Annotated in this window: 76 protein-coding genes, 12 tRNA genes and 1 rRNA gene (1 of these 89 running past the window's edge); 32 read left to right on the top strand and 57 right to left on the bottom strand. The window is 41.7% G+C overall.

What is annotated here, in order from left to right; all coding sequences use genetic code 11:
- From G6R09_RS16680 to cysG, 7 genes are all read right to left on the bottom strand, one after another.
- Window positions 1-359 (bottom strand): 16S ribosomal RNA (locus G6R09_RS16680); the annotation flags it as partial.
- A 743-nt stretch (window positions 360-1,102) separates the two neighbouring features.
- Window positions 1,103-1,840, bottom strand: a complete 738-nt coding sequence (gene cysQ, locus G6R09_RS16675) for a 3'(2'),5'-bisphosphate nucleotidase CysQ (protein WP_065167944.1) — start codon at window positions 1,838-1,840, stop codon at window positions 1,103-1,105.
- Between the two features lie 24 nt (window positions 1,841-1,864).
- The gene (gene cysC / locus G6R09_RS16670) at window positions 1,865-2,488 is read right to left on the bottom strand and encodes an adenylyl-sulfate kinase (RefSeq protein WP_065167945.1); all 624 of its coding nucleotides are present in this window, start codon (window positions 2,486-2,488) and stop codon (window positions 1,865-1,867) included.
- 19 nt (window positions 2,489-2,507) lie between these two features.
- On the bottom strand, window positions 2,508-4,238 hold the full coding sequence (locus G6R09_RS16665) for an SLC13 family permease (protein ID WP_065167946.1): 1,731 nt from the start codon (window positions 4,236-4,238) through the stop codon (window positions 2,508-2,510).
- Window positions 4,239-4,243: 5 nt separating this feature from the next.
- A complete protein-coding gene (cysN, locus tag G6R09_RS16660) occupies window positions 4,244-5,665 on the bottom strand; it encodes a sulfate adenylyltransferase subunit CysN (protein ID WP_163923606.1) in 1,422 nt (473 codons plus the stop codon).
- A 10-nt stretch (window positions 5,666-5,675) separates the two neighbouring features.
- Window positions 5,676-6,584, bottom strand: a complete 909-nt coding sequence (gene cysD / locus G6R09_RS16655) for a sulfate adenylyltransferase subunit CysD (RefSeq protein WP_065167948.1) — start codon at window positions 6,582-6,584, stop codon at window positions 5,676-5,678.
- A 13-nt stretch (window positions 6,585-6,597) separates the two neighbouring features.
- Window positions 6,598-8,013 carry a siroheme synthase CysG gene (gene cysG / locus G6R09_RS16650; protein ID WP_065167949.1) on the bottom strand — a complete coding sequence of 472 codons (1,416 nt, stop codon included), beginning with the start codon at window positions 8,011-8,013 and terminating at the stop codon, window positions 6,598-6,600.
- Window positions 8,014-8,429: 416 nt separating this feature from the next.
- Here cysG and G6R09_RS16645 point away from each other — a divergent pair, with 416 nt between their 5' ends.
- From G6R09_RS16645 to G6R09_RS16630, 4 genes are all read left to right on the top strand, one after another.
- On the top strand, window positions 8,430-10,397 hold the full coding sequence (locus G6R09_RS16645) for a bifunctional 2',3'-cyclic-nucleotide 2'-phosphodiesterase/3'-nucleotidase (protein WP_163923603.1): 1,968 nt from the start codon (window positions 8,430-8,432) through the stop codon (window positions 10,395-10,397).
- A gap of 95 nt (window positions 10,398-10,492) precedes the next feature.
- Entirely contained in the window at window positions 10,493-11,089 is a 597-nt protein-coding gene (locus G6R09_RS16640; RefSeq protein ID WP_163923601.1) for a Crp/Fnr family transcriptional regulator, read from the top strand.
- 66 nt (window positions 11,090-11,155) lie between these two features.
- Window positions 11,156-11,617 carry a GNAT family N-acetyltransferase gene (locus G6R09_RS16635; RefSeq protein ID WP_065167951.1) on the top strand — a complete coding sequence of 154 codons (462 nt, stop codon included), beginning with the start codon at window positions 11,156-11,158 and terminating at the stop codon, window positions 11,615-11,617.
- Window positions 11,617-12,489, top strand: a complete 873-nt coding sequence (locus tag G6R09_RS16630) for a DMT family transporter (protein WP_065167952.1) — start codon at window positions 11,617-11,619, stop codon at window positions 12,487-12,489. Before G6R09_RS16635 ends, G6R09_RS16630 begins: the two co-directional genes overlap by 1 nt.
- Window positions 12,490-12,572: 83 nt before the next feature.
- Here G6R09_RS16630 and G6R09_RS16625 read toward each other — a convergent pair whose 3' ends face one another.
- Window positions 12,573-13,433, bottom strand: a complete 861-nt coding sequence (locus G6R09_RS16625) for a LysM-like peptidoglycan-binding domain-containing protein (protein ID WP_082955723.1) — start codon at window positions 13,431-13,433, stop codon at window positions 12,573-12,575.
- 124 nt (window positions 13,434-13,557) lie between these two features.
- On the opposite strand from G6R09_RS16625, the gene G6R09_RS16620 reads away from it, so the two are divergent.
- Both G6R09_RS16620 and G6R09_RS16615 read left to right on the top strand, forming a co-directional pair.
- Window positions 13,558-14,178, top strand: coding sequence for an FKBP-type peptidyl-prolyl cis-trans isomerase (locus tag G6R09_RS16620; protein ID WP_060998717.1), 621 nt, complete (start codon window positions 13,558-13,560; stop codon window positions 14,176-14,178).
- Window positions 14,179-14,356: 178 nt separating this feature from the next.
- On the top strand, window positions 14,357-14,860 hold the full coding sequence (locus G6R09_RS16615) for a DUF2780 domain-containing protein (protein WP_163923598.1): 504 nt from the start codon (window positions 14,357-14,359) through the stop codon (window positions 14,858-14,860).
- An 82-nt stretch (window positions 14,861-14,942) separates the two neighbouring features.
- Here the strand turns inward: G6R09_RS16615 and G6R09_RS16610 are convergent, their stop codons facing one another.
- The 9 genes from G6R09_RS16610 to G6R09_RS16570 all read right to left on the bottom strand — a co-directional run bounded on the left by G6R09_RS16610 (window position 14,943) and on the right by G6R09_RS16570 (window position 25,274).
- The gene (locus tag G6R09_RS16610) at window positions 14,943-15,707 is read right to left on the bottom strand and encodes a phosphoadenylyl-sulfate reductase (RefSeq protein ID WP_065167954.1); all 765 of its coding nucleotides are present in this window, start codon (window positions 15,705-15,707) and stop codon (window positions 14,943-14,945) included.
- A complete protein-coding gene (cysI, locus tag G6R09_RS16605; RefSeq protein ID WP_065167955.1) occupies window positions 15,700-17,391 on the bottom strand; it encodes an assimilatory sulfite reductase (NADPH) hemoprotein subunit in 1,692 nt (563 codons plus the stop codon). Before cysI ends, G6R09_RS16610 begins: the two co-directional genes overlap by 8 nt.
- Entirely contained in the window at window positions 17,391-19,205 is a 1,815-nt protein-coding gene (locus G6R09_RS16600; protein WP_163923595.1) for an assimilatory sulfite reductase (NADPH) flavoprotein subunit, read from the bottom strand. The genes cysI and G6R09_RS16600 overlap by 1 nt, the downstream gene beginning before the upstream one ends.
- Before the next feature lie 166 nt (window positions 19,206-19,371).
- Window positions 19,372-19,602: a thymidylate kinase gene (locus G6R09_RS16595; RefSeq protein WP_065167957.1), complete on the bottom strand. Its 231-nt coding sequence runs from the start codon at window positions 19,600-19,602 to the stop codon at window positions 19,372-19,374.
- A gap of 142 nt (window positions 19,603-19,744) precedes the next feature.
- Window positions 19,745-20,371, bottom strand: a complete 627-nt coding sequence (locus G6R09_RS16590; RefSeq protein WP_065167958.1) for a TIGR04219 family outer membrane beta-barrel protein — start codon at window positions 20,369-20,371, stop codon at window positions 19,745-19,747.
- Window positions 20,372-20,458: 87 nt separating this feature from the next.
- A complete protein-coding gene (gene pspG / locus G6R09_RS16585; RefSeq protein WP_065167959.1) occupies window positions 20,459-20,692 on the bottom strand; it encodes an envelope stress response protein PspG in 234 nt (77 codons plus the stop codon).
- Between the two features lie 228 nt (window positions 20,693-20,920).
- Window positions 20,921-21,901 (bottom strand): tRNA dihydrouridine(20/20a) synthase DusA, encoded by a 981-nt coding sequence (gene dusA / locus G6R09_RS16580; RefSeq protein WP_065167960.1) that lies wholly within the window; start codon window positions 21,899-21,901, stop codon window positions 20,921-20,923.
- A 261-nt stretch (window positions 21,902-22,162) separates the two neighbouring features.
- On the bottom strand, window positions 22,163-22,717 hold the full coding sequence (locus tag G6R09_RS16575) for an outer membrane beta-barrel protein (protein ID WP_065167961.1): 555 nt from the start codon (window positions 22,715-22,717) through the stop codon (window positions 22,163-22,165).
- Window positions 22,718-23,393: 676 nt separating this feature from the next.
- Window positions 23,394-25,274, bottom strand: a complete 1,881-nt coding sequence (locus G6R09_RS16570; RefSeq protein ID WP_163923592.1) for an ATP phosphoribosyltransferase regulatory subunit — start codon at window positions 25,272-25,274, stop codon at window positions 23,394-23,396.
- 209 nt (window positions 25,275-25,483) lie between these two features.
- On the opposite strand from G6R09_RS16570, the gene hdcC reads away from it, so the two are divergent.
- The 3 genes from hdcC (at window position 25,484) to hisS (ending at window position 29,507) form a co-directional block, all read left to right on the top strand.
- Window positions 25,484-26,851: a histidine-histamine antiporter gene (gene hdcC / locus G6R09_RS16565; RefSeq protein WP_107204606.1), complete on the top strand. Its 1,368-nt coding sequence runs from the start codon at window positions 25,484-25,486 to the stop codon at window positions 26,849-26,851.
- A gap of 58 nt (window positions 26,852-26,909) precedes the next feature.
- The gene (locus G6R09_RS16560) at window positions 26,910-28,052 is read left to right on the top strand and encodes a histidine decarboxylase (protein WP_065167963.1); all 1,143 of its coding nucleotides are present in this window, start codon (window positions 26,910-26,912) and stop codon (window positions 28,050-28,052) included.
- A 183-nt stretch (window positions 28,053-28,235) separates the two neighbouring features.
- Complete coding sequence (gene hisS, locus G6R09_RS16555; protein WP_065167964.1) at window positions 28,236-29,507, top strand: histidine--tRNA ligase; 1,272 nt, start codon at window positions 28,236-28,238, stop codon at window positions 29,505-29,507.
- On the opposite strand, the gene G6R09_RS16550 is transcribed toward hisS, so the two are convergent.
- The gene (locus G6R09_RS16550; RefSeq protein WP_156673540.1) at window positions 29,479-29,640 is read right to left on the bottom strand and encodes a hypothetical protein; all 162 of its coding nucleotides are present in this window, start codon (window positions 29,638-29,640) and stop codon (window positions 29,479-29,481) included. The two genes, hisS and G6R09_RS16550, sit on opposite strands and share 29 nt — an antisense overlap.
- Window positions 29,641-29,743: 103 nt before the next feature.
- Between G6R09_RS16550 and zur the strand changes: the two genes are divergently transcribed.
- Together zur and G6R09_RS16540 are read left to right on the top strand one after the other, a co-directional pair.
- Window positions 29,744-30,196 carry a zinc uptake transcriptional repressor Zur gene (gene zur / locus G6R09_RS16545; RefSeq protein WP_163923590.1) on the top strand — a complete coding sequence of 151 codons (453 nt, stop codon included), beginning with the start codon at window positions 29,744-29,746 and terminating at the stop codon, window positions 30,194-30,196.
- A gap of 220 nt (window positions 30,197-30,416) precedes the next feature.
- Window positions 30,417-30,623, top strand: a complete 207-nt coding sequence (locus G6R09_RS16540) for a cold-shock protein (RefSeq protein WP_060998703.1) — start codon at window positions 30,417-30,419, stop codon at window positions 30,621-30,623.
- 88 nt (window positions 30,624-30,711) lie between these two features.
- Here the strand turns inward: G6R09_RS16540 and pgi are convergent, their stop codons facing one another.
- Window positions 30,712-32,364 (bottom strand): glucose-6-phosphate isomerase, encoded by a 1,653-nt coding sequence (gene pgi / locus G6R09_RS16535; protein WP_087846073.1) that lies wholly within the window; start codon window positions 32,362-32,364, stop codon window positions 30,712-30,714.
- A gap of 257 nt (window positions 32,365-32,621) precedes the next feature.
- Here pgi and G6R09_RS16530 point away from each other — a divergent pair, with 257 nt between their 5' ends.
- Window positions 32,622-33,041 carry a secondary thiamine-phosphate synthase enzyme YjbQ gene (locus G6R09_RS16530; protein ID WP_163923587.1) on the top strand — a complete coding sequence of 140 codons (420 nt, stop codon included), beginning with the start codon at window positions 32,622-32,624 and terminating at the stop codon, window positions 33,039-33,041.
- A 46-nt stretch (window positions 33,042-33,087) separates the two neighbouring features.
- Here the strand turns inward: G6R09_RS16530 and alr are convergent, their stop codons facing one another.
- Both alr and G6R09_RS16520 read right to left on the bottom strand, forming a co-directional pair.
- On the bottom strand, window positions 33,088-34,167 hold the full coding sequence (gene alr / locus G6R09_RS16525; protein WP_065167968.1) for an alanine racemase: 1,080 nt from the start codon (window positions 34,165-34,167) through the stop codon (window positions 33,088-33,090).
- 26 nt (window positions 34,168-34,193) lie between these two features.
- On the bottom strand, window positions 34,194-35,591 hold the full coding sequence (locus tag G6R09_RS16520) for a replicative DNA helicase (protein WP_036788807.1): 1,398 nt from the start codon (window positions 35,589-35,591) through the stop codon (window positions 34,194-34,196).
- A gap of 230 nt (window positions 35,592-35,821) precedes the next feature.
- Between G6R09_RS16520 and G6R09_RS16515 the strand changes: the two genes are divergently transcribed.
- Window positions 35,822-36,580: a YdiY family protein gene (locus tag G6R09_RS16515; protein WP_065167969.1), complete on the top strand. Its 759-nt coding sequence runs from the start codon at window positions 35,822-35,824 to the stop codon at window positions 36,578-36,580.
- 75 nt (window positions 36,581-36,655) lie between these two features.
- Here the strand turns inward: G6R09_RS16515 and rplI are convergent, their stop codons facing one another.
- From rplI to nsrR, 7 genes are all read right to left on the bottom strand, one after another.
- Entirely contained in the window at window positions 36,656-37,108 is a 453-nt protein-coding gene (gene rplI, locus G6R09_RS16510; RefSeq protein ID WP_065167970.1) for a 50S ribosomal protein L9, read from the bottom strand.
- 38 nt (window positions 37,109-37,146) lie between these two features.
- Window positions 37,147-37,374, bottom strand: coding sequence for a 30S ribosomal protein S18 (rpsR, locus tag G6R09_RS16505; protein WP_005421136.1), 228 nt, complete (start codon window positions 37,372-37,374; stop codon window positions 37,147-37,149).
- Window positions 37,375-37,389: 15 nt separating this feature from the next.
- Window positions 37,390-37,692: a primosomal replication protein N gene (priB, locus tag G6R09_RS16500; RefSeq protein ID WP_060998697.1), complete on the bottom strand. Its 303-nt coding sequence runs from the start codon at window positions 37,690-37,692 to the stop codon at window positions 37,390-37,392.
- A 9-nt stretch (window positions 37,693-37,701) separates the two neighbouring features.
- Window positions 37,702-38,088, bottom strand: coding sequence for a 30S ribosomal protein S6 (rpsF, locus tag G6R09_RS16495; RefSeq protein ID WP_036788814.1), 387 nt, complete (start codon window positions 38,086-38,088; stop codon window positions 37,702-37,704).
- A 309-nt stretch (window positions 38,089-38,397) separates the two neighbouring features.
- Window positions 38,398-39,132, bottom strand: coding sequence for a 23S rRNA (guanosine(2251)-2'-O)-methyltransferase RlmB (gene rlmB / locus G6R09_RS16490; RefSeq protein WP_060998696.1), 735 nt, complete (start codon window positions 39,130-39,132; stop codon window positions 38,398-38,400).
- A gap of 3 nt (window positions 39,133-39,135) precedes the next feature.
- Window positions 39,136-41,712, bottom strand: a complete 2,577-nt coding sequence (gene rnr / locus G6R09_RS16485; protein ID WP_065167971.1) for a ribonuclease R — start codon at window positions 41,710-41,712, stop codon at window positions 39,136-39,138.
- Between the two features lie 134 nt (window positions 41,713-41,846).
- Window positions 41,847-42,281: a nitric oxide-sensing transcriptional repressor NsrR gene (gene nsrR, locus G6R09_RS16480; RefSeq protein WP_163923584.1), complete on the bottom strand. Its 435-nt coding sequence runs from the start codon at window positions 42,279-42,281 to the stop codon at window positions 41,847-41,849.
- A 104-nt stretch (window positions 42,282-42,385) separates the two neighbouring features.
- On the opposite strand from nsrR, the gene hmpA reads away from it, so the two are divergent.
- Complete coding sequence (gene hmpA / locus G6R09_RS16475; RefSeq protein WP_163923581.1) at window positions 42,386-43,588, top strand: NO-inducible flavohemoprotein; 1,203 nt, start codon at window positions 42,386-42,388, stop codon at window positions 43,586-43,588.
- Between the two features lie 92 nt (window positions 43,589-43,680).
- Here the strand turns inward: hmpA and G6R09_RS16470 are convergent, their stop codons facing one another.
- The 11 genes from G6R09_RS16470 to tsaE all read right to left on the bottom strand — a co-directional run bounded on the left by G6R09_RS16470 (window position 43,681) and on the right by tsaE (window position 55,339).
- Window positions 43,681-44,304: a tetratricopeptide repeat protein gene (locus tag G6R09_RS16470; RefSeq protein ID WP_065167973.1), complete on the bottom strand. Its 624-nt coding sequence runs from the start codon at window positions 44,302-44,304 to the stop codon at window positions 43,681-43,683.
- A 139-nt stretch (window positions 44,305-44,443) separates the two neighbouring features.
- Window positions 44,444-45,760 (bottom strand): adenylosuccinate synthase, encoded by a 1,317-nt coding sequence (locus tag G6R09_RS16465; protein ID WP_163923579.1) that lies wholly within the window; start codon window positions 45,758-45,760, stop codon window positions 44,444-44,446.
- A 121-nt stretch (window positions 45,761-45,881) separates the two neighbouring features.
- Window positions 45,882-46,076, bottom strand: coding sequence for a DUF2065 domain-containing protein (locus G6R09_RS16460; RefSeq protein WP_060998691.1), 195 nt, complete (start codon window positions 46,074-46,076; stop codon window positions 45,882-45,884).
- A 74-nt stretch (window positions 46,077-46,150) separates the two neighbouring features.
- Window positions 46,151-47,152, bottom strand: coding sequence for a protease modulator HflC (gene hflC, locus G6R09_RS16455; protein WP_163923576.1), 1,002 nt, complete (start codon window positions 47,150-47,152; stop codon window positions 46,151-46,153).
- 2 nt (window positions 47,153-47,154) lie between these two features.
- Complete coding sequence (gene hflK, locus G6R09_RS16450) at window positions 47,155-48,318, bottom strand: FtsH protease activity modulator HflK (RefSeq protein ID WP_060998689.1); 1,164 nt, start codon at window positions 48,316-48,318, stop codon at window positions 47,155-47,157.
- 53 nt (window positions 48,319-48,371) lie between these two features.
- Window positions 48,372-49,661 carry a ribosome rescue GTPase HflX gene (gene hflX, locus G6R09_RS16445; RefSeq protein WP_065167977.1) on the bottom strand — a complete coding sequence of 430 codons (1,290 nt, stop codon included), beginning with the start codon at window positions 49,659-49,661 and terminating at the stop codon, window positions 48,372-48,374.
- Window positions 49,662-49,689: 28 nt separating this feature from the next.
- Entirely contained in the window at window positions 49,690-49,956 is a 267-nt protein-coding gene (gene hfq / locus G6R09_RS16440; protein WP_060998687.1) for an RNA chaperone Hfq, read from the bottom strand.
- Between the two features lie 87 nt (window positions 49,957-50,043).
- On the bottom strand, window positions 50,044-50,979 hold the full coding sequence (gene miaA / locus G6R09_RS16435; protein WP_163923612.1) for a tRNA (adenosine(37)-N6)-dimethylallyltransferase MiaA: 936 nt from the start codon (window positions 50,977-50,979) through the stop codon (window positions 50,044-50,046).
- A gap of 21 nt (window positions 50,980-51,000) precedes the next feature.
- Window positions 51,001-53,136, bottom strand: coding sequence for a DNA mismatch repair endonuclease MutL (mutL, locus tag G6R09_RS16430; RefSeq protein WP_163923573.1), 2,136 nt, complete (start codon window positions 53,134-53,136; stop codon window positions 51,001-51,003).
- Between the two features lie 2 nt (window positions 53,137-53,138).
- On the bottom strand, window positions 53,139-54,869 hold the full coding sequence (locus tag G6R09_RS16425) for an N-acetylmuramoyl-L-alanine amidase (RefSeq protein WP_163923570.1): 1,731 nt from the start codon (window positions 54,867-54,869) through the stop codon (window positions 53,139-53,141).
- 5 nt (window positions 54,870-54,874) lie between these two features.
- Window positions 54,875-55,339 carry a tRNA (adenosine(37)-N6)-threonylcarbamoyltransferase complex ATPase subunit type 1 TsaE gene (gene tsaE / locus G6R09_RS16420; protein WP_060998684.1) on the bottom strand — a complete coding sequence of 155 codons (465 nt, stop codon included), beginning with the start codon at window positions 55,337-55,339 and terminating at the stop codon, window positions 54,875-54,877.
- 366 nt (window positions 55,340-55,705) lie between these two features.
- Here tsaE and queG point away from each other — a divergent pair, with 366 nt between their 5' ends.
- On the top strand, window positions 55,706-56,839 hold the full coding sequence (queG, locus tag G6R09_RS16415) for a tRNA epoxyqueuosine(34) reductase QueG (protein WP_065167980.1): 1,134 nt from the start codon (window positions 55,706-55,708) through the stop codon (window positions 56,837-56,839).
- Window positions 56,840-57,664: 825 nt separating this feature from the next.
- On the opposite strand, the gene G6R09_RS16410 is transcribed toward queG, so the two are convergent.
- From G6R09_RS16410 to orn, 13 genes are all read right to left on the bottom strand, one after another.
- Window positions 57,665-57,740 (bottom strand) — tRNA-Gly (locus G6R09_RS16410).
- A 23-nt stretch (window positions 57,741-57,763) separates the two neighbouring features.
- A tRNA-Met gene (locus G6R09_RS16405) sits at window positions 57,764-57,840 on the bottom strand.
- Window positions 57,841-58,019: 179 nt separating this feature from the next.
- A tRNA-Gly gene (locus tag G6R09_RS16400) sits at window positions 58,020-58,095 on the bottom strand.
- Window positions 58,096-58,118: 23 nt separating this feature from the next.
- Window positions 58,119-58,195 (bottom strand) — tRNA-Met (locus tag G6R09_RS16395).
- 71 nt (window positions 58,196-58,266) lie between these two features.
- Window positions 58,267-58,342 (bottom strand) — tRNA-Gly (locus G6R09_RS16390).
- A 23-nt stretch (window positions 58,343-58,365) separates the two neighbouring features.
- Window positions 58,366-58,442 (bottom strand) — tRNA-Met (locus G6R09_RS16385).
- A gap of 178 nt (window positions 58,443-58,620) precedes the next feature.
- A tRNA-Gly gene (locus tag G6R09_RS16380) sits at window positions 58,621-58,696 on the bottom strand.
- Between the two features lie 23 nt (window positions 58,697-58,719).
- Window positions 58,720-58,796, bottom strand: a tRNA-Met gene (locus G6R09_RS16375).
- 71 nt (window positions 58,797-58,867) lie between these two features.
- A tRNA-Gly gene (locus G6R09_RS16370) sits at window positions 58,868-58,943 on the bottom strand.
- A 51-nt stretch (window positions 58,944-58,994) separates the two neighbouring features.
- Window positions 58,995-59,070, bottom strand: a tRNA-Gly gene (locus tag G6R09_RS16365).
- Between the two features lie 51 nt (window positions 59,071-59,121).
- A tRNA-Gly gene (locus G6R09_RS16360) sits at window positions 59,122-59,197 on the bottom strand.
- 22 nt (window positions 59,198-59,219) lie between these two features.
- Window positions 59,220-59,296: transfer RNA gene (locus G6R09_RS16355), tRNA-Met, on the bottom strand.
- 131 nt (window positions 59,297-59,427) lie between these two features.
- On the bottom strand, window positions 59,428-59,973 hold the full coding sequence (gene orn / locus G6R09_RS16350; RefSeq protein ID WP_163923567.1) for an oligoribonuclease: 546 nt from the start codon (window positions 59,971-59,973) through the stop codon (window positions 59,428-59,430).
- Between the two features lie 72 nt (window positions 59,974-60,045).
- Between orn and rsgA the strand changes: the two genes are divergently transcribed.
- The 3 genes from rsgA (at window position 60,046) to G6R09_RS16335 (ending at window position 63,181) form a co-directional block, all read left to right on the top strand.
- A complete protein-coding gene (rsgA, locus tag G6R09_RS16345) occupies window positions 60,046-61,098 on the top strand; it encodes a small ribosomal subunit biogenesis GTPase RsgA (RefSeq protein ID WP_065167904.1) in 1,053 nt (350 codons plus the stop codon).
- 226 nt (window positions 61,099-61,324) lie between these two features.
- Window positions 61,325-62,191, top strand: coding sequence for an archaetidylserine decarboxylase (gene asd, locus G6R09_RS16340; protein WP_065167905.1), 867 nt, complete (start codon window positions 61,325-61,327; stop codon window positions 62,189-62,191).
- A 264-nt stretch (window positions 62,192-62,455) separates the two neighbouring features.
- Window positions 62,456-63,181, top strand: coding sequence for a carbonic anhydrase (locus tag G6R09_RS16335; RefSeq protein WP_107204618.1), 726 nt, complete (start codon window positions 62,456-62,458; stop codon window positions 63,179-63,181).
- Between the two features lie 265 nt (window positions 63,182-63,446).
- Here G6R09_RS16335 and epmA read toward each other — a convergent pair whose 3' ends face one another.
- Window positions 63,447-64,418 (bottom strand): elongation factor P--(R)-beta-lysine ligase, encoded by a 972-nt coding sequence (epmA, locus tag G6R09_RS16330; protein ID WP_163923565.1) that lies wholly within the window; start codon window positions 64,416-64,418, stop codon window positions 63,447-63,449.
- Between the two features lie 555 nt (window positions 64,419-64,973).
- Between epmA and frdA the strand changes: the two genes are divergently transcribed.
- Genes frdA through frdD form a run of 4 tightly spaced genes read left to right on the top strand, consistent with a single transcriptional unit; the run spans window position 64,974 to window position 68,281 of the window.
- The gene (frdA, locus tag G6R09_RS16325; RefSeq protein ID WP_060998678.1) at window positions 64,974-66,782 is read left to right on the top strand and encodes a fumarate reductase (quinol) flavoprotein subunit; all 1,809 of its coding nucleotides are present in this window, start codon (window positions 64,974-64,976) and stop codon (window positions 66,780-66,782) included.
- A complete protein-coding gene (locus tag G6R09_RS16320; RefSeq protein WP_065167908.1) occupies window positions 66,782-67,522 on the top strand; it encodes a succinate dehydrogenase/fumarate reductase iron-sulfur subunit in 741 nt (246 codons plus the stop codon). Before frdA ends, G6R09_RS16320 begins: the two co-directional genes overlap by 1 nt.
- A 2-nt stretch (window positions 67,523-67,524) precedes the next feature.
- A complete protein-coding gene (frdC, locus tag G6R09_RS16315) occupies window positions 67,525-67,908 on the top strand; it encodes a fumarate reductase subunit FrdC (protein WP_163923562.1) in 384 nt (127 codons plus the stop codon).
- A 10-nt stretch (window positions 67,909-67,918) separates the two neighbouring features.
- Window positions 67,919-68,281: a fumarate reductase subunit FrdD gene (gene frdD, locus G6R09_RS16310; protein ID WP_060998675.1), complete on the top strand. Its 363-nt coding sequence runs from the start codon at window positions 67,919-67,921 to the stop codon at window positions 68,279-68,281.
- A gap of 143 nt (window positions 68,282-68,424) precedes the next feature.
- On the opposite strand, the gene efp is transcribed toward frdD, so the two are convergent.
- Window positions 68,425-68,991: an elongation factor P gene (gene efp / locus G6R09_RS16305; RefSeq protein ID WP_065167909.1), complete on the bottom strand. Its 567-nt coding sequence runs from the start codon at window positions 68,989-68,991 to the stop codon at window positions 68,425-68,427.
- Between the two features lie 33 nt (window positions 68,992-69,024).
- On the opposite strand from efp, the gene epmB reads away from it, so the two are divergent.
- The 3 genes from epmB to G6R09_RS16290 all read left to right on the top strand — a co-directional run bounded on the left by epmB (window position 69,025) and on the right by G6R09_RS16290 (window position 72,272).
- Window positions 69,025-70,047 carry an EF-P beta-lysylation protein EpmB gene (gene epmB / locus G6R09_RS16300; RefSeq protein ID WP_163923559.1) on the top strand — a complete coding sequence of 341 codons (1,023 nt, stop codon included), beginning with the start codon at window positions 69,025-69,027 and terminating at the stop codon, window positions 70,045-70,047.
- Window positions 70,048-70,495: 448 nt separating this feature from the next.
- The gene (gene rimK / locus G6R09_RS16295) at window positions 70,496-71,398 is read left to right on the top strand and encodes a 30S ribosomal protein S6--L-glutamate ligase (RefSeq protein WP_065167942.1); all 903 of its coding nucleotides are present in this window, start codon (window positions 70,496-70,498) and stop codon (window positions 71,396-71,398) included.
- Window positions 71,399-71,813: 415 nt separating this feature from the next.
- Window positions 71,814-72,272, top strand: coding sequence for a molecular chaperone GroEL (locus G6R09_RS16290; RefSeq protein WP_087846048.1), 459 nt, complete (start codon window positions 71,814-71,816; stop codon window positions 72,270-72,272).
- Window positions 72,273-73,174: 902 nt separating this feature from the next.
- Here the strand turns inward: G6R09_RS16290 and groL are convergent.
- Entirely contained in the window at window positions 73,175-74,818 is a 1,644-nt protein-coding gene (gene groL / locus G6R09_RS16285; protein ID WP_065167913.1) for a chaperonin GroEL, read from the bottom strand.
- A gap of 42 nt (window positions 74,819-74,860) precedes the next feature.
- Entirely contained in the window at window positions 74,861-75,151 is a 291-nt protein-coding gene (locus G6R09_RS16280; RefSeq protein WP_036788874.1) for a co-chaperone GroES, read from the bottom strand.
- Window positions 75,152-75,358: 207 nt separating this feature from the next.
- Between G6R09_RS16280 and G6R09_RS16275 the strand changes: the two genes are divergently transcribed.
- On the top strand, window positions 75,359-76,714 hold the full coding sequence (locus G6R09_RS16275; protein ID WP_065167914.1) for an MATE family efflux transporter: 1,356 nt from the start codon (window positions 75,359-75,361) through the stop codon (window positions 76,712-76,714).
- Window positions 76,715-76,796: 82 nt separating this feature from the next.
- Here G6R09_RS16275 and G6R09_RS16270 read toward each other — a convergent pair whose 3' ends face one another.
- Entirely contained in the window at window positions 76,797-77,291 is a 495-nt protein-coding gene (locus G6R09_RS16270; protein WP_163923556.1) for an FxsA family protein, read from the bottom strand.
- A 448-nt stretch (window positions 77,292-77,739) separates the two neighbouring features.
- On the opposite strand from G6R09_RS16270, the gene aspA reads away from it, so the two are divergent.
- The 6 genes from aspA to G6R09_RS16240 form a co-directional block, all read left to right on the top strand.
- On the top strand, window positions 77,740-79,200 hold the full coding sequence (gene aspA, locus G6R09_RS16265; RefSeq protein WP_082955721.1) for an aspartate ammonia-lyase: 1,461 nt from the start codon (window positions 77,740-77,742) through the stop codon (window positions 79,198-79,200).
- A 113-nt stretch (window positions 79,201-79,313) separates the two neighbouring features.
- Window positions 79,314-80,621 carry an anaerobic C4-dicarboxylate transporter gene (locus G6R09_RS16260; protein WP_065167916.1) on the top strand — a complete coding sequence of 436 codons (1,308 nt, stop codon included), beginning with the start codon at window positions 79,314-79,316 and terminating at the stop codon, window positions 80,619-80,621.
- A gap of 220 nt (window positions 80,622-80,841) precedes the next feature.
- Window positions 80,842-81,264, top strand: a complete 423-nt coding sequence (locus tag G6R09_RS16255) for a thioredoxin family protein (RefSeq protein WP_163923553.1) — start codon at window positions 80,842-80,844, stop codon at window positions 81,262-81,264.
- 123 nt (window positions 81,265-81,387) lie between these two features.
- The gene (locus tag G6R09_RS16250; RefSeq protein WP_065167918.1) at window positions 81,388-82,017 is read left to right on the top strand and encodes a response regulator transcription factor; all 630 of its coding nucleotides are present in this window, start codon (window positions 81,388-81,390) and stop codon (window positions 82,015-82,017) included.
- 213 nt (window positions 82,018-82,230) lie between these two features.
- Window positions 82,231-82,497 (top strand): DUF4212 domain-containing protein, encoded by a 267-nt coding sequence (locus tag G6R09_RS16245; RefSeq protein WP_065167919.1) that lies wholly within the window; start codon window positions 82,231-82,233, stop codon window positions 82,495-82,497.
- 10 nt (window positions 82,498-82,507) lie between these two features.
- Window positions 82,508-82,879: the 5' portion of a sodium:solute symporter family protein gene (locus G6R09_RS16240; RefSeq protein WP_065167920.1), read on the top strand. It continues 1,332 nt past the right edge of the window; the window shows 372 of its 1,704 coding nt (coding positions 1-372); the start codon lies at window positions 82,508-82,510; its stop codon lies off the right edge, out of view.

Here is an 82,879-nt window from a genome sequence, read left to right as displayed (position 1 = left end):
CTGCTGCCTCCCGTAGGAGTCTGGACCGTGTCTCAGTTCCAGTGTGGCTGATCATCCTCTCAGACCAGCTAGGGATCGTCGCCTTGGTGAGCCATTACCCCACCAACTAGCTAATCCCACCTGGGCTAATCCTGACGCGAGAGGCCCGAAGGTCCCCCTCTTTGCTCCGAAGAGATTATGCGGTATTAGCTATCGTTTCCAATAGTTATCCCCCACATCAGGGTATATTCCCAGGCATTACTCACCCGTCCGCCGCTCGTCAGCATTGATAGCAAGCTATCAATCTGTTACCGCTCGACTTGCATGTGTTAGGCCTGCCGCCAGCGTTCAATCTGAGCCATGATCAAACTCTTCAATTAAAGTTTTGTTGTTTCTTTCGAAACGGCTCAATGAATACTGACTTCAAAACTACCTTAGTAATTTTAAAGCTATTATCGTTCCAACAGAACGATAATGAATTGACTGTGCCGCTTTCTTATTCTTACTTTTTATAAAAAAGTAAAACAAAAAAGCAATCGAACTATTTCTAGCTCTAGGTCACTCAGTTCATTGATAAATCTTTCGACTTAACTATTCAACGAGTGCCCACACAGATTGCATGGTCAAATTATTAAAGAACATTAGCGCAATACGTCGTATTGGCTGAGGCTGCGTATATTACTCCGCGCCAATTTAAAGTCAACAAGTTTTTTTTAAAATTTACTTTTCAAAACCCTTTAATGACCTGCCTTGCGTAAGATATATTTAATATTCCTTACTATTTGAATAAAATTCAAATCAAGACTGCGATTTTCACATCTAATACTAAAGGTAAACCCTTAATTAAAGCTTGTGATTTTTTATAAACCGCTTACCGACAAGTTATACACAGGTTGTAATCAAGTTACTAACCACAGGTATTCCGTGTCGTTGGGGTGCATTATAGATAGAACGAGAATGATGACAATTGTTTATTTGGTTTTTTGGTGCGAATGCTAGTAATACCAACCAAAAGCCACAAAAGAGTCAATTTTCATACAGAAAGAATCTTTGTTGATAGTCGTTATTTAAAAATAGTGCTAACTATTTAACCACCCCATGACTTTTGGTTCATTTATGATGTTTATGAAACAACAAAAGCAGGATTCAATAACGTTTCACGATCATAACGAAGTGGAAAACCATCGAGATCGTTCACTGTCGCACCGGCACTTTCAGCAATACATTGACCAGCCGCAGTATCCCACATCATTGTTGGTCCTAAACGCGGATAATATTGAGCTCGTCCTTCAGCGACTAAACAAAACTTTAATGATGAGCCTACCGCCACTAATTTATGCTCTCCGAGTTGTTGAAGATAAGCCTCTAACTCAACCGATGGATGTGAACGACTACCAACAACTGTCGGTATAGTAGAAGGTAAAAGACGAATAACCTCTTTGCCTGCTTTCGTGACAACCCAAGCTGTTTTTCCATTACCCAACCAGGCTTTATTTAATGCCGGAGCATAAACAACGGCTAAAATAGGTTTTCCATTCTCAATCAGCGCAATGTTAACAGTGAACTCACCATTCTTATTGATAAACTCTTTGGTACCATCAAGTGGGTCCACCAGCCAAAAAGATGACCAATGTTGGCGCTGGTGCCAATCAGTCTGTGGTGATTCTTCTGATATGATAGGAATGTCGGGAGTCAATTGCTGTAATTGACTAATAATAATTTCATTTGCAGCAAGATCAGCAATGGTGACAGGGCTATTATCGTGTTTATTTTCAATGGCTATATTACTGTGATAATGCGTCATTATCGATTTACCTGCATCCAATGCAATGGCATATATAGCATCAAGTAATGTGGTCACTTACGGTACTCCTATTACCGATGGTCAAGCAATGATACTTCGACGACGTAAAGCATTAATACATTGCTCAACCAATTCATTAATATTATGACTATCAGCAGCTAAGTGAATTTCAGGCTGTAAAGGCGATTGGTACTCTGCATCAATCCCTGTAAATTGCTTTATTTCACCTGCTCGTGCTTTTTTATACAGTCCTTTAGGATCGCGTTTTTCACATTCAGCTAAAGGCGTATCCACAAACACTTCGATAAACTCCCCCTGTGGCAGTAAATCTCGTACTATTTGTCTTTCTTCACGATGAGGAGATATAAACGCACTCAGTACGATCAATCCTGAATCTGCCATTAATGTGGCAACCTCACCGATACGGCGAATATTTTCACGTCGATCTTGAGCTGAAAAACCAAGATCTTTACACAATCCGTGCCGAACATTATCACCATCTAATAAATAAGTATGGTAACCCAACGCCAGTAATCTATGCTCTAGCGCGCCAGCAATTGTCGATTTTCCGGCACCGCTCAATCCTGTAAACCATAATACACAAGGCTGCTGCTGCTTTTGCTGCCCTCGTTGTTGTTTGGTCACACTATAACTATGCCAAACAATATTATTGTTATCATCATGAGACTTCGGTGTTGTATTCATAACATATTCCATTGTTAATTTAGTTAAAAGGAAAGACTAATGGGATCAAGATCAACACAACAGTGGAATACACAATCGAGAGCGGTAATCCCAGTTTTAGATAATCTCTAATTTGATAATTACCAACGCTATACACCAACAAATTAGTTTGATAACCATAAGGAGATATAAAACTCGCACTCGCGCCAAAAAGTACTGCCATAATAAACGGCATTGGATCGACGCCATACCCAAGCGCTAAGCTATAACTAATAGGAAAAGCTAAGGCAGCCGCTGCATTATTGGTGATCAATTCTGTCAGAACTAATGTTAGTAAATAAACCGCAATTAACCCGCCGTAAACACCCCAGCCATTAAATGCGGCGATCAAAGCTTGCCCCATATGGTGTGATAAGCCACTGGTGATCATTAATTGCGCCAGTGTTAATGCAGATCCAACAATCACCACAATATCAATCGGAAATCGGCGTCGAAGTTCTGTAAAAGAAATCAGCCCCAATCCAACGAGTAACACCAAATAAATAGCCAATCCTTTTATTAAGGGTAACCAATCAATTAATGCCAATACGATAACACTTAAAAATCCAACTAATACGGTAGCGCTACGACGTTTATCTAAACGTGTACTTGAATCAAGACCATTAACCAATACAAATTCACGTTCAAGCATAGCCCGCTTTTGATTAAACATTTTTCCCGGCACAATAACTAACGTATCACCTGCGCGTAACTCAATATTTCCCAAGCCCCCTGCTAATCGTTCATGACCACGACGAATTGCAACCACAACGGCATCAAAGTTTTCTCGAAATTGGGCATTTTTTAAAGTACGACCACAAATAGCAGCAGAATGGCTAACCACGACCTCCATCATCGATTGGCCATTCAAGTGATGTTGTCCAAAGAGATGCAAACCGTCGATTTCTTGTAAGGTGGTAACACTTTCAATATCACCACAAAACAATAACCGATCACCTGCTTGTAAGTGTGTGTTAGGACAAACTGGTGCAATGGTTTTACCATCACGAATCAATTCTGCTAAAAATAACCGTCGTAATGCTCTCAATCCATTTTCTGCGACCGTTTTTCCAATCAATGGAGAATCACTTTTAACGCGCGCTTCTAAAAAATAAGGTAATTGCTCTTCGCTATGATCGTCGTTATCAGGTAATAAATAACTCAAGGGTATTAAAATCATTAAACCGATCACTAATACTGCTAAGCCAATCATGGACGGTGCAAAAAATCCCAGACTAGGTAAACCAACATCTTCAACAAAACTATTAATAATAAGGTTGGTTGATGTTCCAATGAGGGTCAGTGTTCCCCCTAAAATAGCAGCATAAGATAAAGGCAGTAATAATTTAGAAGGTGCATGACGCTGATTACGTTTTATCGCGCCGATTAACGACACCACCACCGCAGTGTTATTAGTAAATGAAGATAATAACGCGGTTGATATTCCAAGCTTTGCGACAACTGAACTATGTCCACCTTGTGAAATTTGCCGCCCTACCCAACTTATCAAGCGCGTTTTTTCAAGTGCTATCGATACTAAAATCAATAACACTAAAGTTAATAACGACGGATTGGTAAAATTTGCGGCAATGGCTGGTAATTCAATTAAATTTGATTGAAAACCAATAAACGCACTGCCAGCAAATAAATACGCGGGTTTAATCTTCGTGGTGAGCAAGCAGAGAATAATCACTACTAGCATTGCCAGCACAGTAGCTTGTTCCCAGCTCATTCACGTTACTCCAGTAATTGACCAATATCTTTGGCATCCCAATGTGGGAAATGCTTACGAACGAGCGCGTTAAATTCAACTTCAAACGCTGAATAACGACTGCTTTGCTGATCAGCGAGTGCTTCACGAACTAAACCGGCGCCAACAGTGACATTGGTTAAACGATCGATAATGATAAATCCGCCCGTGTCTTTGCAGGTCTGATAGCTATCGACAGCTATCGCATCATGAAGATTCACTTCACACAAACCAATACCGTTAAGCGGTAGCGTCTCGGTCGCAAAAGTATCAAGACTATTAATATCAACTTGATGACGTATTGCACTTACGCTACCTAAGGTTTTTTTACCTGCGACTTTAATATCATACTGACGCCCAGTCGCGAGTGCGCTCTCCCCCATCCACACGATATCAGCCAGTACATTATTACTTAATGGCACTTCGTCTTCGGCTGCAATCAAAGTATCACCACGGCTGATATCAATTTCATCCGCTAAGGTAACGGTAATTGCTTGCCCTTGAGCTGCGGTCTCCAAATCACCATCAAAAGTAACAATGCGCTCAACTGTGGATGTTTTTCCTGAAGGTAATGCAGTTACACGCTGTCCTACATGAATTTCACCGGCAGCTAATGTGCCAGCAAACCCTCGAAAATCAAGATTAGGACGATTTACATATTGAATAGGAAAACGTAATGCTGACGAGTCATCACCAGATAATAAATCTACCTGTTCTAATAGGGTCAATAACGGCTTATCTTGATACCACGCCATCTTGGCACTTTGACTAACAACGTTATCGCCTTCTAATGCCGATAGTGGCAACACTTGAATATTGATCTTAGGATTAAGCTTTTTTGAGAATTGAAGGTATTGCTGCTGAATTTCTTCAAAACGCGCTTGGTCGAAATCAACTAAATCCATTTTATTTACCGCCACAATAAACTGGCGAATACCTAATAGACTGGCAATGTAAGAATGACGACGCGTTTGATCTAACACGCCTTTACGTGCATCAATCAAAATAACCGCAACATCACACGTCGATGCGCCTGTTGCCATATTGCGGGTGTATTGCTCATGCCCTGGAGTATCGGCAATAATGAACTTACGTGCTTTGGTTGAGAAATAACGGTAAGCAACATCAATGGTGATCCCTTGCTCACGCTCTGCTTGTAAGCCATCGACTAATAAGGCTAAGTCCGGTTTATCGCCTGTAGTACCGACTTTTTGACTGTCAGTATGAATAGCCGCAAGTTGATCTTCATAAATCTGATGCGAGTCATGTAATAAGCGACCAATGAGGGTACTTTTGCCGTCATCAACGGAGCCACAGGTTAAAAACCGTAGCAGCGATTTATTATGGTGTTGATCAAGGTAAGCTTCGATACCCAGCTCTGCCACCTGTTGTTCTATGACACTGTTCATTATTCTCTCCTTAGAAATAACCCTGGCGCTTTTTCAATTCCATTGAGCCCGATTGATCATGATCGATGGCACGTCCTTGACGCTCACTTGAAGTGGCCACCAGCATTTCTTCGATGATCCCCGGTAAAGTATCAGCAGTTGATTCCACCGCTCCTGTTAATGGGTAACATCCTAAGGTTCTAAACCGGACACTTTTTTGCTCAATGGTTTCGCCTGGTTGTAGCTCTAAACGTTCATCATCTACCATAATTAGCATGCCATCACGCTCTACAACTGGCCGTACTTGGGATAGGTACAGTGGCACAATTTCAATTTGCTCAAGGAAGATATATTGCCAAATATCGAGCTCAGTCCAATTGGATAACGGGAACACGCGAATACTCTCGCCTTTATTAATCTGACCGTTATAGGTTTTCCATAATTCAGGGCGTTGATTTTTAGGATCCCAACTGTGGTTTTTATCACGGAAAGAATACACACGCTCTTTAGCTCGCGACTTTTCTTCATCACGGCGAGCACCACCAAATGCGGCATCAAAACCATATTTATCGAGTGCTTGTTTTAGGCCTTGAGTTTTCATGATATCGGTATGCTTTGACGAACCATGGGTAAATGGTCCCACTCCCATCGCGATCCCCTCTGGATTTTGATGGACTAATAAATCAAAACCGTATTTCTTGGCAGCACGATCACGAAACTCAATCATTTCACGAAACTTCCAAGTGGTATCAACATGCAATAGCGGAAATGGAATTTTTCCGGGATAAAAAGCCTTACGGGCTAAATGCAACATCACTGATGAATCTTTACCAATCGAATACATCATTACAGGGTTATCAAACTCAGCGGCGACTTCACGCAAAATATGAATACTTTCTGCTTCGAGTTGCTTGAGGTGGGTTAAACGTTTCGGGTCCATCTCTCTCTCCATGCTATGCCAGCTTCACTACCGCTTCAGGTTGCGGTGATAACTGTTCCTTTGTTGTGAACCAAGCTAATTTATGTGACAACTTGACGACTTCACCGACCACAATTAACGATGGCGAAGCAGCATGCTGTGCTAAATCGGCAAGTTGATCTAATTGTCCGGTTAATACTTTTTGGGTGGTTTGTGTACCGCGCTCAATAATGGCGATGGGCGTTTCAGGAGCACGGCCATGTTGTAATAACTGCTGCTGAATATGACTTGATTTCATTAACCCCATGTAAATCACCAAAGTTTGATTACCACGCGCTAAAGTTGACCAATCGAGCTGCTTACCATCGGGCTTTAAATGACCGGTTATAAACATCGCTGTTTGCGCGTAATCGCGGTGGGTTAATGGAATGCCAGCATAAGCGGTTGCGCCAGCAGCTGCGGTAATACCCGGTACGACTTGAAAATCAATACCAGCTTCTGCTAGCACTTCTAATTCTTCAGCGCCACGTCCAAACACAAATGGGTCACCACCTTTCAGCCTTACTACTCGCTTACCTTGTTGTGCATATTCAACAATTAATCGGTTAGTTTGCTGTTGCGGCACACTGTGAAAACCAGCTTTTTTTCCGACACAGACGAGCTCTGCATCACGGCGTACTAATGCCATCACTTCATCAGAGACAAGGTAGTCATACAGCACCACATCTGCTTGCTGCATTAATTGCAACCCACGTAAGGTTAATAATCCTGCATCACCAGGCCCGGCACCAATTAAAGCAACTTGACCGACAGGCGACGTATGCTGATGTAATTGTTGTTGTAATGCTTGCTGCGCTTCGGTATCGCGACCGACGGCAACCAAATCAGCAAAGCGACCATTAAATGCTTGCTCCCAGAAGGCGCGACGACTCGAAAATGAAGGAAGCTTGGCTGCAAGGTAGCCTCGAAAACCACCAGCCAGCGTTGCCATCTTGCCTAAATGCTGAGGTAGTATTGCTTCTAATTTTTGACGTAATAACCGTGCTAAAACTGGGGCTTTACCTGATGATGAAATGGCAACAATGATAGGTGAACGATCGACAATAGAGGGCACAATAAAACTACAACGCTGCGTATCATCCACTACATTGACTAACACTTGACGTTGATTAGCTGATTGATACACCAACGCATTAAGTTCTTTATGTGGCGTTGCTGCAATAGCCAAAAAAACACCATCGAGATCGCTCGGTGAAAATGCTTCGCTAATATAACGTACTTGACCTGCAGCAATAGCCGCTTCAAAGTCAGCATTAAGCTTTGACGCTATCACACCGACATCAGCTCCCGCTTTTAACAACATCCTTGTCTTGCGCCATGCGCTATTGCCACCACCGACAACCACACATGGTCGACGTTTTAAGTCTGCAAATATTGGCAAATAATCCATTGTTCACTCTCCATTGTTGCTCTGTTACCACTATAGAGAGGCTGCGATATTACTTGAAATTCTAAAGTTTCATTTTTTATACCCAAAAGTTTGGTTGGAACATCGGTCCTTAATTTTTGAGCACCGAATAGAATGATCAACCATGAATAAATACAAACTAAATATAAATAGCTAATAGCAAGCCTAATGAAGCATATTCAAATATCACTTCGAACCTAAGTTATGCTTTTTCTTTCTTAATTTAATTAACCCGTTGTGCTTTTAAGTGTGTAATTGCTATTTGTTGGCGGCTTAATAATAGCTATGCATATAAAAAATGAGAGTTAAAGCACAATTACGTGATTGATGGCGATAGTATTCGCATAAGATTTGCTATTTTAGGCGCGCTTTTCTTGCCTACCCTTTTGGAGATTCACATGACACTAGCTGTTAAACCTTTATCTATCGCGGTATTGGGCGGACTACTGTTGCTTGCAGGTCCTGCAAATGCAGAAACGATTAAATTACGTATTCTTGAAACAACAGATATTCATACTAATGTGATGGATTATGATTACTACAAGGATAAGCCAACCGATAAGACGGGGTTAGTACGTACTGCGACTTTGGTTGAGAAAGCACGCGCAGAAGTAACAAACAGTGTGTTAGTGGATAACGGTGATTTGTTGCAAGGTAGCCCTATGGGTGATTACATGGCAGCAAAAGGTATTAAAAAAGGCGAAGTCCATCCTGTTTATAAAGTCATGAACCAGCTTGGCTATGCTGTTGGTAATATTGGTAATCACGAATTTAACTATGGTTTAGATTTCCTTGATACCAGCATTGAAGGCGCTAACTTCCCTTACATCAATGCCAATGTGTATGATCTAAAAACAGGTAAAAACTTATTCACACCTTACCTTATTAAGGATTACACCTTTAAAGATAACGATGGCAACAACCAAAAACTAAAAATTGGTTATATCGGTTTTGTACCACCGCAAATTATGGTGTGGGATAAAAACAATCTTGAAGGCAAAGTAGAAGCCAAAGATATTAAACAAACCGCTGAAAAGTTTATTCCACAAATGAAAGCGGAAGGTGCCGATATTATTATCGCCATTCCACATTCAGGCGTATCAGCTGATCCATATAAAGTGGGTGCAGAAAACTCAGTCTACTTCCTGACTCAGGTTGAAGGAATTGATGCGATCGCTTTTGGTCACTCACATGCAGTATTCCCTAGTAAAGACTTTGCCAGCCTACCTGGTGCTGATATTGAAAAAGGCACTATCAATGGTATTCCAGCAGTAATGCCGGGCCGCTGGGGCGATCACGTCGGTATTATGGATTTAGTATTAGACAAAGACGGTAATAGTTGGAAAGTAACCTCAGTTCAAACTGAAGCGCGTCCGATCTTTGATAAAGCTAACCAACAACCATTAGTAACAGCCGATCCTAAATTAGTTGCAGCGGTAAAAATCGACCATAACGCTACTCGTGATTTTGTGAATCAGCCAATTGGTAAAGCTAGCGATGTAATGTACAGCTATTTAGCATTGGTTCAAGATGATCCAACAGTACAAATCGTCAACCTTGCGCAGAAAGACTATGTTGAACGCTTTATTCAAGGCGACCCCGATCTTGATGGTCTACCTGTATTATCAGCAGCGGCACCATTTAAAGCCGGTGGTCGTGGTAATGATGCTGGTAACTACACTGAAGTAGAAGCAGGACAACTGACATTCCGTAATGCCGCTGACTTATACTTATACCCAAATACACTGGTTGCAATGAAAGTGACGGGTAAAGAAGTTAAAGAGTGGCTTGAATGTTCAGCAGCACAATTTAACCAAATTGATGTTAATAGTGATAAACCACAAGGTTTAATTAACTGGGATGGTTTCCGTACTTACAATTTTGATGTCATTGATGGCGTCAAATACAACATTGATATTTCACAACCAGCTAAATACGATGGCGAATGTAAGCTAATTAATCCAACCGCGAACCGAATTAAAGATTTAAGCTTTAATGGTAAGCCGATTGATCTAAAGCAAACGTTCTTAATTGCAACCAACAACTACCGCGCTTACAGCGGCAAGTTTGCTGGCACAGGCGAAGCATTTATTGCCTTTGCGTCACCGGATGAGAACCGCACTGTATTGTCAGATTACATCAGTCGCGTTAGCAAACAAAAAGGTCAAGTGGTACCAAGTGCTGATAACAACTGGCACTTCACGCCGCTAACAAGTGATAAGCAGTTAAACATTCAATTTGAAACAGCAAACAGCGATAAAGCGGCAACGTTTATTAAAGATAAAGGCCAATATCCAATGCAACAAGTAAGCACCACTCCGGGTGGGTTTGCGATTTACCAATTGGATCTTCAGTCTAAAAAATAATCTGTGCCTTAAGTAACATCGATATACCGCAACCTTGGTTGCGGTATTTTTTTTGATACACTACTGCTACTGCCTCTTTAAACGTTAGATAACCTATGCCATCTAAAAACCACGTTGAATTAACCACTTTTTTAACCCAACTTGGCGCTGATGCAGCAACCATTAACGATGTGGTTGCCGTTGCAGAACAACTAGAACTACCCACTCGACATATTCTATTACACCAAGGACAAACGCCAACCCATTGCTACTTTCTGTTAAATGGTCTTTGTCATGCGTGCTACCTTACGGATCAAGGAAAACAATTCAGTAAAGAGTTCTACTGGGATCAAGATGTAATTATTGGCTTTGAAAGTTTAATCACTAACGCACCTTCGGCATTTTTATTAGAAACATTATCTGCCAGTCAATTAATCATGTTGCCAATCAGCTTATTTCAACAATGGCGTCAGCAACAACATCCACTTTATCAAGCATTATTAGAACGCCAATTACTGCATAAAGAACACAAAGAACGCTTTATGTTAATGCACACGCCAGAACAGCGATTACAATTATTTTGCGACCATTTTCCAGCGTTAGTCGGCCGTATTACCGATTACCAATTAGCGTCTTACTTAGGGATTACTTCTATTAGCCTCAGTCGTATTAAAAAACGGATTGCAAGTGACGATATTATTGAGAAAAGTTAACCATTGTTAATTTCATGACGAATAAATATCGATACACTCAAAGCATACTTAACAAGGACTTCAATCATGACAACTTGGCAATGTTTACCCTTTGAACAGCTGACCACCCACCAGCTTTATGACCTTTTAAAACTGCGCTCCGACATATTTTGTGTTGAACAAAACTGTGTGTACCCCGATCTTGATGATCATGATCGTGCCGACAATGTTTATCACTTACTCGGTTATGCCAATAATGAGTTAGTCGCGTACTTACGTCTCTTAGCACCAGGGGTAACCTATGACAATGTCAGCATTGGTCGAGTGGTAGTGACACCAAACCAACGTAAATCAGGGTTAGGTCATCAATTACTGCGTCAAGGGTTAGCACATGCAGAAGCAATTTGGCCGCAGCAATTAATTGAAATTGGCGCTCAACAATACTTAGTTGATTTCTATCAATCACACGGCTTTACTCAGACCTCTGAGATGTACCTTGAAGACGGTATCCCTCACGTTGATATGCAATTATTGCAAGAGCTGGTGTAATGCGGTGGTCTGCCGTTTCAATAGGCATTGCGATTTTAATTTGCGGCAATTTATCGTCATCATTATCTGATGTGGCAGTAAAACTATTAAATGGCAGCGTATCAGCATTTCAATATATGTTTATTCGCCAATTATTAAGTGTGATGCTGATTGCGCCGTTATGGTTACGATTACCCTCTGCCCAACGTGATATTGGCCATTGGAAAATTAATGCTATTCGTGCGCATCTGGTATTAGCGGGTAGCGGCATGTTACTGATTGCCATAACCTATTTACCATTAGCAACCGCCAATGCCCTGTTTTATGCAGCGCCGTTATTAATGCTGCCACTCTCAATGATCATTTTAGGTGAACGCCCAAATAAACAAAAAGTACTGGCAACTGCAATCGGCTTTATAGGCATAGTGATCGTGTTACGGCCAGAGCAATTTCATTGGGCGGCATTTGCTGCTTTAGGTACGGCGTCTACCTTAGCGCTGTATAATGTTTTAGTGCGAAAACTGCCACCACAGCAGCCGATTATCAGTACTCTGTTTTGGACAGGTATTTTATCATTACCAGTATCGAGTCTATTAGCGTATCAATATTGGCAACCGTTACAGACCGAGCAATGGCTATTAATTACGGCAAGCGCGATATTCACATTAGGCTATCAAGGAAGTTGTGTTGCGGCATACCGTCAAAGTGAAACCTATAAAATTGGCCTTGCTGAATATTCAGGGCTGATATTCGTGACAGTTTTTGGTTATTTATGGTTTAACGAAACACCTGATTGGCTCACTGGATTAGGTATTTTACTGATTATAGTGCCAATGGCGCCATGGCCAAAACGTCGTTATCGTAACAATACCTTTATCCATGATAGCGATTAAAAACAAATCAGCCGCCAAGCTGACTTAATAAGTAAGACAGATTCATTGGCGGCTGGTTGGTTTAGATCCAATTACAATCGAATTTATTGACGATAGAAACGTCCACTCGCATTTCTTGCATATGACGCAGAAATACCATTGCCTTGAATTTGTAAGCCGTCAATTTTACCTTGGCTATTTTGACGGTAACGTAATGTTTGTCCGGCTTGAATACGGCTAATTGGCTTACCCGCACCTTCAATATTCGCTATTGCATAAAGATCACCTAACGGTAAATTCTTATCACGGAAAATATTCGCTAGTGTTTCTCCAGCCGGCACTTTTAAACTGTACCACTTACCAGCAATACCCGCAGGTTGACTCGCTGCCACTGATGTCGGCTGGGCTTTAGGTGGAGCCGCTTTTGATACTACGACAGGTTTATGGGTTGTAGGATCAATGGTATAGACTTTACCGCCATTAATTGGGTAAATTTTTGATGCCATAGGTTTACGCTCAGGTGCCGGGCCGCGATCTTCCATTCCCCCCGTAGCTTTCATTCCTGCATCTTCTTTAATGTCAGCGCTATCTAATACTACATCGGTACGTTTAACCACTCTTTGCTTACCACTGCCATCAGGATTATTTTCTGCCTGAATATTTGGACCGGAGCTAACTTGGCTTGCAACATCACTATTGCCTAGGTTTAGTGAGATATCACGTCGCATCGGTACATTACCCGCCCCTCCTTCTAATTCCTGTTCTGACGGTAACATTAACACGCCAATAAATATCGGAATTAAAATGATCAACGCCCAGCGATGAAAACGTGGAAAACGCTGCCATACCTGACCAATGCCAGCTATACGCTCACCACACTTTGCCTTCATCACGCCAATATTAAATGTTACTGGCGGTTGACGGCGGCCGTTTTTTTTATTTGAACGGCGATTTACCTTTCCCATATACAGCACTCCGAAGCTTCATATGTCACGCAATTAGCGAATATTAGTTACAAACATTTACCCGATGGGGGCGAAACTGTTATCCTGCTTACTTTAATTCATTCTACATTAAGAGATGACAATAATGTCTGACGTTAAACTAGATACAGTTGAGACTAAAGCAAGCTACGGTATTGGTCTACAAATGGGCCAACAACTAGCACAAAGTGGTCTTGAAGGCCTAAACGTAGCAGCAATTGCTAAAGGTATTGCAGCTTCTCTTGCTGGCGAGATGCCAGAAATCGAAGTTGACGAAATCAACAATGCACTACGTGAACTTCACACAGCAGCAGACGCTGCACGTCAAGAGCAAGCTAAACTAGCTGCTGCTGACGGTGAAGCATTCTTAGCTGAAAATGCACAGCGTCCAGAAGTTACAGTTACTGATTCAGGTCTTCAATACGAAGTTCTAGTTGAAGGTAACGGTGAAATTCCAACTTCTGACAAGCAAGTTCGTGTGCATTACCACGGTATGCTAACAGATGGCACTGTTTTTGACAGCTCTGTATCTCGTGGCCAACCTGCAGAATTCCCTGTAACTGGCGTGATCGCTGGTTGGGTTGAAGCTCTTCAAATGATGCCTGTAGGTTCTAAGTGGAAACTATCTATTCCACAAAACCTTGCTTACGGTGAGCGCGGCGCAGGTGCTGCAATCCCTCCGTATGCGGCACTAGTATTTGAAGTTGAGCTACTAGATATTCTTTAATATCGTAAGCTGAACATATAACTAAACGGCGCTTAAAGCGCCGTTTTTTATAATTGCAATAAACTGTTAACCAATAAAAAAGCATTACAATTTGATAAATCTTCACTAGGATTGACATACCCAAGTCAATTTCTAATTTTAAAGACTTCGGTATTTATCTTTACTAAGGAGTCTCTCAATGAAAAAACGTCGTATCGTAACGACTCTCACTGCAATTGCATTATTATCATCAAGTGCAATGAGCCATGCATTCAGCCTATCTGATGTCACGAGTGCTTTAGGGGGAGAAAACAGTGATCAAATTACCCAACAGATCGCAGATAACCCACTGACAAAAAATCTTATTTCTGAGCTTGGTGTCAAACCTGAACAAGCTGCAGGTGGCGCAGGTGCTTTATTAGGCTTAGCAGCAAGCCAACTTTCAGGCCCACAAGGCAATGAACTTTCAAAATTAATCCCTGGTGCTGAAAAGCTAACAGACTCACTACCAATGGGATTAGGTCAATTGCTAAGTAACCAAGCTAATATTGATAAAGTATTCTCATTGCTCGGAATGGATCCAAGCATGATCAATAAATTCATTCCCGTTATCACTCAATTCTTAGGCCAACAAGGTGCAAGTAATGCCCTTTTAGGTGCATTAGATAAAGTTTGGGCACCAGCAGCACCTGCTGCAAAATAAGCAGACTCAACAGCAATAACCGACAAGGCAGCGTCTAAACGCTGCCTTGTTTTTTTATTAAACGTCGATATTTATCGGAGTATCAAATGCCAGAACCATGCGATTCGGTATCATTATCTTCATGTAATCCACATTCACGCTTAAGACCAAAAAAGCGCGTTTCTTGCTCGGTCATACCCGGTTGCCATTTAACGGTGGTATGGGTATCCCCGACCGATAAATAGTCTTGCTGTTTTAATGGATGATAAGGTAATCCGTGTTGTTGCAAGTAAGCATCAATATCTTCATTACTCCAATCTATCACTGGCAAAAATTTAAACCGCCCATTTTGAATCGCTAACACTGGCAATGTCGCTCGAGAATCGGCTTGCTCACGGCGCAAACCAGAAAACCAGGTGCTCACATTGAGTTCATTTAATGCTCGTCGCATCGGCTCGACTTTATTAAGCTGGTTATATTGTTTGATCCCATCTACACCTTGTAGCCACAATTGACCATAACGTGCTTCTTGCCATGCGGCACTTTGTTTAGCACTATAGACATGAAGATTGAGGTTTAACTGCTTGGTTAAACTATCAATAAACTGATAGGTTTCAGGAAATAAATACCCAGTATCGGTTAGCACCACTGCAATATTCGCTTTCGCTTGCGTGACCAGATGTAGCATCACTGCCGATTGGATTCCAAAACTAGAAGCTAACGCAAACTCACCCTCAAGGTTCTCTAATGCCCATTGCACTCGTTGTTGCGCTGTCAGTGTCTCCAGCATGGCATTAATCTCAGCCAACTGAATAATTTGACTCACTTTTGGCAGTTCAAGCAACTCAGCCAGTTGACATTTAGGCATAGAAATCCCTCATCGATATTTTAACTTCATCAATAATACCAGCACGAATGGTGAAATCACCAAAGCCTTCATTCTGTTGACGCTCCGTTGCCCAGCGCCCAACTAAACTGTCCATTTCATCCATAATTTGAGCTACGGTAATATTCTCGCGATACATTTTTGGTACACGAGTACCGTTACGGTTACCGCCTAAATGAAGGTTATAGCGTCCTGGGGCTTTACCTACGAGGCCGATTTCAGCCAACATCGCGCGGCCACAACCATTTGGACACCCTGTGACACGCAGAATAATATTTTCATCTTCATTCAAGCCGTGTTTTGCTAAAATTCCTTCAACGTCAGTCACGAATTCAGGCAGAAAACGTTCAGCTTCCGCCATCGCCAGTGGACAAGTTGGCAACGAAACACAAGCCATTGAGTTTTTACGTTGTTCACTGACACTGTCATCCATCAAACCATGATCTCGGGCTATCTGCTCGATCTTGGCTTTATCTTTTGCTAATACACCCGCAACAATTAAGTTTTGGTTAGCCGTCATGCGAAAATCACCGTGATGAATCTTAGCAATTTCAGCCACACCTGTTTTTAGTGGCTTATTTGGATAATCCAATAAACGTCCATTTTCAATAAACAGCGCTAGGTGATGCTTACCGTCGATACCTTCAACCCAACCAATACGATCACCACGTTCGGTAAACTCATAAGGTCGACTATCCTCAAACTTAATCCCAGCACGCTTTTCAACTTCGGCTTTAAATACATCACTACCGACGCGATCTAAGGTGTATTTAGTCTTGGCATTTTTACGGTTGGAACGATTTCCCCAATCACGTTGAGTGGTGACTACCGCTGCTGCAATATCTAATGTTTTCTCTAATGGAATAAAACCAAAATCATCAGCACGACGAGGATAGGTCGAGTGATCACCGTGAGTCATTGCCAACCCACCACCAACTAAAACATTAAAACCAACTAACTGGCCATTGTCTGCAATCGCAATAAAGTTAAGATCATTCGCATGAACATCAACATCATTTTGCGGCGGAATAACCACAGTGGTTTTAAACTTACGCGGCAAATAATTACTGCCTAAAATTGGTTCTTCATCAGTTGTTTCTCGTTTTTCTCCATCTAACCAAATTTCCGCATAAGCACGGGTTTTAGGTAATAGGTGCTCACTGATTTTTTTCGCCCACTCATACGCTTGTTGATGAAGTTCAGATTCTACGGGATTGGTGGTACACAGCACGTTACGGTTAACATCTCCTGCTGTTGCAATCGAATCAATACCAATTTTATTTAGCGTTTGGTGCATCAGCTTAATATTAGGTTTTAGTACCCCATGAAACTGAAACGTTTGACGAGTTGTTAAACGGATACTGCCATAAGAAGTGTGCTCATCGGCAAATTTATCAATCGCAAGCCATTGCTTAGGTGTGATCACTCCTCCCGGCATACGCGCACGCAACATTACATTTTGGAGTGGCTCTAATTTTTGCTTGGCACGCTCAGCACGAATATCACGATCATCTTGCTGATACATGCCATGAAAGCGAATTAACTGAAAGTTATCAGCGGTAAAGCCACCGGTGATGCGATCCCCAAGATCTTGTTCAATGGTGCCACGAAGAAAATTACTCTCGCGCTTTAGACGTTCGTTATCTGATAATTTTTGCTCTGTCATTAGTACACATCCCTTTGATAGCGCTTATCCTTACGCAGCTCGTTAAGATACTGCTCAGCCTGCTCGCGCGTTTTATTCCCTTGCTGCTCAATCACAGTTAACAAGGCTTGATGAACATCTTTTGCCATATGAGTTGCATCACCACAGACATAAACATGTGCGCCTTGTTGTAACCACTGCCATACCTGTGCTGATTGCTCTAAAATGCGTTGCTGAACATACACCTTCTCGGCTTGATCGCGACTAAAAGCGACATCCATCTGAGTCACAACTCCAGATTTTAAATATTTTTGCCACTCAACTTGATAGAGAAAATCTTCAGTAAAGGTTCTATCTCCAAAAAATAACCAATTCTTACCACTTGCTTCACGGTTTTCACGCTCTTGAACAAAGGCACGGAACGGTGCAATACCGGTTCCCGGACCAATCATGATCACTGGCGTATTATCATCGACAGGCAATTTAAAGTTATTGTTGGCTTCAACAAACACTTTCACTGCATCACCTTGCTCTAAGCGCTGGGCTAAAAAGCTTGATGCACCACCTTGGCGTTGCTCATTCGCTTGTTCAAATTCAACCACACCAACGGTTAAGTGCACTTCTTCACCTACTTCTTGTTGGCTTGAGGCAATAGAATATAAACGTGGCGTTAAGCGACGTAATAAACCGAGTAATTGCGCTGCGGTTAAGGATGTCTTCTTCTCAGCGAGTACATCAATAATTTGATTTTTGGCAGCATACTCGCGCAACTTTTCACGATCATCTACCAGCTTTTGTAACTTTTTACTACCTGAAAGTTCTGCATATTTAGTTACAAATTGTGGATTTGATGCGGTAATTTCATATTGAGTAATGAGTGCATCACGCAGGCTTAAAGTGCTGCCATCAACATTGACTAAAGTATCTGCTTCTAAGCCAAGTTTAGCTAAAATGGTATCTGCCAATTGGGGGTCATTTTCAAACCACACCCCGAGTGCATCACCGGGTTGGTAAGTTAATCCTGACTCTTCTAAATCAATTTCAATATGACGCACATCTTTATCTGAGCCACGGCCGGTGATTTTCTGGCTAACCGATAAACTGGCACTAAATGGGTGGTGTTTATTATAAATCGTAGTCGCAGCTTGATGCTGGCCTACAGGTAGTTGCACCACTTCGGCTGCACCGGTTGATAACGTTTGTTGGGTTTTTTCCAATACCTGCAACTGCCATTTAGCCGCTGCTGCATCATAATCAACATCACAATCTAATCGCTCTAGCATTGGCTGAGCACCTAATTTTGCTAAGTATTGATCAAAATCTTTTGCCGTTTGACAGAAAAACTCATAACTCGAATCCCCTAAACCAATAACGGCATAATGTAAGTCTGGTAGCTTAGGGGCTTTCTTTGATTGTAAAAACTCATGTAACTCAATTGCATCATCAGGGGCCTCACCTTCTCCATGTGTTGAGGCAACAATGATGACATGGGTTTCTTTAGCCAGATTTTTACCTTTAAAATCACCAGCAGAAACCAGCTTAGCTGCAATATCTTGTGCCTGAGCTTGTTGTTGTAACGCTTCAGCAACCCCTTTGGCATTGCCTGTTTGTGATGCATAAATAATGGTTAATTGGCCTGCAGGCTTGGCTGCGGCAAGTACATTTGACGAAGGGGCAGCAGTTGCTGCTGGCGATTGAGATTGACTCAAGCCCCAAAAATAACCACTGATCCAAGCCAGCTGTTGGGGTGATGATTCTGCAGCCGCTAACTTGAGTTGATCTATTTGTTGATCATTGAGTGGGCTAGCTAAAGCTGATAGTTGATTGATTGACATAGCACGACGATCCCTATTCATTGCGTTATGTTAGAGTAGCTATTTAAGCTAATAACAAGAAAGAATAGATAAGAATGTTTTATAACCATTTGTAAGGTTAATCGCACAAAAAAACCAAACAGTGATATCACTATTTGGTTTTTAAATCAGGGCAAGTAAGTAATATTTAATATTCGTCAGCTATTCTAACCTGCTGAAAACCAACATCAAAAGCCTGCTGTGTCGCACTATCAATATCACCATAGCATTGCTCACTACCCGTGATATCCGTTAACGGTACCAAACCACCACGACGGTGACGAAATTCAACAATATAACCGCTATTAATCGATGGTTCGACCAATGCCTCAACAAGATCTTGGCGAGCATATAGGTGTTTCAATTCAGTTAATGTCATCACTTACTCCCCCTAAAACCGATATTACTAATCAGTTTACTTACCTTTAAAAGTGGTACATAAACCCAATTAGCGCCAATAAAAAAACCACGAAATAATCGTGGTTTTATAACTGGATCACAGAATATTGGTTAACAGTTAATTAAAAATCAACTTCTACACCAGCAAACCATCCGTTTAGCTCGACATCACTTGAATCAGATTTCTTAAAGTCATAATCCATCATACGGTAACCCGCACGCAAATTAAGATCAGCTGCAATCAAACCTAAGCTGTATTTCACGCCCGCTTGACCATCAAACAAACGCGTGCCGTCATACTTACCAGCATTCGCTTGGGCAAAGACTGCAAGTGGTGTTGCTGGAATACCTAACTCGGCAGCAGCGTAAACTGTTGGCTGCCAATCACTAAAACTGTTCTGATGCTGAATTTTAACACCAGCAAACTTAGTCATTGTTACACCTAAATCAAGCGCGACTAAATCGTTATCAAGAATTTCATAGTAAGCGGTGAAATCACTTTGCTCAAAATTCACATTACCAGTATCAATATCGTTATAACGTACCATCACGTTAGGCACTAAAGGGATAAAGTGCTCTAAAGATGCGTAATAAGATGTTGAGGTATCATCACTTTTATGACCATTTACTTTTGCATTTGTAAACCATGCATCCGCACCCACTTTAACACCTAATAAGGTATCAGCTTGGGCTGGAAGGGCTGCCGCTAGCGTCATTGCAGCTGCAATTGAAAGCACCACTTTTTTCATGCCGAGTCTCCGCTCTTTAACATTTTATGTAATTAATCGCACAAAATTATATCAGAAGCCGTATAAAAACTCTGCAATCAATCGCAGTTAATAGCGACGATGACGTGACACTTGCTGTTTATCAGTATTACGCTCACGAAAAAACCAAATCCCCAACGCAATAACAATGATCCATGGTAGCAGTTTAAATACTAAGCCTAACATTCCAACAACCGCCATCACGGCAAATCCCGCAGCGACAGCAATCAATAATCCAATCAAACTGACACCGGTAAACACCAATACCAAGGTAAAAGCGACTAAAAACAGAAACTCAAACATAGATTATCCTTTTGTTTTACTGCGTCATTCACATAAAGCCACAGTGCTGAATTGATTATTACCTACAATACTGCACAATTCACGCCAACTCTAAATTAATTATTTTATTTATTTTTCATAGACATAAAAAAACGCCAATATATCAAATATTGGCGTTTACTATTTATTGGTCAATTTCACCTTACACTCGTAAAATTCACCACATTAATCTATACCGTTAAAATAGCGCTACACATCTAATTCAGCAGGAATTTTTGCTAGTGCTTGTTGCACCACTTCAATACCAGCTCCTGGCTTATGGGCATTTTCACTGATATAACGACGCCATTGACGAGCACCAGGCATACTTTGGAATAAACCTAACATATGACGAGTAATATGACCTAAGTATGAGCCATTCGCGAGTTGGCGCTCGATATAAGGGTACATCGCCTCAACCACTTCGCGACGTTTCATTACAGGACGGTCGCTACCAAATAAGCGCTGATCAACCTCAGCCATTAAGTATGGGCTTTGGTATGCTTCACGACCAACCATCACACCATCAAGATGCTGGAGATGCTGCTCCATTTCTTCAAAGGTTTTAATGCCACCATTGATTGCCATCGTCAGCTGTGGAAAATCTTGCTTTAATTGATAAACACGTGGGTAATCCAGTTCTGGAATTTCACGATTTTCTTTTGGACTTAAGCCTTTTAGCCAAGCTTTACGGGCATGAATAGTAAAGTTATCACAACCGCCTTTCTCTGATACCGTTTGAATGAAGTGGGTTAAAAACTCATAAGAATCTTGATCATCAATACCAATACGAGTTTTTACAGTAACAGGAATATCAACCACTTCACGCATCGCTGCTACACATTGTGCCACAAGATCCGCTTCACCCATCAAGCAAGCGCCAAACATACCATTTTGAACACGATCAGAGGGGCAACCAACGTTTAAGTTAATCTCATCATAACCACGCTCAGCTGCTAACTTTGCACACTGCGCAAGATCGACTGGGTTTGAGCCACCGAGTTGTAACGCTAATGGATGCTCTTCTTCGTTATACGCTAAGAAATCACCTTTACCATGGATGATCGCGCCTGTTGTTACCATTTCAGTGTACAACAATGCTTCTTTACTCATTAAACGATGAAAGTAACGGCAATGACGGTCAGTCCAATCAAGCATTGGCGCGACGGAAAAGCGAGCGGTAGGATACATACTACAATATTCCTTAAATATTAAGTGGTTATGGCAAATACCACTTACGGGTATTGCAATATACTTCATCCTACTTAGGCTTTTTTAGCAATAAAGAAGCGGATGAGGGACAATTTAGGAGGCACGGACTGTCCTAAAATATCGTTTGAGGCGCGGATTCTACCTTAAAATAGCCACTGTCACCATTGTTACCCTAAACCAAAAAAACGCTCGAAACCCACGGATAGAATTTCGAACGCAAAAAATTATTTTACTTTAGAGCTAAAATTTATAATCGACAGACCATACAACTTGTTCAGTTGCTTTTAGACGTGTATTGGCTTGGTTATAATTTTGATCTAAATAACGGTAAGTTAAATCGCTGGAAATGGTATTCGTCAATTGGATATTTGCACCTACTTGACCACCCCAAACAAAATCAGTCGCACTTTGTGCACCAGCGTTAGAGTATGAGATACGATCATGTGAAATTCCCATTGACGGGCCTGCAAAAAAGTTAATTGTAGAAGTGACAGGCATTAAATAGTCATAAGAGGCTAAGAATAGGTTTTGAGTATGTTTTGCTTTAGCGTCCTCTATCGAGTAACGATCTTTTTTATAGCCATATGTCGCACTCAAACGATGGTGGTCATTAACAATCACACCGGCACGTAATTGATAACTGGCATCCTCACTGTGTTGTTTTGCGTCGCCTTTAAAGGTATCTGTTTGGTAACCTATACCGCCGCCAATAAAGCTATCTATATTACTTTGTGCCATTACATTTGATGATAATGCACTCGAAAATAATACCACTGCTAATAAACTTTTTTTCATTAGTTAATCCCTTTTGTTTACGGTAATACCGCTTATAAATAAATATCTTACAACGTGTTTTGAGCGTTGAATTTATTTGTTACCCATAAACTAAAACAGGTTAACTGTACCGCAACTTAATGAATTATAAGGCTATTAGTTATCTTGCTAGAGCCTGAATGGCAGCCGCTAAATAACATTAATACCTTCAATAAAATGTAACCATCTGTGTAGCAACTCGATAATGACGAGTGGATTTTCAAACAGTTTCAGAGCAGCGCTTAATAGAATAATGTGAGGATTGTGGCGGATTCTTAATAACGAAAAAGGCCTTGAACAATAGTTTGTTCAAGGCCTTTTCAATATTCTTGTTAACGTCAGAGCAATGCTGTGGCTGACAACAAAAAGTTACTTAGTCATGTTACCGCTTTTGTACATTGAAGAGAATACAGGCGTGTAAAGAGCAACGATTTTATTAATGATACCAGACATTTTTCTACCTTAAAGATTAAGCTGTTAATGTATAACCATCGCCTAATTTCTAAATATTTAAGGCATCGGTCACGTTTCGATGGGCGTCATTATAGGTATTTTGCATTGGTTGAGAAATGAAAAAAAACACCACCTAGGCATTAGTTTTTCTAATCACACATTGAGGACTATTTGTATGATGATCATAAGCCACACCAAATACACATTAGCACTGAATTAGATGCGATATACGGCCTCGAATAGTATCAAGCGATAACCCCGTTTCATGCTGTTGCTTACAAATTAATTCGAGATTAATAAGTTCATCATCATGAATAATAACAATAATATTGTTACTTTTTTTATTTGCATTAGTTTGACGCTTGATGGCTAGCTGATCAGCACAATCCAAAACGACCGCGATACCTGAAAAGGAATGCCTTAGTTGTCGACACACCTCAAACCCTAATGCGCTATCTATATCAGCGTCAGCAATAACAATAATTTTATAATCATTGTATTCACCTGGGCGATATCCTTCAGCCACCAATAGCTTGATCAGATTATCAAGCATAAAAGCAAAGCCACAGGCATTACTCGATAGCTGCATCGTTTGACTCATAAATTCATCATAACGACCACCACGGCACAATAAACTATGGGGTGCAATACGCTCGCCATGCCACTCAAACAACAGGTCAGAATAATGTGAAGCGGGGTAGAGATTTGGTGTAACAATATAAGGTAACCCCATATCATTTAGCAGTTGTTGCAGCTGTTGAAATCGTTCGACAGCTGTCTCTGCCAAAAACTGATTCAACTTAGGTGCTTGGGTAATAACTGGCTTAAGCTCTATTGGATAATCAACTAACAGTTTTTCAGGAGTCGTGGATAACCATGCTTGGCGTTGACTGTCTAATAAAATACTAAAGGGTTGAAAGTAAGCGGTTAGCGCATTTCGAAAACAGGAAAACTCACTCAGACTGCCAATGTAGTTGATTCGCAGTTCAACTTCTTTCTCAAGCCCGAGTAGTTTAAAGAGTTCGTATTGTAACTGTAATTGCTCCGCCACAATGGCATCATTACTCCACCCAAACGCCTCAATACCGACTTGGTAATGTTGTTCAAGCCGATCCTCTTGATCTACTGCGTGGCGAAAAATAGGCCCTTGATACCAGATACGGCTACCTTGTAACAGTGTTGGGTGCTGATTAACAAACTGTAAGCAACTCAATGAACCATCACTGCTTAAAATGGTTTGATCATTAGAGGACGTTAAGCGCTGAGGGCTCATTGAAAAACTTAAAAACTCGGGTGTATGGGCAACATCTTGAATGATAGGAAGTTTAATTTCAGTATAACTATATTGTTGGCACAGTAATCGTATTTTGGTTTCAATAAAATTCAACTGCTGCTCTGATATATTATAGTTCTTGCGTGGACGACCGCGTTTTCTTGGGCGAACATTTCCTTGAAGTTGGCTTTCAAGTTGTTGACAAAACTTAGCCATACCTAAAATCGTGTTTTGGTGAATACACTCAGTGATTCGCTGTAAAATATAACGGCCAATGGGTTTATGACTAAAACGCCGATAGGCCTCACCGCACTGTAAGCTGGTTTTACCTAATAAGCTATATTCAGCATGAGGGGTTATACGAGGCAGTGACACAAACCCTGCATTATGACCATAACTACTCCAACGATAGTTTGCTGCTGCAACATCAAGCAACGTTCCACCTGACTCAATATAATGCATACTTGGCAATAGATAATTTTCAGGCTCAACTAGACAGCTTTTATAACGTCCTTCCCACAGACTGCCACTACGTTGATATTTCTTATTAAAATAAGGCACATAACGTCTACCTACGTGCTGAATAATAGCGCCAATATTTTCTTTTTCATTGGGCGTTATAAGTAACAACGCTTTATCAGCCAATAAACAATAACTATGTAAATCACCACCATAGCGCGAAATTGCCTTGTCTATACATTGTAGAAAGTAGTCATAATCCTCATCATCGATAAAAAGATCACACTTATTATGCCCCTGTAATTGAATGATTTGAGGCAACCCTAAAATAAATAACCGTTCTTTTCTTGGCATGGTTCGCCCTCCAAATCTATAACATTTATTAATGAATAAACATGATACCCACAATAAAAGGGGACAGAGTCAAATTAATTGATTATGAGCAAAAATCAATCAAAACTGGCTGCAATTAAAACTTTTGCAAGAAAAAAATTGATATAAGTCACATTTTTGGTGAAGTAAAACTTTACTATTGCCTCATCAAATCAAATGAGGAAATAGAGATGGCTGCCGGAAACTCCGATTCAAGCACCATGAGTGCTAGCTCCGCCAAAAAAATGGGCGTAGTCGCATTAACCTTAGTTACCGCATCAAATATGATGGGTTCTGGGGTATTTATGCTACCGACCAACCTTGCTGGGGTTGGTTATATTTCATTATGGGGCTGGCTTATCACCATTGTAGGTGTTATCGCACTTGCACTTGTGTTTGCCAAAACCAGTCTTTTAACACCAAGAAACGGCGGCATCGTTGCTTATGCTGCTGATGCTTTTGGTCCTTTTGTTGGCTTTCAAAGTACCATTTGTTACTGGATCAGTGCCTGGATAGGTAACGTTGCCCTACTTGTCGCTGGTATTGGCTACCTAAGTTACTTTTTCCCACAACTTACAGATCCAAGTATAGGCTCTGTGGTTGCCATTGTTATTTTATGGGGCTTTATTGCGCTGGCAAGTCTTGGTGCTCAAGCAGCAGGTCGCGCACAATCCTTTACAGCCGTTTGTATGCTAGTCGTGGTACTGGGCGTTGGTATTGTGGGCTGGTTCTGGTTTGACCCGCATATGTTTACTCAGGTTTATAACGGCACAGGTGAAAGTAATACTCATGCCATTTTATCTGCGGCATCAATCGCATTATGGGGCTTCCTAGGAGTTGAATCTGCGGTAGTTTCTAGTGGTCAAGTTGAAAATCCTGAAAAAACCGTTCCCAAAGCAACTGTTTATGGTTTGCTAATTGCTTCTGTATGTTACGTCGGTAGCTGTAGTGTCATTATGGGTCTTGTACCACACGAAGAGCTTGTTAAATCAGCGGCACCATTTGCTGATGCAGCGCGTTACATGTTTGGTGACACTGCCGGTACCATCGCATCAATCCTAAGTATCATCGCTTGTTTCGGTTCAATCTCAGGCTGGTTGATTCTGCAATCAGAAGCACCACGTGCAGGTGCAGAACAAGGTTTATTCCCTAAATTCTTTGCTGCTGTAAACCGTAATGATGTTCCGATGAAAAGCTTGATTTTCACTGGTGTATTAATGAGTGGTGTGTTGTTAATGACCGCATCGCCTGATCTTGCCGATCAATTCCAAGTCGTCATTCTAATGTCAGTATTTGCTTCACTACTGCCTTATATCTACGCCGTTATTGCGTTGCCAATCATTATGATTGCTAAGAAACAAAACAAAGGCGGTAACTTCGTGATTTACAGCATTCTGGTTGTTATTGGTATGGCTTATAGCTTATTCGCGATGCTTGGCTCAGGTGCAGACTCTATGTACTGGGGTGTAGTCATGGTGATGCTCACTATTCCGCTATATAGCTTTATTGCCGCAAAACGCCATAAAAACGGCGAGAAAGTTCTTTATTTAAAAGATTAATGAGTTAACTGACAATTATTTGAAAGTAGCAATTAAAAAATTTATTAGGATATATATCATGACATTATCAATTGAAAATCAAAATAAACTTGACGAATTTTGGGCTTACTGTGTAAAAAACCAATACTTTAATATTGGCTATCCTGAGTCAGCAGATTTTGATTACACTATTCTAGAACGCTTTATGCGTTTCTCAATCAACAACTGTGGTGACTGGGCAGAATACTGTAACTACCTGCTTAACTCGTTTGATTTTGAAAAAGAAGTGATGGAATACTTTGCCGATCTTTTCAAAATTCCATTTGAGGATAGCTGGGGTTACGTTACTAATGGCGGCACTGAAAGTAATATGTTTGGCTGTTACCTTGGTCGTGAGCTTTTCCCTGATGGTACTTTGTATTACTCAAAAGATACTCACTACTCTGTAGCTAAAATCGTTAAACTATTACGTATTAAGTCACAGCTGGTTGAGTCATTACCAAATGGCGAAATTGATTACGATGATCTGATCGCGAAGATCAAACAAGATGACGAAAAGCACCCAATTATTTTTGCTAATATTGGTACAACTGTACGTGGTGCGATTGATGATATTAGTAAGATCCAAGCGATGATTGGTGAGCTAGGTATTAAACGTGAAGATTACTATATTCACGCTGATGCGGCATTAAGCGGCATGATCCTACCATTTGTCGATGAACCACAAGGGTTTAACTTTGCTGATGGTATTGACTCTATTGGTGTCTCTGGCCACAAGATGATCGGTTCACCGATTCCATGTGGTATCGTGGTTGCTAAAAAGCGCAATGTTGATGCGATTTCAGTTGAAATTGATTATATCTCTGCTCACGATAAAACCATCACCGGTTCTCGTAATGGCCATACGCCATTGATGATGTGGTGTGCTGTTAAGTCTCACACACATGAAGATTTTAAGCGTCGTATTAATCGTAGTTTAGATCTGGCACAACATGCTGTACAGCGCCTACAAAGCGCAGGCATCAATGCATGGTGTAACAAAAACTCAATTACAGTGGTATTCCCTTGCCCATCAGAAGCAGTATGGAAAAAACACTGCCTTGCAACTTCTGGCGGCCAAGCGCACTTAATCACCACAGCGCACCATCTTGATGCATCAAAAGTCGATGCGCTCATTGATGATGTGATTAAAGATGCCAATGGCGAAACGATTGCAGCATAAAAAAAGCGGTAGTTCACTACCGCCTTTATGAGTCGATATTGCTGGTGCCTATTCCACTATTTACCAGCAATATCACACCTAACGGCTATTATCTAATACCATTATATGTCGCATTTATTATAACTGTATTTCTTATGATAGAGGAAACAAATAGCCGACAATGCTAAATAAATAGGTTTTCCTATGAAAAAAAACATTCAATCAATCCGTGGTGTTTCTGATATTTTACCAGAACAAACTCCGATTTGGTTATGGCTTGAATCAATAATCAAACAAGTGACTCATAGCTATGGTTATCAACAAATTCGGCTGCCAATTATTGAGCCTCTGGCTTTGTTTGAGCGCGCGGTCGGTGAATCAACCGACATTGTATCGAAAGAAATGTATAATTTTGTTGATAAAAGTGGCGAACATATTACTCTGCGCCCAGAGGGTACTAGCAGCTGTGCTCGCGCCGTCATTGAGCATAATATGTGTTATAACAACACTCAGCGGTTATGGTATCAGGGTCCAATGTTCCGCTATGAAAGACCGCAAAAAGGACGCCTACGCCAATTTACTCAATTTGGTGTCGAAACCTTTGGCATGGCAGGGGCCGATATTGATGCTGAATTAATTTGCATGTCCTACGATATTTTCAAAGCACTGGGCGTTGAGCAACACATTGCCCTTGAAATTAATTCACTGGGAACCACCGCAGAACGTCATATTCACCGCCAACATCTGATCACTTATTTTGAGCAGCATCTAGCCTTGTTAGATCAAGATAGTCTTAATCGTCTCACCACTAATCCATTACGCATTTTAGACAGTAAAAACCCCGACATGCAGGACATGATCAATGCAGCACCGCAGCTGATTGATTTTATTGGTGAAGATTCTCTGACTCATTTTAATAAACTGCAATACTTACTTGATCAAGCGGATATCAAATACACCATCAATCCACGTTTAGTCCGTGGCCTCGATTACTATTCAAAAACAGTATTTGAATGGATAACTGATAAGCTTGGCTCACAAGCTACCGTTTGTGGTGGCGGTCGTTATGATGGCTTAATTGAATTGTTCAGTAAAAATGCCTTACCTGGCTCAGGGTTTGCTATCGGAATTGAACGACTATTGTTATTAGTCGAAACGCTAGGACTTGATAAAGGGATAAATAATGATCCTGATATCACCATTACCACCGAGTCTGACCACCAAAATGCCAATGCATTGCTGGTTGCGTATAATATTCGTCATCAATTGCCTAAACTACAAGTGCTAACAGATCTCAGTCATAGCAAAATCAAGCGTCAACACAGTCGAGCATTAAAGGCTGGTTCCAAGCTGATCATCACTCTCAATGACAACGATGAGGTTGGATTGTGGTATCCAAAAACTAATCAATCTCTGACGGTTAACATTAGCAATGTCATGGTTGCGATTAGTGAGCACCTTCAGCAACTAAAATAATTCCCTTAATCTGTGTGCGGTTACCTTGTGGTGACTGTACACTTTCACTACAGCCATCAAGCGCCGCGACACAGCCATTGTAAGTATCTTTATAAGTCACTATGACAATTCTCATTGATGATAAGGTGATCATTAACACGTAATCCCTTTCATCATCGCTATTGCATGCTAAGTGTGAGTATGTTTTCAAATAGCTGTGATAAAATAATAACATAATGACGTTTTTTTGAGGCTCTATGACGGTTCAAACTCAACTGCTAGCCAAAGCACAACTGCTCTGTGATCAACGCGGGGTAAGAATGACACCCCAGCGATTAAAAGTACTGGCACTGATCATTAATCATCATAGTTCTATTAGCGCTTATGAGTTACTTGATTTACTTAAAGCATCAGAACCCCAAGCTAAACCACCTACGGTTTATCGCGCCTTAGATTTTCTATTAGCACAAGGGTTTGTGCATAAAGTCGAGTCAACCAACAGCTATATTGCTTGTTGTGTATTAGGCCATGCAGAGCATTGCTCACAATTATTAATTTGTGATAAATGTGGATTTGTTGAAGAAACCCACGATGATGAACTAGCAAAGCTGTTACGTATAAAATCAGATCAATATGGTTTTACAAGCAAGCATCACGTAATTGAAAGCCATGGTGTTTGTCATAAATGCCAGCAAGCTAACCATGACTAATCCAACGTTAGTGCTATCACAAATAGTGATAGCACTCGTTCGCTACTGATAAACTATCGTGATGATATTAAACACAGTATTAATTAACGTTAGCTCAAACATAAAAGCATAATAAAAAACTACTCATTGTCATAAATTCGATCTAGACTGAGCCAGTCATAAGCATCTAGTTACCTATTAGCTGTGACTACTACTATTAGTCTATAAGGGAAAGACGTACATGAGTAAACTGACTGGAACCGTAAAATGGTTCAACGACGATAAAGGCTTTGGTTTTATTTCTGCTGCCGATGGTAAAGATGTGTTTGTTCACTTCAGTGCTATTCAGGCACAAGGACGTAAAACATTACGTGAAGGCCAAAGTGTTGAGTTTATCGTAACCGATGGTCAGAAAGGCCCCCAAGCTAGCGATGTTGTTACGCTATAACTGACAAACAGCTAAAATAAAAAACGCCGCGATCATTACGATTGCGGCGTTTTATTTTATCGGCTAACTCTTTAACCAATAATCGGCATTATGCACGCCATTGTTTAAATGCATTGATCAAGCCATTGGTTGAGCTATCGTGGCTCACCACACTTTCGTTGCTATTTAGCTCAGGTAAAATTTGGTTAGCCAGCTGCTTACCTAATTCCACACCCCACTGATCAAAACTAAAGATGTTCCAAATAACACCTTGAGTAAAGATTTTGTGCTCATATAACGCAATCAACGCGCCTAATGTATATGGTGTGATTTCTTTAAGCAGAATAGAGTTCGTTGGACGGTTACCTTCAAACACTTTAAATTCAGCTAACTCATCAATTTCTTGTTGTGATTTACCAGCGGCAACAAATTCAGCTTCAACCGTCTCGCGGCTCTTACCAAATGCCAATGCTTCAGTTTGAGCAAAGAAGTTAGCCATTAGCTTAGGGTGATGATCACCTAATGGATTGTGGCTAATTGCTGGTGCAATAAAGTCACATGGAATTAACTTCGTGCCTTGGTGAATCAGCTGATAGAAGGCGTGTTGACCATTGGTACCTGGCTCACCCCAAATAATAGGACCTGTTTGGTAATCTACTGGCTTACCGCCGCGATCAACATACTTACCATTAGATTCCATGTTACCTTGTTGGAAATAAGCAGGGAAACGGTGCATATATTGATCATAAGGAAGGATAGCTTCTGTTTCAGCGCCATGGAAATTATTGTACCAAATGCCAATTAACGCCAAGATCACTGGTAACTTTTGCTCTAATGGTGCTTGAACAAAATGGTTATCCATTGCGTGGCCACCTTCAAGCAATTTAACGAAGTTATCAAAACCCACCGCTAAGCTAATTGAAAGACCAATCGCAGACCATAGTGAGTAACGACCACCGACCCAATCCCAGAACTCAAACATATTATCGGTATCGATACCAAACTCAGCCACTGATTCAGCATTGGTAGAAAGCGCTGCAAAGTGCTTAGCCACATGGGCTTTATCTTCAGCCATTGCTAAGAACCAATCACGTGCAGATAGTGCATTGGTCATGGTTTCTTGAGTGGTAAATGTTTTTGATGCAATTAGGAATAATGTTGTTTCTGGATTTAAGTCTTTTAGCGTCTCAACAATATGGGTTGCATCAACGTTAGAAACAAAGTGCATGTTTAGACGGGTTTTGTACGCTGATAGCGCTTCAGAAACCATGTAAGGACCAAGATCTGAACCACCAATACCGATGTTAACGACATCAGTAATTTCTTTGCCAGTATAACCTTTCCACTCACCGCTAACGATGCGATTTGTGAAGCTTTCCATTTTCGCTAATACGGCATTAACCGCCGGCATAACATCTTCACCATCAACAATGATTGGCGTGTTACTGCGATTACGTAGCGCAACATGAAGCACAGCACGATCTTCAGTTCGGTTAATTTTCACGCCGTTGAACATATCGGCAATAGCGGCCTCTAACTCGGTCTCTTTCGCTAGTGCAAACAACTTAGTCAAAGTTTCTTCCGTGATCAGGTTCTTTGAGTAATCCAATAAAATATCAGAACCAAACTGAGCAGAAAACTTGGCAAAACGCTCGCTATCATTAGCAAATAAATCACTTAATTCAAAATCTTGAGCTTGTTCAAAATGAGCGGTCAGGGCTTGCCATGCATTGGTTTGCGTTGGATTAATGTTCTTTAACATAATAATGTTCCCGATGTTGTTATGTTCATCCCTCGAATCATATCACCTTCGAAAGATCCTTGATCTATGCCTGTTACCTAGCATGCTAGGTATCTAATAATAATGCTATCTGTTACAACTAATTATGACTTTAAAATAACATTATCGTCATTGCGTCAAATCACGAAAATATGACAGCATCATACCTGTATTTAGCAATAAGATGATAATGGTAATCACTAATTAAACTAAAAGGTTTCACCGATAGGTAAATAGCTATGTGGTATCAAAAGACGATTCATCTTACTCCGAGAGCGCGGGGGTTTCATCTAATAACCGCCGAGATAGAGCAAAATTTAACAATAATTCAATCATTAAAGGTTGGAATGGTACATTGCTTTATTCAGCATACATCTGCCAGCTTAACCATTAATGAAAATGCAGACCCAACGGTTCGTGATGATATGGAGGCACATTTTAATCACAGTGTTCCTGAGCGTGCGGCTTTTTATCAACATACCTATGAAGGTGATGATGACATGCCAGCCCATATTAAGACGTCATTACTTGGTAATAGTATTAGTATTCCCATCACGGATGGTCAACTTGCGTTAGGTATGTGGCAAGGAATTTACTTAGGTGAACACCGCGATCACGGTGGTTCACGACGCATTGTTATTACCGTTCAAGGCCAATAACAACTAAAAGCCGCGGACAATGCCGCGGCTGTTATTATAGCGTTTATTATGAATAGGTCATCGCAACTCGAGGGGTTAACTTGGTCATGAGTTCATAAGCAATCACACCTGTATATTGAGCCACCACTTCAGCGGGTAAACCTTTACCCCATAATGTGGCTTCATCTCCGACTTTATCTGTCGCATCAGGCCCCAGATCAACGGTTAGCATATCCATCGAAACTCGGCCTGCGGTTGGTACAATACGGCCATTAACCATCACTGGTGTACCATTCGGTGCACAACGTGGATAGCCATCACCATAGCCAATTGCAATAACACCGACTTTGGTATCCCGCTCACTGGTCCATATACCACCGTAGCCAACCTGCTCACCTTTTTTGACTTCACGCACCGCAATTAAACTTGAGGTTAACGTCATCACAGGTTGTAAGTTGTAGCTCGATGCCATGCGGTCTAATTGATCAAATGGCGATACGCCATACATAATAATACCAGGTCGAATCCACTCAAAATGACTATCAGGCCATGCTAAAATACCAGCAGATGCTGCTAGTGAGCGCTCGCCTTCATAAGGCTTAGTTAACGTTGAGAAACACTCAATTTGCTTAACAGTGATATCGCTACCTAGGTCATCAGCGTTACCAAAATGGCTAATAAAGCGTAATGGCTTAGCAACATTGTTGCAGTCATTTAAACGTTGCATAAATTGAGGAACTTGCTCTGGACGTAACCCTAAGCGATGCATACCAGTATCAATTTTCACCCATACTCGTACTGGAGCGTCTAAGTCAGCTTGCTCAAGTGCTTCAAGTTGTTCAATCGAATGCACCACGGTATGGATATTATTAGTGACTAATACAGGTAAATCAGTTGGCGCGTAAAAACCTTCTAATAATAAAATCGGTTTTACTACTCCGCCCGCACGCAGTGTTAATGCTTCTTCTATTCGTGCAACACCATAGGCATCAACATCGGTAAGGCTTTTCGCCACATCTAACAACCCATGCCCATATGCATTGGCTTTAACTACCGCCAGAATTTTACTGTTTGGTGCCTGCAGGCGGATTTGACTCAGGTTATGTGCCAAAGCTTGGGTATCAATATGTGCAGTTGCAGCTTTCATCCAATATCCTAAATAATTTTTAAGGCTTACTCTTCATCAAAGGCTGGGCCAGCATAGTTATCAAAGCGTGAGAACTGGCCTTGGAATGTTAAACGTACAGTACCAATCGGACCATTACGTTGCTTACCTAAGATAATTTCAGCGATCCCCTTAAGGGCACTATCTTCGTGATAAACCTCATCACGGTATATAAACATGATTAAGTCAGCATCCTGCTCGATGGCGCCAGATTCACGCAAATCAGAGTTAACAGGACGTTTATCTGCACGTTGCTCCAATGAACGGTTAAGCTGAGACAGAGCAACAACGGGCACATTTAATTCTTTTGCTAATGCTTTTAGCGAGCGTGATATTTCAGCAATCTCAAGCGTACGGTTTTCTTGTAAGCCAGGGACACGCATCAACTGAAGGTAGTCAATCATGATCATGCTCAGACCGCCATTATCACGTGCAATACGGCGTGCACGTGAACGTACTTCGGTCGGTGTTAAACCTGAACTATCATCAATGAACATATTCTTTTTTTGCATCAGAATACCCATTGTTGATGATATTCGAGCCCAATCTTCATCGTCTAATTGCCCAGTACGGATCTTGGTTTGATCAACACGTGATAATGATGCCAACATACGCATCATGATTTGTTCTGCGGGCATTTCTAACGAGAAAATTAATACCGGTTTTTCTTGATCCATGGCAGCATTTTCACACAGGTTCATCGCAAAGGTGGTTTTACCCATCGATGGACGTGCCGCAACAATAATTAAATCAGAGCCCTGTAAGCCCGCGGTTTTTTTATTGAGATCAGTAAAGCCTGTTGATACCCCGGTTACACCATCTTGCGGTGATTGATACAACAACTCAATCCGCTCAAGTGTCCGCTCTAAAATAGTATCAACGTTTTGCGGGCCTTCTTTATCATTAGTGCGTTGCTCGGCGATGGCAAAAACTTTACTTTCAGCCATATCCAGTAAGTCTTCACTGGTGCGCCCTTGCGGATCATAACCGGCATCAGCAATTTCATTGGCAACGCCAATCATGTCACGGATCAGCGCCCGTTCTCTTACAATATCAGCATACGCTAAAATATTGGCTGCCGATGGCGTATTTTTAGCTAACTCGGCAAGGTAAGCAAACCCACCGACATCATCTAGCTTATCAGAGCGCTCAAGATGTTCAGACAGCGTGATCAAATCAAGTGGCTGTCCACCTTCCAATAAGGCTGCGGTTGCCTCAAAAATAATCCGATGAGGACGGCTGTAAAAGTCTTTTGCAACCACTTTCTCAGCAACAGTATCCCAACGCTCATTATCCAACATTAAGCCGCCAAGTACTGATTGCTCAGCCTCAAGCGAATGCGGAGGCATCTTAATGGCGTCCATTTGATTATCTTTTAATTGTTTCGATTTACGATTATCTGTCATAGCAATTGTGCATTTACCAAAACCAAGAACGGAGCTCGATAGTATAACCTATCCCCTGCTCCAGCGTAGCTATAAACCATGACGATTGCGCACTTGCAGCACTAACAATTATCCTCCTTTTTAATTTAACCAAAAGTATGACCCGCATTCCTAACCAAAAGCTGACAAATTTACGGTAGAATGCTGCGCTTAATGTTTTTATTGTTACACCAGCTGCCAGCGGAGGTCTTTTGGCAAGATATATACTCACATTGCTATTGCTTGCCACTACCGCAGCCAATGCTAGTGAAGCACCAACAACTGAAGCGTCAAATGAACCCTCACCACTGACCAGTAGTATCGGTTTAGGTTATCAATCGCTATCGGGTAATTCTAACTCTCAGACCATGAATGGTAATATTGCGCTCACCTATACCAAAGGTCGTTATCAAACCACTGCCGATGCCAAATATATTATGGCAAAAAAAAATGGCGAGGAAGATAAGCGCAAATTATCAGCCAGCTTAAAAGCAAAACGTATGATACGCGATGGGTATTACTGGTATGGCAATGGTAGTTATATTGATGACCGCTATGGGCCCTATTATGCAGATTCACTGGTTTCAACGGGTATCGGTTACCGTCTTTTTAGTTATGAGACGTTTCAAACCTTAGTCGATATAGGTCCCGGCTTTCGCCATCAAGACCCTAATCTTGATGAGATCAAGAGTGACAGTATTGTAAAACAAGAAGTGGTCAATGAGGCAGTACTGCAAAGTACGGTTGATATACAATGGAAACCACTTAAAACACTTACATTAAGTGCTAAGTTAAATTTGGTATCAGGTAAAAGTAACACCACCATTGAAAGCTCATTAAATGCGACCAATGCTATTACCGATAATATCGCTTTAAATATCGGTTATACCCAGACCTCTTATTCTTGGGTGCCAGAAACCATGAAAAACTCTGACTCAACCACCACGATCTCGATCATTTATACGCTTTAATTACCAATATCCCAAACCACAGATATAAAAAAACCAGCCCGAAGGCTGGTTTTTTACTATTAAAGCTAAAAGCGATTACTGAGCAGCAACAACGTTTAGTTTAACAGTTGCGAATACGTCTGAGCTTAGCTGAACGCTAACTTCAAATTCGCCAGTCGTACGTAGTGCACCTTCAGGTAGACGTACTTCACTCTTAACAAGTGCAACGCCTGCAGCAGCAACTGCTTCAGCGATGTCACGAGTACCGATTGAGCCGAATAGTTTACCTTCGTCACCAGCTTTAGATGCAATAACAACACCTTCAAGCGTGTTTAGTGCTTCAGCACGTGCTACAGCAGCAGCATGTTGCTCAGCAACTTTAGCTTCTAGCTCTGCACGACGTGCGTCGAACATTTCAACGTTCGCTTTAGTCGCCATAACTGCCTTAGCTTGTGGGATAAGGAAGTTACGAGCGTAGCCCGCTTTAACGTTAACCTGGTCGCCAAGGCCACCTAGGTTAGCGATTTTATCAAGTAGAATAACTTGCATTATCTTGTCCTCTATTAAGTTCTAAAAACGACTGCCGCTTACAGATGCTTATCTGTGTACGGTAGAAGTGCTAGGTAACGAGAACGCTTGATAGCGCGAGCTAGCTGACGCTGGTATTTAGCGCGAGTACCAGTGATACGGCTAGGTACAATCTTACCAGCTTCAGTGATGTAGTTTTTTAGAGTTGCTACGTCTTTGTAGTCAATCTCTTGTACGCCTTCTGCTGTAAAACGGCAGAATTTACGACGACGGAAGAAACGAGCCATGGGCTATCTCCTGATCTAAATTAAGTCAATATGATCGGCATGCAAAACTAATTTCCCGATACCATTACGGCCGGTTTGGTAAGAGATAAATCCCTCCACCTTAATATTGCTTCCGACAACTAAATCTTGAGTGAGTATTTGTTGACCTTTACCACTGATTACCACGTTAATATAACAATATATTTGGCGTGGTAAGTCAGCTTCCCGCTGCACAGAACGATGCTCAAGCACAAAGTGACAATGAGGAATGCCTGCCGGAGATTGGCTTCGCTTGGGATGCTTGGCAATAGTACCAGTCAACACCAGACGATTAGTCATTTAAACAAATTACTCAGCAGCTGCTTCGCCTTCAGATTGTGCTTCAGCACGATCTTCACGCTTAGTGAAACGCTCTTCTTTAGCCTTCATCATTGGAGATGGCTCAGTAACAGCGTTTTTAGTACGCATGATCATGTTACGGATCACTGCGTCGTTGAAGCGGAAGTTTGACTCAAGCTCGTCAACAACAGCCTGCTCAGCTTCTACGTTCATAAGAACGTAATGTGCTTTGTGCAGTTTGTTAATTGGGTAAGCCATTTGACGGCGGCCCCAATCTTCTAGACGGTGAATTTGACCACCAGAATCTTTGATAGCAGCAGTGTAACGCTCGATCATGCCAGCAACTTGCTCGCTTTGATCAGGGTGCACCATGAATACGATTTCGTAATGACGCATAGGTTGCTCCTTACGGATTATTCAGCTTCCCTTGTCGGCTCGGTTATCCTGGGGAAGCAAGGAACTAAAAAAAAGAACCGAGAATTTGGATGACGGATAGTACAGAGAATGATCAATCTAGGCAAGCTTATTTTATCATCACTGGCCTCATTTCAATCAAATGCACCCTTGTCTCAGTCAATCTTGCCTTTAGAGTAATAACCGTTTTTCTCAATGGTGGTTTTTTATACGGCTTAATAATAAAAAACCCGTTCAGTATTAACTAAACAGGTTTAAATAATTATGCAGTTATTTGCGCTTAATCACGCATTATCCGCGTTGACGTACTGCTTCAAACAAACAAATGCCAGTCGCAACAGATACGTTCAAACTTGATACTGAGCCCGCCATTGGGATCTTAATCAAATCATCACACGTTTCACGGGTTAAACGACGCATACCTTCACCTTCAGCACCCATCACAATCGCCAATGGCCCTGTTAGTTTGCTGTGGTAAATATCATGGGTTGCTTCGCCTGCAGTACCCACAATCCAGACACCTTTGTCTTGTAGCGCACGCATAGTACGAGCAAGGTTAGTGACACGCACCAACGGCATAATTTCAGCCGCGCCACAGGCGACTTTACTTGCGGTCGCATTAAGTTGTGCCGAACGATCTTTCGGTACAATCACGGCCACAGCACCAGCAGCATCTGCGTTACGTAGACATGCACCTAGATTATGAGGATCTGTCACACCATCTAAAATCAGTAGTAACGGATTTTCTTTGGTTGCTAATAGGTCATCAAGATTGTTTTCGTTATATTGCTTACCTGGACGTACACGCGCAATAATACCTTGATGAGAAGCGCCATCAACTTTGTCATCTAATGCCTTACGGCCCGCTTCCTGAATCGTGATACCTAAGTCTTGCAACTCAGTAATTAGCGGCAGTAAACGCTCATCTTCACGTCCTTTGAGTACGAATACTTCAATAAATCGCACAGGATCAGATGCAAGCACGGCTTTAACGGCATGGATGCCAAAAATCATATCATTACTCATCAATTAACTCTTCTTTGCTGCACGTTCAGATTTACCCGCACGTTGCTTTTTCTTCTTGCGAACTTTGGGTTTCTTTTTAGGATCAGTCAGCGGCTTTTCATCCGATAACTTGCGTGGTTTTTTATTTCTTGGCTTTTTCTTTTTAGCATCTTTTTTAGCATCAGCAGCTGGAATCGCGCCTTCTTTTAATTTTTTACGTACCGAAGAACGCTCACGTTTATTTTTAGAACGTGATTCATCAGCTACCGCTTCGCCATTTTCAACTTTAAACGCAGCCATTCCCTGACGTTTAAGGCCTTCAGCTTTGCGCATGCGTTGCTTTTTCTCACGCCCTTTGGCAGTTTTACCCGCACCGCGCTGCTTACGCTCGGCGCCAACAATATCAAAATCTAATTGACGATCATTAAGGTTAATCGCCGCCACTTTGACATGCACGGTATCGCCTAAACGATAAATCACACCTGAACTCTCACCCACCAAGCGTTGACCCACAGGATCAAATTGGTAGTAATCGTTAGCAAGGTTTGAAATATGCACTAAACCATCAATGTTTAATTCATTAAGGCGAACAAAGAAACCAAAACCGGTAACATTAGCAATCACACCTTCAAACTCATCGCCAAGGTGATCCTGCATGTACTCACACTTAAGCCAATCAGACACATCACGAGTAGCATCATCGGCGCGACGTTCAGTGGTTGAACATTGCTCGCCAATAGCATCAATTTCATCAAATGAATAATGATGACCACCAGTAGGCGTATCGTTCTTAGTATTGCCTGCTTGCTTAGCAATTAAGAATTTAATCGCACGGTGCAAGGTTAAGTCTGGGTAACGACGAATTGGCGACGTAAAGTGCGCATATTGGCTAAGGGCTAAGCCAAAGTGGCCAATATTATCTGCTTGATAGATCGCTTGTTTCATCGAGCGCAGCAGCATGGTTTGAATTAACTCACGATCATTACGATCTTGAATTAAATTCGCTAATGCAGCGTAATCTTTCGGACTTGGCTCTAAACCACCACCAAGTTCTAAACTTAGCTCGCCTAAGAAATCACGGAAACCTTGGAGACGCTCTTCACCCGGCGTGTCGTGAACACGGTATAATGCTGGCTCTTTGGCACTTTCAACAAATTGTGCTGAAGCGATATTGGCTAAAATCATACATTCTTCGATGATTTTATGGGCTTCATTACGCACTAGCGGTACGATGTTCTCGATCTTACGATCAGCATTGAAGACAAACTTAGTTTCAACAGTTTCAAACTCAATCGCACCACGTGCTTCACGTGCGACTTTTAGTGCTTTAAACATGCTGTAAAGCTCTTCAAGATGCGGTACTAAAGGTGCATAACGTTGACGCAACTCTTCATCACCTTCAAGCATGTCACTTACTTTAGTGTAAGTTAAACGCGCATGTGAATTCATCACCGCTTCGTAATGCTTGTAGCCTGTCAGCTTACCGCCTTCAGAGACTGTCATCTCACACACCATACACAAGCGATCGACCTGTGGGTTAAGTGAACAGAGACCATTTGACAGCACTTCTGGCAACATAGGGATCACTTGCGCTGGGAAGTAAACTGAGTTACCTCGCTTTAGCGCTTCATTATCTAATGCTGATTTTGGACGTACATAGTAACTAACATCAGCAATCGCGACCCATAAACGCCAGCCACCATCAGGATTACGCTGACAGTGCACCGCATCATCAAAGTCACGTGCATCTTCACCATCAATGGTTACTAACGGCAATTGACGTAAATCGACTCGGCCAAGCTTAGCTTCTTCTGGCACTTCTTCGGTCAGATGCTTAACTTGGCTATCAACTTCAGATGGCCACACATGAGGAATATCATGGGTGCGTAATGCGATTTCAATTTCCATACCCGGTGCCATATTCTCACCCAGTACTTCAACAATACGACCAACGGCATTATGTTGGCGAGTAGCACGTTGATTGATCTCAACCACCACCACATTACCCATACGGGCACCTTGACGCACGTCTTGTGGAATAATGATATCTTGCGCAATGCGAGAATCATCCGGTACCACATAGCCCATGCCATCTTCAAGGAAGAAGCGGCCGACAATTTGGTTTGGCGATTCGGTTAATACGCGCACAACGCGGCCTTCACGGCGGCCACGTTTATCTTCGCCATCTGCTTGAGCTAAAATGTAATCACCATGGATCACACTGCGCATTTGATGGGCAGGTAACAATAAATCAGTGTCTTTACTGAATGTACCTTCAGGACGTAAAAAGCCAAAACCATCACGGTGGCCAATAACGTAACCTTTAATAAGATCTAATCGCTCAGGCAATGCATAGCACTGACGGCGAGTGAAAATTAATTGACCATCACGTTCCATCGCACGTAAGCGACGACGTAGGCCTTCATACTGATCATCACCTTCAAGCTTTAACGCAGTAAATAACTGGTCGCGGCTAACGGGTGCACTAAAACCACGGATCACTTCTAACAGTAACTCACGGCTTGGAATAGGGTTTTCGTAATTAGATGCTTCGCGTTCGCGAAAAGGATCAACCGGTAAATCGGTAGTACCTTTAGACATAAACAGTTCCTGTTGGCCAGCCATACCTTTAGTATACCCAGCTCTTAGGTGAACAGATGGGAACTGGCAATAAAAACCAATTCCACTAAATAATAGGGAGTAGTGTGATGCTAGACTATTATCATCAAATAGTCTTAGTGTTCTGCAGGCAATCCCAATAAGACACGTAACGGTGGATTATTATCTACCAAAGTCAGTAATGTGTACTTATCTAGCTCATTTAAAAAAGCATTACGCGCATCAGCAAGGATCCCCTTTAGCTGACAAACAGGAGTAATATTACAAAAATCAGGCGCACAATTGACGATTTGTAACGGTTCAATCGCCCTTACCACATGCCCCAATACAATATTACCCGCAGGCATTCCTAAGCGAATACCACCATTTTTCCCTCGTACGGTTTCTACATAACCTAATTGGCCTAATTTATTAATAATTTTGACCATATGGTTGCGCGACACAGCATAGGTATCGGTTACTTTTGTGATACTTGTTAACTCCCCCTCAGGCAAGCTTGCAAGATATATCAAGGCACGTAGGCCATAATCGGTAAAACTGGTTAACTGCACATTCACTCCTCCTGTTGCTATTTTAATCTTGTTCTTGACTAAAAGATACAGATCAGATACAACTTATAACATATATTATAAATACAACTTATAAAGAGAAAGTAATGCTCACTCAAAAAACCATTGATATCGTAAAATCGACCGCCCCCGCCATTGCCGCTGCAGGTCCTGCAGTAACCCAGCACTTTTATCAGCGTATGTTTCGCCACAACCCTGAGTTAAAAGATATTTTTAACATGAGCAACCAACAAAATAGAGACAATGACGCCCCTTCTAGTCAACAACAAGCGTTGTTTAATGCTGTTTGTGCTTATGCTAATAATATTGATAATTTAGCGGTATTATTGCCTGCCGTTGAAAAAATAGCCCAAAAACATACCAGCTTTTTAATTTCGGCAGATCAATATCAGATCGTGGGTAGCCATCTATTAGCCACTATTGATGAATTATTAGCGCCAGGGCAAGCAGTATTAGATGCTTGGGCCGAAGCTTACGGCGTGCTAGCAACTATTTTTATTAACCGTGAACAAGAAATCTACCAAGAAAACGATAATAAACTCGGTGGCTGGCGTGGAATGCGAGAGTTTGTAGTAACAGAGAAACAACAAAATAGTGATGCTATCACTAGCTTTACGTTTACCCCCGCAGATGGAGGCCAAGTTGCTGACTATAAACCCGGCCAATATTTAGGTATTTATATTACTGCCGATGAATTAGAGCACCAAGAGATCCGCCAATATAGCTTATCTGCAGCCCCTAATAATGCCAATTACCGTATCTCCGTTAAGCGTGAGTCTCAAGGTCTGGTCTCAAACTATTTGCACGATAAAATCAATATTGGCGATAACGTTAAACTGGTTGCTCCGGCTGGGGATTTTTTCTTGAATGTTGAGCCACAAATACCAGTAACACTTATTTCAGCGGGTGTGGGCTTAACCCCAATGCTAGCAATGCTTGAAACGCTGACTCAGCATCAAGCAGCAGTAAATTGGCTCCATGCAACAGAAGATGGCCACCAACATGCGTATAAAGATCATGTTAAAACTCTTGCTAACCACCACCAGCATATTACGGCATTAACCTGGTATAACACCCCGACTGCTACCGATCGTCCAGCAGAAGATTATGACTATCAAGGTTTAATTGAACTCAATAACATTGCCACTCAGATTTCTGATCCAACCATGCATTTTTATTGCTGCGGTCCGGTTGGCTTTATGCAATTTATCGCCAAGCAGTTAATTGAACTAGGTGTAACTAGCGATCGCATTCATTATGAGTGTTTTGGGCCGCATAAAGTGCTGTAATATTTTTCAATTACTGGCCACACAATGCTATCGTTTTAATCAAAAACAGCACCTAAATAAGGTGCTGTTTTTATTTTTATCATTAACGACGATTACCAAAATGATGAACGCCGTTTAGCCCGCGCGATAATATTGGCTGGCATCTTTTGCGCTAACTGATACCGCAAACGCCGAATTTGTATATGTTGGCTTTTATTGGTGGTCACGGTTTGATACAGCCATCGATAGGCATCTTCATAATCTAATGGGCTGCCATTATCAGCAATTAATAATTGTGCTAGTTGAATCCGCGCACGAATATTACCAAGGGCAGCAGCTTCGCGTAAATACGGAATTGCACGCTCTTTATCCTGTTGTAAAATCACACCTTGAGCGTAATAGCGGCCGAGTTGCTCTAACGCAACCGGTACACCTTGCTGAGCAGCGGCACGCATATAATATACGCCTTGTTCAACATCTTTCGGCACACACACGCCCCACGCCAACATATCACCGTAAAGAAATTGATAAGTCGGTGATTCTATTTGTTCTGCTCGCGCTTGAATATCTTGCACTAACTGACAATCATCAGCTTTGACTTGGCGTAGATGGTGATTGGTTGCAAACCAGGCACTCAACTGATCTTCGGTATAAACCGGTACAGCCTCTCCAATAACAGCAATCGCATGAACAGGTGTTGCTAACCAAGCAGCAAACATTATCAACCAGGGTTTCATTAGCATTCCTCAAACGTCGAATAATTAGCTATCGGCAATTTGAGAGTAAACTTTAACTCAATACAAAGCAGCATAACGGTAATGTTGAGTTATAAAAAAACCAGCTCGAAAGCTGGTTTTTTCAAATTCGCATCAGCGATTATTCACCGTATGGGTGAACTTTGATGATTGTCTCGTTACGATCAGGACCTGTAGAGATAATATCAATTGGCACACCAGTTAACTCTTCTATACGTGCAATGTAATCAAGAGCAGCTTGTGGTAACGCATCTAGTGTCTTAGCACCAAATGTTGTTTCGCTCCAACCTGGCATTGTTTCGTAGATTAGCTCTAGATCTTCGTACGCATCAGCAGCCATAGGAGAAACGTTTAGGATCTCACCAGACTTAGTTTTGTAACCAGTACAGATTTTTAGCTCTTCTAGACCATCTAATACATCTAGTTTAGTTAGACAGAAACCAGAGATAGAGTTGATTTGTACTGCACGACGCATAGCAACAGCATCGAACCAACCAGTACGGCGTAGACGACCTGTCGTTGCACCAAACTCGTTACCAACTGTACCTAGGTGCTTACCAACTGGATCTTGCTTATCTAGACCATCGTATAGCTCGGTTGGGAAAGGACCTGCACCAACACGAGTGCAGTATGCTTTTGCGATACCTAGGATGTAACCTAAGTGACGTGGACCAAAACCAGAACCTGCAGCAACGCCACCAGCAGTAGTGTTAGAAGACGTTACGTATGGGTAAGTACCGTGATCGATATCAAGCAGCGTACCTTGTGCACCTTCAAACATGATCTTGTCGCCACGTAAACGCGCATCATCAAGTTCAGTCGTTACGTCGATTACCATTGAGGTAAGTAGATCAGCTTGTGAAAGTACTTTTGCTAATACTTCTTCATAGCTTACTGGCTCAGCATTGTAGTAATGCTCAAGTTGGAAGTTGTGGAAAGCCATAACTTCTTTAAGCTTTGCTGCAAATGCTTCTTTATCAAATAGGTCGCCAACGCGAAGACCGCGACGAGCAACTTTATCTTCATAAGCAGGACCGATACCACGACCTGTTGTACCAATTGCTTTTTTACCACGAGCCGCTTCGCGAGCTTGGTCAAGAGCAATATGGTAAGGAAGAATTAGTGGACAAGCTTCTGACAGGAACAAACGCTCACGAACAGGAATACCACGTGCTTCTAGTGGACCCATCTCGTTCATTAGTGCATCAGGAGAAAGTACAACACCGTTACCGATGATGCATTTAACATTGTCACGTAGGATACCAGATGGGATCAGGTGAAGAACTGTTTTCTCACCATCAATAACTAGGGTGTGACCGGCGTTGTGTCCACCTTGGTAGCGAACCACATATTTTGCATCTTCGGTCAGGAGGTCAACGATCTTACCTTTACCTTCGTCACCCCATTGGGTGCCAAGAACGACTACATTATTTGCCATCTTTCTTCATCTATCAGTAGTTAAAAAAGGATTCTAGCACCTTAGCCGCCGGCTTGCAGTCATTTTTGGCTCAGAGCGCTTCTTACACGCTTACTTTCAACGATTATTTATGGCTGTTTATCTACATTCTCATGTACATCATATAAGCAATAACACTGCCGGCAACCACCAGACAGCCTCCAATACGACGCAGCACGTTATCGTTTTGCTGGCTTAATTGGCTAACCATATTACGCCAGCCTTGAGGCGCTAATAATGGTCCTAAGCCTTCAACAACTAACACTAAACCAATAGCTAACAAAACTGTATTCATCATAGATTTCATCCAAAAAAAAGACAAGGCGAAGGCCTTGTCTTTATTATAACGATTACGCTGTTATTAAAGCGAGCTTACTTTGCTGATAGCTCTGAATGGTTCATGTATTTAAAGAACTCGTTATTCGGATCAACAACAAGAATGTCATTTTTCGAATTAAAGCTACTTTCATACGCCTTCAAAGAACGCCAAAAGCTGTAAAACTCAGGGTCTTGATTATATGCTTTCGCATAAATCTCAGCCGCTTTCGCATCTGCGTCACCGCGTACAACTTGTGCTTTACGCTTTGCGTCAGCTAAAACTGTTGCCACTTCAAGTTCTGAACGAGCACGAAGCTCTTCAGCACGTTGACGGCCTTGAGAACGGTAGCTACGCGCCACTGACTCACGCTCAGCACGCATACGACGGTAGATAGACTCACTGATTTCATCTGGTAAGTTGATTTTCTTAATACGGAAATCAACCACTTCAATACCTAAATCTTTCGCACTTTCGCGCGTTTCTTCAAGTACATCAGCCATGATTTGATCACGTTGGCCTTCAACTTTCTTCACCGGTACCACACCTTCAATTACCGCTAGAGCAGCTTTAGCCGCTTTCGTTTGGGCAATATCAGACGGTGTCGCTGGTGTTGAAATGCTGTCTTCTCCAGATACGATCTGCTTGATCTCTTTCGCACCAATTTCGGCACGTAAGCTATCAACAACTTTACGCTTCAACAGTGATTCTGCAGTTGATGTGTTACCACCACCTGTTGCTAAGTAATATTTACCGAAATCTTTGATACGCCACTTAACGTAAGTATCAATAATAACGTCTTTTTTCTCAGCAGTTAGGAAACGATCAGCTTGGTCGTCCATAGTTTGAATTCGTGCATCAAGATCATGTACACGGTCAAACACAGGTACTTTAAAGTGTAAACCTGGCTCGTAAATACGGGCAACTTCGGTATTGTTATCTTTTAAAATACGACCGAAACGCACCACGATACCACGCTCGCCTTCTTTAACGACAAACATAGACATCAATAATAGTGCAATAAAAATCACAACTACTGGGATGATTAACTTACGCATAATTAATATCTCCCTTGACGGCCAGTATCAGCGCGTGGTGTTGGAGCGACTGGTGTCGGTGTTTCCACTTTTTCCAATTCAATACCACTTAATCGGCCAGAGTCTACTGGCTTTTTCGCTTGGTTATTTGATTGATTCATTAATTTCTCTAGCGGTAAATACATCACGTTATTACCACCAGACTTAGTATCAATTAACACCTTGCTGGTATTGCTGTATACACGTTCCATCGTATCAAGGTACATACGCTCACGAGTAACTTTCTTAGCAACTTCATATTGTGGAAGCAGCTTATCAAACTGTGCTACATCACCTAAAGCGCCATTAATAACACGTTGTGAATAACCTTCTGCTTCATTCTTCAGACGCTCAGCACGACCAGTTGCTTTTGGCAAAATGTCATTACTGTAAGCTTCTGCTTCACGTACATAACGCTCTTCATCTTCTCGTGCTGCAATAGCATCATCAAAGGCATCTTTAACCGCTTCAGGCGGACGTGCACTTTGGAAGTTAACGTCCACAACACGGATACCCATGTCGTATTTTGAGATAATTTTATCAATAGCAGCTTGAGTATTCGCACGAATAGTCTGACGGCCTGTTGTTAACGCTTGATCCATGGTTGAATCACCGATAACCGCACGCAGTGCAGAATCTGTTGCTTGACGCAAACTATCATCGGCATTGGTAACACTAAAGAGATACTTTTCAGCATTATCAACACGGTATTGAACATCCATCTCAACTTTCAGCACATTTTCGTCTTTGGTTAGCATTAAGCCAGAAGCTCGTAGCGAACGAATTGCTTGTACGTTAACAGGGATGACTTCATCAATAAAAGTCGGCTTCCAATTCAAACCCGGCTTGACGATTTGATCAAACTTACCGAAGCGCAGCACAACACCTTGTTCTGCTTCACTTACAGTGTAAAAGCCTGAAAATCCCCATACAGCCACAGCTAAAACTGCAACAGCACCCAAACCTACAGCGCTACCGCTGCCTGTTGGTCCTTTTTTATTACCAAACACACCACCAACCTTACGACTTAGTTTTGAGAAAACCTCATCCAGATCAGGTGGTCCTTGTTCACGTCCACCATGATTTTTATTACCCCAAGGGTCTTTATCATCACGGCCGCCGTTGTTACCAGGCTCATTCCACGCCATTATAGAACTCCATCAATGTGATATGACGACAGTTTTTATTACTCAGCAATCCATTAAGCAACGATGTAGTCATCTAACGAAGTACTTTCTCTTTTTTGTAACCGCGACCATTCTGCCATCGGTAAGCGAATATCAATCATTAAACAGCCATCTGATTCATATTCTTCTTGCACAATGCAGCCCAGCTGATAAAACTTACTGCGTAACCGTCCGATTATCTCAGGCGGCAAACGCAAACTGTGTTTTATCATTGTTCCTGCAAGGCGTTCTGTTAAGGCTTGGAATAACAAGTCAATGCCTTGCCCTTCCATGGCTGATACCCAAACTCGTTGAGGTAAACCCTCTTCGTCACGCTCAATTCGTGGTTGCGCATTATCCAAGTTATCAATTTTATTCATAACCAGTAAAACAGGGACATCGCCAGCATCGATTTCATCAAGTACGGTATCTACCGCCTCAATGTTCTCGCGAAAACGATCATCACTTGCATCAACCACATGAAGCAATAGATCTGCTTCTTGCGTTTCTTTTAATGTTGCTTTAAATGCAGCCACTAAATCGTGGGGTAAATGTCGAATAAAACCAACAGTATCTGCAAGTATCGCTGCACCGACATCTGCAACTTCAATCTTACGCAATGTTGGATCTAAGGTAGCAAACAGCTGATCAGCTGCATATACCCCAGCATCGGTAATACGATTGAATAATGTTGATTTACCCGCATTGGTATACCCAACTAATGACACTGTTGGGATTTCTGCTCGATTACGCGCTCGACGTCCTTGATCACGCTGTTTAGCTACTTTATCTAAACGGCGTAAGATTGTTTTAATACGTTCTCGTAATAAACGTCGATCGGTTTCTAACTGAGTTTCACCTGGCCCGCGAAGGCCAATACCACCTTTTTGTCGCTCAAGGTGAGTCCACCCTCGAATCAATCGAGTTGAGATATGACGTAATTGTGCTAATTCAACTTGCAACTTACCTTCATGGGTACGTGCGCGTTGAGCAAATATATCGAGAATTAACCCGGTACGATCAATCACTCGACATTGGCAAAGCTGCTCTAAGTTTCGTTCTTGTGCAGGTGACAATGCGTGATTAAAAATAATTATATCTGCATCAACAGTTCTTACGGCATCGGCTATTTCTTGTGCTTTACCTTCACCCACATAATATTTTGGAAGTGGTGTTTTACGGCTACCCGTAACCACATGCAGAGCATTAACCCCTGCAGAAGACACTAGCATTTCAAATTCGCTAAGATCTTCCCATTCCTCATCTTGAGTGAAATTAATATGAACAAGAATAGCCTGCTCACCAGCTTCATAACGGTCAAACAAGTAATCAACTCCTTATTTGAAAATAATCTTACTCTTCTGTTTTCTCTGGACGGTCTGTTCCTGCTGGACGATCACTCGCATGGTGATGATTCACCGGACGAGCAGGTACAACAGTAGAAATAGCATGTTTATAAACCATCTGATTTACGGTGTTTTTAAGTAAAATGACAAATTGGTCAAATGATTCAATTTGTCCTTGTAGTTTGATACCGTTTACCAGGTAAATAGAGACCGGGATTCTTTCACGACGCAGCGCATTCAAAAACGGGTCTTGCAGAGATTGCCCCTTAGCCATTATTTCTTTTCCTTATTTGTTTGTAGTTGTATTTAGCAACGAACAAAAACTAAAAATACGCAAAGCAGTTCAGAGTATACACGTTAATTAAACATCACATCTAACTGAGTTTGTGACGGTTTGTAACGCGCTATCAACATCACTACTATCCAACCAAGTCAAATCATTCCAACCACGAAGCCAGGTAATTTGACGCTTTGCCAATTGACGAGTAGCACAGATACCACGGAAAACCGCTTCATCTATGTCATGTTTCCCGTCCAAATATTCCCACATCTGTCGATAACCGACGCAGCGAATAGAAGGAAGTTCAAGGTGAAGATCACCTCGGTCATATAATGCCCTTACTTCCTGCTCAAACCCTGCTTCAATCATTTTTTTGAACCTAAGTTCAATGCGATGATGCAGTACAGCCCTATCCGTGGGCGTAATTGCAAATTGATGAACCTTATAAGGTAACGATTCACCTTGAGTTTTCGTTAACTCAGTTAATGTTTTACCTGAGATACGAAAAACTTCTAATGCACGAGATAATCGCTGTGGATCATTAGGGTGGATCCTTGCACCGGCAACAGGATCAATGGCTACCAATTCATCATGCAGTGCTTGCCAGCCTCGTGCTGCAGCATCTGCTTCGATTCCATCACGAACAGCATTATCTGCCGCAGGTAATGGTGATAAGCCTTCCAATAATGCCTTGTAGTACAACATAGTACCACCTACCAACAAAGGAATCCGCCCTGCTGCCACTATATCAGCCATTTCTTTTAGTGCATCCGAACGAAAGTCTGCAGCAGAATAACTTTGCGCTGGATCACGAATATCGATTAAACGGTGCGGTGCTAGTGCCAATTCATGCGCATCTGGTTTCGCAGTTCCGATATCCATTCCCTTATAAATAAGGGCGGAGTCGACACTTATCAACTCAACCGGTAGCTGTTCACGTAAACGAATCGCTAAATCGGTTTTGCCTGACGCTGTCGGGCCCATTAAAAAAATAGCTTGTGGTTGTGGCTTCGTCATAACTTGTGGCTTAGTCATAAATTACTTAAATGCTTCTATCGCTGCTTGCATATCTACCGGACGAACAAGTTGGCTTCTAAACGTCATCAACTGATCTCCCCATAGTTGCTCTAATTCGGTAATTAACTGAATCGCTTGTGCCAAAGTGTAACTTGTTACTGGCGTATGGCATTGTTTAGCGAGCCAGAATAAAAGGTTATCCCATCCTTGAGCATCGGGATCATCACTCACAGAATGAAGATAGGTTAACAAATTTGGGATTAACTGTTGTAAGTTTTGCTGCCTTAATGGCATACAAACTGACAGAATGATAATGCTACTACGTCCTTTTGATTTCAGCTGTATCCCTAACTGCTTTAATAATTGCCCGTGCTGCTGTGCGCATTGAATCAGTTCAGCCTCAACAGGCACTGATAATGGAATCAATAATGGCTGTGGCTTTAAACCTACTGTTTGAGCCAACTGCAATTGGCCAACATAACGTAAATGCTCTGCAACCGCTAAATGTAATAGCACCATTTCAGATTGCTGGCTTAACAATAAAAACTGCTCATCAACAACAACCAATGGTTTCCCTAACCCAGTATCTTTGCTGGTTATACGTTTAGTCGGCGGTGCCGGAGTCTCACTTGACCACTCTCGCCGAGGCTCTGCTATCTGAGTGGTATTAACATCTAATGGTGCTGTAACTGGTGTCGATTGCGCTGATCCCAAATGATTAGTTGAAATCAGTTGTTGGTAGGCCTTTAGCTCTGCCGCTGTTGGGCCTGGTTCACCATAATGACGAGGAGCACTATTAGCAGGAGCTACTGATGCAGAACCTTGCTGACGCTCTCTCGTGGTTGATTGCGATGATAATTTTTGGCTACTCTTTTGACTATAGCCCTGTTGAGCATCTTTACTAACTGAATTTGCTAATAAAGTTTTGTTATTATTCATGCCAGACTGAGACTCTACATCGACAGCGGATATGGGTGTCGATGCTACAATGGCTGGATCAGAAGCTGTTAACCAACTTTCGGGCTGAGCCTTGTTCGGATAATCAGGCATCGCTGCAATAGTATGAGAGGCACGATCAATCGCTGCGGTGGTGACTTCAGTATGTGCGTGCGCACTGGATCTGATAGGTGCTTGATATTGAGGCGCATCATCGCTACTCGCCCCTTGCTGAAGTGCACTTTGTAATGCTTGATAAATAAAATCATGCACTAATCGCGCTTGATGGAAACGGACTTCATGCTTAGCTGGATGGACATTAACATCGACTTGATGCGGATCGACCTCAATATACAACACATAAGCAGCATATTGTTCCGATCGTAAGCTTGATTCATAAGCCTGACGAATTGCATGATTGATTAATTTATCTTTCATCATACGGCCATTAACATAGCAATATTGAATATCATTTTGACTACGAGCCCCTTGCGGGCTACAAATCCAGCCAGATAATTTCAAATCACCATGAGCTAATTCGACCACTAATGCGTGCTGTAAAAAACCAGGCCCACAGGCAGCAGCTAAACGTCGCTCCTGTTGCAGTGGATTATCAGCAATACGGTATTGACGCACTAACTTACCGTTATGGCGCAGGGTAATAGCGACATCAAATCGACTCAGTGCAATACGCTTAATCAATTCATCAATATGGGTGAATTCTGTTTTTTCAGTACGCAAAAACTTACGTCGTGCAGGGGTGTTAAAAAATAAATCTAATACTTCTAAGGTGGTACCGATAGGGTGTGCAGCAGGTTTCAACTGCACATCCATGTCACGACCTTCCGCATACGCAGACCATGCTTCCGTTTGACCTTCAGTACAAGAGGTTAGGGTTAACCGCGATACAGAACTAATACTGGCAAGTGCTTCACCACGAAATCCTAAGCTCACTATAGCTTCAAGATCATCTAATGAGGCGATTTTGGAGGTTGCATGACGGCTCAGGGCTAAGCCAAGTTCATCTTTAGCTATCCCTTTACCATTATCACGAATACGAATCAGCCGACTGCCACCTTTTTCGATATCAATATCAATTCGAGTGGCGCCGGCATCTATACTATTTTCAACAAGCTCTTTGACTACCGATGCTGGGCGTTCAACAACTTCACCCGCTGCAATCTGGTTAGCCAGCCGAGCGGGTAAAATCTGAATCGGCATAATTAACTTCTTGGAATGATTAGCGTCTGTCCTACTGCTAGTTTATCAGAACGTAGCTTATTCGCATCACGAATAGTTGCTACTGATACCCCATATTTTGCCGCAATTTTACTTAAAAACTCACCACGGCGAACTTTATGACGCACAGTTTTCACAGCAGAAACCGCAATTTTTAATTTCTGACCGACCATGACATTATCAGACTTTAGATGACTAGTTCGACGAATGCTGCTCATGGTTACTCCATAATTAGCCGCAATTTTGCCAAGATACTCACCGCGAGTCACGGTATGCCACACTATACGGGTAGCAGGCGTTGCTTTGGACGTCACCTTTACTGCCGTCGTTTTAACAGCTGGCGCCGTCGTCACCGCAGTACCAGGGATCACTAACACTTGACCAATATTAACTGAATTTGATTTCAAGTTATTGGCCGCTTTAATGGCCGTCATCGAAGAGCCATATTTAGCCGCAATACCGCTTAATGTTTGTCCTGATGTCACCTTATGTTTAATGCCACCGGCTTTCAAACGCGAAGCAAAGAGTGTGCCTTCTGGCGGATGTGCTGTGAAGTATTGCAAAATACCTTTATAAACCGCATTCGCAAGTTGATTTTGATGAGCATTAGAGGTTAATTGACGCTCTTCAATTGGGTTAGTAATAAAGCCTGTTTCAACTAATAATGATGGAATATCAGGTGATTTTAATACCGCTAAACTTGCATACTGCGGTACTGTTTTATGTAAACGTGCAATATGACGTAGGTTCGCTAATACTCGCTTAGCCACATCGTAGCCTTCCTTCTGCGAATAGCTAAATTGCAGATCAAGTACTGCACGACCTAAATATTTATCCTTCGGATTACTAGAAAGTACATCACCACCACCCAGTAATTCTGATTGTTTCTCACTTTGTTCTAACCAACGACCAATCTCAGTATTGGCGCGACGAGTATTTAATACCCATACAGATGCACCGCGAGGTTTAGGTGAACTAAAACCATCAGCATGAATGGAAACTAACAGTAATGCTTTATTTTTACGAGCAATCTCTGAACGTTTACTTAATCCTACATAATAGTCACCACGGCGAGTCATTACTGCACGCATACCCGTTGTCGCATTGATCTTGGCTGCTAATTTACGAGCAACCGCCAAAGTGACATTTTTTTCATATTTATGGGTTGGACCAATAGAGCCAGGATCATCACCACCATGCCCGGCATCAACGGCTACCACAATATCAGCAGTACCCGATGGCAATTTGGCTAAGTTATTTTCAGTGGCTTTTTCTTCAGCTTGTTCTTCTTTATCAACAGCACCGGCACCAGCACCATTAGGTAAATCCATCACTAATCGATAGCCATAACTACCATCAGGCGTCGGTGATAATGAAAAAATTTGGGGCGTTGTGGCACGCTTTAGTTCAAACACTAATCGAGTCGTGCCTTTTTCGGGTGCATTACTGCTGCGGACTTTGGTTAAAATCTCACTCTTAGCAACAGTGATTGGCAATTTGGTTTTGAGTGAGGTTTTATTTAAGTCGATCACTAACCGTGATGGATTTGATAGCATAAACTGCGAATAATCCGCTTTGCTTTGCATATCTAGCACAACACGTGTTTCATCAGGAGCCGGCCACACACGAACTCCTTTGAGTTCATTTGCAAAAGCAGCAGAACTCACTAATCCCACTCCCAAAATTAAAAGATTTGCATACGTCCGTAACGCCATTCTAATTAACCTAACTGTAAGTGGTTGATCAACGCTGAACCATAGTCCGTATTCGACGTCACTAATACCATTCTTTGCTCACCGTGATAACGCAGCTCGAGCTCAAGATCAGGCTCTGGTAGCATGCCTATACCTTTTTCAGGCCATTCAACTAAACAAATAGCATCATTGGTAAAATAATCTCGAATCCCCATAAATTCTAATTCTTCAGGATCGGCAAGACGATATAAATCAAAATGATAAACTTGCCAAGGCGCAAGATCATAGGGTTCAACCAATGTATAAGTTGGGCTTTTTACATTTCCTTGATGACCAAGTGCACGAATAAAGCCACGGCTGAATGTGGTTTTACCTGCGCCTAAATCACCATGGAGATATATTGTTGTTTGTTGCGTGCAGGCTTTAGCCAATTTAAGGCCAAAATCTACCGTTGCCTGCTCATCAGCAAGAGAAGTTTCAAATGTTTGCATTATATTTTTATCTTGGATTGACTAATTGACGAATAAACGGAAAAAGATCTGCCGCAAGCATACCACGCTCGCCGCGCTGCGCACATAAATCTGCTACTTTACGATAAATCAAAACCAAGCGATATACGGCGTGAAATAACGATCTCAGTCTACGATGACCGTCGCAATTTTACCGCAATAAAGCAATGCCATTCAATTTATGTCATGCATATATTCAGCACAGGTGCAGCTTTACACATTCACATGATTATCTCAGCAATTATTACGACCATTGACAATGGGGTGTCAGCTTATGACTACTCTAAAATAAGAATGTGCTAGAATCCGTTCCCTGATTTTTACTGGCTAGAAGATAAAGCAGACACTATGACGATCGATTATCAACAACTCGCACTTCAAATTAAAACTTGGGGACAAGAACTCGGCTTTCAAGCTGTAGGGATCAGTGATATCGATTTGTCGCAGCATGAAACGCAATTACAGCGGTGGTTGGATGCGGATTATCACGGTGATATGGATTGGATGGCACGTCACGGTATGATGCGTGCACGACCACAAGAATTACTACCAGGAACAGTACGTGTAATTAGTGTCAGAATGAACTATTTACCGCCACAAGCAGGTTTTGCTCAAACACTTAAGCAGCCAACAAAAGCCTATATTAGCCGTTATTCTCTTGGGCGAGATTACCATAAGCTGATTCGCAACCGCCTTAAACAACTAGGCCAACGGATTGAAGCCGTTGTTGGTGAGTTTGGCTGTCGACCATTCGTCGATTCTGCGCCAGTCCTTGAACGTCCATTAGCTGAAAAAGCTGGCTTAGGTTGGACAGGAAAGCACTCGCTGATTCTTAACGACCAGTCTGGCTCATGGTTCTTTTTAGGTGAACTATTAATTGATCTACCACTGCCGGTTGATGCACCTGTCGTCAATCAATGTGGTAAATGTGTCGCCTGTATGACCAGCTGTCCAACTGACGCTATTATTGAAGCTGGAGTCATTGATGCACGACGCTGTATATCTTATCTAACTATCGAATTTGACGGTATCATTCCAGAACAATATCGCACAGCAATAGGTAATAGAATTTATGGCTGTGATGACTGCCAATTAGTATGTCCATTTAATCGTCATGGAGAGATCACATCAGAAACAGACTACCACTGCCGAGACACGTTATTCCAGCAAGATCTGGTGACGCTTTATACTTGGAATGAAGCCACATTCTTACGTAATACCGAAGGTTCAGCTATTCGTCGTATCGGCCATACCCAATGGTTACGTAATATCACAATTGCATTAGGCAATGCGCCTTATCAAACTGACATTATCGATGCATTGAGCGCTCGTCAGGGTGAGCACCCGCTCGTCGATGTTCATATTGAATGGGCTTTAGAGCAGCAACATCAAAAACGCCAACAAATAGTTATTGATGTTTTACCTAATGCCACTAAACGTTTAGTACGAATTATAGAAAAAGGTTTACCTCGAGACGCATAACACTCTGGGTATATGTGGAAAACTTTTTTAATGGCGTCAAAAATCGTAGTAAAAAGAAAGATTAAACACAGGGAGTGGATAACATAATCAAGACGGTTATCCCAATAAAGGAAGGACTAAATGAACTGTGTGCAAATTGTAGATAAAACAAAAATAACCAATAAAAAACATACAGTTACCCTGTTAGCTTTTTACAGTTAATAAGGCGAATATTTTTAAGTTATGCTCTTCTGCTAAAGTTATTCACACCTAGCTATCACATCTAATCAACCAACTTACCCACAGAATATCTTATGTGGATAACTCTGTTAATTGAACTGTGATCTAACGGTGCAATAAATTAAAAACGCTTACTAAAATAACAACTTATCATGTGTTTTCTATCTTTTATAAACAAATAAAAACCAACCACAATGTTGCTATAAAGTAGTAAGAACAACCTATCAATGCTAGGAAAAGAGCGTTTGCCTTATATGGCAATATTGATATTACAACCATCTTTGCAAATAGCTAAGATGAAAAAAACAACCGTTAGGTTGCATAATCAATAGTAGATGATGTAATCGAAGCTGATTGCTTCTAAGTGGGCTTCGTAGTCAAACTAGAAACACTTGAAGCAGTACACTGATGATATCGGTAATCGAATACCCCAGGAATACCACATTAAGACTAATACTTCACAGTAGTAGTTCACCGATAAGTTCGATGATAACTTAATTGGAGCGACACACGAGGTTCCCGATCTTCAAGGAACTAGGCGTGACCTCAACCTTGGCAATATTGCGTACAACCCGCTGAGCTGGTGTACATTGCGAAGATTTAAATTGGAGCGACACACGAGGTTCGAACTCGTGACCTCAACCTTGGCAAGGTTGCGCTCTACCAGCTGAGCTAGTGTCGCATCACATCTCTTAAAAAGAGATTTGGTTGCGGGGGCCGGATTTGAACCAACGACCTTCGGGTTATGAGCCCGACGAGCTACCAAGCTGCTCCACCCCGCGTCCGATTTTTCCACCTAGTTTAAGTTGGGTGACAACTATTTTTATTCACCGCCGTAGCCATGAATATCAATTTGGAGCGACACACGAGGTTCCCGATCTTCAAGGAACTAGGCGTGACCTCAACCTTGGCAATATTGCGTACAACCCGCTGAGCTAGTGTACATTGCGAAGATTTAAATTGGAGCGACACACGAGGTTCGAACTCGTGACCTCAACCTTGGCAAGGTTGCGCTCTACCAGCTGAGCTAGTGTCGCWTCACATCTCTTAAAAAGAGATTTGGTTGCGGGGGCCGGATTTGAACCAACGACCTTCGGGTTATGAGCCCGACGAGCTACCAAGCTGCTCCACCCCGCGTCCGATTTTTCACCTAGTTTAAGTTGGGTGACAACTATTTTTATTCACCGCCGTAGCCATGAATATCAATTTGGAGCGACACACGAGGTTCGAACTCGTGACCTCAACCTTGGCAAGGTTGCGCTCTACCAGCTGAGCTAGTGTCGCATCACATCTCTATAAAAGAGATTTGGTTGCGGGGGCCGGATTTGAACCAACGACCTTCGGGTTATGAGCCCGACGAGCTACCAAGCTGCTCCACCCCGCGTCCGATTTACCACCTAGTTTAAGTTGGGTGACAACTATTTTTATTCACCGCCGTAGCCATGAATATCAATTTGGAGYGACACACGAGGTTCCCGATCTTCAAGGAACTAGGCGTGACCTCAACCTTGGCAATATTGCGTACAACCCGCTGAGCTAGTGTACATTGCGAAGATTTAAATTGGAGCGACACACGAGGTTCGAACTCGTGACCTCAACCTTGGCAAGGTTGCGCTCTACCAGCTGAGCTAGTGTCGCATCACATCTCTTAAAAAGAGATTTGGTTGCGGGGGCCGGATTTGAACCAACGACCTTCGGGTTATGAGCCCGACGAGCTACCAAGCTGCTCCACCCCGCGTCCGATTTTCCACCTAGTTTAAGTTGGGTGACAACTATTTTTATTCACCGCCGTAGCCATGAATATCAATTTGGAGCGACACACGAGGTTCGAACTCGTGACCTCAACCTTGGCAAGGTTGCGCTCTACCAGCTGAGCTAGTGTCGCATAGCTAGGTCTTTCACCTAACGTTCACCGCTTTCGCCGTGAACTACAAATTGGAGCGACACACGAGGTTCGAACTCGTGACCTCAACCTTGGCAAGGTTGCGCTCTACCAGCTGAGCTAGTGTCGCATAGCTAGGTCTTTCACCTAACGTTCACCGCTTTCGCCATGAACTACAAATTGGAGCGACACACGAGGTTCGAACTCGTGACCTCAACCTTGGCAAGGTTGCGCTCTACCAGCTGAGCTAGTGTCGCATCACATCTCTTAAAAGAGAATTGGTTGCGGGGGCCGGATTTGAACCAACGACCTTCGGGTTATGAGCCCGACGAGCTACCAAGCTGCTCCACCCCGCGTCCGATTTACAACGAAAGAAAACAAACTCGTTATCTCCTTTCGAGGCTGCGCATTATACGACTAAAATTGTCGGATGCAATAGTTCTTAAACCAAAAAACGCAGATTATTTTCTAACTGCTTATTTTAACATCAAATATTGAAAATATGCTCACGATAATAGCGTAACTCAGCAATTGAATCATGAATGTCATCCAATGCTAAATGACTACCTTGCTTAGAAAAACCATCAAGCAGCTCTGGCTTCCAGCGACGCGTCAATTCTTTAAGCGTGCTCACATCAAGATAACGGTAATGGAAATACTGTTCAAGTACTGGCATGTGCTTATATAAGAAACGACGATCTTGACCAATACTGTTACCACAAATCGGTGATACACCTTTAGGTACCCATTGCTCTAAAAAAGCCACAGTTTGAGCAACAGCTTGCGCTTCAGTGATCGTACTTTGACGAATACGTTCTACTAAACCACTATTAGTATGTGTGGTTGTACACCAATCATCCATTTTTGCTAATTCAGCTTCTGCCTGATAAATAGCTAGAACAGGACCTTCTGCCAACACATTAAGCTGTGGATCGGTTATAACTGTCGCGATTTCAATGATTTTATGAGTTTCTGGGTCTAATCCGGTCATTTCCAGATCAATCCAAATAAGGTTCTGATCGCTGATTGTCATTCGATATTGCCTCTTTTGTGACTAAACCATGTATGATAATACCGAAAGCCAACCAAACAGAACGATATTCTTGTGGCAAAAAAGAAAAAATTAACTCAAGGTCAGAGCCGACGTGTTCGCTCTAACCAAAATAAGCGCCTAGATCGCGCTAAAAATGAAGTCCAATGGGATGAAGCCTTATTGGAAAATGCTCGCGAAGGGCTAGTTATTACTCGATTCGGTCAACATGCTGATGTTGAAGATCCTCAAACGGGTATTATTCATCGCTGTAACCTACGTCGCAGTATTCAGAGCCTTGTTTCTGGAGATCGTGTCGTTTGGCGTCCTGGCGTTGAGGCCTTACAAGGCATTGCCGGTGTTGTAGAAGCTGTGCATGAACGCAAATCAATGTTAACCCGTCCTGATTACTACGACGGTGTAAAAGCTGTGGCTGCTAACGTTGATCGGATTGTGATCGTGTCATCAATTCTACCTGAGCTATCGCTTAACATTATTGACCGTTACATTATTGCTGCTGAAACCATCGGCATTAAGCCATTAATTGTGGTTAATAAAGTTGACCTACTGACACCAGAACAACGGGTTGATGTTGAACGTAAGTTAACGCAATACCAAAATATTGGTTACAGCGTACGCTTAGTCAGTACCGATACTGGTGAAGGCCTTGATGATCTAAAAGTTGATTTAAAAGATCACGTTAGTATCTTTGCTGGCCAATCTGGTGTGGGTAAATCAAGTATGGTTAATGCACTAATGCCCGATGTTGAAGCAGATATTGGTGATGTTTCAACGAACTCTGGTTTAGGTCAACATACGACGACGGCAGCAAGGTTATATCACTTTGCAGACGGCGGTGATTTAATTGACTCACCTGGGGTGCGTGAATTTGGTCTGTGGCATTTAGAACCTGAGCAAATTACCGAAGCTTTTGTTGAATTTCGTCAATATTTAGGTGGTTGTAAGTTCCGTGACTGTAAACACGGTAACGATCCTGGTTGTATCATTCGCGAAGCGGTTGAACGTGGCGATATTAGTCGTGAACGTTATAACAGCTACCATAAAATCATTGAAAGCATGTCGGAAAATGTGGCAAATCGTCAATTTTCACGTAACAAGCCGAACTGATAATAAATACAAGCCTAAGCAAATTTTACTATTTTCTTAGGCTTATTTTTTATCTGCGACGATGTAAATAAGTACCGACAAACTTCACTTATCTACTGCTGCTATAACGCCACAATAACTGACATTATTAAAATAGTTCGGTACTATTACGGGTTGACGTTATTCTTCCAAATAAGCAAAGAATAACTAACTTATTGATTAATTAATATTTACTGGAAGAGTGATTGTGCTAGATAAGATTAAGATTGGCCTTCAATATTGTATGCCAAAGCATGCGTTAACCCGTCTCGTGGGTAAACTGGCAGCTCATGAAGGTGGAAAACTCACTACTACTATTATTCGTTGGTTCATCAAACAATATAACGTCAATATGGCAGAAGCGCGGAATCCTGATCCTGCAGCCTACCCGACTTTTAATGCTTTTTTTGTGCGTGAATTGGTAGAAGGCGCTCGCCCTATCAATAATGAACAACACATCATTAGTCATCCAGCAGATGCTTGTGTAAGCCAATTCGGTCCAATTAAAGCAGGACGTCTATTCCAAGCTAAAGGTCACTATTTTAATGCTTGTGAGTTATTAGGTGGCGATAGCGATTTAGCGGATGAGTTTATGGGCGGGGAGTTTGCAACATTATACCTGTCGCCAAGTGACTACCACCGTGTTCACATGCCATGTGATGGTGTACTACGCCAAATGATTTATATTCCTGGTGATCTTTTCTCTGTAAACCCACTCACCGCAGAAAATGTACCCAACTTATTTGCGCGTAATGAACGTGTTGTATGTATCTTTGAAACAGAGTTTGGGCCATTAGCTCAAGTATTAGTTGGTGCCACCATTGTCGGTAGCATTGAAACAGTATGGGCAGGAACAGTAACACCACCTACAGGTCCAGAGGTCCGTCGCTGGAATTACTCGACTACGGGTGAAGATGCTATCAGCTTAAAGAAAGGGCAAGAGATGGGCCGTTTCAAGCTCGGCTCTACGGTAATTAACTTGTTCCCTAAAAATAGCATTCGCTTTGTCGAAAACATGCAATCACGTCAAGTGACGCGCATGGGACAACCTTATGCTGAAAGTTTAATTAAATAAAATGGGTTAATAATACTTACACGGAGCAGCAATTGCTCCGTGTTGCTAAGACCGATTTATAAACATATCGTCTTTTTATCAACTCCTACTGGTATTAATGACCATCCCTTATTCCATTCAATATTGCTGCGACTAATCTTTGTTATTCCTTAATCGTATTTTTCAATCACAAATCAAACGATTACTATGCTAACGTTAGCATTTTATCTCACGTATCAAATGCTATTATTAGCGTGGGATAATTATCACTTATAGGTAATCATAATGAAAAAAAATACAATATCAGTATTAGTGCTCGCTTTAGCAAGCTGCTTTTCTCTTTCTGCACACGCCAATGCGGCGTGGGGATACGGCGATCAACAAGGTACTGAGCATTGGGTTGATAGTTACCCAACTTGTGGCGGCGAAAATCAGAGCCCGATTGATATCAAGTCGCCGATTCAAGCGCAAACCCAACCGTTACAAATCGATTATGAAGGTAAAATCACCAGTTTGACTAATAACGGTCATACTATCTCAGCCAATGTTAGCGGTGATAATAAAGTCATTATCGATGGTGATACTTACACACTAAAACAATTCCATTTCCACACTCCGTCTGAAAACTATATTGACGGCAAGCAATACCCATTAGAAGCGCATTTCGTAAACGTTGATGCAAATGGCCATATTGCTGTGATTGCGGTGATGTTTGAAAATGGTCCACGGGCAAATAATGAATTAACCACCTTATTGAAAAAAATCCCAACAAAAGGTGAAACCATTGATTTTAATGATGATTTAACCCCAAGTGCGCTCCTACCACGTGAACGTCAATATTTCCGTTACAATGGCTCATTAACCACACCGCCATGTACAGAAGGTGTGCGCTGGTATGTGATGCAAAGCCATCTTACAAGTTCAGCGGCTCAAATAGAGCAATTAAACCAAATGATGGGTGATAACAATCGTCCATTACAACCGTTAAATGCGCGCATTGTGATTGATTAATTATAATTACAAATGATAATCAGTTGCATTAATAGATAAGTCAGGCTACACTTTTTTCACGGTTTAAACGCCTTGAAATCCTACTTGTCGTTTAACTTAATCATGGTGCACTGCCAATATCATTTACGGTTATCGCACGTTCCCTCCGTATGCAGTTACTGATATATCATCACTAACAGCAACGGGTGCATAACCACTAGCTGATAATAAAAAAAGCACGGTCATTATAACCGTGCTTTTTTACTTGATATTACCGTGCAAGATCTTACGCTATTTCAATCGGAAAAGCGGTTACCTGATCAATATGATCGCGCTCTAATGCCAGCATAATCACGCGATCAATGCCTAATGCGACCCCAGCACAATCAGGAAACCCAGCCCGTAGTGCCTCAACAAGATGCATGTCGATAGGTTGTGGTTGTAATCCCATACTGATGCGTTTATGGTTATCATCCTCAAAACGTTGCAATTGCTCGTCACCGTTAGCGAGTTCATGAAAACCATTCGCAAGTTCAATCCCTTGAAAATACACTTCAAAGCGCTCAGCAACACGTGGATCAGTTGGGTTTATTTGAGCCAGTGCTGCTTGTGACGCAGGAAAATCATACACAAACGCAGGGACTGTTTGACCAATTTTAGTTTCAACGCCGACACTAAATAGCAATTGTAATAAGGTATCGCGATCTTGCTCTGGCTCAGCAATATCTGCCAATCCTAACCGAGCTGCCGCCGCTTTTAATTCAGTCATCGAACTTTCTAATGGACATACAGCTAATGCATCAATAAATGCTTGTTGATAAGTCATTTTCTCAGCTGTACCACAACCTAATACTTGCTGTAATAACGCATCCATTTCTGCCATTAGTTGATGATGATCAAACCCCGGTCGATACCATTCCAACATCGTAAATTCAGGATTATGGTAACGTCCCGATTCTTCATTTCTAAATGATTTACAGATCTGATAAATAGCCCCACTACCTGCAGCTAATAAACGCTTCATATGAAATTCAGGACTTGTCATTAAATATAATGTTTGTCCATTAGCATAGCCTGGGCCAACGAATTGGGTTTTGAATGCATGTAAATGCACATCCGTCACAGTTGCCTGGCTCATGGCTGGCGTATCCACTTCAATAACATCACGATCAGCAAAAAACTGACGAATTGTTGCAAGTAAAACAGCACGCTGTTTGAGTTGAGTAATATCAGCAGTAGGCTGCCAAGGCTGAGACATAACAGTTTCTTCTTACATGAAAGGAAATTAAGTCATCATTCTAGCAAAGCCATGCCCCTAACCAAATATTGAGCAGAGTATATTTATGGTTTACCAATAATGATTATGAATAAAAATGAATGGCATTAACAAAGCAAACATTACCACCCCAGCATTCAACGCCAATATTTACAACAAATAAAACCACAAAACACAACAAGCTCAAAACAAACTCATCAAAAAAGATTACATCCATCACCAGAAAAATGCATCAAATAGCTTATTAAATCTTTAACAACAATGTGTTACAACTCACCCATGTAACACGATATTAATAAGCTACAAACAACTCACCACAAACAAAACAACTAATTAACACCAACAAAACATGACAACTTGTGACAATAATCACAATTTCTGTAATCAGATTACATTTTTTGATTATTTCGTTAAAAAGACGCGTCTACATCATATTTTATCTTAATGAGGTTTCATAAAATACGCGCAGGATTTCAAGGATAGATGCGCACGACGCATCTTTTCATTTTTTTACCGTCTTACTTTCGGAGGATAGCTGTGAAGACTATTACCACAGATATCGCTGTAATTGGCGCGGGTGGTGCAGGCCTACGTTCTGCCATCGCTGCTGCAGAAGCAAACCCAGAACTAGAAATTGCACTTATTTCAAAAGTCTACCCAATGCGTTCGCACACCGTTGCCGCAGAAGGTGGATCAGCTGCCGTAATCAAAGACGAAGATAGCTTTGATAATCACTTCAACGATACCGTTGGTGGTGGTGACTGGCTATGTGAACAAGATGTGGTTGAATATTTCGTTGAGAACTCAACCCGTGAAATGATCCAAATGGAACAATGGGGTTGTCCGTGGAGTCGTAAAGAAAACGGCGAAGTGAACGTACGTCGTTTTGGTGGTATGAAAGTTGAACGCACATGGTTTGCGGCAGATAAGACTGGCTTCCATATGCTACACACCCTATTCCAGACGTCTATCAAATACCCACAAATCAAACGTTACGATGAATACTTCGTGGTTGATCTTTTAGTTGAGAACGGCGAAGTACAAGGTCTGATTGCGATTCACATGGCTGAAGGTGAACTGATTTGTATTAAAGCAAAATCAGTGATTCTAGCAACAGGTGGCGCTGGTCGCGTTTACCACTGCAATACTAACGGCGGCATTGTGACTGGCGATGGTATGGCAATGGCATTCCGCCATGGTATTCCACTACGTGACATGGAATTTGTTCAATACCACCCTACTGGTTTACCCGGCACGGGTATTTTGATGACCGAAGGTTGTCGTGGTGAAGGCGGTATTATCGTTAATAAAAACGGTTACCGTTACCTACAAGATTATGGCATGGGCCCTGAAACACCAGTAGGCGAGCCAAAAAATAAATACATGGAACTGGGTCCACGTGACAAAGTTTCACAAGCGTTCTGGCATGAACAGCAAAAAGGCAACACGATTCAACACCCATTAGGTGATGTGGTAATGCTTGATTTGCGTCACCTTGGTGAAGAGTACTTACATGAGCGTCTACCGTTCATCTGTGAGTTAGCAAAAGCATATGTAAACGTTGATCCAGCGAAAGAGCCAATTCCAATTCGCCCAACAGTACACTACACCATGGGTGGTATTGAAACTAACGGCCAATGTGAAACTCGCATTAAGGGTCTATTTGCTGTTGGTGAATGTGCTTCTGTTGGCCTACACGGTGCAAACCGTTTAGGTTCAAACTCACTAGCTGAGTTTGTAGTGTTTGGTCGCGTTGCGGGTGAACACGCCGTTAAACGTGCTGAAGCATTCCAAGGCTGGAACGACGCATCGATCAAGACTCAAATTGATGCAGTACAAGCGCGTATTGATGCCCTAATGGCACAAGAAGGCGACGAGAACTGGGCCCAAATCCGTACCGAAATGGGTCATACCATGGAAGCCGGTTGTGGTATCTATCGCCAGCAAGATTTGATGCAAGCGACAATTGATAAGCTTGCAGAACTAAAACAACGCTTTAAACATATTAGTATTCAAGATAAAGGCAAAGTCTTTAATACTGATCTACTGTATGCGATTGAAGTTGGTTACGGTTTAGATGTTGCTGAAGCAATGGCGCACTCTGCAATTTTACGTACAGAATCTCGTGGCGCACACCAACGCCTAGATGATAACTGTACTGAACGTGATGATGTTAACTTCCTTAAGCACAGTTTGGCATTCTACAACGATGGTGCAGCACCACGCATCGATTACAGCGATGTAACTATTACTAAATCACAGCCAAAAGCACGTTTATACGGTGCTGCAGCTGAAGAAGCCGCTGCCGCGGAAGCTGCTGAAGTAAAACAAGAGGAAAAGGCATAATGTCAGACAATCGCATTCAAAAAGTTGAAATTCTGCGTTATGACCCAGCGACAGATGCAGAACCGTATTTACAAGCATTTGAAGTACCGTTCAATGAAACCATGTCAGTACTTGATGCATTAGGTTACATCAAAGATCACCTTGATAAGCACCTAAGCTACCGCTGGTCTTGCCGTATGGCAATCTGTGGTTCATGCGGCATGATGGTCAATGGTGTGCCTAAGCTAGCTTGTAAGAGCTTCCTTCGTGATTACCCAAATGGCGTTAAAATTGAGCCACTAGCTAACTTTGCGATTGAAAAAGACTTAATTGTCGATATGACGCCGTTCATTGAGCGTCTTGAAGCAATCAAGCCATACATTATCGGTAACGATCGTAAGCCTGAAGATGGTACTAACCTACAAACACCAGAGCAAATGGCAAAATACAAGCAATTTGCTGGCTGTATTAACTGTGGTCTTTGCTACGCAGCGTGTCCGCAATTCGGTTTAAACCCTGAATTTATCGGTCCTGCAGCACTAACACTGGCACACCGTTACAACCTTGATAGCCGCGATCATGGTCAACATGAGCGTATGGCATTAATCAACAGTGAAAATGGTGCTTGGGGCTGTACGTTTGTGGGTTACTGCTCAGAAGTCTGTCCAAAGAGCGTTGATCCAGCCGCAGCTGTAAACCAAGGCAAAGTGGAATCATCAAAAGATTTCGTTATTGCAATGTTGAAGCCTCAGGAGGCATAAGGATGAGCAACCGTAAACCTTACGTTCGTGAAATGACGCGTACATGGTGGAAAGACAGTTCTTTCTATCGTTTTTACATGTTGCGTGAAGCCACTGTATTACCGCTAATTTTCTTTACTATCTGCTTAACCTTTGGTTTAGGCTGTTTAGTAAAAGGCCCTGAAGCATGGCAAGGTTGGTTAGACTTTATGGCTAATCCAATTGTTGTTATTCTAAATATTATTGCGTTAGCGGGTAGCTTATTCCATGCGCAAACTTTCTTTAGCATGATGCCGCAAGTGGTGCCAATTCGCATCAAGGGTAAGAAACTCGATAAGAAAATTATCGTTCTTGCACAGTGGGCAGTTGTTGCTGTTATCACTGCTATTGTTTTAGCACTAGTTTAAGGAGCTGCTCGTGATTAATTTACATCCAAAACGTTCCGATGAGCCAGTATGGTGGAGTTTATTTGGTGCCGGTGGTACGTGGTTTGCAATGATCTCTCCGGTTACTATTTTAGTTCTGGGTATTATGGTACCACTGGGTATTATTAGCCCAGACGCCGTTAGCTATGAGCGTGCAGCAGATTTTGCGACAAGCTTTATTGGTGCCTTATTTGTGATTGCGACGTTATCACTACCAATGTGGCATGGTATGCACCGTCTACACCATGGTATGCATGATCTTAAGTTCCACACCGGTGTTGCAGGTAAAATTGCTTGTTACGCTGCGGCGTTCTTAGTAACTGCACTATCGATTATCTTTGTGTTCATGATTTAATTTTCATGTAATCGCAATCTAAACAAGCACCGCTCTCCACGGTGCTTTTTTTATGACTGTAATTTAATCTGCGATCAGTCTCGATAAATTTTAGCCAACAAAAAAGGCCGCCTAAGCGACCTTTTTTAAAGCTCAATATGATCTTACTTCACACGGCTTACGTATTCACCTGAACGAGTATCAACTTTGATAACTTCGCCAATTGCGATGAATAAAGGAACTCGTACTACAGCGCCTGTAGTTAGTGTTGCTGGCTTACCACCAGTACCTTGTGTGTCGCCCTTAAGACCAGGATCAGTCTCTGTAACTTCAAGCTCAACAAAGTTTTGAGGCGTAACAACGATAGGGTTACCGTTCCAAAGCGTTAGCGTACACGCATCGTTTTCTACTAGCCATTTCGCATTATCACCAACAGCTTTAACGTCTGCTGCGATTTGCTCAAAGGTTTCATTGTTCATGAAATGGTAGAATTCACCGTCGTTGTATAGGTAATCAAGTTCAGTATCGATTACGTCCGCAGCTTCAACTGATTCGCCTGATTTAAACGTTTTTTCAAGAACTTTACCTGAAATAAGTTTACGGATTCGTACGCGGCTGAACGCTTGACCTTTACCAGGTTTAACAAATTCGTTTTCGATAATGACACATGGTTCATTATCAAGCATAATTTTCATTCCGCTGCGGAATTCATTGGTGCTGAAAGACGCCATTCTAATCCTCTTAACATCTTCGAGTTGTATTTAATGTCGCATATCATACCCCGAAACGTGCCATCTGTTGAGCAAAACTGGCTGAATGATCTAGCTAATGCGATATCCGATCCGTTAAAGCTACTTAATATGCTTAAAATTGATCCAACACCTTGGCAAAAAGGCCTCACCGCTAAAAAATTATTTGCGCTTCGCGTTCCTGTAAGTTTTGTCGAAAGAATGGAAGTTGGCAACCCATACGATCCATTGTTGCGCCAAGTACTGCCACTAGAGCAAGAATTCGAGGTTCATCAAGGCTACTCAACTGATCCTCTTGATGAGCAAGATAACCCCATTCCTGGGCTATTACACAAGTATCACAATCGTGTATTGATGATCGTTAAAGGCGGGTGTGCGGTTAATTGTCGCTATTGTTTTCGGCGTCATTTCCCTTATCAAGATAACAAAGGCAATAAAGCCGTCTGGCAACAGAGCCTTGATTACATCGCCACCCAACTACAAATTAATGAAGTGATTTTATCGGGTGGTGATCCACTGATGGCAAAAGATCATGAACTAACATGGCTGCTGGAACATATCGCTGCGATCCCTCACATTAAACGATTACGAATCCATAGCCGCTTACCGGTTGTGATTCCAAATCGTATTACACCAACGCTATGTGAATTATTTGCCAATAGTCGCTTACAAATTATCATGGTGACCCATATTAACCATGCTAATGAAATCAATGCAGCATTAACCACTGCGATGACTCAACTCAAGCTAGCTAAGGTCACATTATTAAACCAAAGCGTGCTCCTTAAAGGAGTTAATGACTCCGTCACAGCGCTTACAGAGCTCAGTGAGGCACTCTTTGATGCCGGGATCTTGCCTTATTACTTACACGTACTTGATCACGTTCAAGGGGCGGCACATTTCTTTGTTGATGATCAACAAGCGCGCACATTAATGGCTGGCGTCATTAGTAATGTTTCAGGCTACCTTGTGCCAACATTAGCCCGTGAAATAGGTGGTAGAAGTAGCAAAACACCGCTCGATCTGCACCTTGAATAACGTTTATAGCTTTATTTTAACGATCGCATCCCTTGCTGCTACACCACAACAACCATACTGACTTGTCATTACGGGTCAGTAAGGCTTTGTTATATAAATAGAAAAACCTAATGTACAGCTTTCAAACAAAAAAACACCTAAAACGCGCACTAACTTTTACGCCTATCATAGGTCAATCAATTATAAAACATAAGCTATTGTTTTATAATGACTGTACAGCTCGTACAGCTTTTACTGTTATATAACTAAAGAGCTAATGGAACATGATGTTACTTTTCATTTATGGCAATATTGTTGTTGCTCACCATTAAAAAAAATCATCGTGGCAGATCTCGATTTTTATAGCGTTTACGTGCATAGTCGCGCCTCATACAGCAGTCCTTTATCGTATCGGCGTTCGCCAAACGTCACTACTGCTGCCAACTCGCTCCCTAACATGAGTACCGTAATGAAAATTGGCATTTTGTCACAGGACGCAAACTTATATTCAACCCGTCGCCTGCTTGAGGCTTGTCATCAACGTGGTCATGAAGCGGTTATTATCAATGCCCTTCGCTGCTACATGAATATAAACTCAGTACAACCTTCTATTCATTTTGAAGGCACTGATCTTATTGGCTTTGATGCCATTATTCCACGTATTGGATCAGACATTACTTTTTATGGTTGTGCTGTATTACGCCAATTTGAAATGATGAATGTGTTTTCTGTGAATCAATCTATTGCGATCTCACGCTCTCGCGACAAGCTACGTTCATTACAGTTACTGAGCCGTGAAGGGGTTGGTATGCCAATAACTGGCTTTGCCAGTAAACCTGATGATGTATTAGATCTAATTAAAATGGTCGGCGGCGCACCATTGGTAATAAAACTGTTAGAAGGCACGCAAGGTATTGGCGTTGTACTTGCAGAAACTCAAAAAGCAGCAGAAAGTGTTATCGAAGCATTTATGGGGCTTAAAGCTCATATCATGGTGCAAGAATATATAGAGGAAGCTGGCGGAGCAGATATTCGTTGTTTTGTGATTGGTGATAAAGTTATCGCCTCAATGAAACGCCAAGCTGCAGAAGGGGAATTCCGCTCTAACTTACACCGCGGTGGTAGTGCTTCATTAATTCGTATTACACCAGAAGAACGTAAAACAGCGATTGCAGCAGCCAAAGCAATGGGACTTAGTGTTGCTGGGGTTGATTTATTACGCTCTAAACGCGGACCACTGATCATGGAAGTAAACTCCTCTCCCGGTCTCGAAGGTATAGAAGCAGCAACAGGCAAAGATATCGCAGGCATGATCATTGATTATATTGAAAAAAATGCAGGCAAAAGCCATCGCCATCTAAAAAACCAATAAACTAGCGTGATGCTATTATTAACAAGCAGCCACATGAGGCTGCTTTTTTATTACCAGTCAATATTGTTCATCTTTTTATACTAAAAACAGCAAAAAGGTGCGCAAAACAAGCACGCTATCAACAGCACCAAACACTGAATGTAACTAATTGATATTTAAAGATAAATAATTGTGCAGCTTTTTGAGCTTTTTCCATGACGAACTAAAGCTTTGGGTTTACAGTGCTATAAATACTAATAGTTCGCAATTTTGTTCAAAAATATGCCTACCCTTCTTCAAAAGAGGAGGTTATTGATAATAAATGTGAGCTTTAAAACACTCAGCCATTAAGACATCGATTAATACTACCGACGAGCAGCAAATTACGCTAACGTATAAACATTATAATGCTGACAAAACTTAACAAGGATTAGCAATGACTGATTTTAGCTATGCCGTTGAAATGATAGAAGACGATAAACCATTTAGTATGGGTCAGGTAAATACTAACGAGATCCCTAGTGAAGCATTGACAACCTACACCCAGTTAATTTCACAATTACTGCAACAACCAGAGCAAGGTAAGCGTTATGCTGGATTTGGTTTTGAAGGCGCAGAAAAATTAGCATTCAGTGCATTACAAATTACTGAGCATGATCAAATTGGCGCAGGCATGGTGTATAACCCAGATGATAATGGCGATAACTTTGTCTTGATTGGCCGAGTATTCTTTAGCATCAAAGAAAGTAAAGTCTCATTTAATATGGAGCCAAATGCTGATGATGTACTCGTGCAAGGTGAGGTTGATTTACGTGGCTATATTCAATCGTTTGTAATTTGCTTTATGGCTGCATGGGTAGAACTCAACCAACAACACCTGCCAAAGAATAACTAACAACACACTAATTCAAAGCCCTTAATGTCATCGCATCTGGGCTTCATCCCCCTGACAAACAGTACAGCTAATTCCGGCAATTAAAGCTTTTTGGTGTACGGATTCAGACTCAAAAAACACCGCTAACAAAGCCAGGTTAAGCACTTGATAAATAAAGACATTTAAAGCGTACAGCTTTTCGAGCTTTTTACCCTTTAAACTAAGCTCTATCGTGTTATTTTTGGTGCCCCGTACGACCCCCCTCAATATAACCACATACTGATTATCTATGCGGCTATCAAATCAATTCTTCAACCACGTCATAAAGCAATAATTGAATACACTAGGGTTTATTGTTAATGATCTTAAGAATTCACTATCAATATAAAATAGCTGTACTAACAACTAAAAGTATAAAAACAATAAATTGGGTGTTTTTATTAATAAGCATTAATTAAATGCTAATTGCATTTTTCATATTAAAATTAATAAAAATAATCAAAAAGATTGTTACCCATAAAAATATATATTTAGCTGCTATTATATGGATTTTTTACTATTTACTGATTTTTATAATAATGGCTGCGGTTATGGTTTATTTAACTATTTATCCAACAATGCGAGTAGTAACTTATTTTGTGCAGCTTTTTATTAAATGTTCACAAAAAACATGCACACTTTTACCATCATTATCCAACTGATGATACATTGATTTAAGTTGTTGTTTTTATTTGATTTTATTTGCGTACAGCTTTTCAAGGAATATTCCATGTGAACTGTATGCATTGTTCGTGATAACAGTTGTTGTCGCTGACGACATACAGCAATTATCTTGAGGCAATAAAAAAGTCGAGCATAGCTCGACTTTTTATAACGATAAGTTTTATAACACAGAGAACTTAATCTCTAAGGTTATAAATGGCTTACATCATACCGCCCATGCCACCCATACCGCCCATACCACCCATATCAGGCATTGCTGGTGCATCAGATGCTTTATCAGTGATCATCGCTTCTGTTGTGATCATAAGACCTGCTACAGAGGCAGCAAACTGAAGTGCTGAACGGGTTACTTTAGTTGGATCAAGAATACCCATCTCAATCATATCGCCATATTCGCCAGTCGCTGCGTTGTAACCGTAGTTAGCTTCGCCAGCGCGAACGTTATTAGCGACAACAGATTCTTCGTCACCTGCGTTCTTAACGATTTGACGTAGTGGTGCTTCCATTGCACGAAGTGCTACACGGATACCCACATTTTGCTCTTCGTTATCACCAACAAGGTTAACAACTTTAGATGCAGCGCGAATAAGTGCTACACCACCGCCAGCAACTACGCCTTCTTCAACCGCTGCACGAGTTGCATGTAATGCATCTTCTACGCGATCTTTCTTCTCTTTCATTTCAACTTCAGTTGCTGCACCAACCTTGATAACAGCTACGCCGCCAGCAAGTTTAGCAACACGCTCTTGAAGTTTTTCTTTATCGTAGTCAGAGGTTGCATCTTCGATTTGTTGACGAATTTGAGCAACACGACCTTGGATCATCGTTTCTTCACCAGCACCATCAATGATAGTGGTGGTTTCTTTAGTGATAGTTACACGCTTAGCTTGACCAAGATCTTCTAGTTGAACTTTCTCAAGCTCTAGACCAATCTCTTCAGAAATAACAGTACCTGCTGTTAGTACTGCGATATCTTGTAGCATTGCTTTACGACGATCACCAAAGCCAGGTGCTTTAACAGCTGCAACTTTAACGATACCACGCATGTTGTTCACAACTAGAGTTGCTAGTGCTTCACCTTCAACATCTTCAGCAACGATAAGTAGTGGACGAGATGCTTTTGCTACGCCCTCTAGTGCAGGAAGAAGTTCACGGATATTTGAAACTTTCTTATCAACCAATAGGATAAATGGACTTTCTAGATCCACAGAGCCCGCTTCTTGGTTGTTAATGAAATATGGTGATAGGTAACCACGATCAAACTGCATACCTTCAACAACGTCTAATTCGTCTTGAAGTGCTTGACCTTCTTCAACCGTAATAACACCATCACGGCCTACTTTTTCCATTGCTTCTGCAATAAGGTTACCCACAGTTGTGTCAGAGTTTGCAGAGATAGTACCTACCTGTGCGATAGCTTTTGTATCTGCACAAGGAACAGATAATGCTTTTAGCTCTTCTACCGCAGCAATAACAGCTTTGTCGATACCGCGCTTAAGATCCATTGGGTTCATGCCAGCAGCAACGGCTTTTAGGCCTTCAGCAATGATAGCTTGAGCAAGCACTGTCGCAGTTGTTGTACCGTCGCCCGCTGCATCATTCGCTTGCGAAGCCACTTCTTTTACCATTTGTGCGCCCATGTTTTGGAACTTATCTTCAAGTTCAATTTCACGCGCTACAGAAACACCATCTTTAGTGATCGTGGGTGCACCAAATGATTTATCTAGTACAACATTACGGCCTTTAGGACCTAATGTTACTTTTACCGCATCAGCCAGAATATTTACGCCTTCTAGCATTTTAATTCGTGCGTCGTTACCAAACTTAACGTCTTTAGCAGCCATCTTGGGATTTCCTTTCTTAATTCTTAATTTAATGTGATCGGATTATTCAACGATTGCCATAATGTCATTTTCAGACATGATAAGAACTTCTTTACCGTCAATTTTTTCAGTTTTAGTGCCGTAGCCTTCAGCAAAAATAACCACGTCGCCTACTTGTACATCAAGTGGTTGTACGGTGCCATTTTCTAAAATGCGACCTTTACCTACAGCAAGGATTTTACCGCGAGTAGATTTTTCAGCAGCTGAACCAGTTAACACGATGCCACCGGCAGACTTAGATTCAACTTCTTGGCGTTCAACGATAACTCGGTCGTGTAAAGGACGAATGTTCATTGGTCGTCTCTCCTGATAATTAAGGTAATGTCCATGATTTTAAGCCAACAAACCAGTGCTTGTATGACTTTCTATATCACTAAGATGTTGGGTCGAATTTCTAAATCCCAAGGTTTAGGCGGCTTTTTTTTGTTATTTATTTGAGAAATTTTGCCCGATCACACACTTTGCATTAGGGTATGCAGGCATCCTTTTTTTGAGACCACTATGGCAACACTACTCAAGTCAGATAAACATCGATTATTATCGGCCCCGATACCAGATGCCTTACGTCGTTTAACCGTACCAATGGTGTTTGGTATGATCGCGATTTTAATGTTTAATTTAGTCGATACCTTTTTTATTTCGCGCTTGGGCACAAACGCACTGGCTGCGGTCAGTTTTACCTTTCCAGTTACCTTTGGCTTGAACTGTATCACTATGGGTATGAACGTCGGTATCTCAACCAGTATCGGACGTATGCTAGGTCAAGGTGATAACCACAGTGCGGCCCGTATTACCACCCACGGCTTATTACTAAGCCTGCTATTAATGATTATTGGATCGATCATTGGATTGCTCACCATTAAACCTTTATTTACCTTAATGGGTGCATCTGCGGAGTTATTACCGATCATCGAACAATATATGACGGTGTGGTATATCGCAATTCCATTACTGGTGATCCCAATGGCTGGCAACAGTGCTATTCGCGCTACCGGAGATGCTAAAAGCCCCGCTAAGATCATGGTGATCGCTGGCGTTATCAACGGCCTGTTAGATCCTTTACTAATTTTTGGCTATGGTCCTTTTCCAACTCTAGGCGTTCAAGGCGCAGCCATTGCCAGTGGTATTAGTTGGGTATTTGCACTCATTGCTTCTGTATACCTCCTTAATAAAAAAGAAAAATTACTGATATTACCGCAGTGGAAATTACTGAAAAAAGATTGGCAACAAATTTTGCATATTGGCGTTCCGGCGGGTTTATCAACAGCACTCAACCCATTATCGGGAGCGTTATTAATGGCCATGCTCGCCAGCCAAAGTACTGCCTCAGTGGCTGCTTACGGTGCAGCAATGCGGGTCGAGTCATTATTAGTGATTGTTATGATGGCGCTTGGATCAGCATTAATGCCATTTATGGCACAAAATTTAGGCGCACAAAAACCACAGCGGGCGTTTAGCGCACTTTTTACTGCTATGCATTTTGCTATTGGATTTCAGCTGCTAGTTTTTATTGCGATGGTGCCATTAAGTATGCCATTAGCGGCTTTATTTTCTAAAGACAGCGTAGTTCAAAATCAATTATGGCATTACTTATTAGTGGTACCTGCGAGCTATGGGCTACAAGCGATTTGTATGCTGTTAATTAGCGCCCTTAATGCGTTGCACAAAACCATCAATGCATTGTGCTGGAATCTACTGCGGCTATTTGTGTTATTACTGCCCGCGGCATGGATAGGCAGTTATATTCATGGTACTGAAGGGCTATTTATTGGCATAGCAGTCGCCAATATTATCAGTGGTATTGGGGCCTATTATTACGCGCGAAAACTGCGTAAAAAGATGCTATTTTCGCTCTAATCAATATGAATAGCATGAATAAAAAAAGCAGCTATCGCTGCTTTTTTTTATTCATCACCTGTAGCGAGGCTAAATGTTACAGTTACGGTAAACGATGATTGGAATTGTTATTATTATGCTCATCTTTACGTTCATATTCACCATCAAACACATCACCATTGGCGCCATGTTCTGAGTGACGATGCGGCGAAAAACCACCACTGAAATGACTAAAATTACTTTCTAACGTCACTTTTTGCATTAACAACTGTGCCACTTTAGCTCGTGATGGCGGTAATAATAATACCAGCCCTAACGCATCAGTCATAAATCCTGGCGTCAATAACAACACTCCAGCAACAGCAAGTAGCATTCCTTCAACAATTTCTTGAGTTGGCATTTCGCCTTGTTGAAGCTTGTTTTGTACCGAAGTTAAGGTTGCAATACCTTGGCTTCTCACTAGTGAGGCGCCAATAACTGCAGTCAATAACACAATCACAATCGTTGGCCACAAACCTAATAAGCCACCCACCTGAATGAATAAGCCAATTTCAACTATCGGCACCACAATAAACAATAACATTAACAGTGGAAACACAAACAACCCCTTTAATTAAATAGTTTCATGCTGATGCACAGTAGTAAACATTACCTGATTATAACGCCAATTACTCAGTACAAATTTTATTAGCCTTCTGAAAAGTGTTAACAAATAAGACAAGATTGTAATTTGAATTTGCTCCCAAAACCATTATAGGCACCACTACATTTCATTCACATCTTGTCATTTTTTTTCATTTTAGATGCAAAATAACGTGCTACTGTTAACAGAAAATGTGAAAGAGATCGCGTTTCCGTGCAAAGATTAACAAGCTCTCGTAAAAAGTGATCTGGGTTATGTTTTTAGCGGTTGAGGGGAGTATTATCGGCTGCAATTAAGGTGTCAGGTACGATCATCTAGCCACAACTTTGCGACAATGGATTATCGCTATAACTGTTGGCTTACTTATTGATTCTAATTATAAAGATTTGCAAAGGGCTATATTATGTCTCAGATGATTGATCTTGAAAAAAATAATGCAACACTGAATGTTGCCACACGTATCGAAGAAGATCTACTTGGTGAACGCCATGTACCTGCGGATGCTTATTGGGGCATTCACACTCTACGTGCAATTGAAAACTTCAATATTTCAAATACAACAATTTCAGATGTTCCTGAATTTGTACGTGGTATGGTCTTTACCAAAAAAGCAGCAGCAATGGCTAACAAAGAGCTTGGTGCTATTCCTTCTGACATCGGTAATTACATTGTTCAAGCATGTGATCTTATTCTTGAAAGCGGCCGTTGCATGGATCAATTCCCATCTGACGTTTTCCAAGGTGGTGCTGGCACATCTGTTAACATGAACACTAACGAAGTTATTGCTAACCTTGCACTTGAAATTATGGGTGAAGAAAAAGGTCGCTACGACATCGTTAACCCAAATGACCATGTAAACAAATCACAATCAACTAACTGTGCTTACCCAACAGGTTTCCGCGTAGCGGTATACAACAGCATTATTAGCATGCTGGAAGCATTGGATTACTTAAAAACAGCATTTGATGTTAAAGCGACTGAATTTGCAAGTATTCTGAAAATGGGTCGTACTCAACTTCAAGACGCAGTACCAATGACTGTTGGTCAAGAATTCCATGCCTATGGCGTCCTGCTAAAAGAAGAAATTAAAAACCTTCAATACACAGCACAACTGCTACTTGAAGTTAACCTTGGCGCAACAGCTATCGGTACTGGTCTAAACGCGGCAACAGGTTACCAACAGTTATCTGTTCAACGTCTTGCTGAAATCACAGGTTTACCTGTTGTTGCTGCAGAAGATTTAATCGAAGCAACATCAGATTGTGGCGCTTACGTAATGGTTCACGGCGCACTAAAACGTACAGCTGTTAAGTTATCTAAGATTTGTAACGATTTACGTTTACTTTCTTCAGGTCCGCGTACAGGTCTAAACGAAATTAACCTACCTGAAATGCAAGCGGGCTCTTCTATCATGCCTGCGAAAGTAAACCCTGTTATCCCTGAAGTGGTTAACCAAGTTTGCTTTAAAGTCATTGGTAACGACACCACCATCACTTTTGCTGCAGAAGCAGGTCAATTACAGCTAAACGTAATGGAGCCAGTGATTGGCCAAGCGATTTTTGAATCAATCAGCCTGCTTAAAAATGCATGTATTAACCTACGTGAAAAGTGCATCGAAGGTATTACGGTTAACAAAGAAGTGTGTGAAAGCTACGTCTTTAATTCAATTGGTATCGTGACTTATCTAAACCCATTCATTGGCCACCATGAAGGTGACATTGTTGGTAAGATTTGTGCAGAAACCGGTAAGAGTGTTCGTGAAGTGGTACTTGAGCGTGGATTACTGACTGAAGAGCAATTAGATGATATCTTCTCCATCGAAAACTTAATGCATCCTCAATATAAAGCTAAGCGTTATAACTAAAAACGTTAGCGTCTGAGAATACCAGCGGATTGTCATTTGATTATCCGCTTTTTTTTTGTGAACAAATCCTATTTTTTATTTTTATCATTAAACTTTTAGACAGGAAAAATTCTATGACTGGAATTGAACTCTTGGTCGTTCTGGGCTTTATTTATTTAGGCTCACGGATTGGCGGTATTGGTATCGGCTTCGCCGGTGGTGCAGGTGTATTAGTGTTATCACTGATCTTTGGTGTTCCCACCAGTGAATCTCTGATCCCTATTGATGTTATTTTAATTATTATGTCAGTGATCACTGCCATTGCCGCGATGCAAGTTGCCGGTGGTATGGATTGGCTAGTAGAGCTTGCAGAAAACTTTCTTCGTAAACACCCTAAGCGTATTACCTTTTATGCACCTATCGTAACCTATTTAATGACAGTATTAGCAGGTACAGGTCATACTGCGTTTTCAACCTTACCCGTTATTGCTGAAGTGGCTAAAGGTCAAGGCATTCGCCCTTCTCGCCCACTTTCCATTGCCGTTATTGCATCACAAATCGCTATAACTGCCTCACCTATTTCAGCGGCTGTAGTGTTCTTCTCTGGTATTCTTGAACCGGTTGGAGTTAGCTACATTACGCTGCTTGCTATTTGTATTCCAACCACATTTATTGCCTGTATGGTTGGTGCTTTTGTGGCTAACTTTATGGGTTGTGAACTTAAAGATGATCCAGTTTACCAAGATCGTTTAGCCAAAGGTTTAGTCAATATTGAACAAACGGGTAAGCGCGATATTAAACCAACAGCGCGTAAAGCAACTTACATTTTCGTTACTGCGATTGTACTGGTTGTTTGTTATGCCGCTGCGATTTCTCATTCTATTGGCTTAATTACTGATCCAACACTAGGTCGTAACGAAGCAATCATTGCTGTGATGCTTACCTCTGCGGCAGTAACGGTATGGGTCACTAAGATTGATGCTGCTGAAATTCCATCTGCACCAACGTTCCGCTCAGGTATGACTGCTTGTATTTGTGTACTTGGTGTTGCTTGGTTAGGCGCGACTTTCGTTAATGCTCACGTTGATGGCATTAAAGAAATTGCAGGTTCATTATTAAGTGGCCACCCTTGGATGCTAGCACTGATTTTATTCTTTGCTTCAATGCTACTTTACTCTCAAGGCGCAACGACGACAGCATTAATGCCAGCAGCATTAGCTATTGGTGTTGCACCGCTAACCATGGTGGCTTCTTTTGCTGCTGTTAGTGCACTGTTCGTATTACCAACCTACCCAACACTATTAGCTGCGGTAGAAATGGATGATACTGGTTCAACCCGAATTGGTAACTGGGTCTTTAACCATCCATTCTTTATTCCTGGTGTGGTTACCATTACGACTTCAGTCGCATTAGGCTTCTTATTCGGTAGCTTCATTCTATAATTTACACTTCCCCCTAAGTGTTCAAAAGCTGCTTTCGAGCAGCTTTTTTTTTGATTGTGATAAATCATTGCTAAGCTAAATATAGTCTTATTTCTAAATCTGCTCTCAGCACACTTAACGACAGCAAGGATAGCAAGTCATGAACACCATAAACAAAAAAACATCCTTTCTCATTATACTAATAGTACTTACAATGATAGTGAGTGGTTACTTTTTGTTTATGAAAAAAACACCAGCAGCACTTACATTTACCCCAGTTAATTCAATTTCAGAATTACAACATGCCCTTAGTATCGCTGCGAAACAGCAACGCCCAGTGATACTTGATGTTTATGCGGCTTGGTGTACTCCCTGTGTTGCCCTCTCGCAACAAACCTTTCCAGCAAGTAAAGTTATTCTTCAACTCAATAACTTTACCCGCTTAAAAGCCGATGTAACGGCTAACTCTGCTGCTGATATTGCATTAATGCAATATCTTAACGTTATCGGTTTTCCAAGCTTATTATTTTGGGATCCTCAAGGCCACCCTTTGCCACAAGCAAGGATAAGTGGTTTTATCAATGCCGATAATTTTAGTGACCATTTACAACAACCACTGTTCTCTATTGCACCACCATCAGCCTCACAAACTAACGCCAAATAACGTATACAATTACATAACCACAATGACAACCGCGATCAAGATCCAATCTCTGCAGTGACTAAATTGCACCTTAGTTAGTGAAATGTTAACGTCAAAAAATCAATCACGACAATAGGCATCACCATGGACGTTCACTACACCATTGTTATCGCCGATGATCATCCGCTGTTTCGCAATGCTCTGTTTCAATCGATTCATATGGCTATCAGCGGCGCAAATCTCCTTGAAGCAGATTCGCAAGATTCATTATTTGCTTTGCTTGATAAAAGTGGTGATATCGACTTATTACTCCTTGATCTCAAAATGCCCGGCTCCAATGGTATGTCAGGGCTGATTCAATTGCGGCAGCAGTATCCAGAGTTAGCCATTGTCGTCATTTCAGCCAGCGAAGAAGACGCTGTAGTTCAACAAGTTTATAGCCATGGCGCATTTGGATTTATTCCCAAATCCAGTGATATGCACGTTTTATTAGGCGCATTAAAACAAATCCTTAATGGCGAACCTTATTTTCCTACCACCCTCAGTCACAATCCACATCATCAACAATTAGCCACCAAAATCGCAGCATTAACACCGCAACAATATAAAGTGTTAACCATGTTGACCGAAGGCTTACTCAATAAACAAATTGCTTATGAACTCAATGTTTCTGAAGCAACAATCAAAGCACATATGACCGCTATTTTTCGAAAATTAGAAGTTAAAAACCGCACTCAAGCAGTCATATTATTACAGCAGTTAGAAATTAATTAATCCGCAACACTCCCTTAGACCTTAGCCTACCTCTTGCCTACGCCATAGCTGATATAACTCGATATAGATCTCAAAAACGCCTCATTAATAGGCGTTTTTGCGTTACTGCGCTCGACTAAAGTTGCACAGCTGATTAATGCCATTATTGCTATCTTTTGCGTGTAACATTTAATTAACAACCTCGCGTTGTATCGTATTCAATAGGAGATAACAATGGCATTTGAATCAAAGGAACAGGCTCAAGCCTACTGGAGAAAAAATCTTAGCATCATGGGATCATTACTCGCTATCTGGTTTTTAGTCTCATATGGCGCCGGCATTTTATTTGTTGATGCGCTCAATACCATTCAGTTTGGTAGTTTCAAATTAGGCTTTTGGTTCTCGCAACAAGGATCAATCTTTACCTTTGTCGCACTGATTTTTGTGTATGTCATACGCATGAATGCGCTTGATCGTAAATTCAATGTTCAAGAAGACTAAAGGAGAGATCATGGAAATTCAAAGCTGGACTTTTCTGTTAGTCGGGATGACATTCACACTTTATATCGGTATTGCAATTTGGGCTCGTGCTGGTTCCACCAGTGAATTTTATGTCGCTGGCGGTGGTGTTCACCCTGTCGCTAATGGCATGGCAACAGCAGCTGATTGGATGTCGGCTGCCTCATTTATTTCAATGGCCGGTATTATTTCATTTATCGGCTACGATGGTGGGGTTTACCTCATGGGATGGACCGGTGGCTATGTACTACTTGCGCTGTGTTTAGCCCCTTACCTTAGAAAATTTGGTAAATTTACCGTTCCCGATTTTATTGGCGATCGTTACTACTCTAAAACAGCCCGTATGGTAGCGGTATTTTGCGCT

The sequence above is a fragment of the Photobacterium sp. Alg240-V54 genome (genome assembly GCF_900537155.1).
Taxonomy (GTDB): Bacteria; Pseudomonadota; Gammaproteobacteria; order Enterobacterales; family Vibrionaceae; genus Photobacterium.
Note: the sequence above shows the minus strand (reverse complement) of the source record. Positions and strands in the feature narration are given on the sequence as shown.

Bases quoted from the DNA above. Each gene is read 5' to 3' on its own strand.
- cysC (WP_065167945.1), bottom strand. From the start codon at position 2,488: ATGAATACAACACCGAAGTCTCATGATGATAACAATAATATTGTTTGG.
- G6R09_RS16665 (WP_065167946.1), bottom strand. From the start codon at position 4,238: ATGAGCTGGGAACAAGCTACTGTGCTGGCAATGCTAGTAGTGATTATT.
- cysN (WP_163923606.1), bottom strand. From the start codon at position 5,665: ATGAACAGTGTCATAGAACAACAGGTGGCAGAGCTGGGTATCGAAGCT.
- cysD (WP_065167948.1), bottom strand. From the start codon at position 6,584: ATGGACCCGAAACGTTTAACCCACCTCAAGCAACTCGAAGCAGAAAGT.
- cysG (WP_065167949.1), bottom strand. From the start codon at position 8,013: ATGGATTATTTGCCAATATTTGCAGACTTAAAACGTCGACCATGTGTG.
- G6R09_RS16645 (WP_163923603.1), top strand. From the start codon at position 8,430: ATGACACTAGCTGTTAAACCTTTATCTATCGCGGTATTGGGCGGACTA.
- G6R09_RS16640 (WP_163923601.1), top strand. From the start codon at position 10,493: ATGCCATCTAAAAACCACGTTGAATTAACCACTTTTTTAACCCAACTT.
- G6R09_RS16635 (WP_065167951.1), top strand. From the start codon at position 11,156: ATGACAACTTGGCAATGTTTACCCTTTGAACAGCTGACCACCCACCAG.
- G6R09_RS16630 (WP_065167952.1), top strand. From the start codon at position 11,617: ATGCGGTGGTCTGCCGTTTCAATAGGCATTGCGATTTTAATTTGCGGC.
- G6R09_RS16625 (WP_082955723.1), bottom strand. From the start codon at position 13,433: ATGGGAAAGGTAAATCGCCGTTCAAATAAAAAAAACGGCCGCCGTCAA.
- G6R09_RS16620 (WP_060998717.1), top strand. From the start codon at position 13,558: ATGTCTGACGTTAAACTAGATACAGTTGAGACTAAAGCAAGCTACGGT.
- G6R09_RS16615 (WP_163923598.1), top strand. From the start codon at position 14,357: ATGAAAAAACGTCGTATCGTAACGACTCTCACTGCAATTGCATTATTA.
- G6R09_RS16610 (WP_065167954.1), bottom strand. From the start codon at position 15,707: ATGCCTAAATGTCAACTGGCTGAGTTGCTTGAACTGCCAAAAGTGAGT.
- cysI (WP_065167955.1), bottom strand. From the start codon at position 17,391: ATGACAGAGCAAAAATTATCAGATAACGAACGTCTAAAGCGCGAGAGT.
- G6R09_RS16600 (WP_163923595.1), bottom strand. From the start codon at position 19,205: ATGTCAATCAATCAACTATCAGCTTTAGCTAGCCCACTCAATGATCAA.
- G6R09_RS16595 (WP_065167957.1), bottom strand. From the start codon at position 19,602: ATGACATTAACTGAATTGAAACACCTATATGCTCGCCAAGATCTTGTT.
- G6R09_RS16590 (WP_065167958.1), bottom strand. From the start codon at position 20,371: ATGAAAAAAGTGGTGCTTTCAATTGCAGCTGCAATGACGCTAGCGGCA.
- pspG (WP_065167959.1), bottom strand. From the start codon at position 20,692: ATGTTTGAGTTTCTGTTTTTAGTCGCTTTTACCTTGGTATTGGTGTTT.
- dusA (WP_065167960.1), bottom strand. From the start codon at position 21,901: ATGTATCCTACCGCTCGCTTTTCCGTCGCGCCAATGCTTGATTGGACT.
- G6R09_RS16575 (WP_065167961.1), bottom strand. From the start codon at position 22,717: ATGAAAAAAAGTTTATTAGCAGTGGTATTATTTTCGAGTGCATTATCA.
- G6R09_RS16570 (WP_163923592.1), bottom strand. From the start codon at position 25,274: ATGCCAAGAAAAGAACGGTTATTTATTTTAGGGTTGCCTCAAATCATT.
- hdcC (WP_107204606.1), top strand. From the start codon at position 25,484: ATGGCTGCCGGAAACTCCGATTCAAGCACCATGAGTGCTAGCTCCGCC.
- G6R09_RS16560 (WP_065167963.1), top strand. From the start codon at position 26,910: ATGACATTATCAATTGAAAATCAAAATAAACTTGACGAATTTTGGGCT.
- hisS (WP_065167964.1), top strand. From the start codon at position 28,236: ATGAAAAAAAACATTCAATCAATCCGTGGTGTTTCTGATATTTTACCA.
- G6R09_RS16550 (WP_156673540.1), bottom strand. From the start codon at position 29,640: ATGATCACCTTATCATCAATGAGAATTGTCATAGTGACTTATAAAGAT.
- zur (WP_163923590.1), top strand. From the start codon at position 29,744: ATGACGGTTCAAACTCAACTGCTAGCCAAAGCACAACTGCTCTGTGAT.
- G6R09_RS16540 (WP_060998703.1), top strand. From the start codon at position 30,417: ATGAGTAAACTGACTGGAACCGTAAAATGGTTCAACGACGATAAAGGC.
- pgi (WP_087846073.1), bottom strand. From the start codon at position 32,364: ATGTTAAAGAACATTAATCCAACGCAAACCAATGCATGGCAAGCCCTG.
- G6R09_RS16530 (WP_163923587.1), top strand. From the start codon at position 32,622: ATGTGGTATCAAAAGACGATTCATCTTACTCCGAGAGCGCGGGGGTTT.
- alr (WP_065167968.1), bottom strand. From the start codon at position 34,167: ATGAAAGCTGCAACTGCACATATTGATACCCAAGCTTTGGCACATAAC.
- G6R09_RS16520 (WP_036788807.1), bottom strand. From the start codon at position 35,591: ATGACAGATAATCGTAAATCGAAACAATTAAAAGATAATCAAATGGAC.
- rplI (WP_065167970.1), bottom strand. From the start codon at position 37,108: ATGCAAGTTATTCTACTTGATAAAATCGCTAACCTAGGTGGCCTTGGC.
- rpsR (WP_005421136.1), bottom strand. From the start codon at position 37,374: ATGGCTCGTTTCTTCCGTCGTCGTAAATTCTGCCGTTTTACAGCAGAA.
- priB (WP_060998697.1), bottom strand. From the start codon at position 37,692: ATGACTAATCGTCTGGTGTTGACTGGTACTATTGCCAAGCATCCCAAG.
- rpsF (WP_036788814.1), bottom strand. From the start codon at position 38,088: ATGCGTCATTACGAAATCGTATTCATGGTGCACCCTGATCAAAGCGAG.
- rlmB (WP_060998696.1), bottom strand. From the start codon at position 39,132: ATGAGTAATGATATGATTTTTGGCATCCATGCCGTTAAAGCCGTGCTT.
- rnr (WP_065167971.1), bottom strand. From the start codon at position 41,712: ATGTCTAAAGGTACTACCGATTTACCGGTTGATCCTTTTCGCGAACGC.
- hmpA (WP_163923581.1), top strand. From the start codon at position 42,386: ATGCTCACTCAAAAAACCATTGATATCGTAAAATCGACCGCCCCCGCC.
- G6R09_RS16470 (WP_065167973.1), bottom strand. From the start codon at position 44,304: ATGAAACCCTGGTTGATAATGTTTGCTGCTTGGTTAGCAACACCTGTT.
- G6R09_RS16465 (WP_163923579.1), bottom strand. From the start codon at position 45,760: ATGGCAAATAATGTAGTCGTTCTTGGCACCCAATGGGGTGACGAAGGT.
- G6R09_RS16460 (WP_060998691.1), bottom strand. From the start codon at position 46,076: ATGATGAATACAGTTTTGTTAGCTATTGGTTTAGTGTTAGTTGTTGAA.
- hflC (WP_163923576.1), bottom strand. From the start codon at position 47,152: ATGCGTAAGTTAATCATCCCAGTAGTTGTGATTTTTATTGCACTATTA.
- hflK (WP_060998689.1), bottom strand. From the start codon at position 48,318: ATGGCGTGGAATGAGCCTGGTAACAACGGCGGCCGTGATGATAAAGAC.
- hfq (WP_060998687.1), bottom strand. From the start codon at position 49,956: ATGGCTAAGGGGCAATCTCTGCAAGACCCGTTTTTGAATGCGCTGCGT.
- miaA (WP_163923612.1), bottom strand. From the start codon at position 50,979: ATGACGAAGCCACAACCACAAGCTATTTTTTTAATGGGCCCGACAGCG.
- mutL (WP_163923573.1), bottom strand. From the start codon at position 53,136: ATGCCGATTCAGATTTTACCCGCTCGGCTGGCTAACCAGATTGCAGCG.
- G6R09_RS16425 (WP_163923570.1), bottom strand. From the start codon at position 54,869: ATGGCGTTACGGACGTATGCAAATCTTTTAATTTTGGGAGTGGGATTA.
- tsaE (WP_060998684.1), bottom strand. From the start codon at position 55,339: ATGCAAACATTTGAAACTTCTCTTGCTGATGAGCAGGCAACGGTAGAT.
- queG (WP_065167980.1), top strand. From the start codon at position 55,706: ATGACGATCGATTATCAACAACTCGCACTTCAAATTAAAACTTGGGGA.
- orn (WP_163923567.1), bottom strand. From the start codon at position 59,973: ATGACAATCAGCGATCAGAACCTTATTTGGATTGATCTGGAAATGACC.
- G6R09_RS16335 (WP_107204618.1), top strand. From the start codon at position 62,456: ATGAAAAAAAATACAATATCAGTATTAGTGCTCGCTTTAGCAAGCTGC.
- epmA (WP_163923565.1), bottom strand. From the start codon at position 64,418: ATGTCTCAGCCTTGGCAGCCTACTGCTGATATTACTCAACTCAAACAG.
- G6R09_RS16320 (WP_065167908.1), top strand. From the start codon at position 66,782: ATGTCAGACAATCGCATTCAAAAAGTTGAAATTCTGCGTTATGACCCA.
- frdC (WP_163923562.1), top strand. From the start codon at position 67,525: ATGAGCAACCGTAAACCTTACGTTCGTGAAATGACGCGTACATGGTGG.
- efp (WP_065167909.1), bottom strand. From the start codon at position 68,991: ATGGCGTCTTTCAGCACCAATGAATTCCGCAGCGGAATGAAAATTATG.
- epmB (WP_163923559.1), top strand. From the start codon at position 69,025: ATGTCGCATATCATACCCCGAAACGTGCCATCTGTTGAGCAAAACTGG.
- rimK (WP_065167942.1), top strand. From the start codon at position 70,496: ATGAAAATTGGCATTTTGTCACAGGACGCAAACTTATATTCAACCCGT.
- G6R09_RS16290 (WP_087846048.1), top strand. From the start codon at position 71,814: ATGACTGATTTTAGCTATGCCGTTGAAATGATAGAAGACGATAAACCA.
- groL (WP_065167913.1), bottom strand. From the start codon at position 74,818: ATGGCTGCTAAAGACGTTAAGTTTGGTAACGACGCACGAATTAAAATG.
- G6R09_RS16280 (WP_036788874.1), bottom strand. From the start codon at position 75,151: ATGAACATTCGTCCTTTACACGACCGAGTTATCGTTGAACGCCAAGAA.
- G6R09_RS16275 (WP_065167914.1), top strand. From the start codon at position 75,359: ATGGCAACACTACTCAAGTCAGATAAACATCGATTATTATCGGCCCCG.
- aspA (WP_082955721.1), top strand. From the start codon at position 77,740: ATGTCTCAGATGATTGATCTTGAAAAAAATAATGCAACACTGAATGTT.
- G6R09_RS16260 (WP_065167916.1), top strand. From the start codon at position 79,314: ATGACTGGAATTGAACTCTTGGTCGTTCTGGGCTTTATTTATTTAGGC.
- G6R09_RS16255 (WP_163923553.1), top strand. From the start codon at position 80,842: ATGAAAAAAACACCAGCAGCACTTACATTTACCCCAGTTAATTCAATT.
- G6R09_RS16250 (WP_065167918.1), top strand. From the start codon at position 81,388: ATGGACGTTCACTACACCATTGTTATCGCCGATGATCATCCGCTGTTT.
- G6R09_RS16245 (WP_065167919.1), top strand. From the start codon at position 82,231: ATGGCATTTGAATCAAAGGAACAGGCTCAAGCCTACTGGAGAAAAAAT.